This is a genomic window from Myroides sp. LJL116 (assembly GCF_054871685.1).
In genome coordinates, this window is the sequence record NZ_JBTXLR010000012.1 from 1 (window position 1) to 96,614 (window position 96,614).

Annotated in this window: 83 protein-coding genes, 2 tRNA genes and 2 pseudogenes; 44 read left to right on the plus strand and 43 right to left on the minus strand. The window is 33.3% G+C overall.

What is annotated here, in order from left to right; translation table 11 throughout:
- From ACYSNM_RS09825 to ACYSNM_RS09860, 8 genes and pseudogenes are all read left to right on the plus strand, one after another.
- Positions 1 to 3,144: pseudogene (locus ACYSNM_RS09825) on the plus strand (hypothetical protein); the annotation flags it as partial.
- A 6-nt stretch (positions 3,145 to 3,150) separates the two neighbouring features.
- A complete protein-coding gene (locus ACYSNM_RS09830; RefSeq protein WP_461756736.1) occupies positions 3,151 to 4,056 on the plus strand; it encodes a hypothetical protein in 906 nt (301 codons plus the stop codon).
- Positions 4,057 to 4,067: 11 nt separating this feature from the next.
- Positions 4,068 to 4,895, plus strand: coding sequence for a C1q-like domain-containing protein (locus tag ACYSNM_RS09835; protein WP_461756737.1), 828 nt, complete (start codon positions 4,068 to 4,070; stop codon positions 4,893 to 4,895).
- Between the two features lie 12 nt (positions 4,896 to 4,907).
- The gene (locus ACYSNM_RS09840; RefSeq protein ID WP_461756738.1) at positions 4,908 to 5,843 is read left to right on the plus strand and encodes a complement C1q domain-containing protein; all 936 of its coding nucleotides are present in this window, start codon (positions 4,908 to 4,910) and stop codon (positions 5,841 to 5,843) included.
- Positions 5,844 to 5,857: 14 nt separating this feature from the next.
- Positions 5,858 to 7,108, plus strand: a complete 1,251-nt coding sequence (locus ACYSNM_RS09845; RefSeq protein ID WP_461756739.1) for a gliding motility-associated C-terminal domain-containing protein — start codon at positions 5,858 to 5,860, stop codon at positions 7,106 to 7,108.
- An 11-nt stretch (positions 7,109 to 7,119) separates the two neighbouring features.
- Positions 7,120 to 8,043 carry a PorP/SprF family type IX secretion system membrane protein gene (locus ACYSNM_RS09850; protein ID WP_461756740.1) on the plus strand — a complete coding sequence of 308 codons (924 nt, stop codon included), beginning with the start codon at positions 7,120 to 7,122 and terminating at the stop codon, positions 8,041 to 8,043.
- 11 nt (positions 8,044 to 8,054) lie between these two features.
- Positions 8,055 to 10,010, plus strand: coding sequence for an OmpA family protein (locus tag ACYSNM_RS09855; protein WP_461756741.1), 1,956 nt, complete (start codon positions 8,055 to 8,057; stop codon positions 10,008 to 10,010).
- An 84-nt stretch (positions 10,011 to 10,094) separates the two neighbouring features.
- Entirely contained in the window at positions 10,095 to 11,039 is a 945-nt protein-coding gene (locus ACYSNM_RS09860; protein ID WP_461756742.1) for a helix-turn-helix domain-containing protein, read from the plus strand.
- Between the two features lie 103 nt (positions 11,040 to 11,142).
- Here ACYSNM_RS09860 and ACYSNM_RS09865 read toward each other — a convergent pair whose 3' ends face one another.
- A complete protein-coding gene (locus tag ACYSNM_RS09865) occupies positions 11,143 to 12,159 on the minus strand; it encodes a PTS transporter subunit IIC (protein WP_461756743.1) in 1,017 nt (338 codons plus the stop codon).
- A 216-nt stretch (positions 12,160 to 12,375) separates the two neighbouring features.
- Between ACYSNM_RS09865 and ACYSNM_RS09870 the strand changes: the two genes are divergently transcribed.
- Complete coding sequence (locus ACYSNM_RS09870) at positions 12,376 to 12,720, plus strand: SdpI family protein (RefSeq protein WP_461756744.1); 345 nt, start codon at positions 12,376 to 12,378, stop codon at positions 12,718 to 12,720.
- 43 nt (positions 12,721 to 12,763) lie between these two features.
- Here ACYSNM_RS09870 and ACYSNM_RS09875 read toward each other — a convergent pair whose 3' ends face one another.
- On the minus strand, positions 12,764 to 13,261 hold the full coding sequence (locus ACYSNM_RS09875) for a GNAT family N-acetyltransferase (protein ID WP_461756745.1): 498 nt from the start codon (positions 13,259 to 13,261) through the stop codon (positions 12,764 to 12,766).
- 199 nt (positions 13,262 to 13,460) lie between these two features.
- A complete protein-coding gene (locus tag ACYSNM_RS09880) occupies positions 13,461 to 13,886 on the minus strand; it encodes a RidA family protein (protein ID WP_461756746.1) in 426 nt (141 codons plus the stop codon).
- A 270-nt stretch (positions 13,887 to 14,156) separates the two neighbouring features.
- On the opposite strand from ACYSNM_RS09880, the gene ACYSNM_RS09885 reads away from it, so the two are divergent.
- Both ACYSNM_RS09885 and ACYSNM_RS09890 read left to right on the plus strand, forming a co-directional pair.
- The gene (locus tag ACYSNM_RS09885; protein ID WP_461756747.1) at positions 14,157 to 14,582 is read left to right on the plus strand and encodes a DUF1801 domain-containing protein; all 426 of its coding nucleotides are present in this window, start codon (positions 14,157 to 14,159) and stop codon (positions 14,580 to 14,582) included.
- 11 nt (positions 14,583 to 14,593) lie between these two features.
- Positions 14,594 to 15,079, plus strand: a complete 486-nt coding sequence (locus tag ACYSNM_RS09890) for a DUF4199 domain-containing protein (protein ID WP_461756748.1) — start codon at positions 14,594 to 14,596, stop codon at positions 15,077 to 15,079.
- A gap of 120 nt (positions 15,080 to 15,199) precedes the next feature.
- On the opposite strand, the gene ACYSNM_RS09895 is transcribed toward ACYSNM_RS09890, so the two are convergent.
- Entirely contained in the window at positions 15,200 to 16,186 is a 987-nt protein-coding gene (locus tag ACYSNM_RS09895) for a lipoate--protein ligase (RefSeq protein ID WP_461756749.1), read from the minus strand.
- Positions 16,187 to 16,645: 459 nt separating this feature from the next.
- Between ACYSNM_RS09895 and ACYSNM_RS09900 the strand changes: the two genes are divergently transcribed.
- From ACYSNM_RS09900 to ACYSNM_RS09910, 3 genes are all read left to right on the plus strand, one after another.
- Positions 16,646 to 18,016 carry a glycosyltransferase family 2 protein gene (locus tag ACYSNM_RS09900; RefSeq protein ID WP_461756750.1) on the plus strand — a complete coding sequence of 457 codons (1,371 nt, stop codon included), beginning with the start codon at positions 16,646 to 16,648 and terminating at the stop codon, positions 18,014 to 18,016.
- Positions 18,017 to 18,565: 549 nt separating this feature from the next.
- Entirely contained in the window at positions 18,566 to 19,339 is a 774-nt protein-coding gene (locus ACYSNM_RS09905; RefSeq protein WP_461756751.1) for a glucose 1-dehydrogenase, read from the plus strand.
- A gap of 63 nt (positions 19,340 to 19,402) precedes the next feature.
- On the plus strand, positions 19,403 to 21,139 hold the full coding sequence (locus tag ACYSNM_RS09910) for an amidohydrolase (RefSeq protein WP_461756752.1): 1,737 nt from the start codon (positions 19,403 to 19,405) through the stop codon (positions 21,137 to 21,139).
- Positions 21,140 to 21,169: 30 nt separating this feature from the next.
- Here ACYSNM_RS09910 and ACYSNM_RS09915 read toward each other — a convergent pair whose 3' ends face one another.
- Entirely contained in the window at positions 21,170 to 21,754 is a 585-nt protein-coding gene (locus tag ACYSNM_RS09915) for an HPP family protein (RefSeq protein ID WP_461756814.1), read from the minus strand.
- 175 nt (positions 21,755 to 21,929) lie between these two features.
- Here ACYSNM_RS09915 and ACYSNM_RS09920 point away from each other — a divergent pair, with 175 nt between their 5' ends.
- Positions 21,930 to 22,454, plus strand: coding sequence for an alpha/beta hydrolase (locus tag ACYSNM_RS09920; protein WP_461756753.1), 525 nt, complete (start codon positions 21,930 to 21,932; stop codon positions 22,452 to 22,454).
- A 412-nt stretch (positions 22,455 to 22,866) separates the two neighbouring features.
- Here ACYSNM_RS09920 and ACYSNM_RS09925 read toward each other — a convergent pair whose 3' ends face one another.
- The 6 genes from ACYSNM_RS09925 to ACYSNM_RS09950 form a co-directional block, all read right to left on the minus strand.
- Positions 22,867 to 23,124 carry a hypothetical protein gene (locus ACYSNM_RS09925; RefSeq protein ID WP_461756754.1) on the minus strand — a complete coding sequence of 86 codons (258 nt, stop codon included), beginning with the start codon at positions 23,122 to 23,124 and terminating at the stop codon, positions 22,867 to 22,869.
- The gene (locus ACYSNM_RS09930) at positions 23,105 to 23,854 is read right to left on the minus strand and encodes an ImmA/IrrE family metallo-endopeptidase (RefSeq protein ID WP_461756755.1); all 750 of its coding nucleotides are present in this window, start codon (positions 23,852 to 23,854) and stop codon (positions 23,105 to 23,107) included. The genes ACYSNM_RS09925 and ACYSNM_RS09930 overlap by 20 nt, the downstream gene beginning before the upstream one ends.
- Positions 23,847 to 24,188 carry a helix-turn-helix domain-containing protein gene (locus ACYSNM_RS09935; protein ID WP_461756756.1) on the minus strand — a complete coding sequence of 114 codons (342 nt, stop codon included), beginning with the start codon at positions 24,186 to 24,188 and terminating at the stop codon, positions 23,847 to 23,849. Before ACYSNM_RS09935 ends, ACYSNM_RS09930 begins: the two co-directional genes overlap by 8 nt.
- Positions 24,189 to 24,618: 430 nt before the next feature.
- The gene (gene yfdV, locus ACYSNM_RS09940) at positions 24,619 to 25,581 is read right to left on the minus strand and encodes a transporter YfdV (protein ID WP_461756757.1); all 963 of its coding nucleotides are present in this window, start codon (positions 25,579 to 25,581) and stop codon (positions 24,619 to 24,621) included.
- 537 nt (positions 25,582 to 26,118) lie between these two features.
- Complete coding sequence (locus tag ACYSNM_RS09945; RefSeq protein ID WP_461756758.1) at positions 26,119 to 26,895, minus strand: hypothetical protein; 777 nt, start codon at positions 26,893 to 26,895, stop codon at positions 26,119 to 26,121.
- A gap of 113 nt (positions 26,896 to 27,008) precedes the next feature.
- Positions 27,009 to 27,596, minus strand: a complete 588-nt coding sequence (locus ACYSNM_RS09950) for a DUF6630 family protein (protein ID WP_461756759.1) — start codon at positions 27,594 to 27,596, stop codon at positions 27,009 to 27,011.
- 545 nt (positions 27,597 to 28,141) lie between these two features.
- Between ACYSNM_RS09950 and ACYSNM_RS09955 the strand changes: the two genes are divergently transcribed.
- Positions 28,142 to 28,840: a hypothetical protein gene (locus ACYSNM_RS09955; protein WP_461756760.1), complete on the plus strand. Its 699-nt coding sequence runs from the start codon at positions 28,142 to 28,144 to the stop codon at positions 28,838 to 28,840.
- Between the two features lie 185 nt (positions 28,841 to 29,025).
- Positions 29,026 to 29,334, plus strand: a complete 309-nt coding sequence (locus ACYSNM_RS09960) for a hypothetical protein (protein WP_461756761.1) — start codon at positions 29,026 to 29,028, stop codon at positions 29,332 to 29,334.
- A gap of 473 nt (positions 29,335 to 29,807) precedes the next feature.
- On the opposite strand, the gene ACYSNM_RS09965 is transcribed toward ACYSNM_RS09960, so the two are convergent.
- Positions 29,808 to 29,892 (minus strand) — tRNA-Ser (locus tag ACYSNM_RS09965).
- 114 nt (positions 29,893 to 30,006) lie between these two features.
- On the opposite strand from ACYSNM_RS09965, the gene ACYSNM_RS09970 reads away from it, so the two are divergent.
- A complete protein-coding gene (locus ACYSNM_RS09970; RefSeq protein ID WP_461756762.1) occupies positions 30,007 to 30,174 on the plus strand; it encodes a hypothetical protein in 168 nt (55 codons plus the stop codon).
- A 40-nt stretch (positions 30,175 to 30,214) separates the two neighbouring features.
- On the opposite strand, the gene ACYSNM_RS09975 is transcribed toward ACYSNM_RS09970, so the two are convergent.
- From ACYSNM_RS09975 to thrA, 5 genes are all read right to left on the minus strand, one after another.
- Positions 30,215 to 31,072 (minus strand): hypothetical protein, encoded by an 858-nt coding sequence (locus tag ACYSNM_RS09975; RefSeq protein ID WP_461756763.1) that lies wholly within the window; start codon positions 31,070 to 31,072, stop codon positions 30,215 to 30,217.
- Between the two features lie 2 nt (positions 31,073 to 31,074).
- The gene (locus ACYSNM_RS09980) at positions 31,075 to 31,662 is read right to left on the minus strand and encodes a hypothetical protein (RefSeq protein ID WP_461756764.1); all 588 of its coding nucleotides are present in this window, start codon (positions 31,660 to 31,662) and stop codon (positions 31,075 to 31,077) included.
- A gap of 398 nt (positions 31,663 to 32,060) precedes the next feature.
- Positions 32,061 to 33,350 carry a threonine synthase gene (gene thrC, locus ACYSNM_RS09985; protein WP_461756765.1) on the minus strand — a complete coding sequence of 430 codons (1,290 nt, stop codon included), beginning with the start codon at positions 33,348 to 33,350 and terminating at the stop codon, positions 32,061 to 32,063.
- On the minus strand, positions 33,347 to 34,270 hold the full coding sequence (locus ACYSNM_RS09990) for a homoserine kinase (protein ID WP_461756766.1): 924 nt from the start codon (positions 34,268 to 34,270) through the stop codon (positions 33,347 to 33,349). Before ACYSNM_RS09990 ends, thrC begins: the two co-directional genes overlap by 4 nt.
- Positions 34,271 to 34,272: 2 nt before the next feature.
- On the minus strand, positions 34,273 to 36,720 hold the full coding sequence (gene thrA, locus ACYSNM_RS09995) for a bifunctional aspartate kinase/homoserine dehydrogenase I (RefSeq protein ID WP_461756767.1): 2,448 nt from the start codon (positions 36,718 to 36,720) through the stop codon (positions 34,273 to 34,275).
- A 658-nt stretch (positions 36,721 to 37,378) separates the two neighbouring features.
- On the opposite strand from thrA, the gene ACYSNM_RS10000 reads away from it, so the two are divergent.
- The 3 genes from ACYSNM_RS10000 to ACYSNM_RS10010 are packed head-to-tail and all read left to right on the plus strand — an operon-like array spanning position 37,379 to position 42,847.
- On the plus strand, positions 37,379 to 39,196 hold the full coding sequence (locus tag ACYSNM_RS10000; protein ID WP_461756768.1) for a hypothetical protein: 1,818 nt from the start codon (positions 37,379 to 37,381) through the stop codon (positions 39,194 to 39,196).
- Between the two features lie 12 nt (positions 39,197 to 39,208).
- On the plus strand, positions 39,209 to 41,002 hold the full coding sequence (locus ACYSNM_RS10005; protein ID WP_461756769.1) for a hypothetical protein: 1,794 nt from the start codon (positions 39,209 to 39,211) through the stop codon (positions 41,000 to 41,002).
- Between the two features lie 30 nt (positions 41,003 to 41,032).
- Complete coding sequence (locus ACYSNM_RS10010) at positions 41,033 to 42,847, plus strand: hypothetical protein (RefSeq protein WP_461756770.1); 1,815 nt, start codon at positions 41,033 to 41,035, stop codon at positions 42,845 to 42,847.
- A 491-nt stretch (positions 42,848 to 43,338) separates the two neighbouring features.
- On the opposite strand, the gene ACYSNM_RS10015 is transcribed toward ACYSNM_RS10010, so the two are convergent.
- Positions 43,339 to 43,869, minus strand: coding sequence for a GNAT family N-acetyltransferase (locus tag ACYSNM_RS10015; RefSeq protein ID WP_461756771.1), 531 nt, complete (start codon positions 43,867 to 43,869; stop codon positions 43,339 to 43,341).
- Positions 43,870 to 44,268: 399 nt separating this feature from the next.
- Between ACYSNM_RS10015 and ACYSNM_RS10020 the strand changes: the two genes are divergently transcribed.
- The 3 genes from ACYSNM_RS10020 (at position 44,269) to ACYSNM_RS10030 (ending at position 47,157) form a co-directional block, all read left to right on the plus strand.
- Entirely contained in the window at positions 44,269 to 44,379 is a 111-nt protein-coding gene (locus ACYSNM_RS10020; RefSeq protein WP_461756815.1) for a hypothetical protein, read from the plus strand.
- A 57-nt stretch (positions 44,380 to 44,436) separates the two neighbouring features.
- Complete coding sequence (locus tag ACYSNM_RS10025; RefSeq protein WP_461756816.1) at positions 44,437 to 44,850, plus strand: IS3 family transposase; 414 nt, start codon at positions 44,437 to 44,439, stop codon at positions 44,848 to 44,850.
- A gap of 273 nt (positions 44,851 to 45,123) precedes the next feature.
- A complete protein-coding gene (locus ACYSNM_RS10030; RefSeq protein WP_461756772.1) occupies positions 45,124 to 47,157 on the plus strand; it encodes a sensor histidine kinase in 2,034 nt (677 codons plus the stop codon).
- A gap of 131 nt (positions 47,158 to 47,288) precedes the next feature.
- On the opposite strand, the gene ACYSNM_RS10035 is transcribed toward ACYSNM_RS10030, so the two are convergent.
- From ACYSNM_RS10035 to ACYSNM_RS10060, 6 genes are all read right to left on the minus strand, one after another.
- Complete coding sequence (locus ACYSNM_RS10035; protein WP_461756773.1) at positions 47,289 to 48,035, minus strand: tetratricopeptide repeat protein; 747 nt, start codon at positions 48,033 to 48,035, stop codon at positions 47,289 to 47,291.
- Positions 48,036 to 48,136: 101 nt separating this feature from the next.
- On the minus strand, positions 48,137 to 48,691 hold the full coding sequence (locus ACYSNM_RS10040) for a hypothetical protein (protein ID WP_461756774.1): 555 nt from the start codon (positions 48,689 to 48,691) through the stop codon (positions 48,137 to 48,139).
- 105 nt (positions 48,692 to 48,796) lie between these two features.
- Entirely contained in the window at positions 48,797 to 49,345 is a 549-nt protein-coding gene (locus ACYSNM_RS10045) for a GNAT family N-acetyltransferase (protein WP_461756775.1), read from the minus strand.
- A 6-nt stretch (positions 49,346 to 49,351) separates the two neighbouring features.
- Positions 49,352 to 50,146, minus strand: coding sequence for a hypothetical protein (locus ACYSNM_RS10050; protein ID WP_461756776.1), 795 nt, complete (start codon positions 50,144 to 50,146; stop codon positions 49,352 to 49,354).
- A 65-nt stretch (positions 50,147 to 50,211) separates the two neighbouring features.
- A complete protein-coding gene (locus ACYSNM_RS10055; RefSeq protein WP_461756777.1) occupies positions 50,212 to 50,883 on the minus strand; it encodes a DUF4328 domain-containing protein in 672 nt (223 codons plus the stop codon).
- Between the two features lie 818 nt (positions 50,884 to 51,701).
- Positions 51,702 to 51,786: transfer RNA gene (locus tag ACYSNM_RS10060), tRNA-Ser, on the minus strand.
- A 210-nt stretch (positions 51,787 to 51,996) separates the two neighbouring features.
- Here ACYSNM_RS10060 and ACYSNM_RS10065 point away from each other — a divergent pair.
- The 8 genes from ACYSNM_RS10065 to hmpA all read left to right on the plus strand — a co-directional run bounded on the left by ACYSNM_RS10065 (position 51,997) and on the right by hmpA (position 59,768).
- The gene (locus tag ACYSNM_RS10065) at positions 51,997 to 52,512 is read left to right on the plus strand and encodes a GNAT family N-acetyltransferase (protein WP_461756778.1); all 516 of its coding nucleotides are present in this window, start codon (positions 51,997 to 51,999) and stop codon (positions 52,510 to 52,512) included.
- Positions 52,513 to 52,561: 49 nt separating this feature from the next.
- Positions 52,562 to 52,699 carry a hypothetical protein gene (locus ACYSNM_RS10070; RefSeq protein ID WP_461756779.1) on the plus strand — a complete coding sequence of 46 codons (138 nt, stop codon included), beginning with the start codon at positions 52,562 to 52,564 and terminating at the stop codon, positions 52,697 to 52,699.
- Positions 52,700 to 52,879: 180 nt separating this feature from the next.
- On the plus strand, positions 52,880 to 54,841 hold the full coding sequence (locus ACYSNM_RS10075; protein ID WP_461756780.1) for an LTA synthase family protein: 1,962 nt from the start codon (positions 52,880 to 52,882) through the stop codon (positions 54,839 to 54,841).
- Positions 54,834 to 55,718 carry a diacylglycerol/lipid kinase family protein gene (locus ACYSNM_RS10080; RefSeq protein WP_461756781.1) on the plus strand — a complete coding sequence of 295 codons (885 nt, stop codon included), beginning with the start codon at positions 54,834 to 54,836 and terminating at the stop codon, positions 55,716 to 55,718. Before ACYSNM_RS10075 ends, ACYSNM_RS10080 begins: the two co-directional genes overlap by 8 nt.
- 4 nt (positions 55,719 to 55,722) lie before the next feature.
- Positions 55,723 to 56,406 (plus strand): response regulator transcription factor, encoded by a 684-nt coding sequence (locus tag ACYSNM_RS10085; protein WP_461756782.1) that lies wholly within the window; start codon positions 55,723 to 55,725, stop codon positions 56,404 to 56,406.
- A complete protein-coding gene (locus ACYSNM_RS10090) occupies positions 56,399 to 57,796 on the plus strand; it encodes a sensor histidine kinase (RefSeq protein ID WP_461756783.1) in 1,398 nt (465 codons plus the stop codon). Before ACYSNM_RS10085 ends, ACYSNM_RS10090 begins: the two co-directional genes overlap by 8 nt.
- Positions 57,797 to 57,933: 137 nt before the next feature.
- A complete protein-coding gene (locus ACYSNM_RS10095; RefSeq protein ID WP_461756784.1) occupies positions 57,934 to 58,371 on the plus strand; it encodes a GNAT family N-acetyltransferase in 438 nt (145 codons plus the stop codon).
- A gap of 188 nt (positions 58,372 to 58,559) precedes the next feature.
- On the plus strand, positions 58,560 to 59,768 hold the full coding sequence (hmpA, locus tag ACYSNM_RS10100; RefSeq protein WP_461756785.1) for an NO-inducible flavohemoprotein: 1,209 nt from the start codon (positions 58,560 to 58,562) through the stop codon (positions 59,766 to 59,768).
- A 911-nt stretch (positions 59,769 to 60,679) separates the two neighbouring features.
- Here hmpA and ribB read toward each other — a convergent pair.
- The 9 genes from ribB to nhaC all read right to left on the minus strand — a co-directional run bounded on the left by ribB (position 60,680) and on the right by nhaC (position 70,509).
- Positions 60,680 to 61,813, minus strand: coding sequence for a 3,4-dihydroxy-2-butanone-4-phosphate synthase (gene ribB, locus ACYSNM_RS10105; protein WP_461756786.1), 1,134 nt, complete (start codon positions 61,811 to 61,813; stop codon positions 60,680 to 60,682).
- Positions 61,814 to 61,841: 28 nt separating this feature from the next.
- A complete protein-coding gene (locus ACYSNM_RS10110) occupies positions 61,842 to 63,320 on the minus strand; it encodes an LptF/LptG family permease (protein ID WP_461756787.1) in 1,479 nt (492 codons plus the stop codon).
- An 11-nt stretch (positions 63,321 to 63,331) separates the two neighbouring features.
- Positions 63,332 to 63,982 carry a LolA family protein gene (locus ACYSNM_RS10115; RefSeq protein WP_461756788.1) on the minus strand — a complete coding sequence of 217 codons (651 nt, stop codon included), beginning with the start codon at positions 63,980 to 63,982 and terminating at the stop codon, positions 63,332 to 63,334.
- A 17-nt stretch (positions 63,983 to 63,999) separates the two neighbouring features.
- Complete coding sequence (locus ACYSNM_RS10120; protein ID WP_461756789.1) at positions 64,000 to 66,507, minus strand: DNA translocase FtsK; 2,508 nt, start codon at positions 66,505 to 66,507, stop codon at positions 64,000 to 64,002.
- Positions 66,508 to 66,645: 138 nt separating this feature from the next.
- Positions 66,646 to 67,146 carry a thiol peroxidase gene (gene tpx / locus ACYSNM_RS10125; RefSeq protein ID WP_461756790.1) on the minus strand — a complete coding sequence of 167 codons (501 nt, stop codon included), beginning with the start codon at positions 67,144 to 67,146 and terminating at the stop codon, positions 66,646 to 66,648.
- A 389-nt stretch (positions 67,147 to 67,535) separates the two neighbouring features.
- Positions 67,536 to 67,793, minus strand: a complete 258-nt coding sequence (locus ACYSNM_RS10130) for a DUF6952 family protein (protein WP_461754724.1) — start codon at positions 67,791 to 67,793, stop codon at positions 67,536 to 67,538.
- An 18-nt stretch (positions 67,794 to 67,811) separates the two neighbouring features.
- The gene (locus tag ACYSNM_RS10135) at positions 67,812 to 68,120 is read right to left on the minus strand and encodes a thioredoxin family protein (RefSeq protein WP_461754725.1); all 309 of its coding nucleotides are present in this window, start codon (positions 68,118 to 68,120) and stop codon (positions 67,812 to 67,814) included.
- 63 nt (positions 68,121 to 68,183) lie between these two features.
- Complete coding sequence (locus ACYSNM_RS10140; RefSeq protein WP_461756791.1) at positions 68,184 to 68,822, minus strand: redoxin domain-containing protein; 639 nt, start codon at positions 68,820 to 68,822, stop codon at positions 68,184 to 68,186.
- A gap of 232 nt (positions 68,823 to 69,054) precedes the next feature.
- Positions 69,055 to 70,509, minus strand: coding sequence for a Na+/H+ antiporter NhaC (gene nhaC, locus ACYSNM_RS10145; protein WP_461756792.1), 1,455 nt, complete (start codon positions 70,507 to 70,509; stop codon positions 69,055 to 69,057).
- Between the two features lie 385 nt (positions 70,510 to 70,894).
- Here nhaC and ACYSNM_RS10150 point away from each other — a divergent pair, with 385 nt between their 5' ends.
- Entirely contained in the window at positions 70,895 to 71,821 is a 927-nt protein-coding gene (locus ACYSNM_RS10150; protein ID WP_461756793.1) for a bestrophin family protein, read from the plus strand.
- 72 nt (positions 71,822 to 71,893) lie between these two features.
- Here ACYSNM_RS10150 and ACYSNM_RS10155 read toward each other — a convergent pair whose 3' ends face one another.
- Positions 71,894 to 72,793: a DMT family transporter gene (locus tag ACYSNM_RS10155; protein WP_461756794.1), complete on the minus strand. Its 900-nt coding sequence runs from the start codon at positions 72,791 to 72,793 to the stop codon at positions 71,894 to 71,896.
- 86 nt (positions 72,794 to 72,879) lie between these two features.
- Here ACYSNM_RS10155 and ACYSNM_RS10160 point away from each other — a divergent pair, with 86 nt between their 5' ends.
- From ACYSNM_RS10160 to ACYSNM_RS10170, 3 genes are all read left to right on the plus strand, one after another.
- On the plus strand, positions 72,880 to 74,307 hold the full coding sequence (locus ACYSNM_RS10160) for an aminotransferase-like domain-containing protein (RefSeq protein WP_461756795.1): 1,428 nt from the start codon (positions 72,880 to 72,882) through the stop codon (positions 74,305 to 74,307).
- A 123-nt stretch (positions 74,308 to 74,430) separates the two neighbouring features.
- Positions 74,431 to 75,327 (plus strand): LysR substrate-binding domain-containing protein, encoded by an 897-nt coding sequence (locus tag ACYSNM_RS10165; RefSeq protein WP_461756796.1) that lies wholly within the window; start codon positions 74,431 to 74,433, stop codon positions 75,325 to 75,327.
- 71 nt (positions 75,328 to 75,398) lie between these two features.
- Entirely contained in the window at positions 75,399 to 76,328 is a 930-nt protein-coding gene (locus tag ACYSNM_RS10170) for a YeiH family protein (protein ID WP_461756797.1), read from the plus strand.
- A gap of 79 nt (positions 76,329 to 76,407) precedes the next feature.
- Here the strand turns inward: ACYSNM_RS10170 and ACYSNM_RS10175 are convergent, their stop codons facing one another.
- Positions 76,408 to 78,036, minus strand: coding sequence for an acyl-CoA carboxylase subunit beta (locus tag ACYSNM_RS10175; protein WP_461756798.1), 1,629 nt, complete (start codon positions 78,034 to 78,036; stop codon positions 76,408 to 76,410).
- Between the two features lie 174 nt (positions 78,037 to 78,210).
- Here ACYSNM_RS10175 and ACYSNM_RS10180 point away from each other — a divergent pair, with 174 nt between their 5' ends.
- Complete coding sequence (locus ACYSNM_RS10180) at positions 78,211 to 78,855, plus strand: DUF47 domain-containing protein (RefSeq protein WP_461756799.1); 645 nt, start codon at positions 78,211 to 78,213, stop codon at positions 78,853 to 78,855.
- Positions 78,856 to 78,874: 19 nt separating this feature from the next.
- Positions 78,875 to 79,975, plus strand: a complete 1,101-nt coding sequence (locus tag ACYSNM_RS10185) for an inorganic phosphate transporter (RefSeq protein ID WP_461756800.1) — start codon at positions 78,875 to 78,877, stop codon at positions 79,973 to 79,975.
- Between the two features lie 449 nt (positions 79,976 to 80,424).
- Here the strand turns inward: ACYSNM_RS10185 and prfB are convergent.
- Positions 80,425 to 81,517 (minus strand): peptide chain release factor 2 gene (gene prfB / locus ACYSNM_RS10190; RefSeq protein WP_461756801.1). Its coding sequence is split into 2 segments (ribosomal slippage): positions 80,425 to 81,453 and positions 81,455 to 81,517, totalling 1,092 coding nucleotides; the frame shifts between segments, so codons are not numbered across the junction.
- A 47-nt stretch (positions 81,518 to 81,564) separates the two neighbouring features.
- On the opposite strand from prfB, the gene ACYSNM_RS10195 reads away from it, so the two are divergent.
- A complete protein-coding gene (locus tag ACYSNM_RS10195; RefSeq protein ID WP_461756802.1) occupies positions 81,565 to 82,590 on the plus strand; it encodes a threonine aldolase family protein in 1,026 nt (341 codons plus the stop codon).
- Positions 82,591 to 82,713: 123 nt separating this feature from the next.
- Complete coding sequence (locus tag ACYSNM_RS10200; protein WP_461756803.1) at positions 82,714 to 83,055, plus strand: DUF6787 family protein; 342 nt, start codon at positions 82,714 to 82,716, stop codon at positions 83,053 to 83,055.
- A gap of 140 nt (positions 83,056 to 83,195) precedes the next feature.
- On the opposite strand, the gene ACYSNM_RS10205 is transcribed toward ACYSNM_RS10200, so the two are convergent.
- From ACYSNM_RS10205 to dnaA, 3 genes are all read right to left on the minus strand, one after another.
- Positions 83,196 to 83,924, minus strand: a complete 729-nt coding sequence (locus ACYSNM_RS10205) for an SAM-dependent methyltransferase (RefSeq protein WP_461756804.1) — start codon at positions 83,922 to 83,924, stop codon at positions 83,196 to 83,198.
- Between the two features lie 79 nt (positions 83,925 to 84,003).
- Positions 84,004 to 84,465 carry a low molecular weight protein-tyrosine-phosphatase gene (locus tag ACYSNM_RS10210; protein ID WP_461756805.1) on the minus strand — a complete coding sequence of 154 codons (462 nt, stop codon included), beginning with the start codon at positions 84,463 to 84,465 and terminating at the stop codon, positions 84,004 to 84,006.
- Positions 84,465 to 85,907, minus strand: a complete 1,443-nt coding sequence (dnaA, locus tag ACYSNM_RS10215) for a chromosomal replication initiator protein DnaA (RefSeq protein ID WP_461756806.1) — start codon at positions 85,905 to 85,907, stop codon at positions 84,465 to 84,467. Before dnaA ends, ACYSNM_RS10210 begins: the two co-directional genes overlap by 1 nt.
- Positions 85,908 to 86,099: 192 nt before the next feature.
- Here dnaA and ACYSNM_RS10220 point away from each other — a divergent pair, with 192 nt between their 5' ends.
- Together ACYSNM_RS10220 and ACYSNM_RS10225 are read left to right on the plus strand one after the other, a co-directional pair.
- Complete coding sequence (locus ACYSNM_RS10220) at positions 86,100 to 86,504, plus strand: acyl-CoA thioesterase (RefSeq protein WP_461756807.1); 405 nt, start codon at positions 86,100 to 86,102, stop codon at positions 86,502 to 86,504.
- 72 nt (positions 86,505 to 86,576) lie between these two features.
- Complete coding sequence (locus ACYSNM_RS10225) at positions 86,577 to 87,314, plus strand: hypothetical protein (protein WP_461756808.1); 738 nt, start codon at positions 86,577 to 86,579, stop codon at positions 87,312 to 87,314.
- 59 nt (positions 87,315 to 87,373) lie between these two features.
- Here the strand turns inward: ACYSNM_RS10225 and ACYSNM_RS10230 are convergent, their stop codons facing one another.
- Both ACYSNM_RS10230 and ribD read right to left on the minus strand, forming a co-directional pair.
- Positions 87,374 to 88,000, minus strand: a complete 627-nt coding sequence (locus ACYSNM_RS10230; RefSeq protein ID WP_461756809.1) for an IMPACT family protein — start codon at positions 87,998 to 88,000, stop codon at positions 87,374 to 87,376.
- A gap of 1 nt (position 88,001) precedes the next feature.
- Positions 88,002 to 89,069, minus strand: a complete 1,068-nt coding sequence (gene ribD / locus ACYSNM_RS10235; protein ID WP_461756810.1) for a bifunctional diaminohydroxyphosphoribosylaminopyrimidine deaminase/5-amino-6-(5-phosphoribosylamino)uracil reductase RibD — start codon at positions 89,067 to 89,069, stop codon at positions 88,002 to 88,004.
- A 48-nt stretch (positions 89,070 to 89,117) separates the two neighbouring features.
- On the opposite strand from ribD, the gene prmC reads away from it, so the two are divergent.
- The gene (gene prmC, locus ACYSNM_RS10240) at positions 89,118 to 89,963 is read left to right on the plus strand and encodes a peptide chain release factor N(5)-glutamine methyltransferase (RefSeq protein WP_461756811.1); all 846 of its coding nucleotides are present in this window, start codon (positions 89,118 to 89,120) and stop codon (positions 89,961 to 89,963) included.
- Positions 89,964 to 90,134: 171 nt separating this feature from the next.
- Here prmC and ACYSNM_RS10245 read toward each other — a convergent pair whose 3' ends face one another.
- A complete protein-coding gene (locus ACYSNM_RS10245) occupies positions 90,135 to 91,544 on the minus strand; it encodes a hypothetical protein (RefSeq protein WP_461756812.1) in 1,410 nt (469 codons plus the stop codon).
- 197 nt (positions 91,545 to 91,741) lie between these two features.
- Positions 91,742 to 93,982: a hypothetical protein gene (locus tag ACYSNM_RS10250; protein WP_461756813.1), complete on the minus strand. Its 2,241-nt coding sequence runs from the start codon at positions 93,980 to 93,982 to the stop codon at positions 91,742 to 91,744.
- Between the two features lie 726 nt (positions 93,983 to 94,708).
- Here ACYSNM_RS10250 and ACYSNM_RS10255 point away from each other — a divergent pair.
- Positions 94,709 to 96,614 (plus strand): annotated as a pseudogene (locus tag ACYSNM_RS10255) (hypothetical protein); the annotation flags it as partial.

The following is a 96,614-nucleotide window of genomic DNA, read 5'->3' on the forward strand; positions in this document are numbered from 1 at the left end:
GAAATCTGGCAATCTCTACCTGGTAATGATGGTAAAGATGCAAATGCTTTTATTGAAGCAATTACTGGTAAAGATGGTAAAGATGGTTCAACTCCAGAGATCGGTTCAAATGGAAACTGGTGGATTGATGGTGTAGATACTGAAATCGCTGCTAAAGGCGAAAAAGGAGATCAGGGAGAAGAAGGAAAATCAGCTTTAGAAGTATGGAAGTCTCTACCTGGAAATGACGGTAAAGATGGAGCAGACTTCATTGCAGAAATCACAGGTAAAGATGGAGTGGATGGAAAATCTGCTTACGAGGTAGCTGTGGATAATGGATTCGTAGGAACAGAACCTGAGTGGCTAATAAGCTTAATCGGAGCTAAAGGAGATCAGGGTGTAGATGGAAAATCTGCTTTAGAAATCTGGCAATCACTACCTGGTAATGATGGTAAAGATGCAAATGCTTTTATTGAAGCAATTACTGGTAAAGATGGTAAAGATGGTAAAGATGGTTCAACTCCAGAGATCGGTTCAAATGGAAACTGGTGGATTGATGGTGTAGATACTGAAATCGCTGCTAAAGGTGATAAAGGAGATCAAGGAGCAGAAGGAAAGTCAGCCTTAGAAGTATGGCAATCCTTACCTGGAAATGATGGTAAAGATGGCGCAGACTTCATTGCAGAGATCACTGGTAAAGACGGAGTAGATGGTAAATCTGCATATGAGGTAGCTGTGGATAATGGATTCGTAGGAACAGAACCTGAGTGGCTAATAAGCTTAATCGGAGCTAAGGGAGACGAAGGAAAGTCTGCTTTAGAAATCTGGCAATCACTACCTGGAAATGATGGTAAAGATGCAAATGCTTTTATTGAAGCAATTACTGGTAAGGATGGTAAAGATGGTTCAACTCCAGAGATCGGTTCAAATGGAAACTGGTGGATTGATGGTGTAGATACTGAAATCGCTGCTAAAGGCGACAAAGGAGATCAAGGAGCAGAAGGAAAGTCAGCCTTAGAAGTATGGCAATCCTTACCTGGAAATGATGGTAAAGATGGAGCAGACTTCATTGCAGAAATCACAGGTAAAGATGGAGTGGATGGAAAATCTGCATATGAGGTAGCTGTGGATAATGGATTCACCGGAAGCGAACCTGAGTGGCTAATAAGCTTAATCGGAGCTAAGGGAGACGAAGGAAAGTCTGCTTTAGAAATCTGGCAATCACTACCTGGAAACGATGGTAAAGATGCAAATGCTTTTATTGAAGCAATTACTGGTAAGGATGGTAAAGATGGTTCAACTCCAGAGATCGGTTCAAATGGAAACTGGTGGATTGATGGTGTAGATACTGAAATCGCTGCTAAAGGAGATAAAGGAGATCAGGGAGCAGAAGGAAAATCAGCTTTAGAAGTATGGAAGTCTCTACCTGGAAATGACGGTAAAGATGGAGCAGACTTCATTGCAGAGATCACAGGTAAAGATGGAGTGGATGGAAAATCTGCATATGAGGTAGCTGTGGATAATGGATTCGTAGGAACAGAACCTGAGTGGCTAATAAGCTTAATCGGAGCTAAGGGAGATCAGGGTGTAGATGGAAAATCTGCTTTAGAAATCTGGCAATCACTACCTGGTAATGATGGTAAAGATGCAAATGCTTTTATTGAAGCAATTACTGGTAAGGATGGTAAAGATGGTAAAGATGGTTCAACTCCAGAGATCGGTTCAAATGGAAACTGGTGGATTGATGGTGTAGATACTGCTATCGCTGCTAAAGGTGATAAAGGAGATCAGGGAGAAGAAGGAAAATCAGCTTTAGAAGTATGGCAATCCTTACCTGGAAATGATGGAAAAGATGGCGCAGACTTCATTGCAGAGATCACTGGTAAAGATGGAGTAGATGGAAAATCTGCATATGAGGTAGCTGTTGATAATGGATTCGTAGGAACAGAACCTGAGTGGCTAATAAGCTTAATCGGAGCTAAAGGAGACGAAGGAAAATCTGCTTTAGAAATCTGGCAATCTCTACCTGGAAATGATGGTAAAGATGCAAATGCTTTTATTGAAGCAATTACTGGTAAAGATGGTAAAGATGGTAAAGATGGTTCAACTCCAGAGATCGGTTCAAATGGAAACTGGTGGATTGATGGTGTAGATACTGAAATCGCTGCTAAAGGTGATAAAGGAGATCAGGGAGAAGAAGGAAAATCAGCCTTAGAAGTATGGCAATCCTTACCTGGAAATGATGGTAAAGATGGAGCAGATTTCATCATAGCTATCACTGGTAAAGATGGAGTAACTCCAGAAATCGGTATAAATGGAAATTGGTGGATTAATGGATCAGATACCAATATTGCAGCACGTGGTCCTAAGGGGGACACAGGTGCTCAAGGACCAGCTGGAAATGATGCTATTGTAAATGCGAAAAATTTAAGTGCAGCTGATAATTCCATCGTCGTAGATAATGGAGTTGGAGCCACAATAGTTGATAGTAGTATCAAAGTTAAAGATGGAGGAATTACTACTACAAAGCTACAAGATGGTGCTGTTACAACTGGGAAAATTGCAAATGGTGGAGCTAATAACATATTAGCTACAGATAATTCAGGTAATCCAACTTGGATCAGCAAGAGTTCTTTTGAATCAATTGAACCATGGAACGTTCAAGGGAGTTCTAATAAAGCAACTAATAATACAGATAATATTTATCAGTTAGGTTCAGTTGCTATTGGGACAGCTACTATTCCAAATGCAGATGCGAATGCAAAGCTATATGTACAAGGGGATATAGTTACTACAGGTAAGTTTTTCACAATTAACTCTGTTTATGCGGATTATGTATTTGAGAAGTACTTTACAGGTAGTTCTGAAATCAAACTTTCTTATGAATTCCCAACCCTAAGTAGTATTGCAGATTTCATTAAAGAAAACTATCACTTACCAGGTGTTACACCTATTTCGGAACTAGAAAAAAGTGAAGCAGGTTATTCTTTTGACATAACTAATTTATCTATTGAATTACTAGAAAAAACGGAAGAGTTGTTTATACATACTATTGAGCAACAAGATCAAATAGATGAACTGAAAAGTGAAGTTGAAGATTTAAAACTTCGTTTAGAGCAAATTGAAAGCTTGTTTTCTAATAAATCAAATGTTGAAAATAAATAAAAAGCCATGAAGATACAATTCAAAAAAGAGATCTATCTGGTGGGTGTGTTGTTAGGGTTACTCTTTTGGAGTAACCCAATCACAGCACAGACTAGGAGTGGGGTACAAACCAGAAACCCACAAGGAGTTCTACATATTGATGGGAAAGGAGATAATCCTAAAACTGCAGGAATCCCGAATAACACTCAAGCTAGTAATGACATCATAATTACTGATCAAGGTAAGATAGGAGTAGGAACAATTGAACCAAAAGCAGCTGTTGATTTACGATCCGTTGCAAATGATAATGCTTTTGGACTAGGAACAACTACAATGTCGGCTTCTCAAGCTCAGGCAGGTGCATTAAGATATGAGCCAAACACAAAAAGGCTAGAATATTCTGATGGGGTTACCTGGAGTGCTTCTTATACAAGTCCTGATAAAGCAGCAGTTATTGCTCAAATTGTAGATGACAGGAGTATCCCAGGTGATGCATTTACTACATTAAATAATTGGAGGGAAGATAAGGATGTTACGAATTCTTTTAATGCTTCGACAGGGGTGTTTACTGCTCCAAGAGAAGGATACTATTCTGTTTTTCTAACGTACAATTTTATAATGGATTGGATTATTTATGGGCGTAGAATAGAGGCTAGAATAGTATCTAATACCAATGGTATTTTGGCTTCTTCTAAAAAAACTTTTAATAGAACTTCAAGAGATACTCAAGCAGGGGCTTTGTTTCATGCTACTGTTAAACTCAAAGCCAATGAAACTATTAGAATTGAGATTTTTCAAAATATTGCCAAAGATATAAATGTGGGAAATTTTGTTTTTCCAAAGTGGGTTGTTGGTCCACGTAATTTACGTACGCATACTAGTCAATCTAATTCAAATGCTGGTTTTAACCATATCTCCATTGTTGAACATTAAAATAAAAAATAATGAAAAAAATATTTACACTATTCTTTTTGACTATAGGAGTATGCTTTGGAGTTCTTGGACAAACAGGAGTAAAAACTAAAGCTCCTAAAGCAGTTTTACATATTGATGGGGCAAAAGATAATGGGAATACTATAGGGGCAAGTCAAGCTAAAAACGACGTTGTTTTTACAGAGGATGGCTATTTAGGAGTAGGGGTCTTAGCACCCAATACTAGAGTGGATATTCGCTCTGAAGAAAATACCTCTATAGTTGGTATAGGCCAAACTAGTCAATCAGCGAGCCAAGTAGGACCAGGTGTTTTACGATATAATTCTACGGCTAAAGTAATGGAGTATTCCGATGGAGTGAATTGGTATCCCTTAAGTGATAAAGCTCCTGAAAAAGTTGTAGTTATAGCCACTAAAACAAGTAGCCAAAATTTTTCTAACAATGCTTCTACAACAGTTACAGGATTTAATGAAGTAGAGGATAATTATAATGCTTTTAACCCAAGTACTGGAATATTTACAGCGCCTAGGGAAGGCTATTATTATGTTAGTTTCAATTTAACTTTTCAAAGCGGAAATGTCAATAATAACTCTTATGTAGAGTCTGTAATTGTTAGTGATAATTCAGATAATAATATTAGGGAGTATCGCGGGCTGAATTCTTTTCCAGGTTTTGAAAATCACTACAATCCTAGTATTGAAGTGGGAATGAACGCTTCAGCTTTATTTAGTTTAAAGGAAGGTTCTACCGTTTATTTTAGAGTTTACTCCACCTTAGGAAATACTAAGAACAATACTAGTAATGCGGGAGAGAATCGTATAAGTATCATTGAAATTTAAAGAAGTAATAGAATGAAAATAAAGAAAATTATTTATAGCATAGGGTGCTTTTTTACCTTGTTTTCTGTTGTGGCTCAAGTTCAAATTGGTACGAAGAATTCCAATCACGCTATGGAGGTTAAAACAACAGGAGACACAACTATCATTACTAATGATGGTAAAGTGGGAGTTGGGAATGCTAGTCCAATTCTAAATTTAGACTTGAGATCTCTTTCCCAAGATGGAACTTTAGCATTAGGATGGACCGATCAAAGCGCCTCACAGGCAGGTAAAGGAGCCTTGCGTTATAACCCTGCTGTAACTTGGGGAGGGATTAATGGATATATAGAATATTCCGATGGTAATGTATGGGTGCCTTTTTATCCAAAAGGAAAACCTCGTATTGTGGTAATGGCCGAAAAAAACACTAATAACGTGCGTGTGGATCAGGGTGGCTTTGTAGATGCTGGAAATTATACCGGCGGAGTTCCGCCTAGAACTTCAACTTTTCCAACCAACTGGACCAAAAGAGTAGATATGGACTCGGGAGTGGCGGGTAACTATTTTGATGCAACCAAAGGTGAGTTCAAAGCACCTCGTACAGGAATGTACTTAGTAACCTTCACATTTGCTTTAGCAAAAGCACCTGTTGAGCATGAAGAGCATAACTACTGGGAGGCAATTTGGCAAGTTATAGATAAGAATGGACAACATCGTTACGACATTAAAAGTAACAATGGATATCCTTCAGATTCAGGATCGGCTCCAAATGGGGTAGTTGTAGGTTCCTATTGTACAGCAATGGTTTTCTTAGAACAAGGGGATGTTGCTCGACCTTATATATGGGGGAAGACAGAATATACCAATGGACCTTATGCAACTGGAAATAGTCAAGCTCGATACGATAAAACAAAGCGCCCATTTATATTAAATAGTGGTTTTAATGTTTTGACAGTAATTGAATTGTAATTAATTGAATCAAGATGAAAAAAAAGATATATCAACTTTGTTTTGTTAGCCTTGTACCCTTAGGAGCTCTAGGTCAAACAATTAATCAAGGTAATTTTTCGGTAGATCCTGGTACACAAGTTTCCACTTATTTTGATTTTATAAATGAATCTTCCGCAAACTTATATAATGATGGAGAGTTTCATTTTTATGGACACTTTCAAAATGATGGTTTGTTTACCTATAAGACAAATAGTACCACAGGTTATGTTGTTTTTGAAGGAAAAATGCCTGCTATTCAAAATATTAAAGGTAATGCACCTAGTGAATTTTATAATGTTTTATTTGATAAAAACACTAAGGATCATGCTTTTGCATTGAGTAATGACATTACTACAGCAGGACAAGTAAACTTATCCGATGGAGTTGTTTTTGTAGATCAACAAAATGGAGGAGCTTTTGTTTTCTTAAAAGGTTCTACGGTTATTAATGCCAAAGATAGTAGTTATGTAGAAGGAGAAGTTTCAAAGGAAGGGGATGAAAGTTTTATCTATCCTATTGGTAAATCAGGTTATTATCGTTTTGCCGGTATTTCTGCTCCATCTACAGTTGCAGAATCCTATTCAGGAGAATATTTTCTGGAAAATTCCGATATAAACCATCCTCATAGTAGTAAAACTGGGGTTATTGATACTATCGATAACCAAGAATATTGGATTATAGATAAAGATACCAAGGATAAAAATGCTGTCTTACTTAGTTTAAGCTGGGATAAACGCACCACTCCAAATTACTTATTAGAGGACGTAGAAAAACTTTGTATAGTGCGTTGGGATGATAAACAAAAGCTTTGGGTAAATGAAGGCGGTATAGTAGATTCCTCTTCTAATACGGTAACAACACCATTGGAGGTGGATGGGTTTGGGGTATTTACATTAGGAACAATTAAAGAACAACTGCTCAATCCAGGGGATGTGGTTATTTATAATGCCGTTACTCCAAATGGAGATGGAATCAATGATTACTTTATAATTGACAATATAGAAAACTATCCTAATAACCAAGTGACCATTATTAATCGTTGGGGGCATAAAGTATATGAAACTTCCAATTATAATAGTAATGGAAATGTTTTTAATGGTTATGCGCAAGGAAATGGGGTAATAAATAGAAGTGAAAAGCTTCCCTCAGGAACGTATTATTATATAGTAGAGTATGTTTTCGATGGTAATGGTCAAAGTCAAAAAATTAAAAAAACAGGCTATTTACATTTAGAAAATAATTAAATCGAAAAACAATGAAAAAAGCAATACAACTAATAAAGGTCTTTCTTGTCTTCACAGGCCTTTGTGCTTATGCACAGCAAGATCCGCAATACACCCAATATATGTATAATACAGTAAATATTAACCCTGCATATGCTGGTAATAGAGGGGTGTTAAGTGCTTTTGGATTACATAGAAGTCAGTGGGTTGGTCTTGAAGGAGCACCAACTACTAATTCATTTTCTATCAACACTCCAATTGCTGACTCTAAGTTAGGAATAGGATTGAGTTTTGTCAATGACAAATTAGGAGTGGTTCAAGAGAACAATATAAGTGTAGACTTATCTTATACTATTGATTTAAACAGCATGGGAAGTAAGTTAAGCTTTGGATTAAAAGCAACAGGTAACTTATTGGACACAAAGTATTCTGACTTAAATAAATATGATCCTAATGATCCATTGATATTAGAGGATATAAAAAATGAGTTTTCTCCAAATTTTGGAGCAGGAGTATACTGGCATAATGAGCAAAGTTATGTTGGACTTTCTGTGCCAAGTCTTTTAGAAAATTCTCGATTTAAAGATGGCGTATATAGCAATATGAGACAAAGAATGCACTTTTTTTTAATTGCTGGACATGTATTTGATTTAAATCCAAACTTGAAGTTTAAGCCTGCTGTTTTAGTAAGAGCTGTACAAGGGGCGCCATTAATGGCGGATTTAACTGCTAATTTCTTGATTAGTGAAAAGTTTACTTTAGGGGGAGCTTATAGAACTAATGCTGCTTGGAGTGCTTTAGCTGGAGTTCAAATTACAAAGGCATTAATGATAGGTTATAGTTATGATCGTGAAATCACCAAGCTAGCTAACTTCAACGATGGCTCTCATGAGATTTTTTTACGCTTTGAGTTAATTAATGTTTTTCGTCGCGTAAACTCGCCTCGATTCTTTTAAAAGATTTAACCATGGAAAAAAGAAAAATACTTATCGCCTTGCTTTGTTCCATTTTAGTTGGTTTATTTCATGTAAGTGCACAGACTAAATTTAATAAAGCAAATAGAAAATACGACAAATGGGCCTACTTAGAATCTACTACTTTATATGAAAAGCTGATAGATAAAGGTTATGTGCAGCAAGACTTATTACAAAAGTTAGCAGACTCTTATTATTTTAATGGGAAATATAAAGAAAGTGAGAAATATTATAGTCGTTTAATAAATGAATTAAAGCCAAGTAGTTTAGAACCAGAGTATTATTTTAGATATGCTCATTCTTTGCAGAATATAGGAAAGGACCTAGAGGCCAAGACTTATTATGATATATTTGTTGAGCAAATTCAAAAGCCATCTCAAATAAAGGAGTTTAGAAAAGATATTGCTTCCTTAGAACAGCAAATTAAGCAAAACTCTAATAGGTATTCCGATGTACTTGCTTTGCCAATAAATACTGAGTTTGCTGATTATGGAAGTTTTGTATATAACGATACCTTATATTTTGCAAGCGCTAGGGATACCGGAAGTTATGTCGATAGGAAGCACGGATGGACGAATGAGAATTTTACTAGTATTTATGCCTATCCTTTAAAAGACACCTTAGAAGGTAACAGTGTAAAGCGACTTTCAGGTCCTGTAAAAAGCAAGTTCAATGAATCTTCTTTGGTGATCACTAAAGATGGTAAAACCATGTATTTTACTCGTAATAATCTTCTTAATGGAAAAAGAGGATTTGATCAAAATAAGAATACAAATTTAAAAATTTATAAGGCTACTTTAGAAAACAATAAATGGGCTAATGTCATAGAGTTACCTTTTAATAGTGATGATTTTAATACAGCTCATCCTTCTTTGAATAAACAAGAAAATGTAATGTACTTCTCTAGTGACCGCCCTGGTGGATATGGAGCTTCCGATCTTTGGAGTGTTTCTATCTCAGAGGATGGTAATTTTGGTATACCCGTTAACCTAGGTGCTCAAATAAATAGTGAACAAAGAGAAACCTTTCCATTTATCAATGAGATGGATGAATTATACTTTTCTAGTGATGCAAGAGTAGGTTTAGGAGGATTAGATATCTATGTTACCAAGCTCTTAGAAAATGGTCAATTCTCTGAAGTTCAAAATCTAGGAGAACCTATTAACTCGAGCTTTGATGATTTCGCCTATTTTATTGACTCTGATTCAAAGCTAGGATTCTTTTCTTCTAATCGGGCACAAGGGGATGATATTTATAGTTTTAAAGAAGATGCTGCTTTAGTATTTGAATGCCTTACAGATGTCTTAGTGAAAATTATCGATGCCTCTACCAAGCAACCCATTATAGACGCTCAAGTAAGCCTTTATGACTTATTGTACAATGATTTAGGAGTAGTTACTACTTCCAAAGAAGATTACTTTGAGCTAGATACGCCATTTTCTTGTGAGGAGTCTTATCGTATTAAATCCCAATTAGATGGTTATCAGACAAAAGAAGTGGTTTTTGCGGTAATGCAGTCCTCTGATCCAATGCTTGTAACTATAGAAATGGAGAAGGATAAAATTAAAGTAGAAAAAGGAGATGATTTATTTAAAGTACTGGAGCTTGATCCTATATACTTTGATTTAGACAAGTGGTCTATTAGGCCTGATGCAGAAAATGAACTAGTGAAAATTTTGGCTGTATTAGAACAATATCCTTCTATGAAGATAGATATTCGAGCACATACCGATTCTAGGGCTTCTCATGTATATAATGATAAGTTATCCCAAAGAAGAGCTGAGTCAGTTGCCCAATGGTTAGTAAACAAAGGCATTCAAAGCAATAGATTGACATATAAAGGATATGGTAAGCGCCAGTTATTAAATAAATGTAGCGATGGTGTTCCTTGTAGTGAGCAAGAGCATCAAGAGAATCGTCGTAGCGAGTTTATTATTATCCAGATGTAATTTAAAATATAAACGACAGGGAGGACTTATAGCTCCCTTGTCGTTTTACCATATCTATGAGGTTTTAATTAATATTTTGATTCTATGAAAATTAAAAATTTAGTAAATAGGGCAAAAATAATTTCAAGTAAAGAATTTATTAAAATACAAGGTATTAATATCTTTAGTATAGAACGTTATAAACAATTTGTATTTGAAGATTTAAAGGTAGTAAGAGCAAATTTTTATGTATTAAATTACTATAGTTTAATTAGCAATAGTCAAGATGGTCTAGATCCAATATCTCAAGAGTATATTCAGTTTATCCCACCGACAAAGAAACAAGAGGTAATTGATCAAGATGGCTTTGTTCTTGTTTTTACTGATGCTGTTTTTATAAACGAGCCCGATAAAATTCAACTTCTTTATGAACTTGAAAAATTCAGTAAAATTAGAAAAATAAATTCTTTAGCCATTAAGAATAGAAAAGCGCAAATACATTTGTTATTTCAACTAATAGAGCAGGAACTACAGTATCCTTATAATAAGATACAAAAGCAAATGCTATCTAATTACTTATACAATATCTTATTAATTTGTAAAGAACTAATACAACCAACCAATGTAGTTTTAGAGCCTAGTTTTGAAATAGTTAAAAGGTTTAAAAACTATGTACATCAAAAAATATATAAGAACCGTTCAATAATTTATTACGCTTCTGCTTTAAATGTAAGTGTTAGTACATTAGAAACGGCTTTTAAAAAACATGAATATATTACACCTAAGGCTTGGCTTAGTAACTTAATTGTGGCAGATATGAAACAAAAAGTTTTGTCTAATGAATATAGTACTAAGGATTTAGCTTTACTCTATGGTTTTACAGATGTAAGCAATTTTGTAAAATTTTTTAAAAAACATTTTGAGGTTACTCCTAAACAGTTTCGCCAGCAAAATAGGGAAAACGAGTCATCTTTAGTGATGGAAGGTAAACAAAAGACTATAAAAAAAGATAAAAACATAGACAACTTTGTGTCTTATAGGTCTTTATAAAAGGGATAGTTGAAAAGATGAAATAAGGCAGTTGAAAATTATCTTTGAAAAATTTCGGTTCAATATGAATAGTTCCTACTTAAGCTTTGTCTTGAAAAACAATTTAAAACAGAGTCATATCTCCATCTTTAATCCAATGCCTTTTTTTCATAACTAGGTAAATAAGGTAAGAAATTACCATGGGTAAGATAAACTGTAGCCCAACAATAGCCATTACAATATAGGACATAGAATAGGACTCTTTCATAGCGTTAAAGGTACCAATTTGGCCAACCAGTCCACAGCTTCCCATACCAGATTCTAAGGCAGTATTTTGCATATTAAAAAACAAAATAGCAATAGGGCCTATTATAGCAGCAGTCAAAGTAGGCGGTATCCATATTTTCCAGTTCTTGTAAATATTAGGTACTTGTAACATACTAGTTCCAAGCCCTTGGGCTAAGACTCCTTTTATACCATTGTCTTTATAACTAATGGTTGCAAAACCAATCATTTGAGCGCAACAACCAATAGTTGCGGCTCCAGCAGCTATACCATCTAATTGTAGCATCAAACAAAGCGCTGCAGAGGAGATAGGAAGGGTTAAAACCATACCTACTACTACTGAGAGCACTATACCCATTATAAGTGGATTAGCATCGGTTGCTAAAATAATAACTTGTCCTATCCACTGCATAAGACTATTAACACTAGGTCCAATAAATTGAGCTAATACCACTCCTGTAACCACAGTGACAATAGGGGTAACTACAATATCTATTCTTGTTTCCCCAGATATGGCTTTACCAATTTCTACGGCTATAATGGTGGCTATAAATACTCCTAATGGACCACCTAATTGGTAAGAGGCTACTCCCACAACGGCAGAGGAAAATAAAACAAGCTGAGGAGCTTTTAAACTATAGGCAATTGCAAGAGCAATAACAGGACCTGTTGCCTGATTGGCAAAAGGCCAGATGACCTCATTTAAAAAAGGAATATGAAATTCTTCTCCTATAGTCTTTAAAATTGTCCCTACCAGTAAAGTTGCAAATAATCCATAAGCCATAGCTCCCATAGCATCAATAAAATAGCGTTTACTTGAGATATGGATGTCTTTTCTTTGTAGAAATTTTTGCATGAGTAGTGGTGTGTTTTAAAGGTTATAGCTGGATTGATATTTTCTATTTTGTGCTCTAAGACAAAATTAACAATAAATAAACAGCAATTGGAACAATAGAAATTGAATTTACCTTTCTATGGATTTTACTAAGTATTCGGCAAAAGATTTTATTTTTAAAAAGGAGGATTTTATTTATCTTTACTTTTGGTGTAATTCATTTAAATACAGTGTGATATGCTTAGTTCTTTTATAAATAACTATCAAGAAATAATTATAGTTGATGCTCTAGTATCTTGTATTGTTATTGTGTTTTATTTCTATCAAGTAAAAAAAATAAATCCATGGATAGGCTATAGAACTAATAGTTCTATGAAAAGTCAAGCAGCATGGACATTTTCTCAACGGTATTTTTTTAAGAGGTGGATATATATCTTGCCTATTATTTATGTGCTGCAATTCATCCTTTTAGATCATTATAGCAATAGGCTTATCAATGAGGTATCTATGGGGTTATTTGTAGGTTATTCTATCTTATTGATTATTATAACAGAGAAGAAGATTAAACAAACACTAGACTAAGACCTGTTTTTAGAGTATCTATTTGTTATAAGTATAAGATAAGCTATAGGTCTAAAATAAAATACTCCAAAGAATCTTGTTCTATCCTAATGGATTTGATCCTGTTAAAGCAAAGCCTTTGCAGTAAAGCGATAGATCTTTGGTTTTGAGGATTTGTGATAGCACAAATTTCTTTAATTGAAGTGTTTTCTTTCAGGTAGTCTATAAATAGATTACAGGCTAAAAAGGCAATTCCTTTTTTAGTGTTGCCAGGTAGTAGTGCAAAACCTAAATCCCATAGAGGAAGATAATCTCTTTTTATAAAGCTAATCACTCCTAAGGTTTGTTGCTCTTTATCTAGGATACAATAATACTCAAAATCTTGATTTTGAATTATCTTTTCGATGTACTCTACTGACTGTTGTAAAGTGTGTACATTTCTTTGTCCAATAAACTCTAGCCAAGTTGGGGTATTTACCAGTTCTAACATAAAGCTAGCTTGGTTTGTATTTATTTTTTCTAAGGTTATATCATTACCTGTGATAGTGTTTGGGAAATCCATCTAACGTACTTTAAAGAGGTTGGAAAATGAGTTGGTATTTTTATTAGAATTTAACTACTATAAATCTCTTGTTAAAGGTATAGAAAAATAAAAAACAAGGCATTATAAAAAGATAAAAAGGCTCAACCCATAATAGGTGAACCTTTTTAGATGTTTTTTCTAAAGTATTATCTATCAAAATAGACAATGTACTGTATAATTACTTTTTGTTTTTAAACTCTGCAACAGCTGATATTTCAACCGATGCATTAGCAGGTAAGTTTGCTACTGCAATACAAGTTCTAGTTGGAAATCTTTCGCTAAAGAAGCTACCATATACTTGGTTAAGTCTTTGGTAGTGGTCCATATCTTTTAAATAGATAATAGTACTTACTATATCATCCATTGTAAGTCCGTGCTTTGCAAGTTCACTTTTAAGGTTTTCCATTACCTGTTTTGTTTCTATCTCAAAGCTTTCACTAGCTAGAGTAGATGTAGTAGGGTTAATTCCAACTTGACCAGAAATATATAAAAGATCACCTGTTTTTATAGACGAAGTATAAGGAACCGGGTTCTGCTTTTTTTCTTGCGCATTAACTCCTAAAGTAAAAGCTCCAAGACAAAGAGCTAAAATCATTTTTTTCATAGTTGTATTTTTTTCTTTTTTGTATTTAGCCCCGTTTTTCAAGGCATAGCTTCAAAAATAGCAATTATTAAACAATTAAAAGATTTTAAGTAAAACACTGGGTAAAAGCCCCATAAATTCACAAGTGTTAAAGTGGAGCTTTTTAAAAAAAGCTGCAAGTATATTTAGTACTTTAGAGTATACTTTAACTAAGGACTATTTTATGATTTCTTTTATTAAGTAGTAGTGCGTTAGGGTATTAAATGTATTGATTAAGCAAGCGTTTTGTCTATGGCTAAAAATAAAACAATGCCGAGCTCTGTTCAGGTAAAGGACTTTATAAACTCTTTTTGTACCACAGAGCAAAAAAAAGAGGAAGCCTTTGAGCTTATTGACTTTTTCCAAAATCTAAGCGGACTGACCCCTACGATGTGGGGACCAAGTATTATTGGCTTTGGTAGTTATAGTTATACCTACCAAAGCGGACATAGTGGACAGGCGCCAATACTAGGCTTTTCTCCTAGAAAGGCAGCCTTTAGTTTATATGTCTATAGCGATACCCCTCAGAGTAATATTCTTTTACAGACTTTAGGCAAGTATAAAATGGGAAAATCCTGTATTTATGTCAATAAACTAAAAGATATAGATCTAGAGGTATTAGGCAAACTTTGCCAAGAGACCATAAAAGACATCCATCACCGCTATAAAAAACCTTAAAATTTCTTGTTATGAAATGGATTCTAACACAAATTAAGTGGGCTGTCTACTTTAGTATTATGACCTTAGTATGGATGGTAGCAGAGAGAATAGTTGGTCTTCATTCTACCTATATTGATCAGCATATGTATTGGACGAATCTATTTGCTATTCCAGCTATTTGGATAATGGTATTGGCATTAAAGGATAGTAAAAAGACCCTGTATAATAACGCTATGAGTTATGTACAAGGATTACTTTGTGGTAGTGTGTTATCGGTATTGATTGCTGTATTAGGTCCTTTAACCCAGTGGATTATCTCCTATGTTATCACACCTGATTATTTTCAAAATGCCATTCAAAGGAGTGTGGAGTTAGGTTATTATCCAAGTGTAGATTTAGCCAAGGAGTATTTTAATTATGAGAGTTTTGCCATAGGCTTTAGCAGTTTTGCCCTTATATTTGGCATTGCAACAACGATTGTAGCCATGATTTTCTTAAAGAGTAAGAAAAGTTAGACTTTATAATCTCTACTAAAACCATCCCCCCTTGGGTATAAGAATAACAAAAGGTCCATAAAACTAGTTTTATGGACCTTTTGTTGTTTATTTAAGTAAGACAATCTCTCTAGTATTGTTCTATTTAAAAAGCTCTATGATTTCTAAAGGAGTAACTTTTCCAAAGTATTTAGTTACATCTATACTCTCTAAAAGCTCTTGTATTTCAGCCACATCATGGTTTTTCTCTAGTAGCATTTCTTCTAATTCCTCAATTGGATTAGAGGCAAAGAAATCTCCAAAAATCTTGGCAGCTTCTATTTTACCACCTCTTTGTACATCTAGGTGAATCTCAATGTATCCAGCAGGTACTTTAATGGCATTTTTGAAATTGTATTTTGGAGAGAAACCAAAATTCCAATCCCATGTATTGTATTTTTGCTCTACTAATTCCATTACCTCTTTGATATCCTCCTTAGTAAGAGTATATTGAGTAGATTCTGGGAATAGGCTAATCATTTCTTGGATTAAAGCTTCTTTTAAATCCGTAATTGTAATAGGATCTTTAAAGCATTCTTTTAAGTTAATTACCCTAGAACGATTAGATTTAACAGCTTTGTCTTTATACTTTAATGGATTAACCTTTAAAGCATCAGATAAGATATCCATATTGGAATCAAATAAGATAGTTCCATGTTGGATTACTTTACCATTGCGCGCCAATTTTGCGTTTCCACTAAACTTCTTACCATCTACATATAAATCATTACGACCTTCTAAAGCAGCTGGTACTCCTTTGCCTTGTAATACATTTAATACAGGCTTGGTAAACTTGGAGAAGTCCATGAATTCACTTTGGTTAAGCTCACTGTGGAAGGAAAAATTTAAATTTCCTAAATCGTGGTACACAGCTCCACCGCCACTCATACGTCTTACTACCTTTATGTTATTTTGTTCTATATACTCTAGATTGATTTCAGCTAAGGTATTTTGAAACTTACCCACTATAATAGAAGGAGCATTAATATACAAAAGGAAAATATCCTTCTTTGGGTATTTATATAATAAGTATTCTTCTAAGGCTATATTAAAATAAGCGTCATTAGAAAAGGAATCTATGATTATCATGTTGTAGTGTTTTTGACAAAAATAATAAAGTAAAATAACATTAGGGCCCTTTGCGGGGGTAATTACTAACCAAGGTTTTCTTTTAGTATCTGTTTAAACAAAGAAAAGATAATCTGGGCCATAAGAGGGTAGTAGGTGTTTGCTTAAAAATAGGAGTAAAACAAGCAAATAAAGTCAGGTTAAAATCTTTTTATGTTAAAATTTAACATTTAAACCATTTGTTATCAATTAGTTAAATAAGGGAAAGTTTGCCACCATAAGGGTTGACCTATGTAGCGAGAAACCCCATAATGAGAAACTTTATTAGATCTATAAGCCTGGTTTACACTTAGTGGGTCATTGGCATATATGTTGTTTTCTATACTATACAAGTCTTGGTGTTAAAAAGTTAAATTAACAACTCGATACCCCTAGAGAACAATTCAGGGCTTGGATAGAATTAATTTTAATTATAGAGTTATGCAAGCAAAAGATTTTTCAAAATTTAATTTTAATAACCAAACCATGGGCAAAAAAGACTACTTAGTACTTTTTTGTAGTTTGGCTCTATTATTTTCCAGCGCTTTTTTTGTATATAATTTCTCCAATTCCTCTTATTTTCAAGAGACACCAAGCTTTGGAGGTTTTACAGAAATTCTAGTGATTATAAGTGGAATACTATTGTCTATAGAGGTATTGTTTTTATTGTATTTGTTTTACAACTACTTAAGATATAAGCCTATTGATATGGCCTTGGATGAAGATCTACCTTATTGTACGGTTATAGTTCCCGCTTATAATGAAGGGCGCTTAGTATATGATACCTTACATAGTTTAGCACAAAGTGATTACCCTAAAGATAAATTGGAAATTTTATCCTTTGATGATGGAAGTAAGGACGATACTTGGCAATGGATGCAAAAAGCAGCAAAGGAGTTAGGACAAAGCGTAAAAATATTCCAACAACCTAAAAATATGGGTAAACGCCATGCACTTTACAGAGGTTTTAAAATGGGTAAAGGAGAAGTATATGTAACAGTAGATAGTGATTCTATTGTACAAGGGGATACCCTTAGACAATTAGTGAGTCCATTCTCTGTAGATCCTTTATGTGGAGCTGTGGCGGGTAATGTTTTGGTATTAAACACCAAAGAGGGGATTATTCCAAAAATGCTTAATGTTAGTTTTGTGTTTAGTTTCGAGTTTGTTCGCTCTGCCCAAAGTGCTATAAAAACGGTTTTATGTACCCCAGGGGCCTTAGCGGCTTACAAAAAGAAGGCAGTCTTACCTATTTTAGAGCAGTGGATAAACCAAACCTTTATGGGAGTGGCCTCGGATATTGGAGAAGATAGATCAATGACTAATTTTATATTAAAGCAAGGTTATCATGTTCTATTTCAAAAGAATGCATATGTTCTTACCAATACGCCTAAGCAATATAAAGGACTTTATAAGATGTTTATTCGTTGGGAGAGAAGTAATGTTAGAGAAAATATCATGATGAGTAAGTTTGCCTTTTCTAATTTTAGACAAAGCAGTAAAATAGGAGCAAGGGTTTTACTTTTAAACCAGTGGCTTAAAGTAATTTTGGCTTATCCTTTATGTATCTCTATGCTTTATTTCTTAATAGCTTTCCCAGTGCGATCTATTACAACTGCTTTGGTAGGTATTCTTGTATTCTCTAGTATTCAAGTTTTATTCTATGCTAGAAAGTACAACATTAAAAACTCTCTATGGGCCTATACCTATAGTATCTTCTATACATTTACTTTATTTTGGATAACTCCTTATGCTATTGCTACAGCTAGTAGAAGCGGATGGCTTACTAGAAGCTTACCGGTTAAAAAGTAAATAATTAAAACGTGCATTACTAGACACTATGTCTAATCGCATTTATAATAAGTAAAATAAATTATTAAAAAGGTAGGAATCTCCATAAGGGATTGCTGCCTTTTATTATTTTCTAAAGCCATAAAAATAAAAGACCTATAGATATATATAGGTCTTTTCTAACAGCGATTTATTTTATAAAAAATAATTATTTACCTCAAAGGCCTTTCTAAACCAATTTAATTACGCCTTATAAAATCCACCTATTTTGATTTTCAATTCAATTAATACTTCAAAATAAATGCTGTTTCTACCTGTTCATTGTGTGGAAACTGCATTACAATAGTACGATGATATTTTTTTTTTACCAAAAATGAACCCAAAAATGGCTGAAAACAGGTATATAGCATAGAATATGTATTATATCTTTTTTTACTTAAGATTGTAATGCTCATTAGTAAATTAGCCCTTAAAATATGATTTATCGTTACTAAATATTTGGAAATTGTTTGGAAAATGGAATTTATTATTAAAAAGCACTACCTTTAAATAAACATTATAATTCAAGATATGCAAACCAACAAATTATTTGATTTAACAGGAAAAGTGGCCATAGTAACTGGTGGTGCAAGTGGAATAGGAAAAGCAACCGCTCTTTTGTTAGCCCAGTATGGAGCAGCTATTTGTATAGGTGATTACGATATTGAAAAGGCAAAAGAGACTGCCCTTGAAATACAAAAGATAGGAGTAAAAGCTATAGCTGTTCATTGTGATGTTTTACAAGATAAGGACCTAGAGAATCTAGTAATAACAACCCTAGATGAATTAGGTAGTATTCACATCTTAATTAATAATGCTGGAGGGGGAGGAGGAGGACGTGAAAATCCTTTTAAGATCTCTGTAGAGGACATTAAAAGAGATTATCAGTTAAATGTTTTTAGTGGATGGAGATTGTGTCAATTGGTTGTTCCTCATATGAATAAGGCAGGTTATGGCTCTATTGTATTTACCACCTCAATGGCAAGTATAAATAAAAGTCCTAATATGAGTGGTTATGCTGGATCTAAAGCAGCTGTAAACCACATGGTAGCAAATCTAGCCTATGATTTTGGTCCAATAGTACGGATAAATGCAGTTGGTCCAGGTGCCACAAGAACAGCCGCTTTAGAAAGTGTACTTACTCCAGAGATAGAAGCCTCTATGTTAAAGCACACCCCAATTAAACGCTTAGGTACCCCAGAGGACATTGCAGGGGCAATGCTGTATTTTGCCAGTCCTATTTCCCAGTGGGTAAGTGGACAAACTATTTTTGTAAATGGAGGAGGCCAGCAGACCTTGGAATAAATTACAAAAAGTAGAAGAAGTTATAATCGAATAAAAGTAGATAAAATATAAAAAAACAATTAAATGAAAAAGATATTATATAGCGCCTTGGTACTGGTATTGTTTTATAGTTGTAAAGATGGAGCTACCCTAGCTGATCAAGGAGTAAAAGAACAGCAAAGTGCTAAGGTCTATTTTAATGGAGATATTCTTACCATGGAGTCTTCTAGTCCTATTTACGCCGAGGCTATAGTAGAAAAAGATGGAAAGATTGTCTTTGTAGGTAGCAAAGAAGAGGCCTTTGAGAATTACTCTAATGCCACACAAGTGGATTTACAGGGTAAAACATTATTGCCTGGGTTTATTGATCCTCACAGCCATTTTGGGATGGTTTCCAACACCATGGGACAAGTGGACTTAAGTCCTGCTCCTGTTGGTGATGTGACTGATATAGATGATATCCTAACTAGGATTAAAGCCTATAAAGTAGAAAATAATATACCCGATAATGAGTGGATTTTTGCTTGGGGCTATGACGATGGACAGTTAAAAGAAAAGACCCATCCAACCAAAGAGCAAATAGATAGTGTATTACCTAATAACCCTGTTTATTTACAACATATTAGTGGACATATGGGAGTAGCCAATTCTATGGCCTTAGAGCTTATGAATGTAACGGCTGACACTCCTAATCCACCAGGAGGTAATATTCAACGTATGCCTAACTCAAATGAGCCAGATGGTCTAGTGCAAGAGACAGCCATGTATCCTTTTGTTGGTAATATGTTAGAGATTTTAGCCAAAGAAAAGCCTAAGTATTTTGATGCTACACAATTATATTATGCATCCAATGGTATTACAACGGCTCAAGATGGAATGAGTGATCGCAGTAGTATTGATTTTTTTCAATCTCAAGCAGATGCAGGCAAGTTAAAGATTGATCTAATAGCTTTAGGGGGAAGTAATGATTTAGAGCAAAACCTTAGTGATCCTACTTTGAATTTCAAAACCTATGAAAATCACTTTAAAGTACAAGGAACTAAGGTCGTTGCAGATGGATCTCCACAGGGGAAAACTGCTTATTTTACTAAACCTTTCTTAACGGAAGTTCCAGGATGTAGTCATGATTGTAGAGGACTTCCTAGTTTAAATACCCAAGAGTTAAGGGATATATTCCTAACTGCATATGCAAAGGATAATCAACTCTTTATTCACGGTAATGGAGATGCTACTATTGATATGATTTTAGATGCTCACCAGTATGCTAGTGAAAAGCTTGGTGAACCTTTAGATAAGGATAGAAGAACTATTGTTATTCACTCTCAGTTTGTGCGACCTGATCAATTAGTAGCTCTTAAAGAGTATAATATGCAGCCTTCCTTTTTTACTAATCACGCTTATTTTTGGGGAGATGTTCACCTAGAGAACTTAGGCCGTGAAAGAGCTTTTTTCCTAAGCCCAATGGCTAGCGCTATTAACTTAGGATTAAAACCTACCAATCACTCCGATGCTACAGTAACACCTATTGATCCTCTTTTTACTATTTGGACAGCTGTAAATAGAGAATCGCGCTCAGGAGTTGTAATTGGACCAGATCAAAGAATTACACCTTACCAGGCTATACAAGCTATTACACAAAATGCTGCTTATGAATTTTTTGAAGAGGACACAAAAGGTTCTTTAAGTACTGGAAAATTAGCTGATTTTGTGATTCTAGATCAAAATCCATTAAAAGTGAATAGCCAAGATATTAAAGACATTAAAGTAGTACAAACCATTAAAGAAGGGGAAACTATCTTTTTAAAAGACACTACTAAATAAAAAAACAGTCAAAGAGATAGTATTACGGCTTTATACTTTACTCTTAGTGGGTAAATGCTTTCTCTTATATATTTTATGTAAGCGTTTAAAAGATTTGACAGGATACTGTCTTTTGTGTGGTATGTTATTAAATATAAGTGCCACAATAAAGAGGATAGTAACTCCACTAAGAACAGGAGAAATCACATATTCATAGCCTAAAGAAGTAATACTATCTCCTCCTGTTACAGCAATTAATGCAGTAGCTCCTCCAGGGGGATGTAATGATTTAGCCATTTGCATGGCAATTATGGATAAGGAAACGGCTAAAGGTGCAGCTACCCAAAGGTGATCTGCTAAAAGTTTATAGATAGTTACTCCAACAATAGCAGAAATAATATGGCCTAAAAATAAGTTTTTGGGTTGGGCTAAAGGGCTACCTATAGCACCATAAACTAATACACAAGTAGCTCCAAAAGAACCAATTAAAAGAGTAAAGTCTTGTTTGGAGAATAGCTCAAAGTGTATATAACTTATAATACCTAAACCAATGAAGGAGCCTATAAAGGCCCATAGGTGTTCGTTGAAATCTACAAGAGTTTCTTTATAAAGTAGATACCTAGTTCGGCGAAACATCTTATTTTTGCGGATGGACATAGTTGATTTTTAAAACAGGTGCAAAGGTATTGTTTATAGTGCAATTATCATTGGCTTTTCACCCTACATTTACTTAGAAAATAAGCTACAAGGTTAGCCTTTTTGCATTTGGAATTAAAAACAAATAGCTTGAGGAGGTTTACAAAATAAGGTTATGAAAAAAATAATTATACTCTCTGATATTTGGGGTAAGGAGAAATCATGTTGGATGGCTTATTATACCACCATATTGGGTCAGTGTTTTGATCTACAATATTATGATTGTCAACAATTGGGAGGAGTTTCTGTAGGTAAAGATAACCAAGAGGATATTCACCTAGAATTTATAAATAATGGTATTGATAAAGCTGTCAAAAACCTACTAGAATTAGAAAAGGAAGCTTTTGCTATCATAGGCTTTAGTATTGGTGGATATATTGCGTGGAAAGCATGTTTATCCGGCTTAAAAGTCAATTATTTGTTTGCAATATCTTCTACAAGGTTGAGGTATGAAACACAGAAACCCAAAGGAGAAATCCAGGTGTTTTTTGGACAAGAAGATAAGTTTAGACCTTCCGATGCTTGGTTCAAGCAAATGAGTATCATATATAAGCTATATGTAAACCAAGGACATGAATTATACCAGAAAAGGGAGGTGGCTAAGAGTATTTGTCAGCAAATGTTTGACGTTATTAGTTAACTTGTTTCTAAAAACACATTATTTATATTCCAATACATACTATTCTAGGTAAAATATCAAGTAGATTTCTTTTATCTTGATTATATTATGTATTAATGATTGTTTTTTGTGGATGAGTAAAGAAAATATTTACTTTTTAGATATCAATATCTCTACAAGTATAATCGGAAATATCTCTTACTGGTAATCTAGACTTTTTAGTCAAAACTTTTTCTATAAAATCATTACACCTTTCTTTAGTGAAAATGCCTTTCTTTAATGCATAGCATAAAAAGTCCATTGTTGTTAAATAGGTAATTTCAAATTCTTCACAATATTGTTTGATGTCGACTAAATTAGAGCTAGCTATTATATCGCTTGTATATCTTACAAATGACAGGCATGCACTTTCTCCATCTCCTTTTCTGAGTTGTTATTTTATTCGAAAGTACTCCTTTTTTATTTCTATATTATTCTCAGGGAAAGGTATTACCTGTATTACTTTCTGAGAAAGTAAAATATCGATTTGTTGTTTCCAAGAAACATTATTTTTCAATTCATTATAAACTTTGTCAAGTATTTTTAATTGGTTATTAAAAATACTATTAATAGAATATATTTCATCGGCTTTAATAAAATGCGAAATAACGTCTGCATCAACTAGTATAATTTTATTCTTTTTCTTCACCATCCATGATAATTTGAAGTTCTTGAGTTGTTAAACCTAGGTCACTCAACAGACTAAAATAATGCGACTCAGATATCTTTTGCTTGTCGTATAATTCAAAGGCAAGTTCTCCATAATTACCAATAACTAGGTCTTGATTACCTGCTGAGTACAACTCTGTATTGTAACCATGTCTTATAGCATTTAACTTTACAGATGACTTAAAGTTTTCAGCGTATGATTTACTTATCAACATAAGATCTTGTAATCTATATAATAAAGCCGCTCTCGAGCAAGAATAGTAATGCTCAAGCTTTAAAATTGTTTTAATTGTAATTTTATCTTTAGCTAATTCTACTTCTGGTATCAAAGACTTTATCCCACTTTCAGGTAAAAGTAATACTGCAGCAAAATAATCAGCATAAAACTCTTCTTTGTCTTTTTTATCAAAAAGACCAGTTCTACATACCATATAATTGAATTCTTGCTGTTCATATAAATGATAAAGTTCGTGGCAAATTGTAAAATGCTGTTTTCCCAAGGAATGATTACTGTTGATGAGTATAAATCTTTCTACAGAGTCAGCATTGTTGATTTTTAAAGCCATTCCTGAAAATTCGTTACTTAAAGGCTTATATACGGTAATTAGATTCAAATTGCTTAATAAGCTCTTAAGGCGAATAGGATCATTTGCTCCGATTCCATTCCTAACTCTAAACTCATTGGCTTTGTTCTCAAGAATAAAATTATTCATCTATTATAGCTTTTTTCATTTTCAAATAATTCATCGCAAGTTTTTTAAAAGAAGCGATTGTTTCTATGTCTGTTGCATCTAATTCCTTAGCTTTAAAAGCAAATGCAACATTTAGTTTAATATTATTTTCATCCTCTTCATAAAAGTCATACTCATCAACCCCGAATAAATTTGCTAATTTAGTCATCTGATTTGTTGGTACCGTGGCTGTACCATTCTCATATCTAGATATTTTCATTTTATTAGATAAACCTAGATATTTAGCTAAATCATCTTGAGATATGCCAATTCTATCTCTAAGTAATTTAATGTTCTTTCCGATAGTTGCGTCCATAATTTCTAGTTTTATTTGTTACAAATATAGTGGTAAAAATGTTTATATGTGTTTTGTAACATGCTTTTTATTTGCTAAAAGTAAAATTAGTGCTCGATATACGAGGTAGTTACGGTTTAAAATTGATGTTTATAAATTCCGTATTCAAAGCAAATATTTGCTAAGTTTATAAGATTTAGAAGGCTCGAAGACTTTGCTTCTTTTTCTTTATCGGTGAAATGATAAATTTAATTGAGGAAAATATCTATTTATTAAAGAAATATTCTAACAGAAGTATTCCAAGTACGTAAATATAGAAACACTCCAATGAGAAAGAGTATTAAACAAAATGACCTCTGTAGTACTACGGAGGTCATTTTGTTTAGATTATTGCCATATGCATCGTTATGCCTTTGTTTATATAATCGGAGGTAGCTTTTAACTTTTTAACTTAACTACTCAGTGTTTTTGTAATATATATCCAAGCCGGAGCAGCTATGATAAAACCAACCACACTAACAGCTAGGGCAGATGTAGCCTCTCTAGTATAAACATTATATTTTCCTGAAATGATAACACCAGAGAATGCTGGTGGTAAAGCTACTCCTAAAACTAGCATTTGTAAAACCGTGCTATCTAGTTTGCATGCTAATCCTACAATTAAGAAAATACCAGGCATTATAATTAGTTTAAACACCGTATTATAAGCAGTTTCCCAATTAAGTTCAAATTGGTAAGCGGCCAAGGTAAGTCCTGAGGCAAAAACTGCAACACTGGAGTTTGCTTGAGCAAGTAATTGGAAAGTTGGATCTATCTGTGAAGGTACTTTGATTCCAATAAGGACAAACAAAACAGCAAGCATAGGAGCCCATACAACAGGTTGTTTTAAAGATGCAATCAGTGCACTTGAGTGATCACTACCTTGATTTGAACTAGAACCATTAGCTGAATTCAAAAGGTATAACCCAAGTGGAATAATAACCGCATTGGCTACAATGGCAATTATAGCAATTACTAAACCTGTTTCGATGCCTGTACCATAGATTGGATCAAGAACAGCATAGCCAAGAAAACCAATTGTAGGTGACCCAGCTACAAGACCACATACTGCACCCTGTGCTTTAGTGCGTTTGAAAAACCATTGTATAGTGTAGTAAGATACCATAAATAGAGCTACTAAACCTACAAGAGATATAATACTTAAAGTAGCATTTTGAAATAACATTTCTCTATCAGCGCGTACTATCGAAACAAATAGTGCAGCTGGTAAGGCATAATTTAAAACTAGTTTATTAAAAACTTGGGATTGTCCTTGTTGAAACACATTTTTCTTACCACTGACATATCCTATAAGCATTATTGCTATAATTGGTATAAGATCATTAAAAAGGATCTTAGACATCAAATCTTCCATACGTATTTTGTTGTTTGTTTAAATAGATTTTATTTGATTAATAAGACTCTAAAATAGTTAATACTATGCTAATATTAAAATATATCACTCATAGTTATGTTGTGTAAATGGAATTTTATAGATGTTAATACCTATTTTTGAAATTGGAAACCCTTGTAGAAGTCTTGGTTTGAATAAAAATATAACTTAAAAAAGACTATACAGGTATTTAGCAAAAGGTAGGCTAAAAAAGGAGTTTTTGGGTAAGCAATTACTTATTATCTATAGAGAACTTCAAAGAATCTAGCTGATTGTTTAGACTATTTTCTGTTTTATATTTAGGGTTTATTGCTTTTAGCTTTGAGTTATATACAAGAAAAGCAGTAACCTTTCAATTACTGCTTGAATATCTTAGTTCTTACTATTTAGAATATATTTTATTAGAGTCTATTTTCGAGTACTTATTCGATACTGTTTAAATCTGAAAACTATTTTGCTGATTTCTTAATCATTTAAAAGACATCAGCAGAAAGGCTTATAAGTTAAGTTGCCTCTGTGTTAACCATTGTAATATTTCAACTTTTCTAGTCCTATTTCAGATCTTGATTTATTGACATTTTTTTCATTACTAAATTTGTAATAGATTCTTTTATTGTTGTTATTGTAATCTATATCAAAGATTGTCCCATACTTTTGTGGTTTGTTGTCTTGTTTTTGTATCAAATCATATATTTGGGCAAAATACTGGCAATTAACTTCACCTTCTATACATAGTTGTTTTAATTTTTTTAGATGTTTCTTAGATTCTTTTAAAAACACTTCGTTTTCTTCTAAGATAGCTAGGATAGAGGTAGATGCAGAGCCTACTTGACTTATTTTTGGCCATCCATTGTTGTTGATAAAGTCAAAGAGTAGTTTAATATTACTGTCATCTTTTCTATATAGGGCTATCATTCTATAGATCTGTGCACTTGACCTTACCTCCTTACAAGCAAGATGTTTATTAATTACGCTTTGTTCATATACAGCCCATCTTTTATCTTCTTTAATTCTAATAAATTCTACATCGGTTAGAGTTTGAACTGAAATTTGCTCATTTATATTTTGATCTAAATAGGAAAAACAACTATCTACTTGTTGTGCTAAGGCAAGAACTTTAGCATAATTATACTTATTTCCCCAGTCCCAGAATCCATTTTCCTTTTGTTTTAGATAATAGCTAATAGCCTGGTCATATTCTCCTTGCTCTCTTAAGGCTACACCGGATTCAGCCTTGCCTTGTCCAAATGAAATAGAGAATAGTAAAATAAAAATTATGGATAAGTATGTTTTCATAGTAAGGGTTTCTTGGCTTAATGGAGCAATGGAAATGAATAGTCAAATGTTTTTCTTTTAAACAAAAGACTATTATTGCATAAACTTAGGAAAAAAGGCTATATAGTTGACTTCTATTTTAGCGTATCAAACATCCATTGTACTTCTTTTTGATTTTCAGAAGGAATTACTGTAAAAACATAACTGTCAGAATCAATATCGAGAATTTCTAAAGAGAAACCTATTGGCTTTAATTCTTTTTCATTTATTAGTTCAATGATTTCAAAAGTTTGATTATTCTGGTAACTTAAATCTTCTGAAAGTTTAAAGTTATAGCCTTTAGCTTTTATTATTTTATTTAAAACGAAGCGAATTTCATGCTCATCTTCTTTCCAATCCACTTCTGCCATCTGATCATTGTCTTTTAATGTGTCTACTAAAACAAATTTTGGAGTTAATGAATCATCTTCACAGAAGGTAAGTCCACGTTCAGATAAAATAAATTCGTCATCCTCATCATAAAATGATTTTGGATTTTTAAATGCTTGTTGAATTTTGATCTTTAATTCGTTTTTTAAAGATTCTGAAGTTACAATAGTGTCAATTAGTTTTTGGTAAAACTCAACATTGATTTTGCTTTCTACAGGAGTTGATTTATCATTCAAAGTAGTTTCACTTTTTGAAGTTTTTGCTATTCCGAAAAATTTTGAAAAGATTCCCATCTGATTTTTTTTATAAGTTATTGGTCATAGTATTTCTGCTAACCTGCCTTTGATTTGTAAAGGAGTGGTGAATGGAAGCCAATAGTCTCCATTTAGCGGAACAGTTAGCAAAAGCAATTAACCGAATAAATTTAAGAAAAAAGTTAATAGAACTGGCTTTTATGGAATAAAACTTATTAACTCCAAATTTTGGACTTAAATAGTTTTGCACCAAATCTATGTTAGGCATAGTTGTTTTTTTTCTCCATGCATGGGTTAGTTGAACCTCGAAGTTCTTTTTTAGGACCTGTTTTAGTTATCTTGATTAAATTCTTTAACTGAAAAAAATTAATAGTCGAGGTATGGCTTAAGCCAATAAACATGATTTAACAAACAAACAATTTTACATCTAATAATGTAGGGTTGGATTTTTATGTCTTTTATTTAAGTAAATTAGTTGTGACATGAGGCTAATGTGCGTTTAGGTAAAATTGAAATTTCTATCTTCAATTTTACATTCCTACGCCAGCCCCCTAAACGTTACTGACAAGGCAAAAACATTACAAATGAAGAAACATATAGTTTTAATAATCATTATCGGATTTTTCGCTTATTCCTGTACTAATGAGAATAAGTCCGATACTAACACACTTATAGAAAATACAAAAATACTTAATAAATTAAAAAAGCGAGCCGCTGTAAATCTAGATAGTACTACATGGGATCAATCCCTTTTTAAACAAGATATCGAAAATTATAATGAAGATTCGGATTTCTTTGGAAAATACCCGCTGAATAATTACCCTTTTCCGGTTGCTGACTACAATTATACCGTTTATTCAAATCCTTTTACTATTCAAAAAGGTTCTTCTATTTTAAAAGGGATTCAAATTGGAGAACATAAATCCTACTTTAGCAACACGGTTAATACGAAACTCACACTTATTGTTTTGACCAATGACAACAAAGCTAAACTCAATACTTTTGTGAGTTCACGAAATTATCCATACCTCACAGCTGAAGGAAACGTTGAATTAACACAACAAAATTATCCATGGGTTTTTCAAGCCACACCTGATGGATTCTCGAGTTTGTTTTTTAGTATGAAATTATTTGATTTGCGTTTTGGCGAAACAATCATCATCTATCCTAAAGAAGACAACTCTTTTCTTTATGAGCAAATTGAAGAATCTCCCAACCACTATTCAAAGTTTGAAGATTACATTGAAAAAATAAAAGGCAGGTCATTTAAATACGTTAATTAGTAAAATTACAAATAACCAGTTTTACATAGAATAAGTGTAGAGTTAGTTTTTTTTGATTTTTATTTAGGTAAATTAGCAGTTGTTTAACAGCTTAATAGACGGCTTTCTTTGCTTATTTAATAGAATAATCAACAAACGGTTAAGCTATTTATTAGGATAGAAAGAATACATCATATAATTAAAAAATGGTAGATAGAAAAGTAGAATATTCAAAGCAAAAAGAGCTCGAAGAGCGTTTAAAAAAACTTCCTAGGCAAAGATACAAGGTTATAACTGCAATTGTGGCTGGAATAGTGTCTCCGTTTCTATTTCCTTTTATACCTAAAAGAAGTGGAAGTCCATCAGGGAGGACTTATGAAGATGAAGTGATATTCTATTTTGCGATCTTTGCTATTCTTATACCTGTCTCTATTTATTTCCATCTAAAGAAAGTTAACGAAGATATCTGCGAAGTTAAACGACAGCTTCGGGAATTAAAAAGGAAAGAGCAGTAAGAGATTAGGATGATCTTTACAAGGATATACTCACCAACAATAAACACTAATATTCGATTTTAAAAAATGGATTAAGAAAATACTATTACAAATTCAAATCAAACTATAAATACGCCTTCGCCTATTTATTGCTCAAAAGTAGTAAGGGGATTTTCTTTGTTTTTCTTGTAACGATAATGTTGCGAATTCAGTTTCATCACTATGCTAATCTTGAATACTTTTATAGTTTCTACAAATTGTACTTTGTGGAAAAACTAGTCTATAGAAATTTCTAAAGTAAAGATAGTAAGCAAATTTCCACTACCAACTATTTTAAAAAATTTCAGAGAGAATTTCGATTATTTATTAGCTGTTTGTTTAGATGTAATTACATTGATTTACCTAAGCAAAAGATATAAAAAAACCCAATTTTACATTTTTGGGTGTAAAATTGGGTTTTAGTGCTTTAACTGATTAAGTATCAGTTTATATTGCGGAGAAAGAGGGATTCGAACCCCCGGACCTGTTACAGTCAATAGTTTTCAAGACTACCGCAATCGACCACTCTGCCATTTCTCCAAGGTTATTCCTTTGGTCTAACTGAGTGCAAATATAGTAGCAAATACTGGGCTTTGCAAGGTTTTGAGTGTAAAAATAAATAATTATCTACGTCTTTTTTATAAGTGCTTTAGTATGTGTTTATTAATGGTGCGTATTTTTACTAATTATTTTTTAGTATTTACCTACTGTACCGTTTTAAAGGTAGCTACAGACAAATTTTCTGCAGATAAGCATATAGTAAAGAGCCTTAATAACTATAATTCTGCATGTGTTTTAGTAGATATTCGCGCTATGTTTTAAAACTCCAATAGAATTTTGTTTTAATAGGAGTAAGGCTTGTTTACTGTTTTGGGTTTATTATATAAGTTAAGTTAACCACTTTTACACTCCAGAGTCTAAGGGATTGTTTTGCTAATAGGCTGTCATATTTTTCTTGGATTATTAAAGTGTCTGTAAAGGAGCGTACAAAATTTGCCCAATTATTATTTCTAGAATCCTTTACTAGGAAGTAAAACCCAGGATCACCATATCTTTTACCTGAACAGTCTAAGATTAACTCTTTATTTTGTCCTACACTTGGTTTAAGAAGTACAGTTGCATTTCCCATTGGTAGGGGAAATACTGCTTTGACACAGGTCTTTTTGCTAGGCAATATGCAAGTTGTATAGATTCCGGAATAAATAACTTGGCCACTATTTACATTTTTTCTTAGCCAAATAGTATATTTAATTTCTTTGGTTTTTAAGTCTATTAATTGAATGATTTCGCTACTTAGTTTTTCTTGATCATTATTTTGTAATGGAATATTAAGTTGATCAATTCTTTTACTGAAAAGGCGATTAACTATTAAACCGAAAAATCTAAAAAAAGGATTCCATTTAACTTCTAATGAAATATCAAATTTGGAGGTTTGTTCATAAAAATCAATTACTTTTTTAGATAAATTTTCTAACTGTTCTTGCTTTAAGTTCAATTGCTTAATTGTGCTAAACAGACCTAAGGAGGTTACATTTCTATTAATGGATAATTGTTCTTTCTTTGCTAATTGGTGGATAAATTCTTCCCCTATGCCATTTAATTCTCCAAAAGGACCATTTAGCCAGTTGTCTTGTAATGCATTGTATCTACGACCAGTGGAAATAACCCATTGTTGTGTAAGTAAATCTTGGAGGTTTTGTAAGCGGTAGGCTAAATTCATAATTAGATTGTTATCTTGGGTAGGTAATCTTTTTTATCTTTCCATACCCCGTGTTCTGAAATAGGTAAAAATCGAAGCGTAGTAAATTCAAAATGGAAATCTTTTCGATCTCTCTCTTTCATTGCCTTTGCATGGTCTTTAGGTTTATCTACTTTGGAATGTCCATGAACCATTTGTAACATTTCTTTTTGTGAATTCCAGATCGAAAAAGTGGAGATTAGGTTAGGATAACGTATAGATGCTAAAGACAAAGTAGTAGCATAATGATCACGTACTAGTTTTTCTACAGGTCTGCCCCAACGCAAAAATCTAGGTATTTCTCTATATTTCATCCTAGCTAGAGTAATGGCAACCACAGGTTGATTATCCGTAGTTGTTTCCATAGTTGTTTGTGGAATAACAAAGTTTGAAATTGCACCCCATTGTCTAATAAATTTTAGTTTTATATACCAAGATTCGGATAGTTTTTTACCAAATGCATGAGATTGTAGGAAGTTAGTGAACGAAGTTTCATCTTGCCATTGGGCAAACACGACAAGATTTGTTGAAAATAATCTTGTTGCAGAAAATATACTGGATCCTAGCTGCATAGCAGTCATAGTTTGTGAATGAATTAGTCCATCTATTTTTGATTTGTTTAATGGAAAAAAGACATTTTTTAAAGCCCCCAAAAAGGGTAGCTTTATTAAGTGGTAAGTAAATAAATAGGGATTGTTGCTTTGCTCCATTAGATATAGGTAGGTTCTTATATATTACACAACTTAGTATAGGCAACAAACAAGCTAAGGGATGTTTTTTAAGTTCTACTTAAGAAGTGTATTTTGAATAAACTACTACTAATATAGCTTGTTTTTTCTAAGTTATGGACACAAGAGTTTCTTTTTATTTGCCTATTAATACTAAACTAACGTAGACCTATAAAACAAAACCCTACTAGGGACAATTTTTCCTAATAGGGTTTTGTTATGCATGTGTTATACCACCTTTTCTATTTTAATAAGATATCCTTTAAATCTTGGTAATTGCTAATTGGTGTGGCAATTTTTGGGTTTTCGTATAATTTCTGAAGCTCTAGGGGCATTTCTACCTCTAAGTTTAAACATTCATTAATTACATTGTCAAACTTAATTGGATGTGCTGTTTGTAAAAAGACTCCATGATAGTTTTTATTAGATTCTTGAAACTTTTCTAGACCTAAAAAAGCAACAGCAGAATGGGGGTCTATTATTTGACCTGTTTTTTGATAGTGTTCTTTTATCTTTTGTTTTGTTTGTAGGTCACTAAAACTATAAGCACTTACAGAGTTTTTCACCTCTATGTCTTGTTTTTCAAATAATTCCATTACTCTAACCCAGTTACTTGGGTCACTAACATCCATGGCATTGGAAATAGTTGGCTGTGTAGGGTTAGGTTTATACTGCCCATGTTCTAAATAACGAGTAATTGTGTTATTGGCATTTGTGCTAGCTACAAAGTGATCTATAGGTAAGCCCATTTTTTTAGCTAATAACCCAGCGCATATATTTCCGAAATTTCCACTAGGAACACTAACCACTAAGGGTTTGTTTACCTGTTTTAACTCCTTATACATAATAAAGTAATAAAACATTTGACTAAGCCATCTAGATATATTAATAGAGTTAGCTGAAGTTAAATTTAGATCCTGAAACTCAGGATCTAAAAAAGCCTTTTTAACCATAGCCTGACATAAATCAAAATCTCCGTCTACCTCTAGGGCTGTAATATTATGCCCTAGTGTTGTCAATTGTTTTTCTTGTAAGTCACTTACTTTTGCTTTTGGGTATAAAATAATTACCTCTACACCTTTTTGTTTATAGAACCCATGAGCAATTGCTCCACCTGTATCTCCTGAAGTGGCCACTAAAACGCGTATTTTCCCCTTGGAGTCTTTCACAAAATGCTTTAAACATCTAGACATAAATCCAGCGCCAACATCTTTAAAGGCTAGGGTAGGACCATGAAATAACTCTAGTGTATGACACTTTGGATCCACTGGTTTTACAGGCAATGGAAAGCTTAATGTTTGTGCGACGATTTGCTCAAGGGTATCTTTGTCAATGTCTTTTCCTACAAAAGGTTGTATTACCTTTAAGGCTATCTGCTCATTGGAGTATTTATCAATATTATCAATAAAGTCTTTATCCAAAGAAGGTATGCTTTGTGGAAAGAAAAGTCCTTTATCTTTAGCAAGTCCCAAAAGGGCTGCCTCTTTAAAGCTTGCTTGAATATCTGGATTGTTTAGGCTATAGTATTTCATGGTAATTCTTTTATTCCTTGTTGGTTAATAGGGGAGAGGTGTAAATTAAAATCTAGTTGTTTTTCACGGGCAATGTTTTGCATGGACTCGGCTACTTTTTGGGCTGTTTCTTGTGACTTACACAGGGCATATATAGATGGACCTGCTCCAGATATACCTGCTCCTAAAGCGCCGTTTTCAAGGGCTTTTTCTTTAATTAAGTCATAAAAAGGGATAAGCATAGAGCGTTTGTGCTCCACAAATTCATCTTTTAATGAGCTTTTTATTAACTCGTAATCCTTTGTGTATAATCCTGCTACAAACCCCGCTAGATTACCACACTGTATAGTTGCTTTTTTCAAAGAAACTTGCTGATGTATAACAGCTCTGGAGTCCTTTGTTTTTAGTTCTATCAAAGGGTGTAATACCACAAGGAATAAATCCTCTGGGCTAGGGATACTTATTACTTTTAGAGGGTCATAACTTTGGATTAAAGTAAAATTTCCAAGTAAAGCCGGAGATACATTATCGGCATGTTCAGCTCCACTTGCTAAAGCCTCTCCCTTCATAGCAAAGGCAATTAAGTCTTGTTTTTCTAAAGGATAACCACATAGAGCATTTAAAGCATAGACCGCTCCGGCGGCTGAAGCAGCGCTTGAGCCAATACCACTACCTGGCTTTATGTTTTTCTCTATTGTAATCTCTATTCCAAAATCAGGTTGTAAATGTTCCATTAAAGCTATTGCTGCCACTGATGCTACATTACTTTGAGGATCAAGAGGTAAGTTAGCCCCAATAATCTCTTTAATAACCACTTTTTTCTCTGCAATTTTTTTCACGTGCATTACATCTGCAACATTATCCAAACATGTTCCTAATACATCAAAACCACACGATAAATTGGCCACAGTTGCGGGGCATAATATTTTTATTTGTTCCATCTCTACACTAATTTATTTCCAATTCTTATTACATCTGCAAACAATCCTGATGCAGTTACTTCTTTTCCTGCTCCAGCACCTTTTATAATTAAAGGCTCTGGGTTATACCTATTTGTGGACAATAGAATAATATTGTCTTTCCCCTGTAGATTGTAATAAGGTTCATGGATTGTTACTTGTTCTAGTTTTATTACTGCTTTTTGCTCTTCAAAAGTGGCCACTACTTTTAAACGTGCATTATTTTGCTGGGCTTTTAAGTAGAGGTCTTTAAAGTAAGGCTCCTCTTGTTCTAAAGCTTGCATGAATTCTTCTACGCTTTTAGTATGTAAGCAACTCTGTGGTAAAAAACTTTCAATTGCTATATCCTGTTGTTCTATACTATAATTGGCCTCCCTTATTAAAATCATTATTTTTCTTTGGATATCCACTCCGCTTAAATCCAAAAATGGATTTGGCTCTGTGTAGCCGTTATCTTTTGCCTTTTGTACTACTTTGGCAAAAGACTCTGTTGCATTATACTCATTGAAGATAAAGTTCAAACTTCCACTTAACACTGCTTGAATTTTTAGTACTTTGTCTCCAGAGGCAATCAGGTTTTTAATAGTATCTATAATAGGTAATCCTGCGCCAACGTTTGTTTCATATAAAAAAGGAGCATTGTGTTTTTTAGACAGAGCTTTTAGTTCTTTATAATAAGCCATATCTAAGGAGTTAGCTATTTTGTTACATGTAACAATAGCAATGCTGTTTTTTAAAAATTGCGGATAGCTAAGGGCAACTTCTTGATTGGCTGTATTATCGACAAATACACTATTTCTAAGATTAAGGGATTTAATTCGCTCGATAAATAGGTTCTGATCCATTTTTTGGTCATCTGAAAATGGATTTTGGATGTTTTCTATGTTGAATCCATCTACATTAAAAGCCATTTTCCTAGAGTTTGCTAAACCTATGATGCGAACATTTATTTTGAAATTCTCTAATAAATAATTTTGCTGTTTTAGAATTTGTTCAATAAAGTCCTGCCCTACATTTCCAACACCCATCACAAATAAATTCAGCTGCACGCTAGCTTGCTCAAAGAATTCTTCATGTAATATGTTTAAAGATTGAAAGACATCTTTTTGATCAATTACCACTGAAATATTATTTTGAGAAGCTCCTTGAGCAATAGCGCATATATTAATGTTGTTACGCCCTAAAGCACTAAACATTCTACCAGCTACCCCTGTGTTTTCTTTAATTTGGTTTCCTACTATTGCAACAATAGATTTGTCTTTCTCTATGCGTACTGGTTTTACCTTTTTCTCTTTAATTTCTGTAGCAAATTCTACATTAATTAGAGCTTGAGCTTTTAGGGCATGTTTTTGTAAAATAGCAAAACATATCGAGTGTTCTGAAGAGGCTTGAGTGATAAAAATCACGTTGATATCTGCTTTACTTAATTGCTCAAATAAGCGCTTGGAAATACCAGCTACTCCAACCATTCCTGGTCCCTCTAGAGTCAAAAGTGCTAAGTTGTCAATATTGGAAATCCCACTTATTTCATTGCTATTTAAAGACTTATCGTGGCTAACGATACTTGCTTTACCATAAGGGTCAAATGTGTTTTTTACCAGTAAAGGAATATTCTTATGTAAAAGAGGTATTAACGCGCTAGGGTATAAGACTTTGGCTCCAAAGTGAGATAACTCCATGGCTTGGTCAAAGCTAATGTGTGGTAAGATAGAGGCTTGTTTTACCATTGCCGGATTAGCAGTATAAATACCATTTACATCTGTGTATATCTCTACATTTTCTACCATAAGAGCGCTACCTAAGATAGTTGCTGTATAATCTGAACCTCCTCTTCCTAAAGTAGTTACCTGGTTTTCATGAGATTTAGCGCAGAAACCTGGCATTAAGTAAATAGCATGGGAATGAGAGGAGAAAAATCTTAGAATAAGTGCATTTGATTTCTCAAAATCTACTTTAGCATTGGAGTATTTTGCATCTGTTTTGATTAAATCTCCACTATCTAAACAGATACTATCTTTATCTAATCCAACCAATACTTGGTTGATTAAGTAAGCGCTTAGGTTTTCCCCATAGGATAAAACTAGATCTTCTATTCTAGGAGATAACTCTTGCAAGAGAAAACATCCTTGAAGAATAGCCTCTAGTTTATTTAACTCACATAAGATGTGACTCATAACACTAGGTTGAAGATTAACGGGAATTAATTCTTTAACTATTTCTAGGTGTTTTTGAGTAATATTTTGTAAGTCTTGTAGGTAAGAATTATCCTTATTACTAGCTTTTATACTGGCTATTTGTAATAAATCTGTTACCCCTTTTAGTGCGGAAACCACTACAACTACTGGCTTATCTATTTGTAAAATAATGTCTATACAACGTTTTATATTTTTTGCATTGGCTACCGAAGAGCCACCAAACTTTATAACTTTCATGATGATTTTTGTTAAATGAGTATAAGAAAAGATGTAACCCGCTCACATTCAGTATGTAAGAGATTAATAATGCAGGCGTATAGGTATACGACCACATAATATGGCTATATGTAAAAAAATCCCCCTACTACGGGGTGGTGGTAGTTGTGGTTGACAATGTAGTTGTCAAAGAAAAGGTGGTTACAAAAAGAGTTGTAACATTATAGAAATAAGTAGCCGCATCACTGTTAGAAGTGATGTTCATAAATGGGTTATATGAATAATTATTGGCTCTCATTGCGCTGCGAAGATAGAAACTAATTTTTTGATTCAACAACTAATTTTGATTTTTTTTTGCAACTAATTTTGATTGTGATTGTTTTTTAGTATGTAATGTGTTGGAAAGCATTTGGTTGGTCCTTTAGGTTAAGTTTTTAAGAAGTCTTTAGTATTAGACTCCTCTAAGATTCTTTTTATTGGAGGGTAAAACTGCTTAAAAGTAGGGAGGATGAATTTATAAAAGAATTTAATATGTATTTTTTTGTTAAAATTTAATTTTATTTAAGTATATTTGGTTATTGTTTTTAAAATAAAATGTTAAGATAGGTTAAGTTTGTTTTAATTAAGGAATCAGGTAATAGATCTGTTTGTTTAGATAAACTATCATATAAAGAATATTATGCGAAAAAAAAATCTTGTTTGGCTTTTTCTACTAAGCGCTATTTTGGTCTTCGGTCAGTCTGGAATCAATATCTCTAATGTAAATCCCTTAGCAGCCCTTCATATAGATGCATTGTTAGGTGACCAAGGTGTATTAATTCCACGGTTAACTACTTCTGAAAGAGATAGTATTGTGATTGATGAACAAACTGAAGATGGTTTGACCATTTTTAATACGGATGAGGGCTGTATTAATTTTTGGAGTAAGACTACTAAAAGTTGGAAAAGCGTATGTGGGGAATTGGGTTTTAGTGAATTTACTATTTTGGAACCCCTTGTTGTATTTGGTTTATATAAATCCAAAATATCTGTAGACGAAAGTCATTTTGTGCAATTTAAGGTTAAAGTAGACAAACCTGGTTCCTATGAACTTATAGCTACTAGTGAGAATGATAATGGATATTCTTATTTAATTGAAGGAGACTTTCCTACTACTGGTATATTTAATATTCAAATGCCAGCACAAGGAACTCCCATAAATCCAACTACTGTAAATAATCTTGATAAGTTTACCATTTTTATCAATGGCAAAGCCAATAATGGGGGAGCTCCAGCTGCTAAATTTGAAGTAGAAGTAGTTGATTCTAGTAAGAAGCCTGCCTATAAAATACTTTGCTCATCGGCTAGTGTCCATGGGCTATATTATTATAACGTCCCTGTAAATTCATCCAATTATATTGAAGTATCCCTAGAGGTGGATAGCTCTATTAATAATGTATTAGGAGCCACTTATGAGTTTACTTCTGATACAATAGATGGTCTTAGTTTTTATGGAACAGGGCGAATAACAGCTAATACAATGAGAGTTAGGTTATATGCAAGTGGTACTCCAACCAGTTCTGCTAATAAAATTATCACTCTTAAAAGCAATAGTGAGACTTCTAATACTACTTGTAGAGTTGAGGTTTTAATGACTATCCCCAAGAAAACAATGCTTAGTATTGGTTCTTCTGCTAATGGATATGGTTATAATTTTGCCGGTACAGCAGCCAGTAATAGACTAGTGACAAGTCAAATCAATTATGGTAACCTTCCTGATAGTAAGGTTGCCTTTGAAGGATGGGAGGCAATTATCAATGGAGGCAATGATCCAAGTGTAGCAAGTTTAAGAAATTGGTTAAATGGAGCCAGACCTGTAGATATTGTAGTTATTGGTTATTCATGGACTATGCGAGAGGAGCATGCTATTTTACTTGCTGAATACTTAAAAAAAGGTGGAGTTATACTTGCTTTTACAGAGGCTAATACAGGGTCAAGTTGGTTATTAAAACATGTTTTTGGGCAAAATAATATTGGAGTAGTAAATGGTTCAAGGTCCGGAGCTACTTATTCTATTAGTGGATTAAGTGATCCCGTTCTTTTGGGGCCATTTGCTGACATACGCGAAAAACATTGGGGAGAAGACGCCTCTACTTCTAATATTGCTGTTGGGATAGATCCAACTCAGATCTATATTTATTCCAATCAATATGATACTCAAAGAGATGAAGGGCAAAATAATAACTTTAAACGAGGAGCCACTGCCTTTAGACATCGTACTTTGAATTTCATTTGGGTAGGAGATGGAGGATTTAACTCTCATTCACAAGGAAATACATCTAACACTATTACCCCATTTGTTTTGAAAAGTGATGGTTCTCCAGATGTAAAGAATAATTATGGTCACGCTAGTAGTAGTAGACGGGTGAGTGTTTATAATGCCTATTTTACGGCCAATGCTATGGCTTGGGCATTAAGACAAACCGAAGTTAATGGTATAAATAAGGGGAAACTGTAAAAATATAAGAACATGAAATACATTTTAAATTCTTTCTATTCACTAATATGCGTAGTTTTTTTGGTTCCTCTAGTTAGTATTGGTCAAACAGGTATGCACACACAGGATATTAGTAAGAACGTTATATTGCAAATTGAGTCTGCTCAAAATAATGGAGGAGTTATATTACCACGTTTAAGCACTTCCCAAAGGGACCAGATCCCTTTGACTTCTCTTCATAATGGATTGATGATTTTTAATATCGATGAGTCTTGTATTAACTATTATGTAGCAGGAATAAGTAAATGGCAGAGTGTTTGTGGACAGGCTGATAATGCGCAATACACTATTGAAAATTGTAACGATATTGGAATAAATGGGGTTTATGTCCAGGAGGAAAGCCTTTTTAAAGACCATTTTATTACTTTGGAAGTACAGGTGCAAAAACCTGGTTATTATTCTATTGTCGCTTCATCTACACAGGGTAATGGCTATTATTTTCAAGCTAGTGGTAAGTTTTTGAATAGGGGTAAATATACTATAAAAATACCAGGGTATGGTACACCCACACTTGTTCAAAATGATAATTTTCAACTATTTCTAAATGGTGAAAATGCTAATTGTGACTTTTCCATACAAGTGATGGATAAATTAATTTTGCCTTTATACTCTATGGTTTGTAATAGTGTTAAGACTTATGGTGCATATACTTTGCATAAAGCATTAAATAACAGTAATTATATTAAAGTTACTTTAGATGTAGAGCCAGAGGCAATTGGAGCCATGTATGAGATACAGACTAATACAATTGATGGTATTTCCTTTAAAGGCAGTGGTTATTTAAATAGTTATACTCAGGAGGTAACTCTCTACGGTAGTGGAATTCCATATTCCGTGGAGGATAAGGTGTTTATGTTAACATCTAATAGTCAAAAGACCTCCTTAACTTGTGATTCAGACTTAAAAATGAGTATACCAGGAAAACGACTTTTGACAATTGGAAGTAGTGAAAATGGGTATGGTTATAATTTTTCAGGAACTGCTGCTAGTAATAAGTTAATTACAGAAAAGCGCAATTATGGAACTCTAGACAATAGTATCGTTTATTTTGAAGGTTGGAAGGAGATAAAGGGATTTAGCGCTGGACAAGCTAATGTAAAAAACCTTACTGAGGCTCTTTTAGAGGAAAACCCTTATGACATTGTAATTCTAGGTTATGACTATTCAATGAATGTAGGTGAGGCTGCTGTATTGGCTGAATATATAAAAAAAGGAGGGGTCTTACTTTCCTATACAGAGTCAAGGGATGGAATGCAACGTTTTATTCGGGCTTTAACTGGAGATAATACATTAAAACCTATAAATGGAGGTAGCAGTGGTACGATTTATCGATTTACCTCTACTAATGATGAGATTTTAAATGGTCCTTTTGGAGATTTAAGGGGAACTTACTGGGGGGAGGATGCCTCTACTACAGTTGTTATTCCTTATTTGTCTCAGAGTGATTTTGAAATATATTCAGGAAGTTATAATTTTAGTAGAGAAGAGGAAAGCGGAAGTAATAGAGTAGCTGGTGCCACTTCTTTTCGCCATAAGCATTATAACTTTATTTGGGTAGGAGATGGAGGTTTTAACTCCAATCATTCTGGTACTGCTCAGGATATTTGTCCATTTAAGCTAGATTCTAATAATTATCCTATAACAAAACCTAATTATGGGACAGGTAGAAATAAATTTGAGGTAGGTAATGCTATTTTTACTGCCAATGCAATAGCCTGGGCTATTTATCAGTCCGAAGTAAATGGAATCAATAGTTCATTAGATTAGTTTTAAGATTTGAAAAAGGAAAAAGGAAATATGAAAAGATTTTTATATTTAATGCTATCTCTTTTGCTTTTTGCAAACGCTATGGCTCAGACAGGGATAAATACTACTACTGTATTAGATAATGTTGCTTTACAAGTGGATTCTAGCAATAAAGGTATTTTAATACCTCGCTTAACTACAGCTCAAAGAGATGCTATAGTTATTGCTGCTGATCCTATTAATGAAGGTTTGATTATTTATAATTTAGATCAAAATTGTATTAACTATTATAGTTGGGAATTAAACGAGTGGCAAAGTGTTTGTGGTTATAGTTCAAGAGCTATTTTTACAGTGGATTGTAATAAAATAGAAGTAAAGGGAAATTACAAAAATACTATTGCTTTAGACCAGTCCAATTATGTGGATGTCACAGTTGTAGTTACTTCACCTGGGATATATGATATTGGGATTCGGCCAGTTGTAGATAATGGTTATTATTTTGCTTTAAAAGGGGAGTTCATAACTACTGGAACTATAAAATTGCGTATACCTTCTTTTGGCATACCTTCTTCTCCAAAGGATGATTCACTAGAGGTCTTTATTAATGGAAGCCTTCAAGTCCCTCATTGTTCATTGGATATTAAAGTATTAAATGGGAGTATTACTTCTGATTTTGCCATGGATTGTAATTCAATTAAAATAAACGGGCTTTATGAGTTGGATAAAATATTGGATGCTTCAAATACTATTGAGTTTTATGTAGATGTACAACCAAGTGCCATTGGCGGAGTATATGAATTTACAACCAATACAAAGTCTGGTATTAGTTTTAGTGGTAGTGGAGCTTTAACTCAATCTAGGCAATTAATTACACTTAAGGGTGAAGGAAGGCCAAGTACATCTTTAGATATACCCTTAGAACTTAAATCTAATAGTAGTTCTGAGGCTAAAACTTGTTCTTTTACTGTTAATGTTGTTAAATTAAAGAAAAAAATTTTGTTATATGGTGATAGTAGTAAATCTAACAATATAACCAATACTTCGTCTATGGGACATTTGTTATTAACCTCTTTGGTTAATTTTGGTATGCAGCCTAGTAGCACTGTTAAATTTGAAGGATGGGAAATAGTTTATGGTAATGGAAATTATGATTTTAGCAATAATTTAGCAAAGAATAGTAATCCTCCGGATATCATTTTCATACATGGTAATGTTCCAAATTCTAGCGCAAATTTAGATGGCATTATTAAATATCTATTTGATGGTGGGGTAGTTATTTATATGACTAATGATACTTCTTTTCTAATAGATCTAACTTCTAGACTAACAAGTTTTTCTGCATTGACCTCTGCAGTTAATGTTAGTAAAGATGCAATGGTTTATAGTTTTCCCAGTTATGATATCACCGCTATTAATGGGAGCTTTGGAAATTTGAAATCTAAGAATTGGGGAAGCCGTTATTCACTGACAAAATTGTTAAGTACAGAATTACCTGATTTTTATACTTTTTCTACTCAAATAGATGAATCTGAATTTGTAGTTTCTTTTCCTGAACCTCCAACACCACCAGAAAATCAAGAGCCAAGTGATGGACCTTCGGTGGAGGTGCCAGAGTCTACTCTACCACCTTATGCAAGTATGTACTTGAATAAACAGTATAATTTATTTTGGATTGGAGAGGAAGAGTTTATAACACGTGTAGATCCTAATGGATATCAGCCTTTTTTGTTGGATGCACAAAATCGCCCTATCGCTCAAAGTAATTATGGACATAATATAAAATATTCCGTTTATAATTCTGTGTTTTTAGCTAACTTACTTCAATGGGCTATATTAGAATCGGAAAACAATGGAATTAATAAGTAATGCATTATAGAGTTATGGTTGGGAAAAGAAATCAACCTGATTTAAGGACCATAGAATAAGCTAGAGGTAAATTTCAGTAAAATGGGCTTAGTGTTTGCGATACACTGAAATAGTGTCATTTTAAAAATAAGGCTATTATAAAGGGGATGTCAGTAAAGGTTGCCGCTGGTATTTCAAAGTAATTTATTAGGTATTGTTTATATTGTAGATTGACTAATACTAAGTAAAATATAATATTTATTAGATAAAAAAGGGACTGTTTGTGTGACTATATATAGACAGCCCTTTTTTGTTTATACTTTCCTGTTTTAAAATTTACAATTTTTGGCAACAATCTTTGTAATCTTTATCCTTGGTCTTTGGACTAGTTTATATGATTTAAAAAGGAAGTTATATTTGTAACTTTTGCATATTTATTCCTGGGTAAAAGAACAAAAAGTGTTTTGTTTTTGGGGCATGTATATCATATGCTTAACTAACTGATTTGTTTTTTAAATTAGAAATTCTATAGGATATTCCACTTGTCCACTGATGTCTTTTAAAGAATTTGGCTGTAATTCTATTACCATACAATTTTCTTTAGGCACATCAAATGGTAGGGTAATGTTGTGTAAATGACATAATTGGTAACCAAATCTAGGATAGTAGTTCTCATGACCAAGTAGGATAATACAAGTATAACCTAATTCTTTAGCTTTTTGATGAGCTGTTTCTATAAGGGCTTTACCTATTCCTAAGCTTTGGTATTTTGGTAAAACAGCAACAGGCGCTAGAGCTAAAGCGTCAAAGCTATTATTTGAATTATTAACCTTTATCTTTGACAATAGAACATATCCAAGAATCTCCTTGTCTTTTTTAGCAATTAAAGAAAGCTCTGGTATATGATCTTTACTATTTATTAGTCTTTCTACTAAAAATTGTTCTTTATGATCACTTAATACCTCTTTTTCGAAGGCTTGCTGGATTAAGTGATACACTTGATTATACTCTTTAGGAGTACATTTTTCTATAGTACAATCCATGTTTAAATTTTTACAAAGATACCTCTTTTAACGTTTGCGAGTAACACAGAATAATGCTTATTTTTTAAAGTGGAATTTATAACTTTGTTCGGAGAGTAAGTTAAGCATAAAAACTTTTCTTTGAAATAGGAATCGTACAAGAAAAAACTATGATGCTGAATTTAAGCGTCATGCAGTAAAATTAGCTAATGAAAGAAAAAAATAAATCTTAATTAGCTAGGGAGTTAGCTATTAGAGGTCAGTGCTAGTAGTTATTACCATTGGAAGTGGTCTTCAAAGAATAACCAAAAGCAAGAAATAGAATAGCTTAAACAGACAATATCAGACGTTTACTTTGAGTAAAAACAGCATTATGGAAGTCCTCGATTAACTTCTGAACTAAAAACTAGAGGAATTAAAATATCGGAACCAACTGTTGCTAAGTATATGAAAGAGTTAGAATTAAAGAGTAAGCTAGCGAAGAAATTTCGTATTACTACAGACTCTAAACACAGTTATTTAGTAGCTTAGAATATCCTAGAGCGCCAATTTATACAAACTGAAGCTACAAAAGCATGGGTATCAGACATAACCTATATAGCAATAAAAGGAGGCTTTGTTTATCTAACAACGGTAATAGATTTATACGATAGAAAACTCATAGGATGGAGTATTAGCGACGATATGAGTACAGACAACACAACCCTTGCAGCCTTTAAAATGGCTAAGAAAAAAAGGCCTTTTAATAAAGGATTAATCTTTCACTCTGACCAAGGTGTTCAATATGCCAATAAGAAATTTACTAATTATTTAGATTCTTTTGGGCTAACACGTAGCATGAGTTGTAAGGGTAACTGTTGGGACAATGCAGTAGCAGAAAGTTTCTTTAAATCCTTAAAAGCAGAGATAATCTACGGAAATCTGCTAACTAGCAGAGCCAAAATGCAAAAACAAGTCTTTGAGTATATTGAACTATGGTATAATAAAAAACGAAGACATTAGTCACTTAGGATATTTAACAATAGAAGAATTTAACCAAATTAGGCATTATAAAAAAGCTGCTTAACTAATACTCCGGATTTTGTTTGGATATCCAAAGTATTAAAATCATATAAATCTTAGCAAGAGTAAAAACTTCGCATTTATTGCATGCTTTATATCTTTTACATGCATAAAGTACCTTTTGGTATTTAATTTTTAGTTAATTTAGACTTTCTTTCTCCATTAATAAGTATTGGTGCAAGACTGGCTTAGTTTAACTCTAAAGTTGATTGCGTGTTTAAGAAGTATTATTTTTCTTTTCTAGTTTTAAGTGTCTTTATTTTATTTTCTTGTCAAAAAAGTAAAGAAAGGTATAGTATTGATCTCGATAATCTTTATGCTATTAAAAGTGATGCCAAGACAAAGGATTCTTTGGCACAAAGTATACATACAGATATTCAAAGGGTATTAGCTTTAAATAATACTAACGAAAATCCAAAGCTTGTGGATAGTGTTTTAAGAACATTGCGATGGACAGGAGAAGAGCAGATTTTCCTTTCTTTAAGTAAAAAAGCTCAAACTGACGCCTTATACGAACACGATTATTTGAGATTGGGTAATATTAATCAAAACATTGCGGTATATTATCAAGATAAGTCTAAGTTAGATAGTGTTTATTATTATTATTTAAAAGCAGAGCATGCTTATAGGCTTGCATCAGATTCCTTAGCCATAGTTCATAATGGCTATTATCAAGGGCGTTTACTTTTTGAAATAGGTATATTTAGTGAGGCAGAATCTAAACTTCTAAAAGTCGTTAGCTATTTAAGAGCAAATGCACCACATGACCCAGTAATTATTGAGGCTAATCAAATGATTGCCTTTTTGAGCCTGGATCAAGGGGATGATGATAAGGCCTTGTTGTATTTAGAGTCCAGTTTAGAGAAGTTACTTGAAGATCAGGGTGTTTTTGAAATTTTACCTCCAGATAAATTATATCCTGCTATTGCTAATTTATATAATAATATCGCTTATGTTTATAATGAAAAGAATGAGTATGAAAAAAGTCTTGTCTACAGTAGCAAGGCTCTAGAATATTTAAAAGAATATTATGTAGACTTAGTTTATGCTTTTATAAATACCCAAAGGCAAGTTTCAAGTTACTATTTAGGGGAAAATCCTGATGTAATTGAAGGCTTGATGGTAAGTTATGAAATTTACAAAACTTTAAACCATCCTTTTTATCAAAGTGAAATAGCCTTATTCATTGCCCAAATTTATAAGGATAAAAATATAGTAGATAAAAGTAATGATTGGAATTTACAAGGGTATCAAATTGCAGTGAACTCTAAATTGCCACATCGTCAAAAACAAGCTTTAGAGCAAATTTTACTTTTTCAAAAGCAAAATTCCTCTTCAGATTTACTAGCTGAATATATTACATTAAGTAATGAATTACAACATAGTGAAACTAGCACTAGGGAAAAGTTTACTAAAATTGAATTTGAAACGTATCTACTAGTTAAAGAGAATGAATCCTTAAAGCAACAAATTATTTTTATTGCAGGTTCTGCTATTTTTATCATTTTTGTTTTCTCTTGGCTTCTTTATTTTATACGTCTAAAAAATAAAAATAAAGAGTTAGTCTATCTTAATATACAAAAAACTAAAAATGAGTATATTCTAAATTTAATGATGCAGAAAAATGCTATTGCAAACCAGTCTATTGCTTTAGAGAGAGATAGAATCGCTAGGGATTTGCATGATAGTATTGTAAGCAGTATTTTCACCCTTAGATTCCATTTACAACAAATCGATACTGCGGATGTTCAATTATTAGAAACCTTGGTTAATCAGATGGTGAAGCTAGAGGGGAATGTGCGTAATATTTCTCATTCTTTAAGTGAAATGGCCAATTTCGCTACCGATAATTTTGAAGATTTATTACTAGAATTAACCGAAAAGCAAAGGAATTCTTTTGCTACAAAATTTCATACAAGTTTTAAATGTAGCTCTTCTTTACAAGCCTTAGATATTAATCAGAAAATGAATATCTATTTAATTGTTCAAGAAGCTTTTCATAACGTAAACAAGTATTCTAAAGCTTCTTTATGTGAACTTTCAATTTATTGCCAAGAGCAAAACCTAGTAATTAAAATTACAGATAACGGTATTGGAATGGCTAAAAACTATAAAAAAGGATTAGGGATAAAAAGTATGAAAGCTAGAGCCCAAGCTATTGGTGCAAAACTTCAGCTAAGAAGTGAAACAAATAAGGGAACTACCCTTGAGATTGTTTTATCCTTGAAGAAGGAATTTTTAGATTAAATCTTATGTCTATTCTTTACTTAATGGCAATCTAACTGCTTATCTGTATTCTAGAGCGCAGTAGTATCTTATAGAGTCAGTTTTATAAAAAAGCAAAGCTGTTTTTGATCTTCCTTTATAAGAATGGTAGATTAGTAGGAGGTTTGGAAAAGCTTTTCTACATTATGTAAGTCTCTACCCATTAACTGCGCTGCATCTACTGGAGCTTGCTTTATTTGAGTTGTAGTTAAACTCTCTTGAACTTGTTTAATTTCTTTTATAATCTTCTGTTGTCTTTCTTTAGAATAGTGATCTTTAGATTCGTTGTATATTAGGTACCATATATAGCTTTGATATTTATCTTTTTCGAAATAGTTTCCTGAATTATGGTATTGGGCTAAATCCAGGCGAGCAGAGGTAATTGCCCCACTTTTTGTTGGGTTCTCTGTAGGTTGGAGTTTAGCTAACTTTACAAGCCATTTTTTAAACTCTTGCTCATTTTGGCTTACACCTTCTCCATTTAAATAACACTGTACTACATAGTTCATACAACGAACATCATCGTTATTGGCACCTTTTAATGCATATTCAAACGCTTTTTCGGCACTCTGATTAACTCCATAGCCATCTTGATATGCTACTAGCATAGCGTAATGAGCATCATTGAATCCATTATCAGATGATTTTAAGAACCATTTGATTATTTCTTGTTCACTATATACACTAGGATTACCTTCTTGTAGAAAAGTGGCGTAATTAAATTGAGCTTCGGCGTTCCCTAATTCAGCAGCTTTTTTCACTAAAGGAAATGCTTGAGAATACTTTCCCTGTTCCATTAAATCTTTAGATTGTTGATTTAATTCTTCGGTGGTTTGACACAAAATTGAGTTTGTGAACATAAGAGATATAGCTAAAAATAATAGTTTGTACATAAATGAAAATTATAAAAGGATTTCTAAGTAAAAGTACTCCATTTTTTAGTTATTATGGATGATAAAATTTAAAACTGTAAATCTGAAATGCAGTTCTCTCTTATTTTCCATATTTGTTCAAGAGTAAACTGAGGCTTGTCTTTTATCCAATTGGAAAGAAACTCTTTATGTTGTTGAATTTTCTGTAAATTAATTTGATCATATTCTATCTCAGTTTCTATTAAAAGGCGTTTTTTTATATCTAGATAAGAGGAAGTTGAAGTAGTGAAATCTAAATAGTCGTTTCCAATTTTTAAATAATTATGTGCCTCTGGAATGTAATCTAAACAATTTAGCTCCAATGTTTTTTGAATTTTAGGTGCATATTGTGCATCCATTTTGAAAATACCAAGAATTAATCGGATTTCTGGCATGTTGTTTTCAAGTGCTAGTTTCCTTAAAGTAGCATGCTTTGTGCTACAAGTTCCCCCATTATCTTGGAAAATACATAGTATATTATCCTTGTTTTTATTTCTTTTATAGAGTAGTAGTGAAATATACTTACAAGCACTTTGGAAATCGGCAATGCCTAAGTTTAAAAACTCCCTAGAAATTACTTCGTTAGCTGTTATCTTAAAATTCATTATAGCATGCTTTTAAAAAATAGTACATCTACTGCATTATACAAGTATTAAGTCTTTAACTCTACTATAGCTTAGAATATAAGCTCGCGCTTATATAATGTTTTATTATAGATTCTCTTGTTGTTCTTGGTATTGGGTTTTAGTTATTTTATACCAATTATACTGTATTTTATCTAGGAGAAAATTTTGTACTAAGGTAAGTCCAATATCTTGTAAAATTTTATTCGACCCCTTATTCATGCAGTCAGCCATGGCATAAACTTCTGTAGTATTGAGTGAGTTAAAAGCATATTCTAAAGATGCGATAGCGCTTTCTTTAGCGATTCCTTTTCCCCAATATTTTTTCTTTAAACGGTATCCTAGATCGTAATAGTTTTTATGGCCATTGGTTTCTTGGGTAACATATTTTAGCCCTGTCCAACCTATAAAATCATTGGTTTTTTTGTCTATGATAGCCCAGCGGCCAATACCATTATCTGTATATTGTTGTCGAATAAAGTGTATAACTTCTATTGTTTGTTCTAGATCCTTTACCGGGTTGTTACCTAGGTATTTATGTACATCAGGGTCTGAATCTAGCTCAAACATGCCTTGTTTATCGTTAAGAGTGATTTCTCTTAATATCAATCTTTTGGTTTCTGCTATTATTTTCATTGAGGTTTATTTTCCAAATAATTTTTTCCAAAATCCTTTTTTCTCCTCCTTGACAGGTAATTCGTACGTGGTGACTATGCGTTGAGTTTTCTCTAGAATTTCCTGGTCCTGTAAAGCTTCATTGGCCTCTAATTCTCTTAGCTGCTCAAGCATTGCCTCTTTATACAACAAAGCTCCTTCTATATCGCAATGAAACAAATTAGAATAACAAATTGATTCGTTCAGATCCATAGGGTTAGGTTCAATAACTTCAGTAGCTTCTAAAAGGCCTAAGTTATTTTCTTTTGCAGCGCTAAGTGCTTTGAGAAAAACGTTGATTCGGTTATGTGAATAAAAATTATCTAAGTCTTTTTTCACCTGTTCATTGGATTGGTAATCAGATAGTAGTTTCACCACTTGCTCGGCATTTATATAAACACCAGAACAATAGTTTTCAAAAATAGCATTTGCCAAAGGGTTGGGCATCTTTACTTTTAGAATATTTTCCCATGAAGTGGTGTATTCTTTAAACTGAACTTTGTCCTGCATGAGAAACGAAAAAGCAGAGCCACGGGTGTAAAAAAACGGTCTGAAAAAGCCTTGTATAACGGCTATATAATAGCCATGTGTCTTATCAAAATAGTCCGCTGGCGCAGTTGCTTTAGCTATGTTAATTGTATCTTGGTACTTTTCAGCATAGAATTGGTCTATTTGATGGACTTCAGATAGTTTTTCAATTCCTGACTCGTCTTGTAAAACATCGAAATACCAAGTTTGTATCTCTTGTTGGCTTATTGGATGGTAACTGATATCAAATCCCATAGTTTGTTTTTTTTTCGTTACTGAGAAATCTCTCTTCTATATAAATATTTTCAAGCAAATCGGCATTAATTGTTTGTAGGCTCTTGCTCATTTTCTAATAGCAAAGGCTCCACTTTGGCGTAGTTGCGAATAACCTTAATGGTTAGTAAAGCAAGTGGAATTCCGATGATACTGTTGAACATACTCCCAAGGATACTAGTAATAAATTCCTCGGTTGATTCTGCTTGTAGTGCATAGCGAAATACTAACAGTCCAAATAGGTTGCTTAGAATCCAAAAGGCCCACCAAAATCCTATAATACTTGTATTGAGAATGTGATGCAGTGGGATTCCTTTTTTAATTAAAAGGACATTGGTTTGAAAATATAGTTCTTGCATAATCTGGTATGGTCTAAATAAATTAAGAATTGGAACAAACCAACTACTAGTAGCCCAGCCTTCTGAATAAGATAAGTTACTCACTCTTTGGTGTAAATTGTAATATGCACGTCTAAACCATTGGATGAAGGTTATAATTGAAGTAACATAGGCCACCATATAAAGTAGTCCAGTGATCTGTTTTGTTATGCCATGGATTAGGGACATTGCTTCTGTAATCTCATCACCATTAGCTATAGTTTGAATTATTTCATATTGAAAGTATTTAGAAATTATAGAAGCAATATCAAGGATTAGCATAATCCAAATCAAGGTAATTGCATTTTTAGCTCTTTTTCCGTTGGGTTTTAATGTATTCATTACCATTTTTTTTATATGTATGTTCATTGATAATTACTACCGTTTATAAACCTAGTGTTTTCGGTTAAAAATAAAGGGTAATAGCCTCAGGGCTAAAACACAGTCAGTAATTGCTTGTTGATTGTGCTAAATTAACATAAAAGTTGTGATAACTAGGATTTCATTAAAAAAAAACAGGGAGTATTTAAGAAAGATAGTCTTATACTTATATGGAGGTATACTTATAAAATGGATAGTTCATTATTTTTGGATCTATGAGGCCAACCTCCCATAGGCCAAGGTTTTTAAATAGATTAACTTCTTGTGAAAAGCCTTTGGGAGCTACCTGGGTTTAATCCTGTAATTAATCGTCTTTTCTATTACATAAAAAAACATTTTTTATGCTATTTGGTAAAATTACTAGTGCTATTTCGAACTATAGCAATGGCGAGAGATCTTAAAAGGAAAAGTTTTTTTTTTGACTGGGATTTCTTCTTGATGCTCATTAGGTACTACATTTTGAGGATATGGATTGTTTTTGTGTTTCTATAGATTTAATCGGATCATAAAATTACCTCCCTTTTCAATAATATAATCATTTATTACATTTTCTAATAAGTATAATTCCATCCCTATTATAGTAAGGCCTTAGCTTATTTCCAATGTAGATACGGCAATCTAAGTAGGTGGGTATTGCACATAAAGTTACTAGTAGACAACACTTTTATTAAGAAGGTATCGCCTGTTTTTTTATGTAGTGAACATAATCCCAAGAGACAAGTATTTCATAACTTTTAGAAAATAAAAAAACCGATAACTATTGTTACCGGTTTTCTTTGCGGAGAAAGAGGGATTCGAACCCCCGGACCTGTTACAGTCAATAGTTTTCAAGACTACCGCAATCGACCACTCTGCCATTTCTCCAAGGTTATTCCTTTGGTCTAACTGGGTGCAAATATAGTAATTCTGGTGATCAAACAAAGCCTTTTTTACGGTTTTTTTGTAATATTTTTGCATTGGATATGTAACTGCTTCGTACTGTGCAGGGTTGAGGTATATAATTTTTAGTAATCAAAGATATTCTTTTATAAAATGTTTTGTACTTTTCCTTTTTATACAAAAAACTCCATTAGTATGCAATTTTCACTTATAAAATTCCAAGAAGAAGACTTTGAATTATTTTACTCTTTAGTTAGCTGTTCTAAAGTAATGTTATATATAACTAAGCAGCCCTCATCGTTGAAACAGGCAAAAGAGAAATTTCAAAGTATGTTAGAGCAAAATAAGTCCCATAGTTATATAGGTAATTATAAAATCCTTGATAACTTCGGCAGGTTTATAGGACATGGAAAAATTGTTTTTTATAAGAATGATCCTTCTATGTTAGAAGTGGGATATGTTTTAGATCCTGGTTTTTGGGGCAAAGGATATGCTACTGCAATTTGCCGAGCCCTTGTTCAAAAGGGATTAAAGCATTTGCCAGATCTACCAATTATAGCTCTTATTGACCCTGAGAATGGTGCCTCTAGAAAAGTTTTACAAAAATGTGACTTTGAAAGCTACCTAGTTGAAGAATCCCAAGATTTTCCCACGGAGTATTTACGTTATGTTCCTAATAAAAGTATAGAAGCAGATTACATTAGAAAGTAATAAGTGTTTTTTAAAAAAGTAGTAGATTTGTATGTTAAAAAGATAAGATATGAGTAGAAATACCCCGCAAAATAGAAAAGCAGCAAGTGATAAAATAGCTAAAAAGAAGCAAAAAGAGCAACAAGCTGCTATAAAGCGTAAGCAAATGCTAAAAGATATTGTAAATAAGCAAAAAGATTTAAAATAAGTTAATGTGTTTTTATATAAGATTTATGAGTGTTGTTGCTTAAGTAGTTAGGATAATATAAGTTAAAGGTGTGATATAGTAGCAATAACTCACTTAAGTAAGCTTAAGATTTGCTTAAGATTAATATTTTGTATTTTGATATGTTTGATATTCTAATATATTTGTATTAAAATGTTAAATATGTTAAAAAGTATTTCCAAAAGTAGATACAGTGTTCTACTTTTTTTTTCTGGTTTATTTATAATACTTTCTTTTTTATTTAGAATAGTATTTGCTTTATGGGTTAAAGAAGATTTTGATTGGACACTTGACGATCTACTTGGAACTTTTTTATTTGGACTGCTCTACGACATTAGTGTAGTAAGTACGTTCTGTTTGTTTTTGAACTTTTATTTTTTAGTACTACCAAATCGCTTTGTTAATAGTTGGCTAGATAGGGTAGTAGTGAATTTTGTGTTTTTGCTTTTTCTAATCATCATTTATTTTACTTTTTTTGCCGAAGTAACTTTTTGGGAAGAGTTTAAAAGTAGATTTAATTTTATAGCGGTTGATTACCTTATCTATACCTATGAAGTGGTTAAGAACATTCAAGAATCTTATCCTTTGCCACTTTTAGTAGGAGGAATTTTAGTTATTACTTTTGTAACGTTTTTCGCAGCTATTAAAGGAAAATTTTTCCATTATACCTTTACCTATAAGGCATCAGGACTTCAAAAAATCTCCGCTTTTTTATTTAATCTTTTAGTTGTAATTAGTTCTTTGTATCTATTAAACAATGATACTAGTTCCATTTCAGAGAATCGCTACAACAATGAGATATCTAAAGCAGGTATATTTTCTTTCTTCTCTGCCTTTAGAAATAATCACTTAAATTATAATGAACACTATAAGTCTTTAGAATTAGAAGAAGCTTTTGATATTGTTAAAAAGGAATTACAAGATTCTAAAACTGTTTTTGACCAAGGTCATAAAAATCCTTTAAGACGTACTATTTTAGCTACTGATCCACAAAGTCCAGAGTTAAAACCAAATGTTATTTTTGTTTTAATGGAGAGTGTAAGTTCTTCTTTTATGCAAGAAGAGTTTGAGGGTAAGCCTATTACCCCTACATTGAACTTTTTAGCGGATAATAGTATTTATTTCTCCAATATGTTTGCAAATGGAACTAGAACGGTAAGAGGTATGGAAGCGGTAACTTTATCTATTCCACCAACTCCTGGACACAGTATAGTTAAACGAGTAGATAATCAAAACTTATATACTATCTCCAATGTTTTTAAAGACAAAGGCTACCACAATATGTTTTTCTATGGTGGAGATGGATATTTTGATAATATGAATGCATTTTTCGGAGGAAATGGCTTTGATATTTACGATAGAGGTAGAGGTAGTATCTTAAGTGATAAGATCAATACTAGTAGATTCAATATCGAGAATAATGAAGTAACCTTTGAGAATGCTTGGGGTATTTCCGATGAAGATATCTATAATAAAGTTATTCAAGTAGCAGATCAGCAGTATAAAGAGGATCAGCCTTTCTTTGCCTTTGTAATGACAACATCTAACCACAAACCTTATACTTACCAAGAAGGTAAGATTGATATTGCATCAGGAAGTGGAAGACATGGAGCTGTGAAATATGCAGATTATGCTGTTGGTGAGTTTATAAAAGAGGTACAAACTAAGCCTTGGTTTGACAATACTGTTTTTGTATTTATCTCTGACCACTGTGCTAGTAGTGCAGGAAGATCTGCCATTGATGTAGGTAACCACCATATCCCAGCATTTATCTATAATTCAAAAGTATTAGGTAATGTAAATGTAGAAAAAGAGGTGAGTCAAATCGATATCTTTCCTACTTTATTCTCCTTATTAAATTGGGAGTATGTTTCTGGCTTTTATGGCAAGGATATTTTTGACCCAGAGTACATCTCTCGTTCTTTTGTAGCAACTTATATTAAGTTAGGACTTAAAAAAGGAGACGATGTGATTATCTTATCGGATCAAAAATTAAGCGACCAATACAAATGGGATGACGATAACTTAGAGCCAGAACCAGTACTGTCTGATTTTGAAAAATCGGTAATAGCAAATTACCAGACTGCGGATTACTTATTTACTAATAGACTTTTAAATGAATAATACCATTGTTTTTATTGTTAACCCTATAGCCGGAAAAGGCTTAGGTAAAGTAATTTCTAAAGAAATAGAAGAGTATTTTTTGGGTAAAGATGTGAATATTGCTGTTCATTTTACCCAGAAAGCTTACCATGCAACATTATTGGCTAAGGATTTTGTAAAACAAAATCCTTTAGCTATTGTAGCCTGTGGAGGAGATGGAACTATAAATGAAGTAGCACAAGCCTTAGTGGGTACATCTGTAGCCTTGGGGGTAATTCCTATAGGATCGGGTAATGGACTTGCTAGTAATTTGAAAATCCCTTCTAAAGTTGATAAGGCCTTAGATATAATCTGCAATCAACACTCCACCTTTATTGATGTGGGGAAATTAAACGATAGTTATTTTTTCTCAAATATTGGTATGGGAATAGATGCCGATGTAATTCATCGTTATGCTCAAGGGGGAACTAGAAACTTTTATGGTTATTTGAAAGCTAGTTTAAAATCCGTTTATGGTTACTCTGCTAAAAGCTTTAAAGTTCAGATCGACCAGGACTCTGAGTTTAAAGATTCTTTTTACTTTTTGTTCTGTTCTAATTCCAACCAAGCTGGATACGGAATTAGTTTCAGTCCACAGGCCCAATTAAGCGACGGAAAATTAGATTTTTTAGCAATAAAAAAACTTAATTTATTAGAGCAACTCTACTTTTCATTTTGTGTGTTAACCCATCGTATCAATCGAATGAAAAAGGCAAGAGTATTACAAGCTAAAGAAATTGAGTTTTTAGCTGATTCACCAGGTATCACCCTGCAAATTGATGGGGAGGATGCTAAGATAGAAACAAAAGAAATAAAGGTAAAGGTGATGGAAAAATCTTTAAAGGTTTTAGTACCTTAGCATTATGAAAAATCCCGCAATCTTAATAGTAGAAGATGAAATAGGCATTGCTCAGTTTATCCAAGAAGGTTTACAAGAGAAAGGTTTCTTAGTTACTCATTGCTTAAACGGCGAGTCGGCCTATGAGGTTAGTCAAAAACAAAAATTTGATTTGATACTCTTGGATTGGATGCTACTTGGTATTAGCGGCCTGGATTTATGTAAATTAATTCGACAAGAGCAAAATATAAATGGGGATACTCCTATTATTTTCTTGACAGCAAAAGATACTATTGAAAATGTAGTTTTAGGATTAGAATCCGGGGCTAACGATTACATCAAAAAGCCTTTTAATTTTCAGGAATTACTAGCTCGTATTGGGGTTTATATACGGGATATTTCACCTGTTAATGTATTGGAGATGGGTAATATAAGTGTTAACTTACAAAGTAATGAGGCTTTTTTATCCGGACAAAAGGTAGAGCTTACCCTTAGGGAGTACAATTTACTTTGCTATCTTTTTTCCAATAAAAATAAAGTATGTGATCGCAAAGATATTATAAGTGAAATATGGGATATACATTACGATTACGACACTTCTGTTATAGAGGTTTTTATCAATGCATTAAGAAGAAAATTACAACTTAAAAAAGACGACCCAAGACTTTTGACAGTTAGAGGGAAAGGTTATATATCCAAAGATGTTTAAATATTTGTCCTTAAAGAATAGAATTGCCCTATTTATTACTTTGGGCTTTTCATTGATGTTATGCGTTATTTTCGCTGTAATTTATTATAGTGTTCAAAAAGGAGTAAATAAAAGTATTTTTGAAATCTTGGAAAATGAAATTTTGTCTCATCAAGATTATACCCTTCACCAAGACACCTTTGTAGATTATATTCACCCTAGGGAATGGGAGGAGGTCGAGCATACCGATGTGGCCTTAAACCCTGTGTTTATTGCTATTTATAATACAGACTTCGTATTAGAGGATCACTCTCCGAACTTAGTGCAAAATACTCTTATATGGGATAAGCATCAAAAAGAGAATGTACCTTATCTTATTAAGCTAAATTCCATAGAGCTTGTAGCTGCCCAAGCCAAGCTCTATCATAGTGCCAAAGTGGTAGGCTATATAGTTGTTGCTGTTAGTATTCAAAAGAATGCTTTTGCTTTAAATTATTTAAAAATTGTTCTAACTATCGCCTTTCCTTTAGCGATTTTACTTAGTTTTTTATTTGCTCGTGTAATAGCTAAGGCATGTACAAAACCGATTTCGAGCATTAATTCTACTGCAAAACGCATTTCAAAAGACAATTTGTCACAGCGTATCCCACTGCCTATTTATAAAGATGAGCTCTATGATACGGCCCAGACTATTAATTCTTTATTAGATCGCTTACAAGCTCAGATAAATAGGGCTAGAGAATTCTCTGAAGATGCCTCTCATGAGCTGCGTACTCCTTTGTCTATCGTTAAAGGAAATTTGGAAATACTTTTATTAAAACAAAGGACTCCCACAGAATATATTCAAAAGATCAATTATACCTTAAATCAAGTACAGCGATTAGAGCGTTTGGTAGAGCAGTTTTTATTGTTGACAAGGGTGGAAAATAATTCAGCTACTTTGCGTTTATCTACTTTAGACTTAAAACAAGAAGTAGAAAATAGCCTATCTAGATACAGCCTTTTGTTGCAAGAGAAGCATATACAAGTGGATTGCTTTAAGGTGGATTCTTATCATATAGAGAATTACCAAGATTTAATTGAAGTTATTTTAGATAATTTGATTTCCAATGCCATCAAATATTCCACTATGTATGGGAGCCTTGTCATCTTTAGTACTCTTTTAAAGGATGGTAGTTATCAATTGTGTTTTAAAGATAACGGTGTTGGTATGCATCCACAGGATCTTAGTTTTGTTCAAGAGCGCTTTTATAGAGGGGAGTTCTATGATGAATCTGATTTTCCTGGCAATGGAATTGGTCTTAGTATAGTAAGTAAACTTTGTAAAGTGGTGCAATGTTCTATTTCTATTGAAAGTCAAAAATCTTTAGGGACGCAGATTTTTATTACTTTTAAAAAACAACTTCAATAAAATTGGCAGGTCAAAACCATGGGTTTTAAACAAGCAAAGCATTAGGCTCACTTACCCAAAGAAGCAATGTACTAAATATGGGTTAATTTTTAGAAAAGTATGCCTTGAATTCGCATCTTTGCCTTAAATACGCAATCATGATAACTAGAATATATTCCAAAGACTACCCCCGCTTAATGCAGATATGGGAAAATGCAGTTTTGGGAACACATGACTTTTTACAACCAGAAGACTTTGCTTATTATAAGAAGCATTTACATGCTTATTTCGAACATGTGAAACTTTATGGATTATTCGATCCAGAGGGGCAGATTTTAGCTTTTATGGGAGTATGTGAAAACCAATTAGAAATGCTATTTGTAGATAATGTTTGTCGTAGGATGGGTGTTGGACGTTCTTTATTGGAATATGCTATTCAAAAATTAGGTATAGAAAAAGTGAGTGTAAACGAGCAAAATATCCAAGCCGTGAAATTCTATTCTCATCTTGGTTTTATAGTGGAATCTAGACAGGAGATAGACGACCAAGGAAAACCTTATCCTATTTTACATATGACTTACCAAGGTAAAAAATAACTAAAAGTGTCTTTTTAAAAGACACTTTTTTTATTGTTGACTACTATAAAAGGCCTTCAAAGTGACTCTGTTAGTTGTTTTTTAACCTTAATTACGGATAAAAGAGTCTTTTGTATTTTATTTAAGACAAAAAAGGAGGTTACTTTGATTTTATCTTTTATTTTTGCTGTTCATCAAATATATAAATTATGTTAACTCAAAGTCAGAAAGACACTATTTTAGCTACTGTACCTGTATTAAGAGAGGGTGGGGTAGCATTAACTACACACTTTTACCAACGTTTATTTACGCATCATCCAGAGTTAAAGAATCTCTTTAATATGGGAAATCAAAAAATGGGTAAACAACAAATGGCACTAGCTATGGCTGTTTTAGCTTATGCAGAGAATATTGCAAATCCAGGTGTTTTAATGCCCGTGGTTAATTCTATTGGTCATAAACACACTAGTTTAAATATTACTCCAGAGCAGTACGATATAGTAGGACACCATTTGTTAGAATCTATCAAAGAGGTTTTAGGAGATGCAGCTACACCTGCCATTATTGAGGCTTGGGGAATTGCTTATAATCAATTGGCTAACCTTATGAAAGGCCACGAACAAGGGTTGTATGATCAAAAGAAACAAACTGCTAATAGCTGGGTTGGATTCAAAGAATTTGTAGTAAAAGCTAAAGTAGAGGAATCTTCTGAAATTACTTCATTTTATTTAGTACCTAAGGACGGTAGTGATGTACCAACTTATTTAAGTGGACAATATGTAAGTGTGAAATTATATATTCCAAGTATGGAACTTACTCAAATCCGTCAATACAGTTTATCTATGGCTCCAAATAATAAGGAGTTTAGAATATCTGTTAAAAAGGAATTGAAGCCTAATCAAAACGAAAACGGAATGATTAGTAACTTTATTCACGATAATCTTCAAGTTGGACAAACTATTGAATTAAGTGCACCTTCAGGGGTTTTTGTTTTACAAGACTCACCAAGAACAAAAGTTTTAGTTAGTGGAGGAATTGGGCAAACTCCTTTGTTAGCTATGTTAGAAACTTTAGTGAAAGACACTCCAAAGGACCAGAAAATTGTTTGGATTCACGGTGCTAGAGACCCAAAAGTTCAAGCTTTCCAAGAGCATATAACTGCTTTGAAAAACCAGCACCCTGGTTTAACAGTGATCAACTTCTATGACAATATTGCTCAGGACAAGCAAAATGATACTTGTTATAAAGGTATTGTGGATTTAGAGTCAATCAAAGGAATTACTTTTGATAACAATATGGATTATTATCTATGTGGTCCTACTTTATTTTTAACTAAACAATTAAATGACCTAAAAGAATTAGGTATAGATAGTGATCAAGTTTTCTTTGAAGAGTTCGGTCCTGCTAGTTTAGCATAACAAATAGAAAATATTTATTTGCAAAAGCAAGCTTTACATTATTGTAGAGCTTGCTTTTTTATTTTATACCCTTAACTACATATTTTTAAATTTTTATTATGTACCCAAATCCCTGTATAATAAGGTGGTAGGAAGGAATTGGTTATGCCTAAAAATATTAATTAACACTTTGTTTTTGTTTAGAATGTTTTACCTAGTGTTATTTTTTATATATTAGCAAAGTGAAAGTCAAATAAAAAAGATACTATTTCTTAATTGTTTCTTAAAATTGGGAGGTTTTGAGTTTGCAAATAGAAGTAGTTGAGGTCTTTTGAGACTGATTTTATTTGATTTTCTTTCACTTTTAAGTGAGATTACATGTAAAAACACTTTCATGGGAAGCTCTACTATCGTCTAATGGTTCAAATGAGACAAGAAGCGTTTAGTTTTTTGGATCAATAGGGGATAAGTAAGTTTTTTATGATGATTTCTGTAGAGTTATCGTAAGCACTTTTAATAAAGTTGCGTTTTGGAAACTGCTACAGAAGTTGAAAATTTGTTAACACGGTATGCGCATGCTGTCTAGATGATTTAAAAAGTCATTGAAGTTTCATTAGTGTAAACTTCCTACATGGTATTGTGATTTTTTATTTGCAGTATCATCTTTGGTATGCGTTACTGTGTGTTTTTATTTTGGAGTTATCTATTGATAATTTTCATTATGCTTAGGTAATAGAATCTTTTTGAAAGAGAATTACTTAACTATAGTGTTCCTTAAATGGAGTATTAAAAGGCTAGATGAAGATTTTTCAATTTGTTTTTTTATATTTTTTTTTAGCCCTTTTTTAAAAAGGGCTTTTTCTTTGTAACAAAAAAAAGCGCTTTATGACCTTTGGGGCATAAAGCGCTTTTATATTTTAAAAAAGATACTTTTAGTATTTGGTATAAGAAGCAATTTCTAAACCATATCCTGTCATACCTACTCTTTTACTCTGTTCTGTGTTAGTCATTAGGTTGATCTTATTGATTCCTAAATCGTGTAGAATCTGAGCTCCAATTCCAAAATCTTTGTCATCGGCTGCTAATTTAGCAGTATCTAAATTTAATTTACCACCTTGTTCTTTTAATAAAGAAAGGCGATTAAGTAAACTTGAGCTTAATTCCTCTTGGTTGATAAATAAAATAGCACCTTTTCCTTCTTGGTTAATTTTAGCAAAAGCAGATTCAATGCGCTTGTCTAATTTACCACTTAATGCATCTAAGATATCATTGGTACCTAACATAGAATTAATTCTTGTAAGTACTGGTTCATTTTGATCCCAATCTCCTTTTGTAAGGGCTAAATGCACTTGTTTGTTGGTGATTTGTTGGTAGGCTCTTAAACGGAATTTACCAAAACGAGTGTCTAATTCAAAGTCTTCTTTCTTTTGAATTAAGCTATCGTGTTTCATACGGTAAGCTACTAGTTTTTCAATTGAAATAATCTTTAAATCCCATTTTTTAGCTACTTCCATTAATTCTGGAAGTCTAGCCATTGTACCATCCTCATTAAGTATTTCTACTAAGATCCCTGCAGGTTTAAAACCAGCTAAACGAGCTAAATCTACAGCTGCTTCTGTATGACCAGTACGACGTAATACTCCACCTTGTTTTGCAATCAATGGGAAGATATGTCCAGGACGCCCTAAATCTTCTGCTTTAGTTTCTTCTTTAACTAAGAATTCAATTGTTTTTGCTCTATCATAAGTAGAAATACCTGTGGTACATCCATGTCCTTTTAAGTCAACCGATACAGTAAAAGCAGTTTGGTGTAAAACCGTATTGTCGGTAACCATTGGATGTAGATCTAATTCTTTACATCTACTTTGAGTTAATGGAGCACAAATCAGACCTCTTCCATGAGTGGCCATAAAATTAATCATCTCAGGAGTTACCATTTCAGCCGCTGCGATAAAGTCCCCTTCATTTTCACGATCCTCATCATCTACCACGATGATTACTTTTCCTTGGCGGATATCTTCAATTGCCTCCTCGATGGTGTTTAGTTCAATATGATTTTGTGACATTATAGTTGTGTTTTACGCTTGTTTGTGTTTAAATTTTTTGTTGTGTTTCCTCTTGAATATTTCCTTTAGAGGTAAACTTGCCTTTTACTTTTAAAAATAAGTCTACTACAAAGTCGATAGGAGCGCTGAAATTAACCTCTCCATTGTCCTTAGTGGCCTTATAGGTTAAAAATATAGCTAAAGGAGTTAAGGCTAGGGGACCTATCCATGCTCCAATAATAGGAGGCATTCCATCCTCTTGTGCTACTTTAGTTCCAAAGGTATTAATAAAGTGATAAGAGATAAAGATTATTACGGCAAAAACCATAGGTAAACCTAAACCTCCTTTTCGTATAATTGCTCCTAATGGGGCTCCTATATAGAACATTAGAAAACAAGAGAATGCAATTACGAATTTTTGGTATAAAGCCAAATAATGCGAATTGATATGTTTTTTCTGGGCCAATACTGTAGCATCATTGGTCTCTGCATTAAAGACCAAATTGCTAATATACTCTTCTGAAGTCTGTAATATACGCTGCTGATTGGTTAGATCAAAAAGGCCTAATATATCTTGTGGGGCCTCTGGTAAATACGTATAAGTAGTATTATCTGTAGGGGCAGAATAAAGTGACTTTAGACGTAAGGTTAAGTTGTCGGTATTGGATACTTTATTATTGCTAAGTTCTTGATTTAAGGAGTCTATAGTATAATTTAACTGAGACATATTTAGCATATGGTAAGTATTGCTAATAGCGTCTTGATCACCAGCAGTTGGGTTTAATGCGTTAAGGTCCATATTAAGGGTATAGCGATCAAACTTTGCTTTGATAAATGGGCTTTTCTTCTTTTCGTTATACGTTTTAGCCTCTACATCCTCGTAGTAATTACCATCCAATAAATGTAGTTTTAATAAATTACTTGATGTACTACTTTCCAATTCTCCCTCTACAGAACGAATAAAAGCCTTATTGCTAAAACCACCATTACTTCTTATATGCATTGTAACATTGTCCAAGTATTGTCCATTATCTCCTGATTTTTTGTCCACTTTGATATTGGCATTTCCTAACTCAGTAAATTGACCTTGAGCAATAGCCATTGCAGGTTTAGTTTGAGAAATCTCTTTACGTAGATTAATAAACTTAAACTCGGATCTAGGTATGACATCGTTGGCAAACCAAAAGGAAATTAGGGCTAAAATGGCGATAAAAATCGATAAGGGACGCATTGCTCTAGCTAGAGAAATACCAGAGGCTTTCATTGCTGCAAACTCGTAGTTTTCAGCAAAGGATCCAAAAGTCATTATCGAGGCTAGAAGTACAGATAAAGGCAGTACTAATTGCACCATTTTAGGGGAGTAAAACAATAGGAATTGAATTACAACAATTACATCTAGGTCTTTACCGGCAAGTTCGGTAATAAACAACCATACCCCTTGGAGTATAAATATAAAGTACAAAATTGCAAAGACCGTAAAAAGGGTCATAGCAAAGCTAGTTAGAATATAGCGGTCTAGTATTTTCACAAAAAATAAAACTAATCTATTTTATTAATATAATAATCGGAATAAGCCGATGGTGTAAAGGTAAAATGATTTTTTGACATAGGCTGATTACTTTGGAAAGAATTAACCACCAAGGTAGATTTTGTGCCGTTTTTGTCCATTTGTACTTTAGTATAGATATTTTTTGTGGCATCCTCTATTCCTAAAAGGATATAATCAATAGTGCTGTTTTTATCCGTTGGAAGTAGTTTGATGTATTGTATCTTTTTTCCTTGTATCATTGCCGTTGTATCCCATTGAAAATCAAAACCAGTTTGGAAAAAATCCAATAGGTCGGAAGGTAGTAAAGCATTGGTGTTGTCTTTTGAGTAGTTAGATACTGTTACCTCCATATCTTCCTCAGAAATAGTATACACTTTTTTACCGTCAAAGATTTTGGTTACATCCATGAACTCTAGTTTATAGAGGTCTTTTTGTAGATCTAATTGCCCTTTTGCTTGAAAGCTTGGCTGTAAATCATTTTTCTCTATAGAGTTATAGCTAAAGTCTAGAGATACGTTCTGGTAATTTTTTACTTTATTACTTACTTCTTGTAAGTAGTTTTTTGCTCTTTGACTACTTTGTGCAAAAGTTGTAGTAATGCTAAAAAGAGATAATATACTATAGATAATTAATTTTTTCATTTGTTTTGTTTTAGTTGTTAATCTTGGTTCAAAAATTGTTCCAAACTCACTAAATCTGGGATATTAACACTTCTGGCTTTACTTCCCTCGAACGGACCAACAATACCAGCAGCTTCTAATTGGTCAATAATTCTTCCCGCTCTGTTATAACCTAATTTAAGTTTTCTCTGTAATAAAGAGGCAGAACCTTGCTGAGCCGTTACAATAACCTCTGCAGCTTCTTTAAAAAGTTGGTCTCTCTCACTTACATCTATGTCTAGGTTAGAGCCACCTTCTTCTCCAACATATTCTGGTAAAAGGTAAGCGTCTGGGTAGGCTTTTTGTGAACCAATATAATCGGTTAGTTTTTCTACCTCAGGTGTATCTACAAAGGCACATTGTACCCTTACTAAGTCATTTCCTTGGGTATAAAGCATATCTCCTCTACCAATTAATTGATCCGCACCTTGACCATCTAAAATAGTACGTGAGTCAATTTTAGAGGTTACCCTAAAGGCAATTCTAGCTGGGAAGTTAGCTTTAATAATACCTGTAATAACATTTACAGAAGGTCTTTGTGTAGCAACAATTAAATGGATTCCAATGGCTCTAGCCAATTGTGCTAAACGAGCTATAGGGGTTTCTACATCTTTTCCAGCTGTCATAATTAAATCGGCAAACTCATCAATAACTAGTACAATATAGGGTAGGAACTGATGTCCATTTTCCGGATTTAATTTACGTTGCTTGAATTTTTCGTTATACTCTTTAATGGTTCTTACCGAGGCATCCTTTAAAAGATTGTATCGGTTATCCATTTCAATACACAAAGAGTTCAGGGTATGAATTACCTTAGTGTTATCGGTTATAATTGCATCTTGGCTATCTGGCAATTTCGCTAAGTAATGTCTTTCAATTTTATTGAATAAAGTAAGCTCTACTTTCTTTGGATCCACTAAAACAAATTTCACTTCTGCAGGGTGTTTTTTGTATAGTAAAGAAGTTAGAAGAGCATTTAAACCTACCGATTTACCTTGACCTGTTGCACCTGCCATTAATAGATGGGGCATTTTAGCTAAGTCAACTACAAAAGTTTCATTGGAAATTGTTTTTCCAAGTGCCACAGGTAGTTCCATTTCAGCATTTTGAAATTTAGGAGAGCTAATGACACTTTTCATTGAAACGATCGAAGGATTAGTATTAGGTACCTCAATACCAATGGTTCCTTTTCCAGGTATAGGAGCAATAATACGAATTCCTAATGCTGCTAAAGAAAGAGCGATATCATCCTCTAAGTTTTTAATCTTCGAGATTCTCACTCCAGCCTCAGGAACAATTTCATATAGAGTTACTGTAGGACCAACGGTTGCTTTAATTTTAGCAATGTCAATTTTGTAGTTCTTTAAAGTTTCTACAATGTTGTTTTTATTGGTCTCTAGTTCCTCTTGGTTTATAGTAATACTCGAGTTACCATATTCTTTTAATATTTCAATCGATGGAAATTTATAATTGGCTAACTCCAAAGTAGGGTCAAACTCACCAAAGTCTTGAACTAGTTTTGAAGCTAAGTTCTCCTCTAAGGTTTGTTCTTCTACAGGAGCTTGGATTTCAAACTCTTCATGGTGGGGTTCCACTTCAAGTTTTGCTGAAATAGAAGAGTTGTTATCCAAAGAAAGCTCTAAATCCATCACAATGTTTTGTTGCTCTTGTGTAGGAGCGATTTCTAGCTCTTGGGCTTGTGTAGGTTCTTGCTCTTGTGTAGGTTCACTTTGTTGGGATTGAGTTTGGTCTGTGGACTCCTCTACAACAGGTGTTGACTTGCTTACAGGCTCTACAGGAGTAGTAGTAGCAACATTTGTTGGATTGCTCTGTTTTGTATCTTGTAGGGGTTTGTCTTTAAAATCATTATGACCTTGCTTTCCTTTGGCAATAAGTTTTAATATATAGGCTTTAATTGAATCAATAGTAGCCTTCATCTTTTGAGGAGATGGTTTAAAACGGAACAAAATAAATGCCACGCTTAAAAATATAATAACTAATAAAGTACCAAATACACCAAGGTAGTCTACTAAGTAGTCGTTGATTTCAAAACCAACACTTCCTCCAAGTAATGGGTTTTTGGCTGCGAAAAAACCAAAGAAAACACTTAAAAGTAACATTAGGGTTAAGTCCCAGAAAATTACATTTTTGATTCTTTTACTTTGTACGCCAAAAATACCATATATACCAGTATGAATTAAAATGATTGGAATAAGAAAAGCTGCAATTCCAAAACCTTGGTAAATTAATATATGCGAGATCCATACGCCAAATTTCCCCGTTTTGTTTACTACCTCTACTTCTCTTTGTCCTAAGTCGTGTAAGTTACTTTGGTCTATTTCTCCAGTATTAAAATAAGAGATCAAACTAATAGTTAGTAAGATACCACAGGTAATAAGTAGTAATTGGAATAAGAATTTAGTTTTAAATAAGGAGGTGTTATATTTTGGAGTAGCCTCCACTTTAGGTTTAGCTTTTGTTTGGCTGGTCTTATTATCTTTTTTCATTGTTGCTTTTATAACTAAAAGGGAATAGGGATTTTGGTTTTTTGTATTAAAACTAGAATACTGTTATTAATAGTTTTTAAAAGAATAATTACATCCTAGAAAATGCCATCAATAACAGTATAATACCTTATTTGTAAACTATTTTAAAGCCTCTAATGCTTTTTGATAGTTTGGTTCATTCGCTGTTTCGCTTACTTGTTCTGTGTAGATTACACGGTGGTTTTCATCTAAAACTACAATGCTTCTAGAAAGAAGTCCTTTTAATGGACCGTCAGTAAAGATAAGTCCGTAGTCTTTTCCAAATTGTCCATCTCTAAAATCAGAGAGCATTTCTACATTCTCAATGTTTTCTGCACCACAAAAACGTGCTTGTGCAAAAGGTAAATCGCGAGAAATACATAGAACTACTGTGTTTTGTAAAGCAGCTGCATCTTGGTTGAAATGTCTAACAGACATTGCACATGTAGGAGTATCCACACTTGGAAAGATATTAAGAACAACTTTCTTTCCTTTATAGTTAGATAAGTTTTTATCTTCTAATGTAGTAGATACTAAATCGAATTCTGGAGCTTGGCTTTGTAAAGCTGGAAGTTCTCCAATTGTGTGAATAGGATTGTTTTTTAATGTTACTTGAGCCATAATTTTTAGTTTTAATACAAAACAAAAATAGACAAAATTTACTAGATTAACCTCTTAAAAACAGCTATAAATATTCGCAATTCCCTAAAATCAACATAAAAGTAATGCCATAGTTAACAAAGAGAGAGTAAAAATATTTACCTGCCTTAGAAGGGCTTGATTTTTCCTATATGTTGTATTTTACATTTTCGCTTGGTAAATACAATACTTCATAGAAATTTTTGTTGTGAATTTTAGATAATTTGCTTTCCAGCTGATAGGCTAGAGTACAGGCTAGGGTAGAAGTAGAGGTATACTTTGACTAATTCGTTTAAAAAGTAGCAGAAGCAAAAAGGGACTATCTTTTAAAGACAGTCCCTTTTAGGTATTGTTTTGGCTAAAAGCCAGGATTATTTATCAATAGACCCTAGTACTCTTTTCATAAAAGCGTTTAAAGCTTCTTTTTGTGTAGCACCTTCTTTGATCATTTTTTGAACCTCTAAGGCTCCATACATATTTGAAATAAGCTCTCCAATTACGTCTAATTCTTCATCTTTTAAAGATGGAACTTCACATAAGTTTTCAAGAACTTCAATTGTTTCAATAATATAATCTTGATCGTTTTGCTCAATAAATTGAGTCAAATGTTTTATTACTGGTAATTTCATTGCTTATAAACTTAAATGTTAAGCTAGTTTCTCTACTAATTCGTTTAGAACTTCTGCTTTATTTGTTTGTGTTTGTTCAACTAATTTACCATCCACAAAGATAGCAAACGTTGGTAGATTGGTAACCTCTGCTAATTTTCTTGACTCTGGAAATTTCTCAGCATCCGCGATAATAAACGTGATGTCTTCTTTTTCCGTTGACAGTTTTTTAAACTTAGGTTTCATAATTCTACAGTTACCACACCATGTTGCAGAGTACTGAACTACTACTTTGTTATTTGAGTTTACAAGTTCTTGTAAATTATCTTGATCTAATTCTAAAAGCATATTATTTTGATTTTAAGGTTACTAATACTACTACGATTTACTATTAAAGTGCGTAATTGTATCTTAGTGTTTGCTTAAGTATTCAGCAACACCTGATCTGTTAGCATTCATTGCGTCTTTTCCTTCTTCCCAGTTTGCAGGACAAACTTCTCCAAAGTTTTGAACGTGAGCATAAGCATCAATTAATCTTAAGTACTCATTTACGTTTCTACCTAATGGCATATCGTTTACTGATTCGTGGAAAATTTTTCCAGTCTCATCAATTAAATAAGTAGCTCTGTAAGTTACATTTGATCCTTGAACGATAACTGTATCTAATTCTGCATCATATTCTTCTGATTCGATATCTAAAATACCTAATACTGAAGATAAGTTTCTTTGAGTATCAGCGATAAGTGGGTAAGTTACACCTTCGATTCCACCGTTGTCTTTTGCAGTGTTTAACCAAGCAAAGTGTACTTCGTTTGTATCACAAGATGCTCCAATAACCATTGTGTTTCTTTTTTCGAATTCACCTAAAGCTTCTTGGAAAGCGTGTAATTCTGTAGGACAAACGAAAGTAAAATCTTTCGGGTACCAGAATAATAATACTTTTTTATTGTTTTTTGTAGCTTCTTCGAAAATGTTGATTCTTAAATCGTCACCCATTTCTGAAATTGCATCAACTGTAATGTTTGGAAATTTTTTACCTACTAAAGACATAATTATTGTTTTAAAGTTATTATATGTTTCTTGTTATTTTCTATTGCAAATCTATCACCAAATAAGTCAAATTAAAATCAAAAGCCATTATTTGTTTTTATTTGAGTATAAGTTTTTCTTATAGTGTCTCTCTTGTGACTATAAGATAGCTTTATAGTGGTTAGTGTCTCACAATGGTCTAAATATACAACTTTAAAGTGATATGTTAAAATTATAAGGTGTTAGAGAATTGCTAATTTTTAGCTTTTATCATTCTAATTTTAAAATTTAAGGCCGCATATAATAAAGTAACAAATGGACTTAAATAGTTGAATACCGCATATGGTAAGTAGGTTAATGTTGGTATACCTAATACTCCAGCATGATAGGCTCCACATGTATTCCATGGGATAAGCACAGAGGTTACTGTACCGGAATCTTCTAAAGTTCTACTCAAGTTCTCAGGTGCTAAGCCTTTTTCCTTATATGCCTCTGAAAACATTTTACCAGGTACTACAATTGAAAGGTATTGGTCAGAAGTCATTACGTTAATTGCCAAGCAGCTTGCCACTGTACTTGCAAATAAACCAAAAACATTATTTGCTATACTAAGCAAAGAAGTAGATATCTTTCTAAGAGCTCCAATTGCCTCCATAGTTCCTCCAAAGAACATCGCACATAAAATAAGCCATACCGTATTTAGCATACTAGCCATTCCACCTGCCTCAAATAAACCATTTAAGCTTTCCATTGGAGAGACAATGCGAATATCTGTAGTTAAAGCAAGCATGATTCCCTTATATGCATTATAGTAAGAGAAGGTATCTCCTCCAGAGATAGCAAGTACAATCCCCGGTTGAAAGATTAAAGCACATATTGCTCCTAAAAGTGTTCCAATTAATAATGCGGCAATCGGTGGTACTCTTTTTACAATTAAGAAAATTACAATCAATGGCACTAAGAATAGCCAAGGGGTAATTAAGAAAGTATTAGATATTGCATTTAATGTTTCTTGTGTATTTACTTCTCCTTCTGCGCTATAGATAATTCCAAAGGCTACAAAGACTGCTAATGTTACTATATAAGTAGGTACTGTTGTATAGGACATGTATTTAATATGTGTAAAAAGATCTGTACCAGCCATAGTTGGGGCTAGGTTTGTAGTGTCAGATAAAGGAGATAGTTTATCTCCAAAATAAGCTCCTGAGATAACAGCTCCTCCGACTACTCCAAGTGGCATTCCCAAAGCGTTTCCAATACCAACAAGTGCTATACCAACAGTAGCAGAAGTAGTCCATGAACTACCTGTGGCAACCGATATAATTGAGGTGATTAAAACACATGCTGGTAGGTATATAGTTGGGTGTAATATCTTTAAACCATAGAAAATCATATTAGGGATTATACCGCTAATTAACCAAGTACCAGATAAAGCACCTACTAAAAGTAAAATGAAAATAGCGCTAGAAGTATCCCTAACATTATTGGTGATTTGAATTAAAATTTGCTCATAGGGAACTTTATTAAAAACCCCCACTGCCATTGCGATGGTTCCACCTATTAATAAAATAAATTGATTTGTACCACTAAGCGCGTCATCCCGGAATACATACACATTAACTGCAAGTAAAGCTACAAGAGCAATTACTGGAATTAAGGACTGAAATAGAGAAATCTCCCTAGGATCGGATGCATTGGTAGTATTCATTTAATCAAAAATTATTTATATTAACTGCGAATGTAAACAAATATTTTATTTAAAGACAACTCTAGTATTAGGGTGGTTTAAAATTGTCTTAAAATTTTAGATGTATTATATTGATTTTTAAAAAGTTGGTATTTTTTATCGTTTTTATTTAAATTTTCTTTACTTAAAAAACGGATAGTTCAAAAAAAATAGACTATATTTACTACATTGTATCGAATATCAGAATATTCTGTGTTTTAAGTTTAACATCAAATTATTTTGTTGTACAGATATAAATTATTGTTGTAAGATGTTTAGAGCATCGCTAAGAGCTACTTATAAAAAAAATAAGTAGCTTTTTTTATTTGTGGACTTTATCTTTGTGGTATAAAAATTTAATTTTATTATGATTGTAAGGGAGAAAACACATGTTTTCAAAATGCTCTTTGCTTGGAAGGGATCTGTTTTATATAAAATAGGACCTACTCTTATCGCCGTGTTTATTTTTTCTTGGCTTGTTTATATAGCTAGAATGTATTTTCCAGATATTATTATTCCTCTGAACATAGGTGCATTTACTTTAATAGGGATTTCTCTGGCAATTTTCTTGGCTTTTTGTAATAATGCTGCCTATGATAGGTTTTGGGAAGGACGAAAGGCTTGGGGTAGTTTAGTTATTCATACTAGGTCAATTGGTTTTCAAATTTTAAACTATCTTCCAAGTAAAACCAAGGAAGATAAAGAGACACAAAAAGAAGCTGTTAAAATTGTAATTGCTTTTTGTTATGCCTTAAATTACCAATTAAGGGAAAAGAATGATTATAGTAAATTGCAAAATTTACTTTCTCAACAGGTCTATGAGAAAATGCTTACTATGCGTTTTAAACCAGCTTATTTACTGCATGAATTAACTGCTTTAATTGCTAAAAGTTGTAAGGAAGGTAAAATAGATACCATTACTCAGGCTAGAATAGATCAAAATATAGACCAGCTATCTATTATATTGGGAACTTGCGAGAGAATCGTACATACAAAAATTCCATTTGTATATTTTGTAATGTTACATAGAACTGTTTATATCTATTGTTTTTTATTACCCTTTGGACTCATAAATCTAATTGTATGGACAATGCCATTTATTGTGACTTTTGTAGCCTATACTTTTTTAGGTTTAGATTCAGTGGTTGATGAGATAGCGGAGCCTTTTGGAGAAGAGCCCAATGATTTAGCACTGGATCAAATGTGCGCAAATATTGAGCATTCTCTATGTGAGATTACAGGCCTTGACTTACCTAAGCCCGTTGTAGCAAACAAAGATTTTATTGTCAGATAAAAAAAAGGATTATCTACTTTATTTAAAGTAAATAATCCTTTTTTTATATTTTAAAGTGTTTTCCTTCTTGATTTATGGTTTACTTGCGTAGTGTTTACCTGCTGCCACACACAGTATAACTCCAAGAGTCACGCCAATCATTAGTAATGAAATGGATTCATGTAATAAAATTGCAGCTAAGGCCATTCCAAAAAATGGTTGTAAAAGTTGCAATTGACCAACTTGAGCAATTCCTCCTTGTGCTAAACCTTTATACCAGAAGATAAAACCTACAAACATGCTGATAACTCCCATATAAAGTATTCCTATCCATCCCTGTATGTCTACTTGCCATAGGTTTTGAGGAGCCTCTAAATAAACCATTGGTAAGGATAAAGGAAGGGTAAATACTAGAGCCCAAGAAATTACTTGCCAACCTCCTAAGCTTTTAGAAAGTACAGCTCCTTTAGCATAACTCCAACCGCAAAGGATAATAGCCCCTAACATTAAGATATTTCCAATTAAATTTCCTTCACCACCTTGTAAGATGGCATAACCAACTACAAGAAGAGCTCCTATGCTTGAAAATAACCAAAATAATTTATTTGGTCTTTCTCCTGCAATAAAAACTGCAAATATTGCTGTACACATTGGAAGCATTCCTAAGAATACCAAGGAGTGAGCCGAGCTTATATGTTGCAAAGCAATAGCAGATAAGATAGGAAAACCTATCACTCCTCCTAGAGCGACAATTAAAATAGGTATAATTTGTTGTTTAGTTGGTAATTTTTCTTTGTACCTCCAAAGGCAAAAAACCGCTAATAATCCTGCTATCGCTGCCCTACATGCTGTAGCAAAAATAGGGTCAAAGTACATTACAGCCATTTTAGTAAATGGCATTGATCCGCTAAAAAGTAAAACTCCGATAAAGCCGTTTAACCATCCGCTAGAGTAAGTAGATGTGTTGTTGTTTAAGGTGGATGTATGTTCCATATTTTTATTTTTTACAAATCTACGGCAGGTTTTTTGTTAAGCACAGTCTCAGTTTTGTATATTTGTATGGACACAGTTGATAAAATATGCAAAAAACCTATTTATATATCGAGATTGCCAGCGGTTTAAAGAAATTAATCGATCAAGGTATTTTACAAGATGGGGATAAATTGCCATCTGTGCGTGTATTGTCTAAAGAATATAATATAAGTGTAAATACCGCTAAAAGGGTTTATTGGGAGTTAGAAAGTCAAAATTTAATTTACGCTAAAGCTCAAAGTGGTTTTTTTGTAAGTAGAATGGACGAGGTAGATTTACCCTTGGTGCAAGAGACAAGTCCAAGACTTAGTCCAAGTAAGTCGGCTCCTTCTGAAATTATACAAGCCGTTTATAGTGATATGGGAAATAAGGACATGACTTTATTTTCCTTTAGCGCTCCATATGGAGAGTTATTGCCAATTGCAAAGATTAAAAAGCAAATCATTCAAGCTGCTAAAATCTTGCCAAGTGCTGGTATAGATTACGAGCCAGTACAAGGGAATTTGAACTTGAGAAAAATGGTAGCTATGCGCAGTCTTTTATGGGGTGGTAATTTGAGTGAAGCAGATATTATTACCACAAATGGAGCGATGAATGCACTTGCTTTATGTCTTATGGCCATTGGTAAAGCAGGGGATACCATTGCTATTGAAAGTCCTTGTTATCCAGGAATTTTGCAATTAGCTAGTAGTTTTGGTTTAAAGGTTTTAGAGCTTCCAACGAATCCGACAACTGGTATTAAAATACAGGCTTTAAAAGATGTAATAGACAAAATTGATATTTGTCTTTTGATTAGTAATTATAATACACCCTTTGGTAGTTGTATGCCAATCGAAAACAAACAAGAGGTAGTTAAGCTTTTACACCAATATAATATACCATTAATAGAGGATGATGTATATGGAGATTTAAGCTTTTCTCAAAAGCGTCCCTTGTGCTGTAAAAGTTTTGACAAATATGATAATGTAATTTACTGTAGTTCTGCTTCCAAGACTCTTGTGCCAGGTTATAGAGTAGGGTGGATTGCACCTGGAAGGTACAAAGAGCAAATTTTACAGAAAAAACTCTTTCATTCTATCACCTCGGCTAGTATAGTGCAGGAGGCATTGGCAAATTTTTTTAAATTGGGTCTTTATGATAAACACTTGGTGAAATTGCGCAAAGATTTATACAGTAATTATTTGCGATTTGTACAAGTGATTCAGAAGCATTACCCCTTAGGTACTAAGACTTCTCGCCCTCAAGGAGGTATGGCTCTTTGGGTAGAGTTTGATCCAAGACTAGATACTACTATACTTTATAATTTAGCCATTGATAAGAAAATTAGTATTGCCCCTGGTAGAATGTTCACTCTACAGGACCAATATATGAATTGTATGCGCCTTTGTTTTGGACTTCCTTGGAATGACAAAGTAAAAAAAGATTTAATAACTCTAGGGAACTTAGCTCATGATTTATTGGGTAAGAGTTCATAAAGAAGTACTTAATTGTTGTTTTTTTTTAAGTTTTAGCTCATTACTATTATTTATAAGTCAAGAAGGTTTATTTTTGTCTTTATTCAAGGGAATTTCATTTGCCAATTTTATAGAGGTTTTACTATGTTTGATTTTCGTTTAAAAGTTTTTTATACCGTAGCAAATAGAAGCAGCTTTACAAAAGCTGCTCAGGATTTAGGTATTTCCCAACCTGCGGTAACTAAGCATATCAAAGAAATTGAGCAGCATTATCAAATAAAGCTCTTTAATAGGGGAGCAATGAAAATCAGCTTAACTCCAGCAGGGGAGCTTCTACTTCAATACGCTAGTGATATTTTTGCTTTACATAGCAAATTAGCCTTTGATATGCAGGCTATAGACGCTTTGGTAGAAGGATATTTGCGCATTGGAGCAAGTACCACTATTTCTCAATATGTTTTATCGCCTTTACTTGCAAAATTCAGAGCTAAATTAACCGATGTTCAAGTAGATATAACCTCGGATAATAGTAGTATTATCGAACACTTACTCCTGGATAATCGCTTAGATGTAGCTTTGGTGGAAAACAGTAGTAGAAATCCACAAATTAAGTACCAAGACTTGGTGCAAGATGAGATTGTTTTGGTGTGTAGAACGGATAATCCTTACGCACAAAGTGATTTAATAAGTCCAAAAGATCTATTGAAACTATCTTTTTTATTAAGAGAGAAGGGATCTGGAACCTTAGATATAGTAAGAGAGAATTTAGAAAGGGTAGGTATAGATATAAGAGATTTAACCTGTGAGATGAACTTTTCATCTACCGAAAGTATTAAAATGTATTTGATGCATTCCAATAGTTTTGCTTTCTTATCCATACATGCTATTTTAAAAGAATTAAAATACAAAGAACTTCGCGTGGTGGATATTGCCTCGTTGAAAATTATGCGCAGCTTCAGTGTTATTGAACTGCAAGGTCAGAGTAATTCCATAGTAAATATGTTTGTACAGTTTGCAAAGAGTTATAACTTTAAGTTATAAAGGATAACTATTTTGTATGAAAAAAGAACTTTGAACTAGCGTAAATTTGCGTTTTAAATCAAATCTTTTTTATGTTTTTTCGCTCCAGACTTTTTTCAAAAATAGTTTTTATCTTCCTTTTAATTCTTTGTTTTTTTCCATTTGTAAGTCCTGGGCTAGCTCTTTTTATGGGAGTGATTTATGCTCAAATAGGCAAACATCCTTTTTTAGAGTATACCACTAAATACACAAGCGTATTACTTCAGGTATGTATTGTGGCTCTTGGATTTGGAATGAATCTTCAAAGTGTATACAAAAGCAGTATGCAGGGCTTAACTTTAACTCTACTAACCATTGTACTAGTATTTGTGTTGGGGTATGTTTTGGGCCGTATTTTGAAATTGGATAAGAAGTTATCCTATCTTATTAGCAGTGGAACAGCAATTTGTGGAGGAAGTGCTATAGCTAGTATTTCTCCTGTAATTAAAGCCTCGAGTAAAGATATTTCTTTGGCCCTTGGCGTAGTTTTTATCTTAAATGCTATTGCCCTTTTTGTCTTTCCTATTTTAGGGCATTATTTTGCCATGAGCCAGGAAGATTTTGGCCTTTGGTGTGCAATTGCTATTCACGATACAAGTAGCGTGGTTGGAGCAGCTAAGAGTTATGGTGCTCAAAGTTTAGAGGTAGCCACTACAGTAAAGCTTTCTAGAGCTTTGTGGATTATACCCCTTACTTTTTTATCCATGCTATTCTTTAAGAATAAAAACGCTAAGATTAAAATTCCTTATTTTATTGTGTTTTTTGTAGTAGCCATTATTTTAAATACTTATGTAGGCTTTGTCTCTATTGTTAGCCCGGCTATTACCTATACAGCAAAACTTCTTTTAGGGGTTACACTTTTTTTAATAGGAAGTAATTTGCGTTATAAAGATCTTTTACAAGTGGGCATAGCTCCTTTGCTTTTGGCTATTGGTTTATGGATAGTGGTAAGTGTGTTTTCTTTGGTATATATTTTATACTAAAACTAGCCTTAACTACCATAGAAAAAGCCCAATAGTATGCTATTGGGCTTTAGTATATTATGTTAGAAAGTCAACAAGATTATACTTGTAAAATTCCTAAATTAAATTTCTTTTCAATAGGCGAATGATCTGCCGCTTCAATCCCCATTGAGATCCATTTACGCGTGTCTAATGGGTCAATAATAGCATCTGTCCATAAACGTGCAGCTGCGTAGTAAGGAGAGACCTGATCGTCATATCTAGCCTTTATTTTATCGTGTAGTTTTTCTTCTTGCTCCTTGGTTAATTCCTCTCCTTTTGCCTTTAAGGAAGAAGCTTCGATTTGAGTTAGTACTTTAGCAGCTTGAGAACCTCCCATTACGGCTAATTCAGCACTTGGCCAAGCGAAGATTAAACGTGGATCGTAGGCCTTTCCACACATAGCGTAATTTCCTGCTCCATAGGAATTTCCTACAACAACAGTGAACTTAGGCACTACAGAATTGGAAACAGCATTCACCATTTTAGCTCCATCTTTTATAATTCCTCCATGCTCGCTTTTACTACCAACCATAAAGCCTGTTACATCTTGTATAAATACTAAAGGGATTTTCTTTTGGTTACAATTTGCAATAAAACGAGTTGCTTTGTCTGCCGAGTCACTGTAAATTACTCCACCGAACTGCATTTCTCCTTTGGCATTTTTAACTACTTTTCTCTGATTTGCAACAATTCCTACTGCCCAACCATCTATACGAGCATAAGCTGTAATGATGCTTTGGCCGTAGTCTTTTTTGTACTCTTGTATTTCAGAGTTATCCACTAAGCGCTCAATGATCTGGTACATATCATATTGCTCTTGTCGAGATTTTGGTAATATTCCATAAATATCCTGTGGATCTAAAGCTGGTTTAATTGGTTTTACTCTGTTGAATCCAGCTTTTGTGAAGTCACCAATTTTACCTATCATGTTTTTTATAGTGTCTAGGGCGTCTTTATCGTCTTTTGCTTTATAGTCCGTTACCCCAGAGATACTACAATGCGTAGTTGCTCCACCTAGTGTTTCATTGTCAATGCTTTCGCCAATGGCAGCTTTAACCAAATAGCTTCCAGCTAGGAATATACTTCCTGTTTTATCTACAATTAAAGCCTCATCACTCATAATTGGCAAATATGCTCCTCCAGCTACACAACTTCCCATTACTGCAGCAATTTGAGTAATACCCATACTACTCATAATGGCATTGTTTCTAAATATTCGGCCAAAATGTTCTTTGTCTGGAAATATTTCATCTTGTAAAGGCAAGTAAACTCCAGCACTATCTACCAAATAAATAATTGGCAAATTGTTTTCCATGGCAATTTCTTGGGCTCTTAGGTTCTTTTTTCCAGTCATTGGGAACCAAGCTCCTGCTTTAACCGTTGCATCATTGGCCACAACAATACACTGTTTATTGCTGATGTAGCCTATTTTTACTACCACTCCGGCGCTAGGACATCCACCGTGTTCACTATACATATCCAAAGCAGCTAAAGCGCCAATTTCAATACTAGGAGCATCTTTATCTAAAAGGTAGTCAATTCGTTCTCTAGCACTTAATTTACCTTGCTGATGTAATTTTTCTAATCTTTTCTGCCCTCCACCAAGTTTAACTTTGGCTAACTTTGACTTTAATCCGGAAAGAAGTAACTTATTATGGTCTTCGTTTTTATTGAAATTTAAATCCATATTTTACGCGAATATTTATGTATCTTTAATAACGTTTTCGCTAATGTACAAAATAAAGTAGTAGTTAAAGTATACCTACTAACAATAAATTCTAATGAATATTTTACATTAAGCTAACATTAGGTAAATAATTGTTATTACTTTTGCCCACGTTTCACATAACATTTATTATAGATGTCACTAAATAACATTTTTCAATTTTTAGTACCAAAGGATAAAGTGTTTTATCCTTTGTTTGAGCAAGCTTCAACAAAGTTGGTGTTGCTTTCAAAAACATTACATGAGGCTGTAAATGCTCCAAGTAAAGAAAGAGAAAAGATGCTCAAGCAAGTTGAGAATCTTCAACATGAGATAGAAGAGTTAACCCAAAAAACAAGGGTAGAGTTAGTTAAGAACTTTATTACTCCTTTTGACAGAGAGGATATCTATAACTTAATGACAGCTGTAGATCAAGTAGCGGATAACTTAGCCGATGCTGCTTCTAGAATGCGTCTTTATCAAATTGATAAAATTACTAAAGCCCTTAGAAAACTAACCGAAGCTAACTTAGACGCTTGTAGTGAAGTGAGTAGAGGTTTATTAGAGTTAAAGAACTTGAAAAATTTACAGCTTTTAAGTGAGGTATGTAAGAATATTGTACGCTTAGAACGTAAAGCAGATAAGGTTTTCGATAAAGCGGTTTTAGATATTTTCGAAAATGAGTGTGATGCCATTGAGATTATAAAATACAAGGAGGTAATGGCTTCTTTAGAGAGTGCCACTGATAGTTGTAAAGATGTTGCCAATGTATTGGAAACAATCACAGTAAAATATTCTTAATTTTCAGGAAGCGTTTTTTATGGAGTTTTTTACAGAATTGTTAACTAGTCAAAGTGGAATAATGCTAATCATTATTATCATTTTAGCCTTAGGGTTTGACTATATTAACGGATTTCACGATGCGGCCAATTCCATCGCAACAATTGTTACCACTCGTGTTTTAACACCTTTTCAGGCTGTTCTTTGGGCTGCTGCCTTTAACTTTGCCGCCTATTTTATTTCTTTATACATCATAGGGGAGTTTAAAATTGGTAATACCATAGCAAAGAGTGTTAGCGAAAACTTCATTACTTTGGAGGTTATTTTTGCTGGGCTAGTAGCTGCTATTATTTGGAACTTAATCACTTGGAGATTGGGAATACCTTCTTCTTCTTCACATACTTTAATCGGTGGATTTATTGGAGCTGCATTAGCTTATGCTGGTGGCTTATCCCCTGGAGGAGAGGATGTAATTGTTTATTCTAAGGTGATTCCAATTTTCTTATTTATTTTTGGTGCCCCTTTACTAGGGATGGTTTTAGCTTATTTTATAACCATAGCCATTTTGTGGATCTGTAGAAAGAAGAACCCACATAAATGTGAAACTTGGTTTAAGCGTTTACAACTTGTTTCTTCTGCTTTGTTCTCTTTAGGACATGGGGGAAATGACGCTCAAAAGGTAATGGGGATTATTGGAGCTGCTGTAATCTTTTTCCATATTCACGTGGATCAAGACCCAGCTTATTTGCAAAGTGGAGTAGATACCTTCCAGGTTTTCGTAGAACATTGGTGGTGGGTGCCATTAGCTTCCTTCTTATTCATTGGTCTGGGTACATTATCTGGAGGATGGAAAATTGTAAAGACAATGGGGTCTAAGATTACTAAAGTAACTCCTTTAGAGGGAGTAGCAGCAGAAACTGCTGGAGCATTTGCCTTGTATATTACAGAGCACTTCGGAATTCCAGTATCTACCACCCATACCATTACTGGGTCTATTATTGGAGTAGGTATCACCAAAAGAGTCTCTGCGGTTCGATGGGGAGTAACTATTAACTTACTTTGGGCTTGGATACTTACTATCCCTGTTTCGGCTGTATTAGCCATGATAGTATTTTATCTAATTCGCTTAATTACCCACTAATATATAATACAATACATTAGTTTTTGTAGGGGATAACTCTACAAAATAAGCACAATAGTAAAAACACCAAAGAGCAAAATACTTTTGCTCTTTGGTGTTTTTTTTTACTAGTAAAGATAAACCTTACTTAAAAGGCGTTGATAAATAAAAAAGTGATATGGATACCCAAAATAATTTCACGTAGAGTAAAAGAAGTGACTTGGGATGTTTTTTCTTTAACTAAAAGCTTTATATTTGTTGTAGTGTATAGGTGGCTTTCATCCTTGAAAAGGGGTGCATGCCTTATATATAGATAACCTTTGTTGGCAAACAAGGTTTTTTTAAAGATGGGGATCTTTAAAAAAGGGGCTGGTAGGAATTCTTATCAGCCTTTGTTTTTTCGGTATAGCTGCATAGAGAAAATTGGATAAAAAAAGGTGTTTTCAACATATTGCTGAAAACACCTTTTTTTATTCTTTTTGTCCCATCATCATCAAATAGGCCTTTAAGAACTCGTCAATCTCCCCATCCATAACCGAATCAACATCGGTTGTTTCATAAGAAGTTCTCACATCCTTTACTAGTTTGTAAGGATGCATAACATAGTTTCTAATTTGAGATCCCCATTCAATTTTCTTCTTATTGGCTTCAATTTCATCTCGCATTGCTTGCTTTTTCTTTAGTTCAATTTCGTATAACTGACTCTTTAAAAGTTGCATTGCTTTGAGTTTATTGTCCAATTGAGAACGAGTTTCAGAGTTTTCAATAACAATTCCGGTAGGGTGGTGTCTAAGTCTAACAGCTGTTTCCACTTTATTTACATTTTGCCCCCCAGCTCCACTAGAGCGCATGGTTTCCCATGAAATATCCGATGTGCTAATATCAATTTGGATACTTTCATCGGCAAGTGGATAAACATACACAGAGGCAAAGGAAGTGTGCCTTTTTCCATTACTATCAAAAGGGGAGATGCGTACTAATCGGTGTACTCCGTTTTCTCCTTTTAAATAACCGAAGGCAAATTCACCATCAAACTCTAATGTTACCGTTTTTAGTCCTGCGACTTCTCCTGGTTGGTAGTTTAGTTCTTTTGGGGTAATGCCAAAATTCTCTGCCCACATTAAGTACATGCGCATTAGCATTTGTGCCCAATCACAACTCTCTGTACCTCCAGCTCCCGCCGTAATTTGAACAATAGCACTCATATTATCTCCTTCTTGAGATAACATGTTTTTAAATTCAAGGTCTTCAATAAAGCCAAGGCATTCTTGGTACTGTGTTTCCACTTCTTGAGCAGTAGCCTCACCCATGGAGAAGAATTCCATTAAAATCTCTAATTCTTCTACACTTTGTTGTGCTTGTTGGTATTGCTCTACCCATTTTTTCTTAGCCCTTAAATTTTTTACTACAATTTGTGCTTGTTCAGAGTTGTCCCAAAAATCTGGAGCAAATGTTTTTTCTTGCTCATTTTCAATCTCTATTAGTTTCTTTTCGACGTCAAAGATACCTCCTTAACGCACCAAGGCGATCAATAATGTCCTTTTGTTGTTCTGTGGTTATCATAATTTTTAATACATTTATAGGCAAAAATACTTATTCCAATTCAATTTATGGAAATTAATTTAATCAGTGATACAATAACGAAGCCTACACCGGAAATGGTGAGCTATATGCTAAAGGCAAGAGTGGGAGATGATGTGTACAAACAAGATGGTAGTACTAATGAACTAGAATTGGCTGTAGCTGAGCTGTTTGGAATGGAAGCTGCCTTATTTTTCCCTTCGGGAACTATGGCAAATCAAGTAGCTGTAAAGCTACATACCCAACCAGCAGACCAAATAATTTGTGATAAATCTTCTCATATTTATTTATTTGAAAGCGGCGGTGCTGCTTTTCATAGTGGGGTGAGTTGTGCATTAATCGATGGAGATAGAGGAAGAATTAGCCTAGAAGACATACAAAAAGTATATACTGACCCAACAAATATTCATTTTCCACAAACTTCTTTGGTGTGTTTAGAAAACACAACTAACAAAGGTGGAGGTGCTTGTTATGAGCTAGAAGAAATTGCAAAAATAGCAGAGTTCTGTAAAGCAAAGGATATTAAACTACACTTAGATGGGGCTAGACTGTGGAACGCCTTAGTTGCTAAAAGTCAGCACCCTTCTCAATTTGGTGCTTTATTTGATACTATTTCAGTTTGTTTCTCCAAAGGCTTAGGAGCTCCAATTGGTTCTGTTTTATTAGGTAGTAAAGCAGATATTCAAAAAGCAACGCGTTTGCGTAAGTTGTATGGTGGTGGAATGCGCCAAACTGGCTATTTAGCTAACGCAGCTTTATTTGCATTAAAGAATAATGTAAGTAGGTTGCAAAGGGATCATTTTAGAGCTAAGCAATTAGAGATGCTTTTAAGAAAGAAAGACTATGTTAGTGAGGTTTTACCTGTACAGACTAATATAGTGGTTTTTAAGCTGATTAAACCGGCTTATAACCAGTTGTTCTTAGATAAGCTAAAGCAAAAGAATATAGCTATTAGTGAAATGGGGCAAGGTTGGCTTAGAATGGTAACTCATTTGGATTATCGTGAGGTAATGCATGAATATGTTATGGAGACTATAAGCAATATGGTAATTTAGGATACTTAATAATAAAGTATTCTTTTAGTTGACACATTTATAGCAAGATAGAAATAATTTAAGTTTATTTTAATGTTTGGATATCAATAAAAGTAGTACTTTTGTTTAGATTAAAAATAAATAATGGAAAAGTTAAAACAGCGTTGGGGCGTAACCTCAAATTACCAAATAGTGATTATTTTAATTGTTTTTTCAATCACTGGAACAACCTCTTCTTATCTGTCAGGACCTATTTTATCCTTTTTAGGAATAGAGCGAGGAATTATGCATCCGGTACCTTACTGGATATTGTATGTAGTTTTGATTATGCCTGTATACAAAGTTTTATTAGTTTCAATTGGAACTGCATTTGGACAAAGAACATTTTTTGTGAATTTCGTTCGTAAAATGCTTCAAAGAATGAAACTAGGTTTTTTGATGCCGCAAGCTACTCCTCAAGGAGTGAAACAACGCGTTAAAGACTAAGCACTATTATTTTAAAAAAAAGTGGTACAAGGTAAATGATATTAAATGTCCTTATTTTATATTAATTCTATTGTTCCCATAAAAGACAAAGGCTGAAATACATCTGTATTTCAGCCTTTGTCTTTTATATTAAGTAGGTATTATCTTGTTTTGTGTAAGATAAATATACATGGTCTTTTGTGTAAATCAATGTTTTGTTTTTTCCACTCTTGTACACTTTTAGTTTGTATAAACTCCGTTTCCAAGGTGATATCGCAAGCCACGCATAGTAAAGTACTAGGATGTAGTATTTGACACATATCACTTAAAAGCTGGTTATTGCGGTAAGGAGTCTCAATAAATAACTGGCTTTGATCTTTGTCAAAAGAAAGTTTTTCTAATGACTTTAAAGTGCTTTTTTTGTCTGACTTATCAATAGGTAGATAACCATTAAAAGCAAAACTCTGCCCGTTCATTCCAGAGGCCATTAAAGAAAGTAAGATAGAAGAGGGGCCAACTAAAGGACGTACCCTAAGGTTGTTTTTATGAGCTAAATCTACAATTACAGCTCCAGGGTCTGCTACACCAGGACAACCGGCATCGCTCATAAGTCCGATGCTTTTACCTTGCTTTAAAGCATCGATATAAGTGGTAAGCTCCGTTTTATCGGTATGTTTGTTTAAAGGCAGTAAAACTAGCTCAGATTGCTTTTTATCCGGGCAAATACTCTTGATAAATGCTCTAGCTACTTTAGGATTTTCTACAATGAAAATATCCAACATCTCTATACAGCGTTTAACGGTTTGTGGTAAAACGTCCATAGGATTTTCTGTTGGGCCTAAGGTAATTGGAATTAAATATAAAGCTGGTTCTTTACTAGGTGATTGCATAAAAGAATGTTTTGTAAAATAAATGGGTGTAAAGGTAGGGATAAAAAAGAAAAGGAAGAAAACTGATTTTCTTCCTTTTTTATTTTGATGATTTTAAACTAGAGGCTATTATTTGACAAGCCTTATCTAATTGGTTGTAAACTTTTTCAAATCCATCGGCTCCTCCGTAATATGGGTCAGGAACCTCTGTGCCTTTTGAATCTATTACATTTAAAATCAATTCTACTTTATTTTTTTGCTCTTGGCTAACCGCTAAAGAAAGTACATCTTTATAATTTTGCTTATCCATAACATAGATTCTATCAAAATTATCAAAATCCTCTTTTGTAAATTGCCTTGCCCTTTGTTGGGAAATATCAATTTTGTTAGCAGCTGCAACAGCAATAGAGCGAGTGTCTGGTGTCTTGCCAACGTGCCATGAAGCCACCCCAGCTGAGTCTACAAATACCTTTTGTTTATCTACTTTAGATTCCAAAATACCTTGGGCTAAAGGAGATCGGCAAATGTTTCCTAAACATACCATTACTACTCTTTGTTTCATTACATATTAAATTTTAAATTAATATCGTCATGGTATTTCTTAAACTCTTTGTCTGTTTCAATTAAGTTGTCAATTGTCTTACAAGCGTGAAGCACTGTAGCGTGATCCCTTCCTCCAATTTGAGAACCAATACTAGCTAAAGAATTTTTAGTGTATTTTTTTGCAAAGAACATTGCCAATTGTCTTGCTTGAGCAATATTTCTTTTTCTTGTTTTTGAGCGTAGTACTTCTGTGTCAATTTCAAAGTAGTCCGAAACCACACTTTGAATAAAGTCAATAGAAATTTCTCTTTTTACGTTCTTAACAAACTTCTCTACTACTTGTCTAGCTAGATCTAAAGTAACTTCTCTTTTGATAAAAGAAGACTGAGCGATTAAAGAAATAATAGCTCCTTCTAGCTCACGAATATTAGAAGTTACGTTTTGAGCCACGTAATCAATAATTTCTTTTGGCATTTGTACACCATCTCGGTATAAGATGCTTTCCATAATCTTAGAACGCGTCTCAAAATCTGGGTGAGAAATCTCTGCAGATAATCCCCATTTAAAACGAGATAATAATCTTTGCTCAATATCTTGCATATCCACTGGAGCTTTATCCGATGTAAGGATAACTTGTTTTCCGTTTTGGTGCAAGTGGTTAAAAATGTGAAAGAACACATCCTGTGTTCCATTTTTACCCGATAAGAATTGTATGTCATCTACTATTAAAACATCAATTAATTGATAGAAGTAGATAAAGTCATGTCTTGTGTTCTTTTTTACCGAGTCAACATACTGTTGGGTGAAAACTTCTGCTGAGATATACAATACTGTTTTCTCTGGGTAGATTTCTTTGATTTCCACACCAATGGCCTGTGCAAGGTGAGTCTTTCCTAAACCAACTCCACCAAAGATAAGTAAAGGGTTAAAGGAAGTACCTCCAGGTTTGTTAGCTACTGCTAAACCAGCCGAACGAGCAAGTCTATTGGAATCCCCTTCTAAGAAATTATCAAAAGAATAATTTGTGTTTAGTTGGGATTCAATTTTTACGTTGCGAATTCCAGGAATGATAAAAGGGTTTTTTAGTTCCGGATTCTTGTTTTGAATTGGAACGTCTAACTCTTGTGGTTTTACTGGACTTCTATGTGTGCTTGGTAATTGCTCTGTAAAAGGTTGCTTAGTAGATTGACTACTCTCCATTTGGATTTTGTACAATAACTTCGCATTTTGTCCTAATTCTTTAATTAGGGCAACTTTTAAGATTTTAACGTAGTGCTCTTCCAACCACTCGTAAAAAAACTTACTTGGTACTTGAATACACAATTCATTATCATTGACTAATTCAATTGCCCTAATAGGCATGAACCAAGTCTTGAAGGCTTGTTCTTGAATGTTGTCCTTAATGAATTCGAGACAATTGTTCCATACAGATTCAGCTGTCATATTCGTATATTCACGCATTATTGGTTAGAATTAAAAAAACAGTTACTATTTTTGAGTGATATTTGACACGCCCTGAAAAGGGGTATCTGATTTCAGAGGACAAATATGTGAACAAATTTCGGGATAAAAAAATTTTTAAACCATTGTATAAATCAAAAAAAAATGGTAGGTAGTATAAAAAAACAAACAAACAAGTAAAACTAAGTAGTAATGAAAACATTTGAAACAAAAGTTAGAGTACGATATGCAGAAACCGACAAAATGGGAGTGGTTTATCATGGAAATTACGCCCAATACTTTGAGATAGGGAGAGTTGAGTGGCTGAGAAACCTAGGAATTTCCTATAATCAGATGGAAAAAGATGGAGTTATGCTCCCTGTGGTTAGTTTATCGATGAATTATAAGCGTCCTGCCACTTATGATGATGTGTTAAGTATTCGTACAATTCTAAAAAGTTGCAGTGGCGTGAAAATAGAATTCGATTATGAAATATTTAACCAAGATGGGAATCTATTAACAACAGCAAATTCCATTTTGGTGTTTGTCGATGCTAACACTTCTAGGCCAATTAGTGTTCCAGATTTTATTCAGCAAAAATTAGAAGGGATTATTTAAGGTTTTTTTCTTTGCTAAAGTCTTTAACATATTTTAAAAAAAAGTTTATATTTGAACTAAAGCAAAAAAAACATGAAACAAGTCAATTGGCTAATTGCCATAATGGGATTATTTACTATCACAAGTGTAGCACAACAAAGAAGTTCAATCGATGGCCGTATTCGGCTATTTGATGGTACTACAACTTTGGTAGAGGTATTTAATAAACAAACCAAAGAAAAGATCAATAGTGATGTTACCGGGTATTATATGATTAATGCTGCTGTGGGGGACACTTTGCGATTTTCGAGCGCTAAAAGTACCGTATCTCATTATGTGGTTGGTCCAGAAGATTTAACCCAAGGAAGGGTAAATGTTGTTTTAGTAAAAAAAGGACAAAGCTTAGAGGAGATCGTAATTATTAAAAAGGATTTTGGTCCAAATTTCTTTGATTTAACTCCTCAACAAAAATTATCTCAGGCAGAATTAAATTACAAAGTGAATAATACTTTAACCACTGCTATGCCTAACGGGAACGTTGGGATTAACATTGGGGCTTTAATTAATTTGTTCAACGGTAAGCGCAAAGCCGATAAACAGGCTATTGCTTACGAGAAAATGGAATTGATGATCAATAATTTAGTTGACGTTTATCCTAGAGAAGAATTAGTTCAAGAGCTAAATATGCCAGAAGAGTTTTTAGAAGGGTTTTTAGTTTATTTGGTGAATCAACCTGATTTCGCTCAAATTCCAATCACTCATGATCCTGGCTACTTACTTTATTTAGCTGGTCATTATGAAGGCTTTTTAGATTTTATTCAACAAGAGTAGTAAAAAGAATACTTTATTAAAATAAAATGCGCGCCTTATTATAAGGCACGCATTTTATTTTAATATTCTTCCATGTCTGGAGTAAGTACTTTCACCTCGTAATAAGGTACAAAGCTTTCCATGGCTTGCTGGTATTCACTTTGACGAATGCTTAATTCGATTTCACAGCTCATGTGCATGTTCTGGTTGACGATGTTTAAGTTTTTCTCCTTTATAACTCGCATAACATTATTCATGTCTTTGTAATCAAATCGTACCTTAAAGTGACTATCAATGGTCTTTTCTATTATGATAGCTTCTTCTAAGGCCATTTGGGCTGCTGCTCTATAGGCGGTTATTAAACCTCCAACTCCTAGCTTAACTCCTCCAAAGTAACGAACCACTACTACTAGAACATCAGTAAGTTCAAAAGATTGAATCTGTCCATGAATAGGAGCTCCAGCTGTATTGCTAGGTTCTCCATCGTCATTTACTCTATAATACACCGTTTGAGCGCCTGTTTGAAAGGCATAACACCAATGCCTAGCATTATAGTGTTCTTTTTTAATCTGTTCTATAATATCCTTTACCTGGGATTCTTCTTGTATTGGAAAAGCATAAGCAAAGAATTTGCTGTTTTTCTCCTTATATAATACCTCAGGGGTTGGTTTTTCTATGGTTTTATAACTATCTATTTGTGTACTCATTTTATCTTGTTAGTATATCTAAGGTATCTTCTAAGATATGGCGTCTTTGATGATTTGAAAAATTATTTATTTTGGGGGCTATGTGCCCATTTTCTAAATAGCTTTGGGAGGTGAAAATTCTAGCCTGGTCCCAAAGGTTTAAGTCAATAAAACTTTGAAGAGTTTTACTTCCTCCCTCAATAACAAGGGACATGATCTTCTCTTTATATAATACCTCGCAAATTTGCTGGGCTAAGTTGTCTTGGAAGTTAAGGTGGTATACACTTAAACTGTCATGACTTTTTAAGTTTTGGTTTTCTGTAAAGCAAATGGTTCTACTGTTGTTATCGTTTATAGCAAAACTCGAATCAATGACTCCTTTGCGATCGATGTATATTCTAATTGGATTATCTCCATACCAATCTCTAGTGGTTAAAGAAGGGTTATCCTCTAAAACGGTATTGGTTCCAACTAAAAAAGCAACTTCCTGACTTCTGTATTTATGTACTAATTGTTTGCTATAGGTATTGCTAATCCAAACAGGACTTTGATGGTCCTTTTCTAAAGGAGCAATGTACCCATTATAGGTTTGAGCCCACTTTAAAATAATATAGGGACGTCTTTTATTTAAAAAAGTAAAAAAGCGAATATTACTGTCTTGACACTCTTTTTCTAAAACACCAACAGTTACTTCAATACCTGCTTGTTTTAATTTTTGTATGCCTTTGCCATGTACACTTGCAAATGGATCAATGGTTCCAATAACTACTCTAGGGATTTGCATCTTTACGATTAAATCCGCACATGGAGGAGTTTTGCCATGGTGGCTACAAGGCTCTAAGGTTACATAAAGAGTACTTTGTTTAAGAAGTTCTTTGTCCTTTACTTTGTCAATGGCATTTACCTCGGCGTGTTTACCACCATAAGGGCTAGTTGCCCCTTCTGCGATAATTTTGCCATTATGTACAATAACAGCTCCAACACCTGGGTTGGGCATTGCTTTATAAACGGCCGATTGGGCGATTTGTATAGCTCTAGAAATATATAGTGAATGTTCTTTCAAAATGGATAAAACTGTATCTTTGAACAAATTTACGATTTTTAAAATTAAACCCTTAAATCTTTGACCTATAAAAGTATGTTGATAAAGACCATTAATGAGCAGTTTATAAAGGAGCTTACTCCTATATATGATGCCCAAGAAGCTCAAAGCCTGTTTCTTATGTGCCTAGAGGAGCTGGAAAATAAAAAAAGATTAGATCTTGTTTTGGATCCAGAACTTTCTACGCAAAAACAAGAAAAGTGGCAACAGGTATTAAAGGACTTAAAACAAGCTAAGCCCATTCAATATATTTTCAATACTGCTTATTTCTATGATCTTATTTTTAAAGTAACTCCGGATACTTTAATACCTCGAAGTGAGACAGAGGAATTAGTGGAATGGATTTTAGATTCACTAGAGGATAGGAGTAAACCTATATCTATTTTAGATATTGGAACAGGTAGTGGTTGTATAGGAATTACATTAGCAAAGAATTTGCCTAATGCCAAGGTAACTCTAATGGATGTTAGCCCAAATGCTTTAGAGGTTGCTCTGTATAACGCCAAGGCTAATGAGGTTAAGGTACATACCATTGAGCAAGATGTTTTAGCTTTAGAGCAGTTAAAGGATACTTATGATATTATTGTATCTAACCCTCCTTATGTAAGGGAGTTGGAAAAAGTGGAAATACATTCTAATGTACTTGATAACGAACCTCATTTGGCTTTGTTTGTTTCGGATAATGACCCTTTAATTTTTTATAGAAAAATTGCACACTTAGCCAATAATAACTTACCTAAAGGCGGTATGCTCTTCTTTGAAATTAACCAGTATTTAGGACAAGGTACTTTAGATCTTTTTAATGAGCTAGATTTTACACAGCCTATTTTACGCAAAGATTTAAAACAAAACGATAGAATGATAAAGGCAGTTAAGCTCTAATGCTTACTCCTATATATAGATATAGAAAAACAAGAGCATTCTTAAGATTAAGAGTGCTCTTGTTTTTTGCTATATAATAAGGAGTAATGAATTATTATATACTTTTAATTGTTTGCCTTTGGATCAACTATTTTATTTAAAATGAAATAGGTTCTAGAAAGTGAAAATGGCTTAACTGCAAGATTCAAAAAAGTCTTTAAACACTTTTTTAATAGCGCTAAAGTCTACTTTAAAAAGCTCCTTAATCTGACTCTTTTCAAGATCTGTTAAATCTTTAGTGTAGTTTACTCTTTCTTTTTGAAGCTCTACTTCATTTAATGTAACACCTTGAAGTACAATTTTCACATAGTTACAGGTAAAATCTACCTTTGTTTGTACTTTTATTTCTTCCCCTTTTAATGTTTTTATTTTAGAAGTGAAAAAAGATTTTTCTACCCAATAGATATGTGAATCAGTTAGCAGAAGGTTTTTATGATAGAATAGGACTAGCTCATTTGACTTTAGGTCTATTTTGTGTTTTTTTACAAAATCTGCCACTTTATTAAAAAAGACTCCCGGATACTCCTTTTCATCCATAGCTGTGGAGTAGGACCTTTGGCTATAGTCCATGGAAAAATAATCCTGTACACCATACTTTTTGACTATAGGTAAAAATATCTGCTGGTATAATTGCTGGCTTTGTTTAAGTAAGTGAAGCGATAGTCCTTGGTCTTTGAGTTTGCTTGTATCGAAAGCTTCTAATGCGTAGTGATCTGTATTATTATATGTTTTTTTAAGTTGCTCTTCTATTGAATTTGCAAGAGAAAACAGATCTTCTTCGGCCCATATTGGATCCATATTTATAATCTCTAAAGGATCTAAAGTTAAATCTAGCGCCTTATTTAGGAAAGATTCTTCTAATGGTACAATAGCGGATTCCAAGTAGTTGATAGGGTGTTTATCAAACTGCTTAGCTAATAGTAAAGCGCTTATAAACTGCTCTAAGCTAATGTAGCGCTGTTGTATAATACTTTGTAAAACGTCTAAATATTGTAAGGTAGTTTTCTTGCTTAAATGACCTAACTCAAAATTATACTTTAGCAGCCCATAAGCCTTAAGTAAGTCAATAGCACTTAGGTTGCTGTTTTTTAAAGTATTACTCCATTTTTCAAAATAGGCCAAAAGAGAAAATAGTGGATAGTGATTCTCTAGGGTTTGGGGGCAAAGAGTATTGGTTTGTATGCTTTGCTCTTGTAGTAGTTTAGAAAGAGAATCCTCTTTAACTATAGGTAATAACTCTTCTAAAGGGATATTAAATACCTCAGACGTGTTATTTTGATAAATATCTATAAGTACCTCTTGGGTGATATAGACACTTTGGTCTTTGTCTATTAGAGCTTCAAAGCATTGCTTTATATCTGTGTCTCCTAGTTCTTTATATATAGCTTCGAGCTCTTTTTGCGCTGCTATTTTATCTATGATAGAAATGTTTGGGCTAAGACTTAGTAAGTTCTTTTTTTCGTTAGACTTGGTTGTATCACTAAAAAAAGGAGTATAGCCTTGGGTTAAATAGGCTAGTAGGTTTAGTTTATGGTAAAGCATTGTTTTAAAAACTAATAGAGGTCAATAGAATTTATTTGTGCAAGTATACATCTTTTGTCTAAGGTAAGAAAGGCTATGGAGTAAAGCATTTGTCAAAAAGATGTAATTATCTAATTAAGAATAGGCGTATAAAACATAAAAAAGCGGAGCTAATTTAAAAACTAGCTCCGCTTTTGGAAAAATATCTTAATCTAAAATTAATTTACTTTATGGTAGATATTTCTGTTAGAAATAACAGGTAAATAAGGTATTCCTTCTACTTTTAATTCAATAGAAGTATTGTTATTACAACCTTCATATTCACCATCGCTTCCACATTCTACTAATGGATCGATTGGTTTTTTGGACTCTAAACTTGTAGCATCAATATCCCAGTTATCTGCAGGGCGTAAAATAGAAATTGCCAGGTTACTTGTAGTTGTTTTTGTTGGTACTAAAGTAATAGTATAAGTTAAAGTACAGTCAGAGTTAATATCAATAGTTGAAGTGAACTTATCTTTATCTTCATTTAAAGCAATAGCAGTAGTTTCTTTTGCACAACCTTCCTCTGAAACGTTTACTTTAACATCCCCAGGTGTGAAACCCTCTGGTACTTCAAAAGAGAATACTGCACCTTCAGCACTTGTTGGTCCATCATTGAAAATAGATACCTCAATGTCAAAAGGTTGATCTACTGTTAGGTTTTCAGGAACTGCAACAGGTTTAATTTGTAAGTCAGATTTTTTAACTTTCAATCCTCCTTCAATCCTTACCATTGGAGCCTTAATAAACGTCCAAGTGTCTAGAGAACGGGCATTTCCATAGCCATCTTTTACTTTGTTATTGTTCAGGCCATATTTATGACCATTTTCTGAACTTCTTAGACCTTTAGAGCCTTTTAAATGACTGTTCACTTTGGGTTCAGCTGATGTTCCATCATTATTTGGGGCTCCTGCTTCATCGTCATTATTATTAATACCTACAACACTAATTTTTGAATCATCCCAATATACAGTATCTGATGCAACTTTAAAGTCATCATCTAGTCGAGATATTATAGTACCGTTAATATTTAATTCCACGTCGAAAAATGGGAAGTGTACTTCTCCGCCTAAAAGCTGAATCCCTATCTGTAATGGGGTGTCTGTTGGAGGAACTATTTCTCCATTATTACCTTTTCCATCCCAGAAGTAGGTATTTTTCCCATTTACTGCATAATCAGATAGAATAATTGGTTCGAACTTAGGGTTTTCTGGATCAGATATAGTAATAGTATAGCTCCCTGTAATGTTAGCTTCAAAAGAAATGGTTGCTCCTTTATTACCCATCTGATTTGGTGTTCCTTCATAGCCTATAATGCTTACATTTGTAAGCTCTGTATCCGCAACAGGTTGTTTTAACCATGTTTTGCCTCCTGGTACTGCTCCAGTTGATTCTTGTGGTAAGTCCCAATTTTCTAATTTTTCTGGAAGAGTATAGAAGATTTTATGAGTAATGTTATGTTTTGTATCTGGTAGGTTAGGATTGTGTACGTTTTTTTCGATAAGTGCTAAGGTAGAGCTGTCTAAACTTAAATAGGATGCCTTAGTAATGTTTTTCTCTAAAGTTGTAAATCCATTATTGTTAGAGAAGAAAGTAAAATACCAACCATTGTTTCCATTGTTATTTACTTTATAGATATGACGGTCATTAGTAAGGATGTTAAATTCTCCGTAGAAAGCTTGCTTTACTTGATCTGCACCGTTTACTGCCAAGTTAATTGAGTTAGAGTAGACTCTACCTGGAATAAACCCAGTATTATTTTCATCAATAACTGAAATATCCCAAGCAGCAATCATAGATGTATCTCTTCCTTTAAAATCTTCTTCCCAGTCTTGATCTGCAGGAGTGAATGTGGTCGGAAGGTAGTCAGAACCTGGTCTTTCTACTCCTGCGGATGCTATAAAAGTAACTTTATACAGACCATCTTTTTCTACTGGAAAATAGTGAGGAGTGTATTTGCCTGCACTATTTTCGTTTAAGCGATTAGGACCAGCTAATTCTTGGGCTCTGTTATTTATATAACCTTTACTATTTGATGAAAGTTCTGCTTTGCGTGGGTTATTAAATTTTTGAGATTGCTCTATGTTTTCATTGTCTAAATAATGAACAATGATACTCGCGGTAGTATGGGGTAAACTTAAAGAAGAAGAAGCAAGAGTAATCGTTTCGCCTGCTTTAGCGTAAACATAATGTGTTCCTAGGTTAGGAAAAGGCCAGCTATCTTGTGTTTTAGGATCTAATCTTTCACTTACTCTTAAAAATGCTCTTCCACCTTTGGCTCCTGCAGGACTCAGGTCTTTAGAACCATCTGCAAATGCGGATATGCTAGTTAAAAATGTAACGCAAAAAAGTAATAGTAAAGTTAGCTTTCCTTTGAGTGAGAAGAAAGCTGTTGAGTTTTTATTCCAATAATTCATTTTTGGGAGTTTTTTTGTTTTTTTTGGGTGCAAAGATACTTGTTTTAAACTAATAGAGCTCTAAAAGTTTCCTTAGGAAAAATAAACGTATTAAAAAGCACTGTGTTAAAGCCTAATTATAGGGATGGAATAAAATTGTGGTTACAATGTTTGTTTTGTTATTTATTATGTTGTAATGCATGTAGTTACGTTTTTTGTTGTAGAAGCTTGAATAACTGTTTTAGGCGGAGTTCTAGCATCATTACTCTGTGGTAGGCTATTTTTTCTTTGGAAGGAGTATCTAGAAAGTATACTTGCTCTTAATGAATTGTTAACAAATTTAGAGTTTCTCTTATTTAGTCAAGCAGAAGAGGAGTAGTGTTATTTATAAATAAGGTATTTAATTACAGTGTATTATGTGGTATTTACTGTTTTAAAATAGGTTTTTTAGAAGTTAAAAACCGACTTTAAGATGCATAAATTAACATAAATGCATAGTGTTGGGCTTTAACAGTAGTTTGATATGGCCTAAAGTATGAGTAATTTTGCACTCGATTTATGACATTTATCATGTTTTAAAACAAAGCTGTTTATCCTCAGTGTATTAAAAGAGGTTGTTATTGCTAAAAACAAAACTTTGTACATGTCTAAATTAACGTAGTCTATTTCGTTTGAAAATGTGCTATGCATTTGATGAACAGGCTAACACCATACAAGTTACAAAAAAAATTAATATAAAACTCAATTATGAAAAAAAGATTACTCTCTGTTGCCTTACTAATGGGAACCTCTTTTGTTGCTCAAGCACAAGTCGGAATTGGTACAGCTACACCTAATAAGAGTGCAGAACTTTCTGTTGTTGCTAACAATAGAGGTTTGTTAATTCCAAATGTTGCTTTAAGCGATATTAAAGATGCGAAAACAATCTCAAACGGTAACGTAGAAAGTTTACTTGTATTTAATACTAACAATACTCCTAGTAAAGATGCTACTTTAAGCGTAACACCAGGATACTACTATTGGCATATTGACAGATGGCAAAGAATGACATCTGAGTCTGATATTCCACAAATTGTAGTAAATCAATTCGAGAATATATTAAGTTTAGATGGGGATAAAGTAAAAAATATCATCCAAGGATTGTTTAGTGAAACTTTAACTGTGGTTGAGTATGACCCAGCAACTGGTGCATTAAAATATATTGATGAGCTAGGTAAATCTACTGTTATAGATATTGCAGGTGCAGTTAAAAATTTTGAAACTGTTACTAAAATTGAAGGTAATAAAGAAGATGGTACTTTTACTTTTATTGATGAGGCTGGAAATTCAACTACATTAAATATTGGAGATTATGTGAAGTACCATGAAACCCTTACTACTTTAGTAAAACAAAGACCAGGGTTATATACTTACACAAATGAAGATGGTAAAACACAAGATATAACTGTTGTTAGTGACTTAATTCAAGTTATTGAAAATAAAACAGATCTTGATTTATATAACGTATTAAAACAGTTAGTTAAGGTTGAACAAAGTTTAACTCAACTTGTTTATGACAAAACAACTAATAAATTAACTTATATCGATGAATCTAATAAAGAAAATGAATTAGATATTGATACATTAGTTAAAGCAAACCAAAATAACGTAAAAGTTATTGCTGGTACAAACATCACAGTAACGGAAGATTCTTCAAAAAAGAATTTAGTTACTTATACTTTAGATGTACCAAATGCTACTAAAGATACTCCAGGTGTTGTAAAACCAGGGGAAGGTTTAAACGTAGATAAAGACGGATCTTTAAATGTAGATTTCTCAATTGCGGAAAACCAATTGGCTAATGGTAGTATTTCTTCTTCTTCTATTGATGTAATCATGGATAAAGGAGCAATCCTTCCAACATTCTCTGATGTTAAATTAGAAATCGCAGCAGGAAAAGAAGGTCAAGTATTAACTTCAACTAAAAATGCTGATGGTAGTACAACTACAATTTGGAAAGAAATTCCTGCAACTGATATTGCTACAGAAAGTACTCCAGGAGTTGTAAAACCAGGAGACGGTTTAAAGGTTGATGTAGATGGATCTTTAAATGTAGATCTTGATTATGCAAAAGAAGGATTAGCTCAAGGAAAAGTAACTTCAACAAGTATAAAAGTTGTTAGTGATGAGGAAAATACAACTTTTGCAGACGTTTCATTAGAGATTAAGCCATCAGAGAAAGAAGGACAAATTTTAACCACTACTGGAACAGGTGAAAATGCTGTTGTTGAGTGGACAGATGCTCCTGTAACAGGTATTGCTACAGAAACTACTCCAGGAGTTGTAAAACCAGGAGAAGGTTTAAGCGTGGATGAGCACGGATCTTTAGATGTAAACTACCCTGCTGTTAAAGATGAATTAGCTAAAGGAAAAGTAACTTCAACAAGTATAAAAGTTGTTAGTGATGAGGAAAATACAACTTTTGCAGACGTTTCATTAGAGATTAAGCCATCAGAGAAAGAAGGACAAATTTTAACCACTACTGGAACAGGTGAAAATGCTGTTGTTGAGTGGACAGATGCTCCTGTAACAGGTATTGCTACAGAAACTACTCCAGGAGTTGTAAAACCAGGAGAAGGTTTAAGCGTGGATGAGCACGGATCTTTAGATGTAA

Bases quoted from the DNA above. Each gene is read 5' to 3' on its own strand.
- ACYSNM_RS09830 (WP_461756736.1), top strand. From the start codon at position 3,151: ATGAAGATACAATTCAAAAAAGAGATCTATCTGGTGGGTGTGTTGTTA.
- ACYSNM_RS09835 (WP_461756737.1), top strand. From the start codon at position 4,068: ATGAAAAAAATATTTACACTATTCTTTTTGACTATAGGAGTATGCTTT.
- ACYSNM_RS09840 (WP_461756738.1), top strand. From the start codon at position 4,908: ATGAAAATAAAGAAAATTATTTATAGCATAGGGTGCTTTTTTACCTTG.
- ACYSNM_RS09845 (WP_461756739.1), top strand. From the start codon at position 5,858: ATGAAAAAAAAGATATATCAACTTTGTTTTGTTAGCCTTGTACCCTTA.
- ACYSNM_RS09850 (WP_461756740.1), top strand. From the start codon at position 7,120: ATGAAAAAAGCAATACAACTAATAAAGGTCTTTCTTGTCTTCACAGGC.
- ACYSNM_RS09855 (WP_461756741.1), top strand. From the start codon at position 8,055: ATGGAAAAAAGAAAAATACTTATCGCCTTGCTTTGTTCCATTTTAGTT.
- ACYSNM_RS09860 (WP_461756742.1), top strand. From the start codon at position 10,095: ATGAAAATTAAAAATTTAGTAAATAGGGCAAAAATAATTTCAAGTAAA.
- ACYSNM_RS09865 (WP_461756743.1), bottom strand. From the start codon at position 12,159: ATGCAAAAATTTCTACAAAGAAAAGACATCCATATCTCAAGTAAACGC.
- ACYSNM_RS09870 (WP_461756744.1), top strand. From the start codon at position 12,376: ATGCTTAGTTCTTTTATAAATAACTATCAAGAAATAATTATAGTTGAT.
- ACYSNM_RS09875 (WP_461756745.1), bottom strand. From the start codon at position 13,261: ATGGATTTCCCAAACACTATCACAGGTAATGATATAACCTTAGAAAAA.
- ACYSNM_RS09880 (WP_461756746.1), bottom strand. From the start codon at position 13,886: ATGAAAAAAATGATTTTAGCTCTTTGTCTTGGAGCTTTTACTTTAGGA.
- ACYSNM_RS09885 (WP_461756747.1), top strand. From the start codon at position 14,157: ATGGCTAAAAATAAAACAATGCCGAGCTCTGTTCAGGTAAAGGACTTT.
- ACYSNM_RS09890 (WP_461756748.1), top strand. From the start codon at position 14,594: ATGAAATGGATTCTAACACAAATTAAGTGGGCTGTCTACTTTAGTATT.
- ACYSNM_RS09895 (WP_461756749.1), bottom strand. From the start codon at position 16,186: ATGATAATCATAGATTCCTTTTCTAATGACGCTTATTTTAATATAGCC.
- ACYSNM_RS09900 (WP_461756750.1), top strand. From the start codon at position 16,646: ATGCAAGCAAAAGATTTTTCAAAATTTAATTTTAATAACCAAACCATG.
- ACYSNM_RS09905 (WP_461756751.1), top strand. From the start codon at position 18,566: ATGCAAACCAACAAATTATTTGATTTAACAGGAAAAGTGGCCATAGTA.
- ACYSNM_RS09910 (WP_461756752.1), top strand. From the start codon at position 19,403: ATGAAAAAGATATTATATAGCGCCTTGGTACTGGTATTGTTTTATAGT.
- ACYSNM_RS09915 (WP_461756814.1), bottom strand. From the start codon at position 21,754: ATGTTTCGCCGAACTAGGTATCTACTTTATAAAGAAACTCTTGTAGAT.
- ACYSNM_RS09920 (WP_461756753.1), top strand. From the start codon at position 21,930: ATGAAAAAAATAATTATACTCTCTGATATTTGGGGTAAGGAGAAATCA.
- ACYSNM_RS09925 (WP_461756754.1), bottom strand. From the start codon at position 23,124: ATGGTGAAGAAAAAGAATAAAATTATACTAGTTGATGCAGACGTTATT.
- ACYSNM_RS09930 (WP_461756755.1), bottom strand. From the start codon at position 23,854: ATGAATAATTTTATTCTTGAGAACAAAGCCAATGAGTTTAGAGTTAGG.
- ACYSNM_RS09935 (WP_461756756.1), bottom strand. From the start codon at position 24,188: ATGGACGCAACTATCGGAAAGAACATTAAATTACTTAGAGATAGAATT.
- yfdV (WP_461756757.1), bottom strand. From the start codon at position 25,581: ATGGAAGATTTGATGTCTAAGATCCTTTTTAATGATCTTATACCAATT.
- ACYSNM_RS09945 (WP_461756758.1), bottom strand. From the start codon at position 26,895: ATGAAAACATACTTATCCATAATTTTTATTTTACTATTCTCTATTTCA.
- ACYSNM_RS09950 (WP_461756759.1), bottom strand. From the start codon at position 27,596: ATGGGAATCTTTTCAAAATTTTTCGGAATAGCAAAAACTTCAAAAAGT.
- ACYSNM_RS09955 (WP_461756760.1), top strand. From the start codon at position 28,142: ATGAAGAAACATATAGTTTTAATAATCATTATCGGATTTTTCGCTTAT.
- ACYSNM_RS09960 (WP_461756761.1), top strand. From the start codon at position 29,026: ATGGTAGATAGAAAAGTAGAATATTCAAAGCAAAAAGAGCTCGAAGAG.
- ACYSNM_RS09970 (WP_461756762.1), top strand. From the start codon at position 30,007: ATGTGTTTATTAATGGTGCGTATTTTTACTAATTATTTTTTAGTATTT.
- ACYSNM_RS09975 (WP_461756763.1), bottom strand. From the start codon at position 31,072: ATGAATTTAGCCTACCGCTTACAAAACCTCCAAGATTTACTTACACAA.
- ACYSNM_RS09980 (WP_461756764.1), bottom strand. From the start codon at position 31,662: ATGCAGCTAGGATCCAGTATATTTTCTGCAACAAGATTATTTTCAACA.
- thrC (WP_461756765.1), bottom strand. From the start codon at position 33,350: ATGAAATACTATAGCCTAAACAATCCAGATATTCAAGCAAGCTTTAAA.
- ACYSNM_RS09990 (WP_461756766.1), bottom strand. From the start codon at position 34,270: ATGGAACAAATAAAAATATTATGCCCCGCAACTGTGGCCAATTTATCG.
- thrA (WP_461756767.1), bottom strand. From the start codon at position 36,720: ATGAAAGTTATAAAGTTTGGTGGCTCTTCGGTAGCCAATGCAAAAAAT.
- ACYSNM_RS10000 (WP_461756768.1), top strand. From the start codon at position 37,379: ATGCGAAAAAAAAATCTTGTTTGGCTTTTTCTACTAAGCGCTATTTTG.
- ACYSNM_RS10005 (WP_461756769.1), top strand. From the start codon at position 39,209: ATGAAATACATTTTAAATTCTTTCTATTCACTAATATGCGTAGTTTTT.
- ACYSNM_RS10010 (WP_461756770.1), top strand. From the start codon at position 41,033: ATGAAAAGATTTTTATATTTAATGCTATCTCTTTTGCTTTTTGCAAAC.
- ACYSNM_RS10015 (WP_461756771.1), bottom strand. From the start codon at position 43,869: ATGGATTGTACTATAGAAAAATGTACTCCTAAAGAGTATAATCAAGTG.
- ACYSNM_RS10035 (WP_461756773.1), bottom strand. From the start codon at position 48,035: ATGTTCACAAACTCAATTTTGTGTCAAACCACCGAAGAATTAAATCAA.
- ACYSNM_RS10040 (WP_461756774.1), bottom strand. From the start codon at position 48,691: ATGAATTTTAAGATAACAGCTAACGAAGTAATTTCTAGGGAGTTTTTA.
- ACYSNM_RS10045 (WP_461756775.1), bottom strand. From the start codon at position 49,345: ATGAAAATAATAGCAGAAACCAAAAGATTGATATTAAGAGAAATCACT.
- ACYSNM_RS10050 (WP_461756776.1), bottom strand. From the start codon at position 50,146: ATGGGATTTGATATCAGTTACCATCCAATAAGCCAACAAGAGATACAA.
- ACYSNM_RS10055 (WP_461756777.1), bottom strand. From the start codon at position 50,883: ATGAATACATTAAAACCCAACGGAAAAAGAGCTAAAAATGCAATTACC.
- ACYSNM_RS10065 (WP_461756778.1), top strand. From the start codon at position 51,997: ATGCAATTTTCACTTATAAAATTCCAAGAAGAAGACTTTGAATTATTT.
- ACYSNM_RS10070 (WP_461756779.1), top strand. From the start codon at position 52,562: ATGAGTAGAAATACCCCGCAAAATAGAAAAGCAGCAAGTGATAAAATA.
- ACYSNM_RS10075 (WP_461756780.1), top strand. From the start codon at position 52,880: ATGTTAAAAAGTATTTCCAAAAGTAGATACAGTGTTCTACTTTTTTTT.
- ACYSNM_RS10080 (WP_461756781.1), top strand. From the start codon at position 54,834: ATGAATAATACCATTGTTTTTATTGTTAACCCTATAGCCGGAAAAGGC.
- ACYSNM_RS10085 (WP_461756782.1), top strand. From the start codon at position 55,723: ATGAAAAATCCCGCAATCTTAATAGTAGAAGATGAAATAGGCATTGCT.
- ACYSNM_RS10090 (WP_461756783.1), top strand. From the start codon at position 56,399: ATGTTTAAATATTTGTCCTTAAAGAATAGAATTGCCCTATTTATTACT.
- ACYSNM_RS10095 (WP_461756784.1), top strand. From the start codon at position 57,934: ATGATAACTAGAATATATTCCAAAGACTACCCCCGCTTAATGCAGATA.
- hmpA (WP_461756785.1), top strand. From the start codon at position 58,560: ATGTTAACTCAAAGTCAGAAAGACACTATTTTAGCTACTGTACCTGTA.
- ribB (WP_461756786.1), bottom strand. From the start codon at position 61,813: ATGTCACAAAATCATATTGAACTAAACACCATCGAGGAGGCAATTGAA.
- ACYSNM_RS10115 (WP_461756788.1), bottom strand. From the start codon at position 63,982: ATGAAAAAATTAATTATCTATAGTATATTATCTCTTTTTAGCATTACT.
- ACYSNM_RS10120 (WP_461756789.1), bottom strand. From the start codon at position 66,507: ATGAAAAAAGATAATAAGACCAGCCAAACAAAAGCTAAACCTAAAGTG.
- tpx (WP_461756790.1), bottom strand. From the start codon at position 67,146: ATGGCTCAAGTAACATTAAAAAACAATCCTATTCACACAATTGGAGAA.
- ACYSNM_RS10130 (WP_461754724.1), bottom strand. From the start codon at position 67,793: ATGAAATTACCAGTAATAAAACATTTGACTCAATTTATTGAGCAAAAC.
- ACYSNM_RS10135 (WP_461754725.1), bottom strand. From the start codon at position 68,120: ATGCTTTTAGAATTAGATCAAGATAATTTACAAGAACTTGTAAACTCA.
- ACYSNM_RS10140 (WP_461756791.1), bottom strand. From the start codon at position 68,822: ATGTCTTTAGTAGGTAAAAAATTTCCAAACATTACAGTTGATGCAATT.
- nhaC (WP_461756792.1), bottom strand. From the start codon at position 70,509: ATGAATACTACCAATGCATCCGATCCTAGGGAGATTTCTCTATTTCAG.
- ACYSNM_RS10150 (WP_461756793.1), top strand. From the start codon at position 70,895: ATGATTGTAAGGGAGAAAACACATGTTTTCAAAATGCTCTTTGCTTGG.
- ACYSNM_RS10155 (WP_461756794.1), bottom strand. From the start codon at position 72,793: ATGGAACATACATCCACCTTAAACAACAACACATCTACTTACTCTAGC.
- ACYSNM_RS10160 (WP_461756795.1), top strand. From the start codon at position 72,880: ATGCAAAAAACCTATTTATATATCGAGATTGCCAGCGGTTTAAAGAAA.
- ACYSNM_RS10165 (WP_461756796.1), top strand. From the start codon at position 74,431: ATGTTTGATTTTCGTTTAAAAGTTTTTTATACCGTAGCAAATAGAAGC.
- ACYSNM_RS10170 (WP_461756797.1), top strand. From the start codon at position 75,399: ATGTTTTTTCGCTCCAGACTTTTTTCAAAAATAGTTTTTATCTTCCTT.
- ACYSNM_RS10175 (WP_461756798.1), bottom strand. From the start codon at position 78,036: ATGGATTTAAATTTCAATAAAAACGAAGACCATAATAAGTTACTTCTT.
- ACYSNM_RS10180 (WP_461756799.1), top strand. From the start codon at position 78,211: ATGTCACTAAATAACATTTTTCAATTTTTAGTACCAAAGGATAAAGTG.
- ACYSNM_RS10185 (WP_461756800.1), top strand. From the start codon at position 78,875: ATGGAGTTTTTTACAGAATTGTTAACTAGTCAAAGTGGAATAATGCTA.
- ACYSNM_RS10195 (WP_461756802.1), top strand. From the start codon at position 81,565: ATGGAAATTAATTTAATCAGTGATACAATAACGAAGCCTACACCGGAA.
- ACYSNM_RS10200 (WP_461756803.1), top strand. From the start codon at position 82,714: ATGGAAAAGTTAAAACAGCGTTGGGGCGTAACCTCAAATTACCAAATA.
- ACYSNM_RS10205 (WP_461756804.1), bottom strand. From the start codon at position 83,924: ATGCAATCACCTAGTAAAGAACCAGCTTTATATTTAATTCCAATTACC.
- ACYSNM_RS10210 (WP_461756805.1), bottom strand. From the start codon at position 84,465: ATGAAACAAAGAGTAGTAATGGTATGTTTAGGAAACATTTGCCGATCT.
- dnaA (WP_461756806.1), bottom strand. From the start codon at position 85,907: ATGCGTGAATATACGAATATGACAGCTGAATCTGTATGGAACAATTGT.
- ACYSNM_RS10220 (WP_461756807.1), top strand. From the start codon at position 86,100: ATGAAAACATTTGAAACAAAAGTTAGAGTACGATATGCAGAAACCGAC.
- ACYSNM_RS10225 (WP_461756808.1), top strand. From the start codon at position 86,577: ATGAAACAAGTCAATTGGCTAATTGCCATAATGGGATTATTTACTATC.
- ACYSNM_RS10230 (WP_461756809.1), bottom strand. From the start codon at position 88,000: ATGAGTACACAAATAGATAGTTATAAAACCATAGAAAAACCAACCCCT.
- prmC (WP_461756811.1), top strand. From the start codon at position 89,118: ATGTTGATAAAGACCATTAATGAGCAGTTTATAAAGGAGCTTACTCCT.
- ACYSNM_RS10245 (WP_461756812.1), bottom strand. From the start codon at position 91,544: ATGCTTTACCATAAACTAAACCTACTAGCCTATTTAACCCAAGGCTAT.
- ACYSNM_RS10250 (WP_461756813.1), bottom strand. From the start codon at position 93,982: ATGAATTATTGGAATAAAAACTCAACAGCTTTCTTCTCACTCAAAGGA.